This window comes from Qipengyuania psychrotolerans (assembly GCF_019711355.1).
GTDB lineage: Bacteria > Pseudomonadota > Alphaproteobacteria > Sphingomonadales > Sphingomonadaceae > Qipengyuania > Qipengyuania psychrotolerans.
In genome coordinates this window covers 2,630,871-2,743,956 of the sequence record NZ_CP081297.1, presented here as the reverse complement: position 1 = coordinate 2,743,956, position 113,086 = coordinate 2,630,871, and the positions used below count along the sequence as shown (strand labels likewise).

At 61.2% G+C, this 113,086-nt stretch carries 107 protein-coding genes, 2 tRNA genes and 1 pseudogene; 46 read left to right on the top strand and 64 right to left on the bottom strand.

The genetic code is table 11. The annotated features are described in order from the left end of the window. From K3166_RS13400 to K3166_RS13380, 5 genes and pseudogenes are all read right to left on the bottom strand, one after another. Positions 1-365: pseudogene (locus K3166_RS13400) on the bottom strand (hypothetical protein); the annotation flags it as partial. 19 nt (positions 366-384) lie between these two features. After that, positions 385-1,191, bottom strand: a complete 807-nt coding sequence (locus tag K3166_RS13395; protein WP_221422678.1) for a DUF2059 domain-containing protein — start codon at positions 1,189-1,191, stop codon at positions 385-387. 23 nt (positions 1,192-1,214) lie between these two features. Further along, positions 1,215-2,618, bottom strand: coding sequence for a phosphoglucomutase/phosphomannomutase PgmG (gene pgmG / locus K3166_RS13390; RefSeq protein WP_221422677.1), 1,404 nt, complete (start codon positions 2,616-2,618; stop codon positions 1,215-1,217). After that, a complete protein-coding gene (locus tag K3166_RS13385; protein ID WP_221422676.1) occupies positions 2,608-2,916 on the bottom strand; it encodes a J domain-containing protein in 309 nt (102 codons plus the stop codon). The genes pgmG and K3166_RS13385 overlap by 11 nt, the downstream gene beginning before the upstream one ends. Further along, positions 2,913-3,725: a division plane positioning ATPase MipZ gene (locus K3166_RS13380; RefSeq protein ID WP_221422675.1), complete on the bottom strand. Its 813-nt coding sequence runs from the start codon at positions 3,723-3,725 to the stop codon at positions 2,913-2,915. The genes K3166_RS13385 and K3166_RS13380 overlap by 4 nt, the downstream gene beginning before the upstream one ends. An 89-nt stretch (positions 3,726-3,814) precedes the next feature. Here K3166_RS13380 and panC point away from each other — a divergent pair, with 89 nt between their 5' ends. Next, positions 3,815-4,666 carry a pantoate--beta-alanine ligase gene (gene panC / locus K3166_RS13375; protein ID WP_221422674.1) on the top strand — a complete coding sequence of 284 codons (852 nt, stop codon included), beginning with the start codon at positions 3,815-3,817 and terminating at the stop codon, positions 4,664-4,666. A 26-nt stretch (positions 4,667-4,692) separates the two neighbouring features. On the opposite strand, the gene K3166_RS13370 is transcribed toward panC, so the two are convergent. The 9 genes from K3166_RS13370 to pepN form a co-directional block, all read right to left on the bottom strand. Further along, positions 4,693-4,766 (bottom strand) — tRNA-Gly (locus tag K3166_RS13370). A gap of 56 nt (positions 4,767-4,822) precedes the next feature. Then, positions 4,823-5,437 (bottom strand): OmpA family protein, encoded by a 615-nt coding sequence (locus tag K3166_RS13365; RefSeq protein ID WP_247714801.1) that lies wholly within the window; start codon positions 5,435-5,437, stop codon positions 4,823-4,825. 8 nt (positions 5,438-5,445) lie between these two features. Beyond that, positions 5,446-7,299 carry a cation:proton antiporter gene (locus K3166_RS13360; protein ID WP_221422672.1) on the bottom strand — a complete coding sequence of 618 codons (1,854 nt, stop codon included), beginning with the start codon at positions 7,297-7,299 and terminating at the stop codon, positions 5,446-5,448. Between the two features lie 93 nt (positions 7,300-7,392). Then, positions 7,393-7,929 (bottom strand): adenine phosphoribosyltransferase, encoded by a 537-nt coding sequence (locus tag K3166_RS13355; protein ID WP_221424135.1) that lies wholly within the window; start codon positions 7,927-7,929, stop codon positions 7,393-7,395. A gap of 86 nt (positions 7,930-8,015) precedes the next feature. Next, positions 8,016-8,867, bottom strand: coding sequence for a cytochrome c1 (locus K3166_RS13350; protein ID WP_221422671.1), 852 nt, complete (start codon positions 8,865-8,867; stop codon positions 8,016-8,018). A gap of 18 nt (positions 8,868-8,885) precedes the next feature. Then, positions 8,886-10,181, bottom strand: coding sequence for a cytochrome b (locus K3166_RS13345; RefSeq protein WP_221422670.1), 1,296 nt, complete (start codon positions 10,179-10,181; stop codon positions 8,886-8,888). 23 nt (positions 10,182-10,204) lie between these two features. Continuing rightward, positions 10,205-10,777 (bottom strand): ubiquinol-cytochrome c reductase iron-sulfur subunit, encoded by a 573-nt coding sequence (gene petA, locus K3166_RS13340; RefSeq protein ID WP_221422669.1) that lies wholly within the window; start codon positions 10,775-10,777, stop codon positions 10,205-10,207. A 217-nt stretch (positions 10,778-10,994) separates the two neighbouring features. Next, the gene (gene pgeF, locus K3166_RS13335) at positions 10,995-11,657 is read right to left on the bottom strand and encodes a peptidoglycan editing factor PgeF (protein WP_221422668.1); all 663 of its coding nucleotides are present in this window, start codon (positions 11,655-11,657) and stop codon (positions 10,995-10,997) included. Next, the gene (pepN, locus tag K3166_RS13330; RefSeq protein ID WP_221422667.1) at positions 11,650-14,301 is read right to left on the bottom strand and encodes an aminopeptidase N; all 2,652 of its coding nucleotides are present in this window, start codon (positions 14,299-14,301) and stop codon (positions 11,650-11,652) included. The genes pgeF and pepN overlap by 8 nt, the downstream gene beginning before the upstream one ends. A 43-nt stretch (positions 14,302-14,344) precedes the next feature. On the opposite strand from pepN, the gene K3166_RS13325 reads away from it, so the two are divergent. Next, entirely contained in the window at positions 14,345-15,130 is a 786-nt protein-coding gene (locus tag K3166_RS13325) for a Rossmann-fold NAD(P)-binding domain-containing protein (RefSeq protein ID WP_221422666.1), read from the top strand. On the opposite strand, the gene K3166_RS13320 is transcribed toward K3166_RS13325, so the two are convergent. Both K3166_RS13320 and K3166_RS13315 read right to left on the bottom strand, forming a co-directional pair. Further along, positions 15,114-16,058, bottom strand: coding sequence for a DMT family transporter (locus K3166_RS13320; protein WP_221422665.1), 945 nt, complete (start codon positions 16,056-16,058; stop codon positions 15,114-15,116). The genes K3166_RS13325 and K3166_RS13320 overlap by 17 nt on opposite strands. Then, the gene (locus tag K3166_RS13315; RefSeq protein ID WP_221422664.1) at positions 16,055-17,062 is read right to left on the bottom strand and encodes a threonine aldolase family protein; all 1,008 of its coding nucleotides are present in this window, start codon (positions 17,060-17,062) and stop codon (positions 16,055-16,057) included. Before K3166_RS13315 ends, K3166_RS13320 begins: the two co-directional genes overlap by 4 nt. Before the next feature lie 52 nt (positions 17,063-17,114). On the opposite strand from K3166_RS13315, the gene K3166_RS13310 reads away from it, so the two are divergent. Further along, the gene (locus K3166_RS13310) at positions 17,115-17,408 is read left to right on the top strand and encodes a GNAT family N-acetyltransferase (RefSeq protein ID WP_247714664.1); all 294 of its coding nucleotides are present in this window, start codon (positions 17,115-17,117) and stop codon (positions 17,406-17,408) included. Here the strand turns inward: K3166_RS13310 and K3166_RS13305 are convergent. The 4 genes from K3166_RS13305 to K3166_RS13290 all read right to left on the bottom strand — a co-directional run bounded on the left by K3166_RS13305 (position 17,405) and on the right by K3166_RS13290 (position 20,820). Further along, positions 17,405-18,931 carry a PH domain-containing protein gene (locus tag K3166_RS13305; protein WP_221422663.1) on the bottom strand — a complete coding sequence of 509 codons (1,527 nt, stop codon included), beginning with the start codon at positions 18,929-18,931 and terminating at the stop codon, positions 17,405-17,407. The genes K3166_RS13310 and K3166_RS13305 overlap by 4 nt on opposite strands. Then, positions 18,928-19,395, bottom strand: coding sequence for a PH domain-containing protein (locus tag K3166_RS13300; protein WP_221422662.1), 468 nt, complete (start codon positions 19,393-19,395; stop codon positions 18,928-18,930). The genes K3166_RS13305 and K3166_RS13300 overlap by 4 nt, the downstream gene beginning before the upstream one ends. Positions 19,396-19,427: 32 nt before the next feature. Continuing rightward, positions 19,428-20,597: an acyl-CoA dehydrogenase family protein gene (locus tag K3166_RS13295; protein WP_221422661.1), complete on the bottom strand. Its 1,170-nt coding sequence runs from the start codon at positions 20,595-20,597 to the stop codon at positions 19,428-19,430. A 148-nt stretch (positions 20,598-20,745) separates the two neighbouring features. Next, positions 20,746-20,820: transfer RNA gene (locus K3166_RS13290), tRNA-Thr, on the bottom strand. Positions 20,821-20,932: 112 nt separating this feature from the next. On the opposite strand from K3166_RS13290, the gene K3166_RS13285 reads away from it, so the two are divergent. Genes K3166_RS13285 through K3166_RS13240 form a run of 10 tightly spaced genes read left to right on the top strand, consistent with a single transcriptional unit; the run spans position 20,933 to position 29,719 of the window. Further along, complete coding sequence (locus tag K3166_RS13285; RefSeq protein ID WP_221422660.1) at positions 20,933-21,088, top strand: hypothetical protein; 156 nt, start codon at positions 20,933-20,935, stop codon at positions 21,086-21,088. A 35-nt stretch (positions 21,089-21,123) separates the two neighbouring features. Continuing rightward, positions 21,124-21,810, top strand: a complete 687-nt coding sequence (gene gpmA / locus K3166_RS13280) for a 2,3-diphosphoglycerate-dependent phosphoglycerate mutase (RefSeq protein ID WP_221422659.1) — start codon at positions 21,124-21,126, stop codon at positions 21,808-21,810. Positions 21,811-21,812: 2 nt separating this feature from the next. After that, positions 21,813-22,295, top strand: a complete 483-nt coding sequence (gene purE, locus K3166_RS13275) for a 5-(carboxyamino)imidazole ribonucleotide mutase (protein ID WP_221422658.1) — start codon at positions 21,813-21,815, stop codon at positions 22,293-22,295. Beyond that, positions 22,295-23,353 (top strand): 5-(carboxyamino)imidazole ribonucleotide synthase, encoded by a 1,059-nt coding sequence (locus tag K3166_RS13270; RefSeq protein WP_221422657.1) that lies wholly within the window; start codon positions 22,295-22,297, stop codon positions 23,351-23,353. Before purE ends, K3166_RS13270 begins: the two co-directional genes overlap by 1 nt. Next, positions 23,350-23,838: a dihydrofolate reductase gene (locus K3166_RS13265; protein ID WP_221422656.1), complete on the top strand. Its 489-nt coding sequence runs from the start codon at positions 23,350-23,352 to the stop codon at positions 23,836-23,838. Before K3166_RS13270 ends, K3166_RS13265 begins: the two co-directional genes overlap by 4 nt. Beyond that, positions 23,835-24,761, top strand: a complete 927-nt coding sequence (locus K3166_RS13260) for a bifunctional riboflavin kinase/FAD synthetase (protein ID WP_221422655.1) — start codon at positions 23,835-23,837, stop codon at positions 24,759-24,761. Before K3166_RS13265 ends, K3166_RS13260 begins: the two co-directional genes overlap by 4 nt. Then, positions 24,758-25,816, top strand: coding sequence for a glycerophosphodiester phosphodiesterase family protein (locus tag K3166_RS13255; protein WP_221422654.1), 1,059 nt, complete (start codon positions 24,758-24,760; stop codon positions 25,814-25,816). The genes K3166_RS13260 and K3166_RS13255 overlap by 4 nt, the downstream gene beginning before the upstream one ends. Positions 25,817-25,857: 41 nt before the next feature. After that, on the top strand, positions 25,858-28,761 hold the full coding sequence (gene ileS / locus K3166_RS13250) for an isoleucine--tRNA ligase (protein WP_221422653.1): 2,904 nt from the start codon (positions 25,858-25,860) through the stop codon (positions 28,759-28,761). Next, positions 28,758-29,297 (top strand): signal peptidase II, encoded by a 540-nt coding sequence (gene lspA, locus K3166_RS13245; protein ID WP_221422652.1) that lies wholly within the window; start codon positions 28,758-28,760, stop codon positions 29,295-29,297. Before ileS ends, lspA begins: the two co-directional genes overlap by 4 nt. After that, positions 29,294-29,719 (top strand): DUF3035 domain-containing protein, encoded by a 426-nt coding sequence (locus tag K3166_RS13240; RefSeq protein WP_221422651.1) that lies wholly within the window; start codon positions 29,294-29,296, stop codon positions 29,717-29,719. Before lspA ends, K3166_RS13240 begins: the two co-directional genes overlap by 4 nt. 46 nt (positions 29,720-29,765) lie before the next feature. Here the strand turns inward: K3166_RS13240 and K3166_RS13235 are convergent, their stop codons facing one another. Continuing rightward, entirely contained in the window at positions 29,766-31,088 is a 1,323-nt protein-coding gene (locus K3166_RS13235) for a hemolysin family protein (protein ID WP_221424133.1), read from the bottom strand. Positions 31,089-31,254: 166 nt separating this feature from the next. Between K3166_RS13235 and K3166_RS13230 the strand changes: the two genes are divergently transcribed. Further along, a complete protein-coding gene (locus K3166_RS13230; RefSeq protein ID WP_221422650.1) occupies positions 31,255-31,944 on the top strand; it encodes a YiaD family glycine zipper/OmpA-like lipoprotein in 690 nt (229 codons plus the stop codon). A gap of 71 nt (positions 31,945-32,015) precedes the next feature. Here the strand turns inward: K3166_RS13230 and K3166_RS13225 are convergent, their stop codons facing one another. Beyond that, positions 32,016-32,798: a 3'(2'),5'-bisphosphate nucleotidase CysQ gene (locus K3166_RS13225; protein ID WP_221422649.1), complete on the bottom strand. Its 783-nt coding sequence runs from the start codon at positions 32,796-32,798 to the stop codon at positions 32,016-32,018. Positions 32,799-32,919: 121 nt separating this feature from the next. On the opposite strand from K3166_RS13225, the gene sucC reads away from it, so the two are divergent. The 5 genes from sucC (at position 32,920) to K3166_RS13200 (ending at position 38,115) form a co-directional block, all read left to right on the top strand. Further along, entirely contained in the window at positions 32,920-34,119 is a 1,200-nt protein-coding gene (gene sucC, locus K3166_RS13220) for an ADP-forming succinate--CoA ligase subunit beta (protein ID WP_221422648.1), read from the top strand. Positions 34,120-34,310: 191 nt separating this feature from the next. Then, complete coding sequence (locus K3166_RS13215) at positions 34,311-35,057, top strand: electron transfer flavoprotein subunit beta/FixA family protein (RefSeq protein ID WP_221422647.1); 747 nt, start codon at positions 34,311-34,313, stop codon at positions 35,055-35,057. 29 nt (positions 35,058-35,086) lie between these two features. After that, complete coding sequence (locus K3166_RS13210) at positions 35,087-36,016, top strand: electron transfer flavoprotein subunit alpha/FixB family protein (RefSeq protein WP_221422646.1); 930 nt, start codon at positions 35,087-35,089, stop codon at positions 36,014-36,016. A 53-nt stretch (positions 36,017-36,069) separates the two neighbouring features. After that, positions 36,070-37,008, top strand: coding sequence for an energy transducer TonB (locus K3166_RS13205; protein WP_221422645.1), 939 nt, complete (start codon positions 36,070-36,072; stop codon positions 37,006-37,008). Between the two features lie 225 nt (positions 37,009-37,233). Further along, the gene (locus K3166_RS13200; protein WP_221422644.1) at positions 37,234-38,115 is read left to right on the top strand and encodes a TonB family protein; all 882 of its coding nucleotides are present in this window, start codon (positions 37,234-37,236) and stop codon (positions 38,113-38,115) included. A gap of 21 nt (positions 38,116-38,136) precedes the next feature. On the opposite strand, the gene K3166_RS13195 is transcribed toward K3166_RS13200, so the two are convergent. The 6 genes from K3166_RS13195 to K3166_RS13165 form a co-directional block, all read right to left on the bottom strand. Continuing rightward, complete coding sequence (locus K3166_RS13195) at positions 38,137-39,348, bottom strand: DUF445 domain-containing protein (RefSeq protein ID WP_221424132.1); 1,212 nt, start codon at positions 39,346-39,348, stop codon at positions 38,137-38,139. Between the two features lie 83 nt (positions 39,349-39,431). Continuing rightward, complete coding sequence (locus tag K3166_RS13480) at positions 39,432-43,142, bottom strand: efflux RND transporter permease subunit (RefSeq protein ID WP_247714663.1); 3,711 nt, start codon at positions 43,140-43,142, stop codon at positions 39,432-39,434. A gap of 12 nt (positions 43,143-43,154) precedes the next feature. Then, a complete protein-coding gene (locus K3166_RS13180) occupies positions 43,155-44,342 on the bottom strand; it encodes an efflux RND transporter periplasmic adaptor subunit (protein ID WP_221422643.1) in 1,188 nt (395 codons plus the stop codon). A gap of 218 nt (positions 44,343-44,560) precedes the next feature. Continuing rightward, positions 44,561-44,827: a GlsB/YeaQ/YmgE family stress response membrane protein gene (locus K3166_RS13175; RefSeq protein WP_221422642.1), complete on the bottom strand. Its 267-nt coding sequence runs from the start codon at positions 44,825-44,827 to the stop codon at positions 44,561-44,563. 135 nt (positions 44,828-44,962) lie between these two features. Continuing rightward, the gene (gene sciP, locus K3166_RS13170; protein ID WP_221422641.1) at positions 44,963-45,262 is read right to left on the bottom strand and encodes a CtrA inhibitor SciP; all 300 of its coding nucleotides are present in this window, start codon (positions 45,260-45,262) and stop codon (positions 44,963-44,965) included. After that, positions 45,263-45,613: a hypothetical protein gene (locus K3166_RS13165; protein WP_221422640.1), complete on the bottom strand. Its 351-nt coding sequence runs from the start codon at positions 45,611-45,613 to the stop codon at positions 45,263-45,265. It abuts the gene before it with no gap. 48 nt (positions 45,614-45,661) lie between these two features. On the opposite strand from K3166_RS13165, the gene mnmA reads away from it, so the two are divergent. Genes mnmA through K3166_RS13150 form a run of 3 tightly spaced genes read left to right on the top strand, consistent with a single transcriptional unit; the run spans position 45,662 to position 48,862 of the window. Further along, positions 45,662-46,816 carry a tRNA 2-thiouridine(34) synthase MnmA gene (mnmA, locus tag K3166_RS13160; RefSeq protein WP_221422639.1) on the top strand — a complete coding sequence of 385 codons (1,155 nt, stop codon included), beginning with the start codon at positions 45,662-45,664 and terminating at the stop codon, positions 46,814-46,816. Positions 46,817-46,876: 60 nt separating this feature from the next. Continuing rightward, positions 46,877-47,923, top strand: coding sequence for a GDP-mannose 4,6-dehydratase (gene gmd / locus K3166_RS13155; RefSeq protein ID WP_221422638.1), 1,047 nt, complete (start codon positions 46,877-46,879; stop codon positions 47,921-47,923). Positions 47,924-47,929: 6 nt separating this feature from the next. Continuing rightward, the gene (locus K3166_RS13150) at positions 47,930-48,862 is read left to right on the top strand and encodes a GDP-L-fucose synthase family protein (RefSeq protein ID WP_282098802.1); all 933 of its coding nucleotides are present in this window, start codon (positions 47,930-47,932) and stop codon (positions 48,860-48,862) included. Here the strand turns inward: K3166_RS13150 and K3166_RS13145 are convergent. Beyond that, complete coding sequence (locus K3166_RS13145; RefSeq protein WP_221422637.1) at positions 48,859-49,197, bottom strand: hypothetical protein; 339 nt, start codon at positions 49,195-49,197, stop codon at positions 48,859-48,861. The two genes, K3166_RS13150 and K3166_RS13145, sit on opposite strands and share 4 nt — an antisense overlap. A gap of 35 nt (positions 49,198-49,232) precedes the next feature. Between K3166_RS13145 and K3166_RS13140 the strand changes: the two genes are divergently transcribed. After that, a complete protein-coding gene (locus K3166_RS13140) occupies positions 49,233-50,366 on the top strand; it encodes a serine hydrolase domain-containing protein (protein ID WP_221422636.1) in 1,134 nt (377 codons plus the stop codon). Here K3166_RS13140 and K3166_RS13135 read toward each other — a convergent pair. From K3166_RS13135 to pdxH, 3 genes are read right to left on the bottom strand one after another with little or no spacing between them, the layout of a single operon-like run. Further along, positions 50,345-51,148 carry a PhzF family phenazine biosynthesis protein gene (locus K3166_RS13135; RefSeq protein ID WP_221422635.1) on the bottom strand — a complete coding sequence of 268 codons (804 nt, stop codon included), beginning with the start codon at positions 51,146-51,148 and terminating at the stop codon, positions 50,345-50,347. The genes K3166_RS13140 and K3166_RS13135 overlap by 22 nt on opposite strands. Next, positions 51,145-52,080, bottom strand: a complete 936-nt coding sequence (locus tag K3166_RS13130) for a cation diffusion facilitator family transporter (protein ID WP_221422634.1) — start codon at positions 52,078-52,080, stop codon at positions 51,145-51,147. Before K3166_RS13130 ends, K3166_RS13135 begins: the two co-directional genes overlap by 4 nt. Continuing rightward, positions 52,077-52,697, bottom strand: coding sequence for a pyridoxamine 5'-phosphate oxidase (gene pdxH / locus K3166_RS13125; RefSeq protein ID WP_221422633.1), 621 nt, complete (start codon positions 52,695-52,697; stop codon positions 52,077-52,079). The genes K3166_RS13130 and pdxH overlap by 4 nt, the downstream gene beginning before the upstream one ends. An 82-nt stretch (positions 52,698-52,779) precedes the next feature. Here pdxH and K3166_RS13120 point away from each other — a divergent pair, with 82 nt between their 5' ends. From K3166_RS13120 to fabI, 3 genes are read left to right on the top strand one after another with little or no spacing between them, the layout of a single operon-like run. Continuing rightward, complete coding sequence (locus K3166_RS13120) at positions 52,780-53,724, top strand: DnaJ C-terminal domain-containing protein (protein WP_221422632.1); 945 nt, start codon at positions 52,780-52,782, stop codon at positions 53,722-53,724. 5 nt (positions 53,725-53,729) lie between these two features. Next, positions 53,730-54,719, top strand: coding sequence for a YihY/virulence factor BrkB family protein (locus tag K3166_RS13115; protein ID WP_221422631.1), 990 nt, complete (start codon positions 53,730-53,732; stop codon positions 54,717-54,719). 22 nt (positions 54,720-54,741) lie between these two features. After that, positions 54,742-55,548, top strand: coding sequence for an enoyl-ACP reductase FabI (gene fabI / locus K3166_RS13110; protein WP_221424130.1), 807 nt, complete (start codon positions 54,742-54,744; stop codon positions 55,546-55,548). 6 nt (positions 55,549-55,554) lie between these two features. On the opposite strand, the gene wecC is transcribed toward fabI, so the two are convergent. The 10 genes from wecC to K3166_RS13060 all read right to left on the bottom strand — a co-directional run bounded on the left by wecC (position 55,555) and on the right by K3166_RS13060 (position 64,116). Then, positions 55,555-56,820 carry a UDP-N-acetyl-D-mannosamine dehydrogenase gene (gene wecC, locus K3166_RS13105; protein WP_221422630.1) on the bottom strand — a complete coding sequence of 422 codons (1,266 nt, stop codon included), beginning with the start codon at positions 56,818-56,820 and terminating at the stop codon, positions 55,555-55,557. Between the two features lie 72 nt (positions 56,821-56,892). After that, positions 56,893-58,017 (bottom strand): non-hydrolyzing UDP-N-acetylglucosamine 2-epimerase, encoded by a 1,125-nt coding sequence (gene wecB / locus K3166_RS13100; protein WP_221422629.1) that lies wholly within the window; start codon positions 58,015-58,017, stop codon positions 56,893-56,895. Positions 58,018-58,059: 42 nt separating this feature from the next. Next, positions 58,060-58,659, bottom strand: coding sequence for a hypothetical protein (locus K3166_RS13095; RefSeq protein ID WP_221422628.1), 600 nt, complete (start codon positions 58,657-58,659; stop codon positions 58,060-58,062). 89 nt (positions 58,660-58,748) lie between these two features. Beyond that, on the bottom strand, positions 58,749-59,276 hold the full coding sequence (locus K3166_RS13090; protein ID WP_221422627.1) for a demethoxyubiquinone hydroxylase family protein: 528 nt from the start codon (positions 59,274-59,276) through the stop codon (positions 58,749-58,751). After that, positions 59,273-59,752 (bottom strand): disulfide bond formation protein B, encoded by a 480-nt coding sequence (locus K3166_RS13085; protein ID WP_221422626.1) that lies wholly within the window; start codon positions 59,750-59,752, stop codon positions 59,273-59,275. The genes K3166_RS13090 and K3166_RS13085 overlap by 4 nt, the downstream gene beginning before the upstream one ends. An 18-nt stretch (positions 59,753-59,770) precedes the next feature. Continuing rightward, positions 59,771-61,111, bottom strand: coding sequence for a S41 family peptidase (locus K3166_RS13080; protein ID WP_221422625.1), 1,341 nt, complete (start codon positions 61,109-61,111; stop codon positions 59,771-59,773). Between the two features lie 103 nt (positions 61,112-61,214). Continuing rightward, positions 61,215-62,447: a murein hydrolase activator EnvC family protein gene (locus K3166_RS13075; RefSeq protein WP_221422624.1), complete on the bottom strand. Its 1,233-nt coding sequence runs from the start codon at positions 62,445-62,447 to the stop codon at positions 61,215-61,217. Positions 62,448-62,465: 18 nt separating this feature from the next. Next, a complete protein-coding gene (locus K3166_RS13070) occupies positions 62,466-62,888 on the bottom strand; it encodes a 23S rRNA (pseudouridine(1915)-N(3))-methyltransferase RlmH (RefSeq protein WP_221424129.1) in 423 nt (140 codons plus the stop codon). A 67-nt stretch (positions 62,889-62,955) separates the two neighbouring features. Next, positions 62,956-63,315 carry a ribosome silencing factor gene (rsfS, locus tag K3166_RS13065; protein ID WP_247714662.1) on the bottom strand — a complete coding sequence of 120 codons (360 nt, stop codon included), beginning with the start codon at positions 63,313-63,315 and terminating at the stop codon, positions 62,956-62,958. Between the two features lie 129 nt (positions 63,316-63,444). Then, positions 63,445-64,116 (bottom strand): nicotinate-nucleotide adenylyltransferase, encoded by a 672-nt coding sequence (locus K3166_RS13060; protein WP_221422622.1) that lies wholly within the window; start codon positions 64,114-64,116, stop codon positions 63,445-63,447. Positions 64,117-64,431: 315 nt separating this feature from the next. Between K3166_RS13060 and K3166_RS13055 the strand changes: the two genes are divergently transcribed. Both K3166_RS13055 and K3166_RS13050 read left to right on the top strand, forming a co-directional pair. Next, the gene (locus tag K3166_RS13055; protein WP_221422621.1) at positions 64,432-65,517 is read left to right on the top strand and encodes a M23 family metallopeptidase; all 1,086 of its coding nucleotides are present in this window, start codon (positions 64,432-64,434) and stop codon (positions 65,515-65,517) included. Between the two features lie 19 nt (positions 65,518-65,536). Then, positions 65,537-65,929 carry a bactofilin family protein gene (locus K3166_RS13050; RefSeq protein ID WP_221422620.1) on the top strand — a complete coding sequence of 131 codons (393 nt, stop codon included), beginning with the start codon at positions 65,537-65,539 and terminating at the stop codon, positions 65,927-65,929. 69 nt (positions 65,930-65,998) lie between these two features. On the opposite strand, the gene K3166_RS13045 is transcribed toward K3166_RS13050, so the two are convergent. From K3166_RS13045 to K3166_RS13035, 3 genes are all read right to left on the bottom strand, one after another. After that, positions 65,999-67,669, bottom strand: coding sequence for a long-chain-fatty-acid--CoA ligase (locus K3166_RS13045; protein ID WP_221422619.1), 1,671 nt, complete (start codon positions 67,667-67,669; stop codon positions 65,999-66,001). A 92-nt stretch (positions 67,670-67,761) separates the two neighbouring features. After that, the gene (locus tag K3166_RS13040) at positions 67,762-68,499 is read right to left on the bottom strand and encodes a DUF1013 domain-containing protein (protein ID WP_221422618.1); all 738 of its coding nucleotides are present in this window, start codon (positions 68,497-68,499) and stop codon (positions 67,762-67,764) included. A gap of 130 nt (positions 68,500-68,629) precedes the next feature. Next, on the bottom strand, positions 68,630-69,619 hold the full coding sequence (locus K3166_RS13035) for an NAD(P)H-quinone oxidoreductase (RefSeq protein WP_221424128.1): 990 nt from the start codon (positions 69,617-69,619) through the stop codon (positions 68,630-68,632). Between the two features lie 126 nt (positions 69,620-69,745). On the opposite strand from K3166_RS13035, the gene K3166_RS13030 reads away from it, so the two are divergent. The 6 genes from K3166_RS13030 to K3166_RS13005 all read left to right on the top strand — a co-directional run bounded on the left by K3166_RS13030 (position 69,746) and on the right by K3166_RS13005 (position 77,788). Further along, the gene (locus K3166_RS13030; protein ID WP_221422617.1) at positions 69,746-69,946 is read left to right on the top strand and encodes a DUF1192 domain-containing protein; all 201 of its coding nucleotides are present in this window, start codon (positions 69,746-69,748) and stop codon (positions 69,944-69,946) included. 142 nt (positions 69,947-70,088) lie between these two features. Next, entirely contained in the window at positions 70,089-72,464 is a 2,376-nt protein-coding gene (gene clpA / locus K3166_RS13025) for an ATP-dependent Clp protease ATP-binding subunit ClpA (RefSeq protein WP_221422616.1), read from the top strand. Between the two features lie 71 nt (positions 72,465-72,535). After that, a complete protein-coding gene (locus K3166_RS13020) occupies positions 72,536-74,572 on the top strand; it encodes an alpha/beta hydrolase family protein (protein WP_221422615.1) in 2,037 nt (678 codons plus the stop codon). 35 nt (positions 74,573-74,607) lie between these two features. Further along, positions 74,608-75,612 carry a ligase-associated DNA damage response exonuclease gene (locus K3166_RS13015; RefSeq protein WP_221422614.1) on the top strand — a complete coding sequence of 335 codons (1,005 nt, stop codon included), beginning with the start codon at positions 74,608-74,610 and terminating at the stop codon, positions 75,610-75,612. A gap of 3 nt (positions 75,613-75,615) precedes the next feature. After that, positions 75,616-77,223, top strand: a complete 1,608-nt coding sequence (locus tag K3166_RS13010) for a cisplatin damage response ATP-dependent DNA ligase (RefSeq protein ID WP_221422613.1) — start codon at positions 75,616-75,618, stop codon at positions 77,221-77,223. 55 nt (positions 77,224-77,278) lie between these two features. Beyond that, the gene (locus K3166_RS13005; RefSeq protein ID WP_221422612.1) at positions 77,279-77,788 is read left to right on the top strand and encodes a DUF1993 family protein; all 510 of its coding nucleotides are present in this window, start codon (positions 77,279-77,281) and stop codon (positions 77,786-77,788) included. An 83-nt stretch (positions 77,789-77,871) separates the two neighbouring features. On the opposite strand, the gene K3166_RS13000 is transcribed toward K3166_RS13005, so the two are convergent. The 5 genes from K3166_RS13000 to K3166_RS12980 are packed head-to-tail and all read right to left on the bottom strand — an operon-like array spanning position 77,872 to position 82,161. Beyond that, complete coding sequence (locus tag K3166_RS13000; protein WP_221422611.1) at positions 77,872-78,438, bottom strand: gamma carbonic anhydrase family protein; 567 nt, start codon at positions 78,436-78,438, stop codon at positions 77,872-77,874. After that, positions 78,435-78,992, bottom strand: a complete 558-nt coding sequence (locus tag K3166_RS12995; RefSeq protein ID WP_221422610.1) for a GNAT family N-acetyltransferase — start codon at positions 78,990-78,992, stop codon at positions 78,435-78,437. Before K3166_RS12995 ends, K3166_RS13000 begins: the two co-directional genes overlap by 4 nt. Continuing rightward, positions 78,985-79,536: a GNAT family N-acetyltransferase gene (locus K3166_RS12990; RefSeq protein ID WP_221422609.1), complete on the bottom strand. Its 552-nt coding sequence runs from the start codon at positions 79,534-79,536 to the stop codon at positions 78,985-78,987. Before K3166_RS12990 ends, K3166_RS12995 begins: the two co-directional genes overlap by 8 nt. Before the next feature lie 2 nt (positions 79,537-79,538). Further along, the gene (gene hemB, locus K3166_RS12985) at positions 79,539-80,537 is read right to left on the bottom strand and encodes a porphobilinogen synthase (RefSeq protein ID WP_221422608.1); all 999 of its coding nucleotides are present in this window, start codon (positions 80,535-80,537) and stop codon (positions 79,539-79,541) included. A 52-nt stretch (positions 80,538-80,589) separates the two neighbouring features. Continuing rightward, positions 80,590-82,161, bottom strand: coding sequence for a M23 family metallopeptidase (locus K3166_RS12980; RefSeq protein WP_221424127.1), 1,572 nt, complete (start codon positions 82,159-82,161; stop codon positions 80,590-80,592). Between the two features lie 231 nt (positions 82,162-82,392). On the opposite strand from K3166_RS12980, the gene K3166_RS12975 reads away from it, so the two are divergent. The 7 genes from K3166_RS12975 (at position 82,393) to K3166_RS12945 (ending at position 88,436) form a co-directional block, all read left to right on the top strand. Continuing rightward, positions 82,393-84,900 carry a helicase-related protein gene (locus K3166_RS12975; protein WP_247714660.1) on the top strand — a complete coding sequence of 836 codons (2,508 nt, stop codon included), beginning with the start codon at positions 82,393-82,395 and terminating at the stop codon, positions 84,898-84,900. Between the two features lie 2 nt (positions 84,901-84,902). Continuing rightward, positions 84,903-85,214 (top strand): RNA-binding S4 domain-containing protein, encoded by a 312-nt coding sequence (locus K3166_RS12970; protein ID WP_221422606.1) that lies wholly within the window; start codon positions 84,903-84,905, stop codon positions 85,212-85,214. Next, positions 85,211-85,549, top strand: coding sequence for a ferredoxin FdxA (gene fdxA, locus K3166_RS12965; RefSeq protein WP_221422605.1), 339 nt, complete (start codon positions 85,211-85,213; stop codon positions 85,547-85,549). Before K3166_RS12970 ends, fdxA begins: the two co-directional genes overlap by 4 nt. A 12-nt stretch (positions 85,550-85,561) precedes the next feature. Further along, the gene (locus K3166_RS12960) at positions 85,562-86,380 is read left to right on the top strand and encodes a YihY/virulence factor BrkB family protein (protein ID WP_247714659.1); all 819 of its coding nucleotides are present in this window, start codon (positions 85,562-85,564) and stop codon (positions 86,378-86,380) included. Between the two features lie 181 nt (positions 86,381-86,561). Further along, positions 86,562-87,095, top strand: a complete 534-nt coding sequence (locus K3166_RS12955) for a CarD family transcriptional regulator (protein WP_221422604.1) — start codon at positions 86,562-86,564, stop codon at positions 87,093-87,095. A 136-nt stretch (positions 87,096-87,231) separates the two neighbouring features. Continuing rightward, complete coding sequence (locus K3166_RS12950; RefSeq protein ID WP_221422603.1) at positions 87,232-88,053, top strand: head GIN domain-containing protein; 822 nt, start codon at positions 87,232-87,234, stop codon at positions 88,051-88,053. A gap of 53 nt (positions 88,054-88,106) precedes the next feature. Next, positions 88,107-88,436, top strand: a complete 330-nt coding sequence (locus tag K3166_RS12945; RefSeq protein WP_221422602.1) for a hypothetical protein — start codon at positions 88,107-88,109, stop codon at positions 88,434-88,436. Here the strand turns inward: K3166_RS12945 and K3166_RS12940 are convergent. Beyond that, positions 88,433-89,368, bottom strand: coding sequence for an L-threonylcarbamoyladenylate synthase (locus K3166_RS12940; RefSeq protein WP_221422601.1), 936 nt, complete (start codon positions 89,366-89,368; stop codon positions 88,433-88,435). The two genes, K3166_RS12945 and K3166_RS12940, sit on opposite strands and share 4 nt — an antisense overlap. A gap of 48 nt (positions 89,369-89,416) precedes the next feature. Between K3166_RS12940 and K3166_RS12935 the strand changes: the two genes are divergently transcribed. After that, positions 89,417-91,156, top strand: a complete 1,740-nt coding sequence (locus tag K3166_RS12935) for an acyl-CoA dehydrogenase family protein (protein WP_221422600.1) — start codon at positions 89,417-89,419, stop codon at positions 91,154-91,156. Between the two features lie 20 nt (positions 91,157-91,176). Here K3166_RS12935 and K3166_RS12930 read toward each other — a convergent pair whose 3' ends face one another. Next, entirely contained in the window at positions 91,177-92,628 is a 1,452-nt protein-coding gene (locus K3166_RS12930; protein WP_221422599.1) for a PQQ-dependent sugar dehydrogenase, read from the bottom strand. A 76-nt stretch (positions 92,629-92,704) separates the two neighbouring features. On the opposite strand from K3166_RS12930, the gene K3166_RS12925 reads away from it, so the two are divergent. From K3166_RS12925 to K3166_RS12910, 4 genes are all read left to right on the top strand, one after another. Then, positions 92,705-93,187, top strand: coding sequence for a GAF domain-containing protein (locus K3166_RS12925; RefSeq protein WP_221422598.1), 483 nt, complete (start codon positions 92,705-92,707; stop codon positions 93,185-93,187). Between the two features lie 102 nt (positions 93,188-93,289). Beyond that, the gene (locus K3166_RS12920; RefSeq protein ID WP_247714658.1) at positions 93,290-94,075 is read left to right on the top strand and encodes a glycine zipper 2TM domain-containing protein; all 786 of its coding nucleotides are present in this window, start codon (positions 93,290-93,292) and stop codon (positions 94,073-94,075) included. A gap of 62 nt (positions 94,076-94,137) precedes the next feature. Beyond that, entirely contained in the window at positions 94,138-94,887 is a 750-nt protein-coding gene (locus tag K3166_RS12915; protein WP_221422597.1) for a response regulator, read from the top strand. Next, positions 94,884-95,780, top strand: a complete 897-nt coding sequence (locus K3166_RS12910) for a hypothetical protein (RefSeq protein WP_221422596.1) — start codon at positions 94,884-94,886, stop codon at positions 95,778-95,780. The genes K3166_RS12915 and K3166_RS12910 overlap by 4 nt, the downstream gene beginning before the upstream one ends. On the opposite strand, the gene K3166_RS12905 is transcribed toward K3166_RS12910, so the two are convergent. The 12 genes from K3166_RS12905 to K3166_RS12850 form a co-directional block, all read right to left on the bottom strand. Next, positions 95,781-99,944, bottom strand: coding sequence for a hypothetical protein (locus tag K3166_RS12905; RefSeq protein WP_221422595.1), 4,164 nt, complete (start codon positions 99,942-99,944; stop codon positions 95,781-95,783). Beyond that, the gene (locus K3166_RS12900) at positions 99,941-100,798 is read right to left on the bottom strand and encodes a hypothetical protein (protein WP_221422594.1); all 858 of its coding nucleotides are present in this window, start codon (positions 100,796-100,798) and stop codon (positions 99,941-99,943) included. Before K3166_RS12900 ends, K3166_RS12905 begins: the two co-directional genes overlap by 4 nt. After that, positions 100,795-101,565: a hypothetical protein gene (locus K3166_RS12895; protein WP_221422593.1), complete on the bottom strand. Its 771-nt coding sequence runs from the start codon at positions 101,563-101,565 to the stop codon at positions 100,795-100,797. Before K3166_RS12895 ends, K3166_RS12900 begins: the two co-directional genes overlap by 4 nt. A gap of 1 nt (position 101,566) precedes the next feature. Further along, a complete protein-coding gene (locus tag K3166_RS12890) occupies positions 101,567-104,125 on the bottom strand; it encodes a poly-gamma-glutamate biosynthesis protein PgsC/CapC (RefSeq protein WP_221422592.1) in 2,559 nt (852 codons plus the stop codon). A gap of 26 nt (positions 104,126-104,151) precedes the next feature. Further along, positions 104,152-104,523: a response regulator gene (locus K3166_RS12885; protein WP_221422591.1), complete on the bottom strand. Its 372-nt coding sequence runs from the start codon at positions 104,521-104,523 to the stop codon at positions 104,152-104,154. Next, positions 104,520-107,105 (bottom strand): ATP-binding protein, encoded by a 2,586-nt coding sequence (locus tag K3166_RS12880; RefSeq protein ID WP_221422590.1) that lies wholly within the window; start codon positions 107,103-107,105, stop codon positions 104,520-104,522. Before K3166_RS12880 ends, K3166_RS12885 begins: the two co-directional genes overlap by 4 nt. 147 nt (positions 107,106-107,252) lie before the next feature. After that, positions 107,253-108,191, bottom strand: coding sequence for a ParB/RepB/Spo0J family partition protein (locus K3166_RS12875; protein ID WP_221422589.1), 939 nt, complete (start codon positions 108,189-108,191; stop codon positions 107,253-107,255). Further along, entirely contained in the window at positions 108,188-108,979 is a 792-nt protein-coding gene (locus K3166_RS12870; RefSeq protein ID WP_221422588.1) for a ParA family protein, read from the bottom strand. The genes K3166_RS12875 and K3166_RS12870 overlap by 4 nt, the downstream gene beginning before the upstream one ends. Then, complete coding sequence (rsmG, locus tag K3166_RS12865) at positions 108,976-109,608, bottom strand: 16S rRNA (guanine(527)-N(7))-methyltransferase RsmG (RefSeq protein ID WP_221422587.1); 633 nt, start codon at positions 109,606-109,608, stop codon at positions 108,976-108,978. The genes K3166_RS12870 and rsmG overlap by 4 nt, the downstream gene beginning before the upstream one ends. After that, a complete protein-coding gene (mnmG, locus tag K3166_RS12860; protein WP_221422586.1) occupies positions 109,605-111,458 on the bottom strand; it encodes a tRNA uridine-5-carboxymethylaminomethyl(34) synthesis enzyme MnmG in 1,854 nt (617 codons plus the stop codon). Before mnmG ends, rsmG begins: the two co-directional genes overlap by 4 nt. Before the next feature lie 61 nt (positions 111,459-111,519). Further along, on the bottom strand, positions 111,520-112,794 hold the full coding sequence (mnmE, locus tag K3166_RS12855; RefSeq protein ID WP_221422585.1) for a tRNA uridine-5-carboxymethylaminomethyl(34) synthesis GTPase MnmE: 1,275 nt from the start codon (positions 112,792-112,794) through the stop codon (positions 111,520-111,522). A 15-nt stretch (positions 112,795-112,809) separates the two neighbouring features. Further along, a complete protein-coding gene (locus tag K3166_RS12850; RefSeq protein WP_221422584.1) occupies positions 112,810-113,076 on the bottom strand; it encodes a DUF6489 family protein in 267 nt (88 codons plus the stop codon). Positions 113,077-113,086 lie beyond the last annotated feature (10 nt).

Here is a 113,086-nt window from a genome sequence, read left to right as displayed (position 1 = left end):
GGTTCGGGTTCGGGTTCGGGTTCGGGTTCGGGTTCGGGTTCGGGTTCGGGTTCGGGTTCGGGTTCGGGTTCGGGTTCGGGCGGACTGGCCCCAGCCGCGGATTTTTCCATAGCAATCGGCGCGCTCTCCACAGCCGGTTCAGCCACCGGGCCTCCATCCGGCGCCGTTTCTTTGCGTTCAGCCTCGCGCTGCATCTCCGAGGCGAGGAACAGCGCTTTTTCGCGCGCTTCTGTCAGGCGCGCGAAAGCGCTGATTTGCATCGACAGATCAATCTGTGCGCGCTTCGCATCATAGGCCGCACGGATCGCGTCCTTGTCAGGTGTCGCCGCGATGCCAAGCTCTGACCATGGCCAGCCCATCAGCACCAACCGCTCCGGATCGGCTCTAGAATGGGCCGTCCTCGGCAGCTGTTTCGGCGGCGACTTCCATTCCGATCTCGAGGTCTTCCTCGCTCAAGCCAGTCAGGGCCACCAAGCGCGCTTTTTCCGATGCGGACAATGTCTCGAACGTCTTTCTGGCAGGCAAGTCCGCCATCGCGACTTTCATCTGTTCACCTATCGCGGCAAACTGCTCCATCATCGAGGGCAACGTGGACATTGCCGCGCCCATCACTCGCGGGTCATTGGCAAGTTCGTACGATTTGCTGGCGAATGATGCGCCGGTTTCGGTCGAGAAGAATGCATTGAGGTCAGTCAGTTCTGCATCGGTAAACGTCACAGCATATGCCTCGCTCATGCCCTTGCGCATGGCTGGCTCCATCGCCTCCATCACCTCGCCTATCGCCGATTGCATAAGCGCCATCTCGCGCTTCTGACGTTCCTGCCAGTTCGGATCGACGATTGCGGCGACCTCCTTCACCTTTTCTTCGGAGATCTCGAGTTCGGATTCTTCATAACCGATATGATCGACAAGATTGGGGCCGGCCGCGGCTGCCATGTCCATAAATGGGCCCATTAGCCCGCCAAAGGTGGAATCCATCACCTTCTTCATGGAACCCGGAGGCAACATTTTCGCGACGACCGTTTCTGCGAGGGGAAGCCGCGCCTCTTCTTCGGGAGTAAGCGGCTCGGCTGCGAACGCTTCCATCAACGTCGCCATCGCCTGCGCATCTTCCGCGCTGTCTTTCTGGGCCGATACCGGCTGCGCAGCCAGAACCAGCGGCGCGCCTAGCGCCAACATCCATTTCTTCATAATACGACCCTCCAACTTCGAATTCAGTGTCCTACGCTTTCACCGCGTTCCAGACTGGACAGCCTGAGCTGTTCATCGATCTGGGCTACCAGGCGCTTCAAACCTTCCTCGGTGTCGCTTTCCGCGCGCGCAACCAGCACATCCTGCGTGTTCGAGGCGCGCAGCAGCCACCAGCCGTCCGGCGTATTGACCCGAACCCCGTCCGTGCCGTTCACTTCGTACGGACTGTCAGCGAGACGCTTCTCGACCTCTGCGATGGCTGCAAACTTGCGGCTCTCGTCGACCTGAAAGCGCAGCTCCGGCGTATTGATCATCTGCGGCATATCGCTGCGCAGCTGCGTGACTGACCGCCCCAGGCGCGCCGATGCCGCGATCAGGCGAACGCCGGCATAGAGCGCATCGTCGAATCCATAATATTCGTCTGCAAAGAATACGTGACCGCTCATTTCACCGGCCAGCGGCGAACCAGTTTCCTTCATTTTGGACTTGATTAGCGAATGGCCTGTCTTCCACATCAGGGGCTGTCCGCCGCACGCGGCGACATGATCGAAAAGGGCACGGCTGGCCTTCACATCGGCGATAATCGTGGCGCCCGGCATCGTCTTGAGCAGGTCCTCGGCATAGATCATCAGCAGCTGATCGCCCCAGATCACCCGGCCTTCACCGTCGATCGCACCGATCCGGTCTCCGTCACCGTCGAAAGCCACTCCGAAATCGAGGGTTTTTGCGGAGACGAGGTTTTTCAAATCGGCAAGGTTTTCCTCGACAGTAGGGTCAGGATGATGATTGGGGAAATTTCCATCGACTTCGGTAAACAGGACGTGATGTTCGCCAGGCAGCCTGGCGACCAGCTTTTCGAGCGCAGGGCCTGCAGCGCCATTTCCGGCGTCCCAGCCCACGCGGATCCCTTCGAGGAGCTCGGCATCGATCCCGCCGAGCGCGGTTACGATCCGGCCGATGTATTCGTCCATGATGTCACGTTCATCGACCTCTCCGGCGCCATCCGCCCACTCGCCCGCAGCGGAAAGACGTCCCAATTCCTGGATGTCAGCGCCGAAAAACGGGCGGCCCTGGAATACCATCTTGAAGCCGTTGTAATTGGGGGGATTGTGGCTGCCGGTTATCTGGATGCCGCCATCCACATCGCGGTCACTTGCTTCGGCATAATATAGCATCGGCGTCGCGCTCATCCCAACGCGCAGCACATCGCAACCTGCCGCCGTCAGCCCTTCGACCAGCGCATGTTCGAGCATGGGTGAACTGACCCGGCCATCATAGCCAACGGCCACCCGGCTGGCGCCTTCGGCAAGCAGCATGGAGCCGAATGTGCGACCGATCGCGCGCGCATCGTCGGCGCCCAGAGTTTCGCCGATAATGCCGCGGATATCGTATTCGCGCAGTACTGTGGGGTCGAATTCATGGCTCATCGCGGGGCTCCGGGGCTTCGTAAGGGAGTTCATTCAATAGCATATCGCGGGCGGCATTGAGTTCTTGCATCTGCGCCTTGTCGCCGCCCTTGTCGGGGTGGAGCAAAGCCGCCATCCGGCGGTGCGCATCGCGCACCTCACGGTGATCCGCACGGGCCGATACGTTCAGCAGCTTGCGAGCACGGAACAGCGCCTGTTCACGCGTGGGTTGTGCGCTCAGATAAGCCCAAGGCCATTTGCCAAGAGCCCAACGGCACAGGATTGACAGGGCGCCCACAATAAGCAGAAACTTGATCACTGGGCGGCTTCCTCTTTTGCTGGATTAGCGCCGCCGGGTAACCGAAGCGCTGCAACAAGACTGCGTAATTCCTGCCGCGCGACCAAATGACTCGTGCCCAGATCGCCAAGATGCCCCTTGTCGAGCAGAGTCAGTCCCGAAGGAAACAGTTCGCGGTAGATTACGCGTTCCGACAGACCCTTGGCAGTACGGAATCCTACGCGCTTGGACATTTCCGCCAATGCCTGTTCGATGCGCGCCATATTGCGAGCTTCGGTGTGTCCCGTGCGATTGCGCACGACGATCCAGTCCATCGGATCTCGCTGCTGTTCGATCTGCGCCCGGCCCCGCTTGATGCGGGCTTCCCAGATCAATTCCGCATAGAAGGACAGTTTCTTGACCTTGAATGTTTCGCCTTCAACCTGCCCGATCAGGTCGAAGTCGACGAAACTGTCGTTCATCGGCGTGACCAGAGTATCGGCCTGCGTCGCGGCATAGCGCGCCAAGGGGTCATCGCGGCCCGGAGTGTCGACGACGATGAAATCCGCGCCGGCGGCGTGTTCTTCGACGAAAGGTCCGAAAGCCTCTTCGTCCATATCTTCGATGGTGTGGCAACGCACAGTCGGTAATTCGATTGCCCGGCGCGCAGCGGTTTCGGCACGGTTCTCGAAATAGCGGCACATAGTGCGTTGGCGATGGTCGAGATCGAACGCGACCACATCAGCGCCGCGATAGGCCAGCGCAACGGCGATGTGGACGGCAGTGGTCGACTTGCCGGTGCCGCCCTTCTCGTTCGCAAGGGTAATCCAGTGGGGAGAGGTTTGGGACACTTGGCTGATGATACTCGCAAATGGTTGATGCAGTCCCGTACAGGGCGCTAGAGCATTGGAACCCGGTCCATATCCAAGGGGATAGATAGGTGCAAACGGCCCGTGAACTGGAAGTGTTGAGGAGCGCGGTTGCAGAACTGCGTTCTGGCGGCGGCACGATTGCGCTCGTCCCCACGATGGGGGCGCTGCATGAAGGGCACCTCACTCTTGTCAGGCAGGCGAAAGAGGCTGCGGACCATGTGGTCGCGTCCATCTTCGTCAACCCGCGCCAATTTGGCGAGGGAGAGGATCTGGATGCCTATCCGCGTCAGCTTGCCCGCGATTCCGAACTGCTCGAAACCGAAGGCACCTCGCTGCTGTGGGCGCCCCCGCCGCAAGAAGTCTACCCCGAGGGCTATGCGACCAATATTTCCGTTGCGGTGGTCAGCGAAGGCCTTTGCGGAGGGGACCGGCCCGGCCATTTCGATGGTGTCGCCACCGTCGTGTGCAAACTGTTCAACCAGGTTCTGCCCGACATGGCATTTTTCGGAGAGAAAGACTGGCAGCAACTCGCCGTCATCCGCCGAATGGCGCGTGATCTCGATCTCTCGATGCCATCGGTGGATACGATCCACGGAGTGCCGATCGTCCGCGAGGCTGACGGCCTCGCGATGAGCAGCCGCAATGCGTATCTTTCGCCCGAACAGCGCAGCAATGCCGCGGCGCTTCCAAAAGCGATGAAAGATGCGATCGCGGTCCTGGCTGGCGGCGGCGACACCCAGCGTGCACTGGGTAATTTGCGCGAGACGCTGAAGGTGTCAGGTTTTGACAGCGTGGATTATGCCGAAGTGCGCGATGCCGATAATCTGAAACCGCTATCGAGCGACAACGGGAACGCCCGACTTTTCGTAGCGGCACGTATCGGCGGGACCCGCCTGATAGATAATATGGCAATCCGCTAGGCAGGCTTGGCCGCGCATCTGCCGATTGGAGCGGGTAAGGGGAATCGAACCCCTCTAGCTAGCTTGGAAGGCTAGAGCATTACCACTATGCTATACCCGCTCATATCGGTTGGGCGGATGGGCAGATGCCACCGCGATGCTGTCTTCGTCAACAGGTCATTCGCTGGCTGGTTCGGATTCTTCGTCTGCCTCGGTCTGACCCTCGGAAATTGCTTCGATCAAAGTGGGCTTGCGCCCGTCATCTTGCAAGATCGCACCCGTTTGCACGACCAAATCCACCCGCCGATTGGCAGCGCGCCCCGATTCGTTCGGCTTGCCATCGGGAAGAGCGTTCGGCTGAACCGGATTTTGTTCGCCAAATGCGATGATTTCGATCCGCTCTGGAGAAACACCGTTTTCGACAAGGAAATCGCGCACCGCTTCGGCGCGCTCCCGAGACGCCTCGAGGTTGGAAGTGTCGCTCCCGGCTGAATCAGAGTGCCCGCGCAAGATTATTCGGCCACCGTCGGCGAATTGCGCCGATCTCAGGACCGTTGCGAGTTCCGCCCGCGCAGACTCTGTCAAATCGCTAGTCCCGTCGGGAAAACCCAGGGTCGTCTCTAACGGCGGAAGCACGGGTGCGGGCGTTTCTGTGGTGACCCCCTCGCCCTCGAAGATCGAGCGCGGACTATCTGTAGGCGTAGGCGTTGGTTCAGGCGCGGGTTCGCGGCCACACGAGGCAAGGGAGGTCACGCCCAAGCCGATGGCCAGCGCTTTCGTCAGTGTCTTCATTTTCCGGTTCATGCCGGTTCGATCCCTTGTTTCTTCCCAGGCTTCTTGCGCGCGGCGTTTTCTTCGGCGGTACGCGTCTGCGGCGGCAGGAAGCTGAGGATGGTGTCACCCGCGCGCGGTTCGGGGCGCGCGGCGTGGGTAAAGAAGCGGATTGTCCCGTCGCGGCGGGTCAGCAGCAACATGTTCGCAGCATCGGGCAAGCGTTCCCGAGCATCTTCGAAATCAAATTCATCCGACAGCTTGGTCTTGCGGAAAATCCAACCTTGGCGCTGCCGCTCCGACACGTCTTCCACGCCGAAACCGGATTCGAACAGCGCACGGCCGCGCAGGCTTTCGGGCAGCGAATGGCGATCGTCCGATTGGGCGGCTTCGCCCAGCTGGAACACCGAATCGCGGCCAATCTCGTGCGCAAATTCATTGCAGACCAGCGCGTTGTATGCCTCGTTTTCAGTTGCAGCCACCAGGTTCTGGTAGGGCGCGAGCTCCAGATTGTGCTCGGTCGCTTCGTTCAGGATTTCTCCGTGATAGAACGGAATGCCCTTCTGACGGGCAAGGGCGAGGCGTTGCCAGCTGGGGTCTACGATCAGCACCGGCGCTTTCATCTCCTGGACCTGTTCCGCAAGTGAGATGGTCCAGGGCGTGCTTCCGACGATCAGGATGCCGGGCCTTGTCGCGCCCTTCACCTTGAGGAGCTTGGCTACGATGTCGATGGTGAACCCGTGTGCCACGATGGTTACCACCACCACGGCGAAACTCAGGCCGATCAGTAGATTCCCATCCGCAAACCCGAGGTCCGACAGGCGCAAAGCGAACAGGCCCGAAATCGCCACGAGTACGATACCGCGCGGAGCGATCCAGCCAAGGAACAGGCGCTCGTTCCACGGGATGTTCGTGCCGAGCAGGCTGATCAGGATCGTCGCCGGGCGCACCACGAACAGCAGTGCCAGCAGGAACAGTGCAATCTGCCAGTTGATGTACTGGATGTCCTCTATTCTGAGCGAGGCAGACAGCAGGATAAAGATGCCGGAGACGAGGAGAACGGCTATGTTCTCCTTGAACGGATGGATCGAGCGCAGGCTCGACACGTTCATGTTGGCGAGCGCGACGCCCATCACGGTCACAGCAACGAGGCCAGCCTCGTGCTCGATCAGGTTTGAAACCACGAATACGCCGACCACGGCGGTCAGCAGTACCGGAACCTTGAGATATTCGGGCACGGCACCGCGCGGGAATGCCCACGCGATCGCGAGCGCGGCCACATAGCCGATCAGGCCGGCGAGAATCGCCGCGATGATGAGGGGAGGTACGACTTCGAATAGCGAAGCGCCGGGTTGTTCAGCAATCTTGCGGAAATACTCATACGCGATGACCGCACACAAAGCGCCGGTCGGGTCGTTGACGATCGATTCCCATTTCAGGATCGAAGCTGGCCGCGACTGGACCGAACTTTGCCGCAGGAGGGGAATGACCACGGTCGGACCGGTCACGACAAGGATGCCGCCAAACAGGATCGCCACTTCGGGAGCGAGACCGGCGATGTAAATCCCGGCCAAGGCGCCGAGCAGCCAGCCCAGTGCCACCCCGACCGTGGCCAGCCGCATGACCGCGCTGCCGGTATGTCGCAGTTCCCTGAAATCGAGGCTCAGCCCGCCTTCAAACAGGATGAGCGCAACGCCTACCGCGACCATCGGTTCGAGAAGTTCGCCAAACGCATGCTCGGGATCGAAAATCCCGAACACCGGCCCGGCGAGAAAGCCCGCGATGAGCATGAGTACGATGGCGGGCAGCCCGGTTCGCCACGCAAGCCACTGCGCGCCAATCCCAAGGATGCCTACCAAGGCTATGACTAGTGTCTGTTCCATGCCCCTCGCAAATTCAGCGGGCCTTCAGGCGAAGGCCACTCGGTCCCAATGCCCGAAATCCGAACTATATCCAAGTCTGGCAATAATTTGCAGTCAATCACCCTCGAATTGCATCAAGGCATCGACGCGCACATCGCAGCCCTCGAGGCGAGTGCCTCCACCAAGGTCGGGAAGGTCGATAACGAAAGTCGCCGTTTCGACCCGCGCGCCTGCCTTGCGCAGCAGTTCGGTCGCGGCACAGGCGGTGCCCCCGGTGGCGAGCAAATCGTCGACAATCGCCACCGTAGTGCCTGCCGCGATGCAGCCGGGGTCCATTTCCAGGCGGTCGCTACCGTATTCCAGCGCATAGTCGACGCCGATGGTCTCGATGGGAAGCTTGCCGGGCTTGCGGATCGGGATGAACGGCAGCGTTAGCGCCGATGCAACTGCCGCCCCGAAAATGAATCCGCGCGCCTCCATGCCCGCGATAGCGTCCGCACCGCTTTGCGAGACGCGGTCAGCGAGCCACGCAACGCTCGCCCTGAAGCCTTCACCATGTCCGATGAGCGTGGTGATATCACGAAACTGTATGCCCGATTTGGGGAAGTCGGGAATGGTCCGCACCAGCGACTTGAGTTCATCCGGTGTCATCTCGTCCATTCTCCCTGAAACGAAGAACGCCCCTCACATCGAATGGATGGAGGGGCGTTCGGTACTTTGTACAAGCTGGCAGGCTTTTAGCGCTTCTTGGGCTTCACCGCCGACCAGATCTGTTGCTTCGACATATAGGCAAGGATCGTGGCAAACAGGAGGAAGATCAGGACTGGCCAACCCGTCTGCTTGCGTTTCACCATGGTCGGCTCTGCGGTCCAGGCGAGGAAGGCGGCGACGTCGGTGGACATCTGTTCAATCGTCGCTTCTGTCCCGTCATCGAAAGTGACCTGGCCATCTGTCGTGAGCGGAGGTGCCATGGCGAGGTTGAGATTCGGGAAGTAAGGGTTGTGATGCAGGCCCGGTCCAGGCGCTGCTTCGGGATGTTCTGCAAGCAGTTCTGCCGAAGGTGCCTGATAGCCCATCAGCAACGACGCGACATAATTCGTGCCGTCTCCGCGCGCCTTGGTCATCAGCGAGAGATCCGGCGGGATCGCGTTGTTGTTGGCCGCAGCGGCAGCAACCGCATTGGGATAAGGCGACGGGAAATAATCCGTCGGCAAGCCGGGACGCATGGACGCTTCACCGGTATTCGGGTCGATTCCGGGAACCTGCTTGGCAGCGGCGTAGGCCTTGATCTGGCCTTCATCGTAACCGAGCTGTTCCAGATCGCGGAAAGCCACGAACTTGAGGCTGTGACAAGCTGCGCACACTTCGTCATAGACTTTCAGGCCGCGCTGAAGCTGGGCCTTGTCCCAAGTGCCGAAAGGACCGTCGAACGAATAGGCGATATCCATCGGCTTTTCGTAAGGCAGGTGCCCAGCCGGCTCTTCGGTTGCGAAGGCGTAGATGCCGACGGCAAGCGCCCAGAGTGCGGCAGCGGCGAAGCCGAGGCCGACAAGGATGGCAACCAGGCGAATGCTAAGAAGTTTGGTCATGTTCTTTCTCGTACTCGCTTAGACGGCCGGCGTCGTGTTTTCGCCGAGGACGGCCTTCTTGTCCGAGCCGAGCACGGCTTCGGTGATCGAATATGGCAACGGCTCCGGCTTCTCCACGCTGCTGACGATCGGGAGGATCACCAGGAAGTGGAGGAAGTAATAGGCCGTCGCGATCTGGCTGAGCATCACATAGGGCTCTTCAGCCGGTGCACCGCCGCAGATGAACAGAACGATCATCGCGGGGATCAGGCCAAACCAGAAGATCTTGCGGAACAGCGGACGATAGTGGCCGCTGCGAACCGGCGATTTGTCGAGCCAGGGCAGGAAGAACCACAGCAGGATCGACGCAAACATCGCGATTACGCCCATCAGCTTCGCCGGAACGAACAAGAAGTCCACCGTGAAGGCGCGCAAGATCGCGTAGAACGGCCAGAAATACCATTCAGGGACGATGTGCGCCGGGGTCGAAAGCGGGTTCGCTTCGATATAGTTGTCCGGGTGTCCGAGCGCATTCGGCAGGAAGAACACCATCGCAAAAAACAGCAGCAGTGCAACGCCCAGTCCGAAGCCGTCCTTCGCCGTGTAGTACGGGTGGAAGGGCACGGTATCGCTCTCGGTCTTGATTTCGACGCCCGTCGGGTTCGAGGAACCCGGGATGTGCAGAGCCCAGATGTGCAGGATCACAACGCCTGCAATCACGAAGGGCAGCAGGAAGTGAAGGCTGAAGAAGCGGTTCAGGGCAGCATTATCGGGAGCAAAGCCACCGAGCAGCCATACCTGGATCGGCTCGCCCACCAGCGGGATCGCACCGAACAGGCCGGTGATGACCTTCGCGCCCCAGAAGCTCATCTGGCCCCAGGGAAGGACGTAGCCCATGAAGGCAGTTGCCATCATCAGCAGGAAGATCGTGACGCCGAGCAGCCAGATCATTTCGCGCGGGGCCTTGTACGAACTGTAGAAGAAGCCGCGGAAGATGTGCAGGTAGACGACGATAAAGAAGAAGCTGGCACCGTTGGCGTGGGCATAGCGCATGAGCCAGCCCCAGTTGACGTCGCGCATGATGTGTTCGGTCGTTGCGAAAGCCACCTGTGCGTTTGCCGCATAGTGCATCGCAAGGACTACACCGGTGACGATCTGCACCACCAGGAAGAACCCGGCGAGGACGCCGAAATTCCAGAAGTAGCTGAGGTTGCGCGGGACCGGGTAACCGGCACCAACCGCGTTGTACATGAGGCGCGGAAGCGGAAGCTTCTCGTCGAGGAAACGGGTGAAACCGTTGCTCGGATTATATTCGCGTGCCCAAGGAAAGCTCATGATCTTGTCTCTCGTCTCTTAGCTCAGCCGACCTGAATGACGGTGTCCGAGGTAAACTCGTACTCCGGCACTTCGAGGTTTGTCGGTGCCGGGCCTTTGCGGATACGGCCCGCGGTATCGTAATGAGAACCGTGACAGGGGCAGAAATAGCCGCCGAATTCGCCCTTAACTTCGCCTTCTGCAGCACCAAGCGGCACACAGCCGAGGTGGGTGCAGACACCCATCGTCACGAGCATGTCGGCATGACCTTCCTTGGTACGTTCTTCCAAGGTTTCCGGGTCGCGCAGCGAACTCACCGGCGCGGCGTTTGCTGCCTGCACTTCCGCAGGTGTCAGGCGGCGCACAAACAGCGGCTGCTTGCGGAATACTGCCTTGATAGCCTGTCCCGGCTCGATCGCGGAAACATCCACTTCGGTCGAACTCGCGGCCAACACGTCTTTCGACGGAGCCATCTGGCTCACCAGGGGAAGAAGCACGGCCGCGCCGCCGACAGCGGCGGTTCCTACAGCTGCGATATCTAGGAAATCGCGGCGGCGGATACCATCATCGGTCGTGGCCACGGTTTCGTTGGAAGCGGTTGCAGTCGTATCTGCCATCAGCGCGTTGCCTTGCCTGCCTTGAATGCCGGACGCCCGAAAGCGTGCGCGGCGGAGAAGAATTGCGATCCGTTGCCGGAAAACTCCGACCGGGCAATACCCATGCTAAAAAAGCCTGTGCGAATGCCCCCGGTGTCCCGGTTTGGTCCGGGCCTCTAGCCTTATTGCGCCACCTTGCCAACCGCCATTTTGGCGACGGCTGTTCGGTTTCGTGCAACTATGGCGTGAGGCCGATTACACTGAGCTGGCGTCCGGCAGACGGCTGTCCGCGGTGCGTTGCGCGCCGGTAAGAGTGAAACCGCGCCGGTTCGCCGTATGTATCGAGGGCGAGATCGTCGATTCGGTCCACGTCGGCCTTGGCGAGCCGGTCAGCTACATAGGCTGGCAGATCGAACTGGAACCGGCCGTCCTTGCCCGGTGCGAAAAATCGTTCGTCAGCGGCTTCGAACTGGGACTTAAGGGCGCTGTCCACCTCATAGCTTTGCTGCGCAATCGTCGGCCCGATGGCCGCAACGATGCGGTCGCGGCGGGCGCCAAGGCGCTCCATTTCGCCGACCGTATTCTCCAAGATGCCGCCATGAGCGCCGCGCCAGCCGGCATGAGCTGCCGCTACGACGCCTGCTTCAGCATCGGCCAACAGGACCGGCGCGCAATCTGCCGTGACAATTCCGACCAGCAAGCCTCGTTGGTCGGTGACCAGGGCATCAGCCTGCGGCCTGTCAGCAGTAAACTCATGCAAGACGCAGACCTCGCTCGAATGGACTTGCTCCAGCAAGGCGAGCGGCGCGCCGGGGAGGATATCGTCGTGCACAAGCGCCTCTCTAGCGGAGAAACCATGCGGCACCCGCCCCAGCGCAGTCGATCGGATAATCTCAGCCAATGGAGCGGGAGACCTGTTCGTATGTATCGCGCGAAAGCTTGTCGAACGCCGCAATCCGATCGAGCTGATCGCGCATCATGGCGGCGCGGCCCGCTTCGATCCGCCGCCAGCGCCCAAGCGGGGGCACGAACCGTGCGGCAGTCTGCGAATTGATCGGATCCAGCTCGAGGATGAGGTCGCCGATCATGCGGTACCCCTCCCCTGTTTCGATGTGAAATCCGTGCGGATTGGCCGCGAAAGCCATGTAGAGCGAACGCACCCGGTTCGGATTGCGCAGCGTGAAATCAGGATGGTCCGCCAGCGCTTTCACATGCTCGACCACATTGGGGTGCAACGAAGATGCCTGCAACGCGAACCATTTGTCGATGACCAGCGCATTGCCTTCATAACGGTTGTAGAAGTCGAGCAGTTTGTTCGTCCGCTCCACACCCTCCAGGCCCGTCAGCACCATCAACGCGCCCTGGCGGTCGGTCATGTTGTCTGCGGCATCGTACTGGGCTGCTGCCATGGTCTCGGCCAATTCGGGAGAAGCGGCGGCCAGATATGTGAGCGCGACGGTCTTTACCTTGCGCGCGCCCTTCGCCTGCGCGTCCATCGAGAAAGGCACGTCGCTGACGCGGCTGTGCAGTTGCACCAGCTCATCATGCAATGAGGTGCCGATCGCCGCTTTCAGCGATTCGCGTTCGGCATGGATGCGGCCCGGATCAGCCAGTTCGAGCTGTTCACCGATATAGGACTGGCTCGGCATCAACAGCAATTCGCCGCGCATCAGGTCCTCAAGGCTGCCGTCGGCGATAACCGCGCTCAGCGCAGTGGCGATATCCGCCCGTGCAGAAACCCGCTCGTCATCGCCGAGATCGCCCGACGCAGAGGCGACCAGGTGTCCGGTGATCAAATCCTGCATCGCTTCGTAACGCGCAAACGGATCATCATCCTTGGCAGCAAGGAACAGCAGCTCGTCACGATCGATGTCGCGCTGGATCGTGACGGGGGCTGAAAAGCCGCGATTGATCGAAAGGACGGGCTTTTTGTCGAAGCCTGCGAAACGGTGCTCAGCCGTATCGCTATCGAGGATGAGCAATTGTTCGCCAGAATTCTTGCCGGTCTCGCGGTCGAACAACGCGATTTTCAGCGGAATTGGCATGGGTTTCTTGTTCGGCTGGCCCGGAGTGGACGGCACTTGCTGCCCAAGCCGCAGGACCGCTTCACCATTATCATGCGAGAGATCGGCCGTGACTTTCGGTGTTCCAGCCTGCGAATACCACAGACGGAATTGCTTCAGATCAAGCCCGGCGCCGTCTTCGATCGAGGTGATGAAATCTTCGCAGGTTGCCGCTTCGCCGTCATGCCGGTCGAAATAGGTATCGGTGCCTTTCCGAAACGCTTCCTCGCCCGCCATCGTGCGCATCATGCGAATAACTTCGGCGCCCTTGTTGTAGACGGTCGAGGTATAGAAATTGCTGATCTCGCGGTAGCTGTCTGGGCGAATGGGATGTGCCAGCGGGCCGGAATCTTCCGGGAACTGCACCCCGCGCAAAACGCGGACGTCTTCGATCCGCTTCACCGGTTCGCTGTGCATGTCCTGGCTGAAAAGCTGGTCGCGCAGGACGGTGAAGCCTTCCTTGAGCGAAAGCTGAAACCAGTCACGGCAAGTAATCCGGTTGCCCGACCAATTGTGGAAATATTCGTGGCCGATCACGCCCTCTACAGCGTCAAAATCGCCATCCGTGGCGGTTTCAGGGTCGGCCAGCACGTATTTCGTGTTAAAGACGTTGAGGCCCTTGTTCTCCATCGCGCCCATGTTGAAATCGGACACGGCGACGATGTTGAAAAGGTCGAGATCGTATTCGCGCCCGAACGTCTCTTCATCCCATTTCATGGAGCGTTTGAGGCTTTCCATCGCGTGTTCGGTGCGGTCCAGATCGCCTTCGCGCACCCAGACATTCAACTCGACTTCGCGTCCATTCATGGTGGTGAAGCTGTCGGTGCGGGCGAGCAGATCGCCGGCCACCAGGGCAAACAGGTATGACGGCTTGGGCCATGGATCGTGCCATTCAGCCCAGTGGTCATCGCCGTCCTCGCCCTCATCAACGCGGTTGCCGTTGCACATCAGGATCGGGAACTGTGCCTTGGCGCCGCTCAGCCTGACCGTGAAGACGCTGAGCACATCGGGACGATCGGGGAAGAAGGTGATCCGCCGGAACCCTTCGGATTCGCACTGGGTGCACAGCATTCCATTCGAGGCGAACAAGCCCATGAGCTGCGAGTTGGCGGAAGGGTCAATCTCGGTCTCGATGGCAATTTCGTGCGCTTCGCCGGGCAGAGTCAGGATCAGATCGCTGCCATCCATCGTGAATGCCTGGGCCGGTTCGCCGTCGACCATCACGCTGGTGGCCTCGATCCCATCGCCGTTGAGGCGAATGGTCGGTGAATGGTCAGCCTTGGCATTGCGGGCAACTGTCAGCTTGGAGCGGACACGCGTACTTTCAAGCCCAAGCTCGAACTCCAGACGGGTTTCAGGCACCAGCCACGGGAACGGGCGGTAATCCTCGCGCCGGATTTCAGGTGGACTATGCGGCTCGCCTGCGGCGTCTGCCATCTCGATATTGCCATCGGGGTTCGAAGGAGTTCGCGCGATATCCATGTTTAATCCTGTGCTTTGGTAGGCTTTGAGCTAGAACGCGCCGATGGCCCGATTGTTCATCTTTGGTCTCGGCTACACGGCAGGGCGGATTGCGCAAGCGCTGCGCGGAGCTGGATGGCTTGTGGACGCGACCGGAAGCTCCGGCAATATTTCCTTCGATGATGAGGACGCGGTTCGCGGCGCGATTGCCGGTGCATCGCATACCCTCAGCTCGGTCCCGCCTGCAGACGGCAGCGATCCTGTAATCGACAAATACGTCGAACTGCTGGGCGGCAAATGGCTGGGCTACCTTTCCTCCACCGGCGTTTACGGTGACGTGGACGGGGCCTGGGTCGATGAAGCGTCTCCCACTGGCGGCGGCAGGCGCACGGCGAGGGCAGATTGCGACGCTCGGTGGATGGAGATGGGCGCGCGGGTCTTCCGCCTGCCCGGCATCTACGGTCCGGGACGCAGCGCGTTCGACAGGGTGCGGGAAGGCAAGGCCCACCGCATCGACTTGCCGGGACAGGTATTCAGCCGCATTCATGTCGATGACATCGTGTCGGGCGTGGTCGCTGCAATTGAAGGCGGCGCCCCGTCAGGTGCCTACAATCTGTCGGACGATCTTCCCACAAGCCAGAATACCGTAATCGAAGAAGCCTGCCGGTTGCTCGGCGTTGATCCGCCTCCGCTCAAGACCATCGATGAGGCCGATCTTTCGCCCATGGCGCGCGGGTTTTATGCCGAGAACAGGCGGGTTGCGAACATCAAGGCGAAACGCGTGCTTGGCTGGAAGCCTGCCTACCCGACCTACCGCGAAGGGCTGGCTGCCATCATGGCTCCGGCGTAGCGCGCCGCGGCGGCGAGGATGCCCGCCCCTTCAGCGCCACCACCATGCCGCCCAGAACCAGCACGGCGCCAATCGCCGGAAGCGGGCCCCAGATGAAGCCTTCGAACAGGGTCGAAAGGATCATCGCGACGACCGGCACGATCACGCTTGAATAGGCAGCCTGTCCTGCCCCGACCTTGCGCACCAAACCGTAATAGAGCGGGAAAGTGACGACCGAACCAAACAGGCCGAGATAGATCACGCCGAGCGCATAGGAGGGCCGCGAATCGAATTGCGGCGGGCCAGCGGTCACCAGTGCCAGCGCCAGGTTGATGAACACGCCCCACAGCATGGCCCATGCGAGCAAGGTGATGAACGGCTGTCGTTTGGCGCCTTCCATGGCCTGGGCGATATTGGCACCGCTGGCAGAAAGAATCCCGCCGATCGTCAGCATGGCCCCGATCACGACCTCTTGCAGAGTCGCCGGAGAAGCACGGTATTCTTGCAGGAACAGCAAGGCCACTCCGACTGCCGCGATGCTCGATCCCAGGACGAATGCACCGGTAATGCGCTGGCCGAGCAGGAATTTCCCAAGCAGTGCGTTGGGCACGACGAGCAAGGCGAACATCACCGCGACCAGCCCGGAGGTAATGAAGTGTTCGGCGTTATAGACGAACGTGAAGTTGAGCGTGAATTGCAGCACGCCAAGGATTGCGGCCCACTTCTGCCCTTCGCGGCTCAGGCTTAGCGGTTCGCGGCGAATAGCCGCCAATGCGAACATGCCAGCCGCGGCAACCATGAACCGGTAAGTGATCGACCACTGCGCCGGGACTGCCGAGATCTGATCGCGGATAACCAGCCACGTGCCGCCCCAGATTACGCTCACCAGCAAAAAGGCCGCCAGATTGCGCGGTGTCAGCAGGCTTTCGGAACCGGCAGACGCGCTCACAGGCCGGAAATCGCAGCAGACAAGGCGCGTGCATCTGCCTCTTGCGTATTCCACGCCGTTACGAACCGGGCAGCGTCATCACCCCAATCGTAAAAGGCGAAGTCTTGGGCACGAAGAGCCTCGCGCTCTTGCGCAGTGCAGCGAACGAACAGTTCGTTGGCCTGGACTGGGTGCATCAGGCGCTCTGCACAGGCGCCGGCCACTTCCTGCGCCGCCGCATTGGCTGCACGCGCATTGTTCAGCCAGATATCTCCGTCCAGCATCGCATGCAGCTGGGCGGCAAGGTACCTGCCCTTGCTCTGCAAATGGCCTGCCCGCTTACGGCGATACCGGGCAACATCGGCCATCTGCGAGTCAAAGAAGACGATCGCTTCAGCCGTCATTCCGCCGTTCTTGACGAAGCCGAAGCTCAGCGCATCGACGTCGCCCGCGACCTCGCCGGCAGGCCGGTCCAGAAACGCGGCAGCATTGGCGAAACGCGCACCGTCCATATGGAGGGCAAGGCCCCGCTCTTTGGCGAGGCCGGCAATGGCAGCGATGTCTTCGGGCTGGTAGACACAGCCATATTCGCTGGCCTGCGTAATTGAGATTGCGTGCGGCTGGACCTGGTGCACATCGTCGCGGATCGGGTCGATCACAGCGCGAATGTCGCCGGGCGTCAATTTGGCGCTTTTGCCATCTGCCAGCAGTAGCTTTGCACCATGAAGATAGAACCCCGGCGCGCCGCCTTCGTCCATTTCGATGTGCGCTTCTTCATGACAGACCACTGCGCCATGCGGCTGCACCATAGACGCCAGCGCCAGGCAATTTGCCGCCGTGCCCGTGGCGACCCACAACACTTCGCACTCACGCCCGAACAGAGCGCCAAACTTCTCGTTCAGTGCAGCGCTTTGCGCATCACCGTCATAGGGCGCATCGGCATCGTCGGCCGCGCGCATCGCGTCCCATACGGCGGGGTGCACACTGGCGGCATTGTCGGACAGGAACTGGGCTTGCTTGCTCATATTGGAACGCCACTAGCGCGCGCGGCGTTGCTTGCACAGAAAGGAAATTTGCGTGAGCGATACGATTGAAATTCAGCACGAGGGCGATGAAACCCAAGGCCGTTACTTTACTGGCGTCGAGGGAGCCGAGCGTGAGGCCGAACTGACGTGGCGTAAGAATGGCAACGTCCGCCATGCCACGCATACTTTTGTCCCGGCCGAAGCGCGCGGGAAAGGCGTCGCGGCCAAGCTGGTCAAGGCCATGATCGCCGATGCGCGCGAGGACGGTTTCAAGATCGCGCCGGACTGCTCTTACGTGGAAAGCTATTTCCGCCGTAATCCCGATTTGTCAGGCCTGCGAGCCTAGGCGGCCTGAGCTTCTGCTCCCGGCTCCAGCAGATCGGAAAAATCGGTTCCGCTGATGCTATCCAAAATTTGGACGCGCCAGAGCCGGGCGGTTTCAAGGGGCATTCCGTGAATACGCAGATTACCGCCAGCTAGGCCGAACAGCAGACTTGCATAGCCGCGCCTGCGCGCAATGGGTCCTTGCAGGATCTCGGCCGATTGCAGCTTCACCCGCGAACCGATGGCAAGGCTGGGTGAAAACCAGCCGTGGCGGCTGTAGACCTGCTTCGCGTCGATGGCATGCCGGTCATGCCGCCAGCGCCACCAGTGATGCAGGATAGCTGCACCAAGAAGGCCTGCCGGGATCAGCCACTGGATGGAATCGGCGATGAAGATCGTGAGCACGGTCGCAGGCAGCAGCAGCGCGCTTGCCAGTAACATCTTGTCCAGCCGGTAACGGTCCATTGCGCGGTGCCATTGCGTGTTTTCGGGAGGTAATTCAAAGCCTGTCTCGGCGACGATGGGCGCAATCTCGTCCATTTGCGCAAAGGGCGCGGCTTCGTGATTTGCTGCCCCGCTGTCGCTCGCCAGGCTGATGACCTTGAGGCCGTACCAACCGAACAGGCGCCGCAGGAAACCGGTTTCCAGGCGCAGCGCCTGAACACGGTGGACCGGCATCACCAGATCGGTGCGCGTCAGCAGCCCGCGGCGCCTGCGCAGCCCCTTGTCGGTCCGGTCCAGCCGGAAGCCCCATTCCCTCAGGGCAGTGCGAACGATACCTGTTGCAAAGCCAAGCACTGCCAACGTTGCCAGCGCGAAAATTATGCCAATAGCCTGCGCCAGCGGCCCAAGCCCGGCCAATTGCTGTCCCGGTCCGGTCAGCCGTTCCTGCCATCCATCGATGTCCCACAGCTCGAAGGGCAACAAGAACTCGAACTGCTGGGCCAGACCGCCGATGACGGCCACGACCGCCAGCGAGAATTCGAAAATTCCAAAGGTGAATACCCGCTTTTCGTCCATGGCAAAAAGCGGCGGCGCATCGTCTGTCTCCTGCACCTGCGTTGCCGCGACCTCTCCGGCAGGGACGGTGCCTTCACGCCGCTCGCGCACGAGTTCGCGCAGCCGTTCCCCCTCGGCCTCGGTCAGATAGGCGAGCGTGAGGTCTTCCTTGCCGCCAGCACCCGTCTCGAACCGCACTTCCACGAGGCCGAACAGGCGCGGGACCAGCTTCTGTTCGAGGCTTACGTCCTGGACGCGTTCGTAAGGGACCGACCTTGCCGCGCGCGACAGGAGACCCTTCTCGACCCGGATATCAGCGTCGCCGGTCGCATAGGTGAACCGGGTCCACTGAAGGTATTTCCCGCCGATGTTCACGGCAATGAGCAGCGCCAGAACCGGTACGATAAAGGCCATCTTGTCCGCTTCGTCGCGGGTGAAGATGAAGATCGCAATCGCCGCAGGCACGAAGCTGATGATGTAGCTGGCCGCCTGGACCACCACGGTCCGCGGATCAGTGCGCCTGGCTTCGCGCGAGCTTTCGCTCATTGCGTGTCGCGCCTGATTGCCGCGCGGATTTCCTCGCGCATGGCCATCGCATCCTCATGCGCCAATCCGGGCAACGACACGGAGGAATTGTGGCTCCCTGCCGTATGCACGGTCAGCGTGGCGAGATGGAACGCGCGCTCCAGCGGTCCCTGATCGACATCGATGTGCTGGACGCGCCCGAACGGGACCACGGTATCGGACCGGAACAGGACGCCCCGCACCACGCGCAGCCGCTCTTCGGCAAGCGTATACCCGCGCGTCGCATAGCGGCGCATCGGCAGCCACACGACGAGGTACAGGATAAACAGCGCTGCCGGGACCCAGAACACGCCGGTCCACCCCGGGATGACCAGTTCGGCTGCGCTCGCTGCGCTAAGCACACCAAGCGCAGCGACGGCCGCAACCAGCCGCATCATTGTCTTGTAGCGCGGGTCGAGCTGGGTAAGTTCGGCTGTATCGTCCATGGCGTCCTGCCTATGCAATACAGCCTTGGCGATCAACGCCTTTGATCAAACCTGCGCCCGACGATTGCCGCGGCGATATTGGTTTTCTGCACGTCGGTGGTTCCGCCAGCGATACCCCACGCAAAACCGTCGCGGACGCGCTGCTCCATGCCGTATTCCTTGTGATAGCCATAGCCGCCCATCACCTGCATCCCGTTCGCCGTAACCGACCGCACGATTTCATTGGCAAAGCATTTCGCAGTCGAGCTTTCGTAAACGCTCGGTAGCCCGCCTTCGAGATGTTCGGCATTGGCCGCAGCGCGGTAGATCAGGAGCCGCGCCGCCTCCACCTGCATCGCCATTTCCGCCAGCCGCATCTGGACCGCCTGGAAGTCGACGATCGGTTTGCCGAAAGCCTTGCGCTCCTGCACATACTCCGTGGCCTGCTCCAGCGCGCCAGCTGCGAGGCCGAGTGATTGCGTGGCATTGCCGCAGCGCTCCAGTCCGAAGGCGCTCATCAGCTTGCCGAAGCCGCCAGCCGGCACGATTTCATTGCCCTTGGGGACTTTCACCCCGTCAAACGCGATGTCGCGGGTGTCGATACCGCGAAAACCCATCAGGCTTTCACGCTTGCCGAAACTCACCCCGTCCATTTCCTTGTCGACCAGCAATGCGCCGATGCCCTTCGCACCCGGCGCATCGGACAGGCGCGTATAGACAACATAGTAGCGCGCGTGGCCCGCACCTGAGGTCCAGCGCTTGGCGCCGTCGAGGATGTAATGATCGCCATGCTGCTGAGCACGCGTGGTGAGATCGGTGAGCGCAGTTCCGGCGTCCGGTTCCGACATGGAGACCGCCACCGTCGCTTCGCCCGAAATGACTTGAGGCAGGATCTGCTGCTTGAGCGAACCCGAGGCAAACCGCTCCACCGTGCGTACCGGCCCGACCAGCGCCTCGAAAATCGGGAAAGCGACCGCATTCGAAATCATCGCGAACTGTTCGAGCACCAGCAGCGCTTCGACATGGCCCAGGCCCAGGCCGCCGTACTCTTCCGGCAGATTGACGCCGAGGAACCCCATCTCTCCGTATCGCCGCACCATATCGGCGGGAACGGGGAAGTCCTTCTCCTCCATCTCCCGCGCCAGATCCGGCAGTTCCTTGCGCGAGAAAGTCCGCGCGGCATCCTGAAGCTCGCGCTGCTGATCGGTCAGGCGGAAATCCATCGGTGCATACTCCCCGTTTGCTCGCAAAGCGCTGCACGAAGCAGGCACAGCACGCAAGTCGCTTGGTCGCGTCAGCCAAAGGCCGAACGGCCGCCGCGGCGAAGGCCGCGCACCGCGCGCCTGAGGGTCCAAAACAAAAACGGGAAAATGGTGCCACGAGAGAGAATTGAACTCTCGGCCTCACCCTTACCAAGGGTGCGCTCTACCACTGAGCTACCGCGGCACATAACCTGCGCAAGAATGCTTGCGAGGTGGAGGCGCGCGCTATTGTCACCGGCGCCGCGAAAGTCAACCTTCGCTTGCAGCGTGATGCAAAATTCGCAAAAGATTGCGCCATGAACAGTCCCGACGACAAGATGACCCGTGAAGAACGCCTTGCCGCGAAACTTCGTGAGAACCTGCGCCGCCGCAAGTCGCAGGCCAGGGGGCTCCAGAGTGAAATCCGCGAATCGGACGGCGATGCCCTTCCCAATCAGGGCGATGCCAGCTAACGCGCCTTGCTCCTGAGGGGATGAACGGAGCGACGATGTCCAAGCTTATTCTTGTTCGCCACGGCCAGAGCGAGTGGAACCTCGCCAACCGTTTCACCGGCTGGTGGGATGTCGACCTGACCGAAAAGGGCGAAGCAGAAGCGCGCGAGGCGGGCGAACTGATGAAAGCCAAGGGCGTTCTGCCCACGGTCGCCTTCACCAGTGTCCAGAAACGCGCAATAAGGACAATGAACATCGCGCTTGATGCTTGCGACCGCTCGTGGATTCCGGTGACCCGCGACTGGCATTTGAACGAACGCCATTATGGCGGCCTGACCGGTCTCGACAAACAGGAAACGCGCGAGCGCCACGGGGACGAGCAAGTCCATATCTGGCGCCGCAGCTTCGACGTGCCGCCGCCCGAACTTGAACCGGGTAGCGAATTCGACCTGTCGAACGACCCGCGTTACGCGGGGATCGACGTGCCGCGCACCGAAAGCCTCAAACTCACCATCGAACGCGTGCTGCCCTATTGGGAAGAAGCGATCCTGCCGCAGCTGGCCAAGGGAGAGAATGTCATCATCTCTGCCCACGGCAACAGCTTGCGCGCACTGGTGAAGCACCTGTCGAACATCTCCGACGACGAGATCACCGGGCTGGAAATCCCGACCGGACAGCCGATTATCTACGATTTCGACGGGACGAAGGTCGCCGGCGAACGATATTACCTGAAGGATAGCTGATCATGGGGGCAAAGGTCGCGATCGTCATGGGGAGCCAGTCCGACTGGAAGACCATGACCTGCGCCGCTGAGGTGCTGGACGAACTGGGCGTCGAAACCGATGTGCGCATCGTGTCGGCTCACCGCACGCCGGACCGGATGTACGACTTTGCCAAGGGCGCGGCGGATGCTGGCTTCCAGGTCATCATCGCGGGTGCAGGCGGGGCAGCACACCTCCCGGGCATGATTGCCGCCCTCACCCACATTCCCGTGCTGGGCGTGCCGGTGCAATCCAAAGCGTTGTCCGGCGAAGACAGCCTGCTTTCCATTGTCCAGATGCCCGCAGGCGTACCCGTCGGCACTTTGGCCATTGGCGAAGCGGGCGCAACCAACGCCGGCCTGTTCGCCGCAGCAATGTTGGCCAACAATGACGAAGAGCTGGCCAACCGGCTCAAGGCATGGCGCCAGGCGCGCAGCGATGCCGTGGCGCAGCGGCCGCAGGACTGATGCTCAAACGCGGCTCCACGATCGGCATCCTTGGCGGAGGCCAGCTTGGCCGGATGATGGCGGTCGCCGCCGCCCAGCTCGGCTATCGCTGCATCGGATATTCGCCCGAAGGCGACAATGTCGCTGCTGCAGTGTGCGAAGATTTTTTCACCAACGAATGGGACGACAAGGAGGCGCTGGCAGCCTTTGCCGCACGCTGCGACGTGGTGACCTGGGAATTCGAGAACGTGCCGGTCGAAACCGCGCGCGCCTTTCCCGCCGACCAGATTTTCCCCGACCCAAGGGCGCTGGAAACCGCGCAGGACCGGCTCAGCGAGAAACGCTTCGTCGAAGACCTTGGCGGCAGGCCCGCAGCCTATGCGAAAGTAGACTCGCGCACTGATCTGGAAGCTGCGGCCGACCGGCTCGGCGCGCCCGGCATCCTCAAGACACGGCGTGACGGTTATGACGGCAAAGGCCAGTGGCGCATCATGTCGGGACGCGATGCAGCGGGGCTGAAAATGCCCGATGCCGCGGCAATCTACGAAGGCTTCGTTGAATTCAGGGCCGAATTTTCGGTCATCCTCGTCAGGGGGCAGAACGGTGAAGTCCGCTTCTGGGATAGCGCGCGCAACACGCATGAGGGCGGCGTCCTGGCCGCCTCGCTCCTGCCTGCTGGCAAAGTGGTCGATGCCCAGGTCGAAGAAGCCCGCAAGCTGGCCGGAAAGGTCGCGCAAGCGCTCAACTATGTTGGCGTGTTGACGCTGGAATTCTTTGCCACCCACGAAGGCCCGATCTTCAACGAGATGGCACCGCGGGTCCACAATTCGGGCCACTGGACGATCGAGGGAGCGGCCACCAGCCAGTTCGAAAACCACATCCGTGCCGTAGCCGGCCTACCGCTAGGTGACACACGCACCATCGCCGAGGCGGTCGAAATGCGTAACATCCTCGGCACCGAGATCGAAGGCGCGCATGCCTTTCTTGCCGACGCCGACACGCACCTGCACGATTACGGCAAGAGCGAAGTGCGCGAAGGCCGCAAGATGGGCCACCTCACCCGCCTGACCCGCTCATGAGCCTGTTCTGCATCTATGCCCGCGCCGCCAATGGCGCGATCGGCAAGGACGGGCAGTTGCCATGGCATTTGCCTGCCGATCTCAAGCGCTTCAAGGCGCTGACTATGGGCAAGCCGATGATCATGGGCCGCAAGACCTTCGAAAGCCTGCCTGGCCTTCTGCCCGGCCGCCGCCATATCGTGCTGACCCGCAAGCAGCGCTGGGATTCCACCGGAGCGGAAGTGGTCCGCTCTGTCGAGGAGGCTATCGCCACAGCTGGCGACGATGCTGCGGTCATTGGCGGCGCGGCGATTTTCGATGTCTTCCTGCCGCTGTCGGACCGTGTCGAACTTACGCAAATCCACCACGACTTCGAAGGCGATGTCTTCATGTCCGCGCTTGGCCCGGAATGGGAAGTTGCCGGGCGCGAGGACTTTGACGCGCAGGACCAAAAGCCGCCGTATTCCTTCCTCACCTACACCCGTATCAGAGAGGCGGTTCAGTGAGGTTTCTCGACCACCGCGAACCGCTGCCCGAAAGCCTGCGCGGTGCAATCATCGCGCTGGGCAATTTCGACGGGTTTCATCTCGGCCATCAGGCCGTCGCCAAGGAAGCGATCGACTGGGCGCGCGCCGAAGGCCGCCCCTCCATCATTGCGACTTTCGATCCGCATCCCGTGCGCCATTTCAAGCCCGATGCAGAGCCGTTTCGCCTGACGACGCTGGAGCAGCGGCAGGAGCTTTACCTTGCTGCCGGGGCTACCGCGATGCTGGTATTCCACTTCGATGGCGAACTGGCCGGAACGACGGCAGAAGACTTCGTGAAAGTCCTGCTCGCCGAGCATCTCGGCGTAGCAGGCGTCGTTACGGGCGAAGACTTCACCTTCGGCAAGGGCCGGGGCGGGAACCGCGAGGTGCTTCAGACGCTGGGCCGCGAGATCGGCATCGAGGCGCGCGCGGTTGCGCCGGTCATGGATGGCGGCGAACCCGTTTCTTCCAGCCGTGTGCGCGACGCCTTGCGCGAAGGCAACCCGCAGGAAGCCGCGCGCCTTTTGACCCGCCCGTTCGCGATTCGCGGTATCGTGGAACATGGCGATAAGCGCGGGCGAGAAATCGGGTATCCCACCGCGAACCTGTCCATCGAACAGTACCTACGCCCCAAATACGGCATCTACGCCGTCACGGGCCGTATCCTGTCGACCGGCGAGGAATTGAAAGGTGCCGCCAACATCGGCGTGCGCCCGCAATTCGAACCGCCCAAGGAATTGCTCGAGCCTTATTTTTTCGATTTTACCGGCGATCTTTACGGCCAGAAAATCGAGGTGGCCTTCCACCATTTCCTGCGCGGCGAGGCGAAATTCGATTCGCTTGACGAGCTGACCGCACAGATGGCGCGTGACTGCGAAAAGGCAAAAGACCTCCTTTCATGAAAAGCCGCCTCAAGCGAATCGCCTTCGCGGTTGCGATTGCCTTTCTCGCGCTCACCATTCTCAACGCCAGCTGGATCGCACCGGAGCCCAAGGAGCCAGTCAAGCTGATTGCACATCGCGGTCTGGCGCAGGAATTTCCGCGCGCCGGTATCGGCCGGGACACATGCACTGCGACCCTGATCGAGCAGCCGTATCACGACTATCTCGAAAATACTCTCGCGGGCGTCCAGCGCGCCTTCAAACTGGGCGTGTCGATGGCCGAAGTCGACATCGCACCCACCAGCGATGGCGAGATTGTCCTGTTCCACGACTGGACACTCGATTGCCGCACCGACGGGTCCGGCCCGGTCCGCGACAAGACGCTGGCTGAGTTGAAAGCGCTCGATATCGGCCACGGCTATACCGCTGATGGCGGCAAGATCTATCCGTTCCGCGGCAAGGGCGTGGGCCAGATGCCCGAAATCGGCGAATTGCTGAGCCAGCTTTATGGGCGCGAACGGCTCATGTTCAATTTCAAGTCGGACAATCCTGCAGAAGCTGACCTGCTGGCGGCCAAGCTGAAGGAGGCCGGACGCGATCCGGTCAGGAAACGCGATGCTTTCTATGGCCATCCGGCACCAGTCGCCCGCATCCGCGAACTCTACCCCGATGCCTGGGCGTGGAGCGTCGAGGGCGCCAGGCAGTGCAGCAGCGACTACGTGCTCTATGGCTGGACCGGTTATCTGCCGCAAAGCTGCCGCGGCGAAACGATGGTCATCCCGCTCAACCGGCAATATGCGTTCTGGGGCTGGCCCAACCGCCTGATCGACCGGATGGACAGCCACGGCGGCCATGTCATCGTCACCGGCCCGCAGGTGGACGGAGAACCCAATACCGGCCTCATTTTGCCGGAGCAATTCACCCAAGTTCCATCGAGCTTCAACGGCTATATCTGGATCGAAGACGCCTTCACCATGCAGCCCGCCCTGCGGTCAGGATATGACGACCGCACGGTGCAGGAATGGGAAGCCAGTGAAGCCGCATTGAAACGCCGCCGGGCCGCCCGCAGCGATTGATGCTTTAAAGCCCCGCCCAAATCCCCTAACGGCCAGCGATTATGTCAGAGCAGCGCGATTATAAAGACACGGTCTTCCTTCCCAAGACCGATTTCCCCATGAAGGCCGGCCTCCCCCAGAAGGAGCCGAAGATCCTTGCGCGCTGGCAGGAGGACGGGATTTACGAAGAGCTGCGCGAAACCCGCAAGGGCCGCGAAAAGTTCATCCTCCACGACGGCCCGCCTTACGCCAATGGCGACATGCATATCGGCCATGCGCTCAACCGCATCCTGAAAGACATGGTCGTGCGGTCGCAGACGCTGCTCGGCAAGGACGCGCCCTTCGTGCCCGGCTGGGATTGCCACGGCCTGCCGATCGAATGGAAGGTCGAGGAAAAATACCGCAAGAAGAAGCGCGACAAGAAAGAAGTGCCTGCGGCTGAATTCCGGCAGGAATGCCGCGAATATGCGCAGGGCTGGGTCGATGTTCAGCGTGAACAGCTCAAACGCCTGGGCCTGATGGCGGATTTCGACAATCCGTACCTGACGATGCAGCCGGAAAGCGAAGCGACCATCGTTGCCGAACTGCTGAAGTTTGCCGAAGCCGGAAATCTCTATCGCGGATCGAAGCCGGTTATGTGGTCGCCCGTGGAAGAAACCGCGCTGGCCGAAGCCGAAGTCGAGTACGAGGACATCACCTCGACCCAGATCGACGTGGCATTCGAAATCGTGGAATCGCCGATCGAGGAACTGGTCGGCGCGCACGCGGTGATCTGGACCACCACGCCGTGGACGATCCCGGTGAACCAGGCCTTGGCCTATGGGCCGACCGTGACGTACGAATTGCTTAATACCGGTGCCGGCAAGTATCTTGTTGCCTCTGACTTAGCAGAAGCATTCCTAGCAAGAAGCGGTTTGAGCTTGATCGACGAAGCCGGGATGCCGGATAATCCCGATGCACTGCTGCGGTGGAAAGCGGACCGGATGTGGACTGGCGAGAGCCTCGCAGGAACCCTCACCCGCCACCCAATGCACCATCTCGGCGGTTTCTACGCGAAGCCGCGCCCGCTGCTCGCAGGCGATTTCGTCACCACAGACAGCGGTACGGGCCTCGTCCATATGTCGCCCGACCATGGCGAGGACGACTTCCTGCTCTGCCGTGAACACGGCATCGAGCCCGTCTTCGCGGTCATGGGCGATGGCCGCTATCGCGACGACTGGGAATGGCTCGGCGGCAATGACGACCGTCGCCGCGCGGTGATTAACAAGCCGTTCAATGCGCCGGACGGGCCGATCTGTTCGGACCTGCGCGAAGCAGGCGCGCTGCTCTCGGCCAGCGACGATTACCCGCACTCCTATCCGCATAGCTGGCGCTCGAAGGCAAAGGTCATCTATCGCTGCACGCCGCAGTGGTTCGTGCCGATGGACAAGCCGCTCGACGTGGGCGATTTCGACGTTGCCGTGCCCGAAGGCTTCGGCGCAGCCATCGCCATGGCCACGAGCAAGGACCACTCGACCCTGCGCGAAATCGCCATGCGCGAAATCGAGCGGGTGAAGTTCTATCCCGAAAAGGGCCGCCGCCGCATCGGTTCGATGGTCGAAGGCCGCCCCGACTGGGTGCTTTCCCGCCAGCGCGCATGGGGAGTGCCGATCACGCTCTTCGTGCGCGCAGACGGCACGTATTTGCAGGACCCGCAGGTGAATGCCCGCGTGGTCGCAGCGGTGAAGCAGCAAGGCGTCGATGCCTGGGACGAAAGCCGCAAGGCCGAATTCCTCGGCGATGATCACGATGCCAGCGAATTCGAGATGGTCACCGACATTCTCGACGTGTGGTTCGATTCGGGCTGTACCCACGCATTCACACTCGAAGGTGACCGCTGGCCAGACCAACGCTGGCCCGCCGATCTCTATCTCGAAGGCAGCGACCAGCATCGCGGCTGGTTCCAGTCCTCGCTGCTTGAAAGCTCCGCCACCCGGGGCCGCGCACCCTATGACGCCGTACTTACCCACGGCTTCACCATGGCGAGCGATGGCAAGAAGATGTCGAAGAGCCTCGGCAACACCATCGACCCGCTCAAGGTCATGGAACAGTATGGCGCGGACATCATCCGCCTCTGGGCGCTGTCGGTCGATTTCACCGAAGACCACCGCATCGGCGATGAAATCCTCAAAGGCGTGGGCGACCAGTACCGCCGTCTGCGCAACACCTTCCGCTACCTGCTCGGCGCGCTCGACGGGTTTGTCGGCGACATGGGCGATGCGGGCGAGATTCCGGAACTGGAAGTCTATGTCCTCGCCCTGCTCGCCGATCTCGACGGCAAGCTGAAGAAGGCGGCCGAGGAATACGACTTCAACACCTACACCCGCCTGCTGGTCGATTTCTGCAACGAGGACCTGTCCGCGTTCTACTTCGATATCCGCAAGGACGTGCTCTATTGCGACGGGCCGGACAGCACCAAGCGCAATGCATATCGCACCGTGCTCGACCTGCTGTTCCATGCACTGGTGCGCTATGCCGCGCCGGTGCTGGTGTTCACGGCAGAAGAGGCCTGGACCACGCGCTATCCTGAAGGCGGCAGCGTGCATTTGCTCGATTGGCCCAAGGTGCCCGGCGTTACCGCCGATGGCGGCCGCTGGGAAAAACTGCGCGATCTTCGCGAACGCGTTACCGAAGCAATCGAACCGCTGCGCCGTGACAAGACCATCCGCTCCAGCCTCGAAGCAGAAGTGGCGGTGCCAGCGAGCGCAGTGCCGGAAGGCTTCTCGGACGAAGATCTCGCCGAACTGTTCATCACCGCGTCAGTGACTCGCGGCGATAGCGATACGGTGACTGTCACTCGTACCGGCGAATCCAAATGCGGCCGCTGCTGGCGCCTGCTGCCCTCGGTTTCCGAGGACGGCGCGCTGTGCGAACGCTGTGATGACGTGATCGAACAGATGGATTCAGCAGGGAGTTCGGACCAATGACCCCGGTGCTTCGTAATCGCCTGTTGGGCGTGGCCATCGCGCTCGTAATTTACGTGGTCGACCAATGGATCAAATATCTGATGGTGGGCCCGCTGCAATTGCGCCAGCGCGGTGTGATCGAGTTGATCCCGATCTTCGACCTGCGCTGGACACAGAATTTCGGCGTTTCTCTCGGCCTGTTCGAGGCCACCAGCCTCGAGGCGCGCTGGATGCTTGTGGGTGTTACTGCCCTGATTGCCCTGCTGGTCACGATCTGGATGTTCCGTGAGGAGCTTTTCGGAGACATCCTGGGCCTCTCGCTGATTCTCGGCGGGGCGCTGGGCAATATCAAGGACCGCTTCGACCTGGGCTATGTCATCGACTATGCCGACCTTCATTTCGGGGACTTCCGTCCCTTCCTCATTTTCAATGTCGCAGATGCCGCTATCACCATCGGCGTCGTCATAATCCTTGCCCGCGCGTTCTTCATGCGCGACAAGGAGGTCGACGATTTGATGGACGGCAAGCCGGCAGACGCCGCGGAGAGCAATACATGAATACCCCCCTTGGAACCAAAGTCGCACGTTTCGCCATGCTGAGCGCAGCCGCGAGCATGCTTGCTGCCTGTGGCGGCGGCGGTTTCCTGAACCGTGACCGTCCCGATGAATTCGCCGTGCAGCGCGCCGCGCCGCTGGTGGTTCCGCCGGACTTCAACCTCGTTCCGCCGGCACCCGGCGCCCCGCGCCCGACAGAAGGCACAGCGGCCGAGCAGGCACTCGATGCACTGTTTGGCGGCCCCGCAGCTCGCAGCGCTGTGGAAACAAGCGTCCTCGACCGTGCAGGCAGTGCCGATCCCGGCATCCGCAGCGCAGTGGGCAGCGAAAATACGAATACGGTCGCCAAAGGCTCCGTCACGCGCGACATCGTCGCTGCACCCGAAGGCGACGGCGCATCGGCACAGGCCGTAATTCCGGGCTGATTGCTGGTTTTCCGCGCCCTGTGATGGGGCGCGGGACCCGAAGGCTCTAGGCCTCCTTCTCGGCCGGTTCCACCGGCCCGACCGAGCTAACGAGCAGCTTGTCGATCCGGCGTTCATCGATGTCGACGACCTCAAAGCGCCAGCCCTGTTCTTCGAACCAGTCGCCTTCCGTGGGCAGCCTCTTGAGTACTGCGAGGACAAATCCGGCGACGGTCGCAAATTCGCGGTTGTCGCCGTATTCGATGCCGAGCCGATCGGCGAGCGCGTCGGCGCTCAAGGAACCAGCCACCAATAGCGACCCGTCGGCCCGCTCTACGACACCGGGGGAATCGCCCGGGTCCTGGTCGCTCGCGAAATCGCCCACCAGCGCGGTGAGGAGATCAACCGGCGTCACGATCCCTTCCAGATGGCCATATTCGTCGTGCACCATCGCCATCGCGATATCGGCTTGCTGAAGCACGCGCAGAGCATCGACAGCATCCAGCTGGTCGGGCACGACCTCGGCCTTGTGCAGCAAGTCCTTCAAAATCACCGGAGTGCCGGCAACCTGAGCCGCCAGTATCTCGCGCACGCGAACTAGGCCGAGCACCTTGTCGGGCGTACCATCGGCAACAGGCCAGACCGAGTGCGGGCTTTCGACAAGCAGCGCCGAAATGGCATCTTGATCGGCCGAAATATCGATCCAGTCGATTTCCGTTCTCGGCGTCATAACCTCGCGTACCGGACGCTGGGCGAGGCGCACCACGCCGGCCAGCATCTGGTGCTGTTCGTGCTCGATCACACCGCTCCGGGTAGCTTCTGCGAACAGCATGTGCAGCTCTTCCGCGGTAACCGCACTCTGCCCCGCAGGGCGCACGCCCAGCATGCGGATGATCAGGCTGGATGAGGTATCGAGCAACCAGACCAGCGGGGCGGCTACTCTTGCCAGCAAGGCCATCGGGAGCGCCATGGCAATAGCGATCGGGACTGCTGCGCGCAGGGCGATCTGCTTGGGGACCAGTTCGCCGATCACCAGCGTGAAATAAGTGGTGAGCGCGATGACTCCCGCAAATCCGACTTCCGGGGCCCATTCGGGCGGAAGGCCCATGGCGACGAGCCGCTCACCGACGGGGCCGCCCAGGCTCGCGCCGGAATATGCACCGGCAATAATGCCGACGAGCGTGATGCCGATCTGCACGGTCGAAAGGAATTTGCCCGGGTCCGAAGCGAGCGAAATCGCCGTTCTCGCGCCGGCGCTGCCTTGATTGGCCGCAGACCGCAGGCGCGCAGTGCGTGCGGAAACGATGGCCAGCTCGCTCATGGCGAAGACGCCGTTGAGCAAGATGAGCCCGGAGATGATCAGGAGGTCTGTCCAGGGAAAGGGTGTCACACCCATGCGCTAGCACAAAAATTCGCGGATGCCAGTGCTTCGCGGAACACCAGCGCCTCTCGCTTGTTAAGAACCTTCAGAGACGCAGGTGGGCGCGTCCCACCTGGCGTGGCCGTACTTTCCCGATCCGGGTGAATGCGGTCATCACTCAAGAAGGGGATATAATATGCAAAAATCACGGATTTTCCTCGCAGGTTTCTCGGCGGTTGCTCTGATGGGCACCTCGGCTTGCGTCACCGACCCGAACACGGGTGAGAAGAAGATTTCACGCACCGTTCTCGGCGGCGTCGGCGGCGCGGTTGCCGGCGGCCTGCTTGGCGGCGTTATCGGCGGCAAGACCGGACGCATCATCGGTGCAGCGGGCGGTGCAGCAGCAGGCGGTTATGTCGGCTACCGCATGGACCAGCAGATCAAGGAACTGGAAGAACAGACCGCCGGTTCGGGCGTGGATGTTACTTCGGTCGATGGCGGCGAAGCGATCCTCGTCAACCTGCCCGACGGTGTGACTTTCGCCACCGGCAGCGCAACGATCAACTCGGCGTTCCGCAACACGCTCGACAATGTCGCAGCGAACCTTGTGCAATATCCGAACAGCCTGATCGACGTTTACGGCTACACTGACACGGCCGGCGCATCGGACTTCAACCAGCGCCTTTCGGAACAGCGTGCACAGGCAGTTTCCAACTACCTGACCAGCCGCGGCGTCGCTTCGTCGCGTATCCGCTGGATGGGGTTTGGTGAAACCAACCTCGCAGTGCAGACCGGTGACGGCGTATCAGAACCGCTTAACCGCCGCGTCGAAATCAAGATCATCCCGTTCGATCAGGATGATGTCGAAGCCGCTCAAGGCAACTAAGTGCCTGGGCCCTTCGGGGTATGTCGCAGAGAAAGGGATCGGGGCCACCCCGGTCCCTTTTTCTATTCAGGCTACTGTTTGGAAAGCGACGCGGCCCGGTCGGCAAGGTGCTCGACCGTGGCCGAGTGAATGCCGGGCGAACTGACAACCAGTCCGAAGGCGCGCGGATCGCGTTTGTTGTAATTCAGCTTGCGCCCGAAAGCGTCGGACACGGCGGCGCCTGCTTCGCGCGCGATCAGCGCGGCGGCCGCGATGTCCCATTCGAAACCCCAGCGTAGAGTCGCCACAAGATCCGCCTCGTCGGCGGCGACCATCGCGATACGCAGCGCGATCGAGTTGGGCTGGTAAACTTTCTCCAGCATCTGATCCTGTTTCATGAGGTCAGCGGCAGGAACGCGGGCGCCGATGAATTCGCTGCGCGTGGACGACTGAAGGAGGGTGCCGTTCAAGGTCGCGCCCTGACCCGCGATGGCCTGCCAGACCTCGTTGCGCGCCGGTGCGCACAGAGAGCCGATCAGCGGACGGCCTGAACTGATGAGCGCGACCGAGACGGCCCATCCCGGTCTGCCGCGGATGAAATCGCGGGTGCCGTCGATCGGATCGACCAGCCAGATGAGATCACGGTCGATTCGCGAGGGATCGTCCACCGTCTCTTCGGACAACCATCCTGCGGACGGCAGCAAGGCTCCCAATTCGCGCTTGAGAAAGGCGTCAACGGCCAAGTCCGCATCGCAAACCGGGCTACCTGGGGTCTTCTCCCAAGTGCGCACGTCATTGCCCGCTCCGGGCCAGAGGCCAAGCGCGATACGCCCCGCTTCGGAGACGATCGATTCGAGTTGCTTTCCGTCAATCATGGATGGACAGCGCACCTGCACCCGAAAACCGCACTTTTCAAGCGCGGCCAGACATGCTTATGCGGGCCGCGAGTCTCATATTCCCTCCAGCCGCGCAAAACGCGAAGGACGAAAGCCCGAAATGAACATCCACGAATACCAGGCCAAGGAACTGCTCGCGAAATACGGCATCGCCGTCCCTGCGGGCCACGCAGCGCTCACCGTCGAAGAGGCGGTCGAAGGCGCCAAACAGCTTCCGGGACCGCTCTACGTGGTGAAGGCGCAAATCCACGCCGGCGGACGCGGCAAGGGCAAGTTCAAGGAACTGGGCCCCGATGCGAAGGGCGGCGTTCGCCTTTCCAAGAGCATCGAAGAAGTGGAAGCCAATGCCAAGGAAATGCTCGGCAACACGCTGGTCACTATCCAGACCGGCGATGAAGGCAAGCAGGTCAACCGCCTCTACGTGACCGACGGCGTCGACATTGCTCACGAATATTATCTCTCAATGGTCGTCGACCGTGCCAGCGGACAGGTCGCCATGATCGTGTCCACCGAAGGCGGCATGGACATCGAAGACGTCGCGCACAACACGCCCGAAAAGATCGCCAACATCACCATCGATCCGGCGCAGGGCTTCATGCCCCACCACGGCCGTGCAGTGGCCTTCGCCCTCAAGCTGAGCGGTGATACCAACAAGCAGGCGCAGAAGCTGGCCAAGCAGCTTTATACCGCCTTCATGGACCTCGACATGGAAATGCTCGAGATCAATCCGCTGGTCGAAGACAAGGACGGCAACCTCCTGGTGCTCGACACCAAGATGAGCTTCGACGGCAATGCGCTTTATCGTCACAAGGATGTCGAAGCCCTGCGCGACGAAACCGAAGAAGATCCGGCCGAAGTCGAAGCGAGCGAATATGACCTCGCCTACATCAAGCTGGACGGCAACATCGGCTGCATGGTCAACGGCGCCGGCCTCGCCATGGCTACGATGGACATCATCAAGCTCAACGGCGCCTTCCCGGCCAACTTCCTCGACGTTGGCGGCGGTGCGACCAAGGAAAAGGTCACCGCGGCTTTCAAGATCATCCTCAAGGACCCGGCTGTCGAAGGCATCCTCGTCAACATCTTCGGCGGCATCATGAAATGCGACATCATCGCCGATGGCATCGTTGCCGCAGCGAAGGAAGTGAACCTGTCGGTTCCGCTGGTCGTCCGCCTCGAAGGCACGAATGTGCAGCAGGGCAAGGACATCCTCGCCAATTCGGGCCTGCCAATCGTCAGTGCCGACGATCTGGGCGATGCTGCCCGCAAGATCGTGGCCGAGGTGAAGCAGGCGGCCTGAGGCCTCTGGCTTCCCGATACTAGGTTTCCAAAGGGCGGGCTCTGGCGACAGGGTCCGCCTTTCTCTTGGGCGGATGGGAACACTCGCATTCCACCTGCCTTATCTAAGCAAGCACCGGCCCCGCCCTGCTTGACGTTTACGTAAACGCAAGCTAGGCGGACGCCACATTCATTCGAGAGGAAGGAACTCCCATGAAAATCCTCGTACCCGTCAAACGGGTGATCGATTACAACGTAAAGCCGCGCGTCAAGGCTGATGGATCCGGGGTCGACCTCGCCAACGTCAAGATGAGCATGAACCCGTTCGACGAAATCGCTGTCGAAGAGGCTATCCGCATCAAGGAAGCGGGCAAGGCAGAAGAAATCATCGCCGTGTCCGTCGGCCCGGCCAAGGCACAGGAAACGCTGCGTACCGCGCTCGCCATGGGTGCAGACCGCGCGATCCTTGTCGAAACCGACGATCAGGTCGAACCGCTCGCTGTGGCCAAGATCCTCAAGGCGATCGCCGACGAGGAACAGCCCGGCATCGTAATGCTCGGCAAGCAGGCGATTGACGACGATTCGAACCAGACCGGCCAGATGCTTGCCGCCCTCATGGGCCGCCCGCAGGGTACGTTTGCGAACACTGTCGAAGTCGACGGCGAAAGCGTCACTGTGAAGCGCGAAGTCGATGGCGGTCTTGAAACCGTGAAGCTTACGCTTCCCGCGATTGTCACGACCGACCTTCGCCTTAACGAGCCGCGCTATGCTTCCTTGCCGAACATCATGAAGGCCAAGAAGAAGCCGCTCGACACCAAGACACCGGGTGACTTCGGCGTAGACACTGCGCCGCGCCTCAAGACAACCAATGTCTCCGAACCGCCGGTCCGTCAGGCAGGTGAGAAGGTCGAAGATGTCGATGCGCTGGTCGCCAAGATCAAAGCGCTGGGCATCGCCTGATCCCTCCCGGACACGAAAGGAACAATGCTATGAAAACTCTCGTCTGGGTCGAACACGACAATGCCGAGATGAAGGACGCCACCCTTGCTGCAGTAACCGCTGCGGGCAAGCTGGGTGAAGTCCACCTGCTGGTCGCCGGTTCCGGTTGCCGTGCAGTTGCCGAACAAGCCGCAAAGATTGCCGGCGTGGGCAAAGTCCACCTCGCCGATGATGCGGCTTACGAGAACGCGCTTGCCGAGAATATCGCTCCGCTGGTTGCAGACCTGATGGGCCACCATGATGCGTTTGTGGCTCCGGCGACAACGACAGGCAAGAACGTCGCCCCGCGCGTCGCAGCCCTGCTCGACGTGATGCAGATTTCGGACATTCTGTCGGTTGAAGGCGACAAGACCTTCACTCGCCCGATCTATGCCGGCAACGCCATTGCCACGGTCGAATCCAGCGATGAAAAGCTGGTCATCACCGTCCGCGGCACGGCGTTCGAGAAAGCGGCCGCTGAAGGCGGCTCAGCCTCAGTCGAAGACGTTTCGGGTCCAGGCGACGCCGGACTTTCCAGCTTCGTTTCAGCCGAGATCGCCGAAAGCGACCGTCCCGAACTCACCAGCGCCAAGGTCATCGTTTCCGGCGGCCGCGCGCTGAAGGACGCAGAGACGTTCGAACAGGTCATCACCCCGCTTGCCGACAAACTGGGTGCAGGTATCGGCGCAAGCCGCGCCGCGGTCGACGCAGGCTACGTCCCGAATGACTATCAGGTCGGCCAGACCGGCAAGATCGTGGCACCGGAAGTTTACATCGCCATCGGTATTTCGGGGGCAATCCAGCACCTTGCCGGGATGAAGGATTCCAAGACCATCATCGCGATCAACAAGGACGAAGATGCACCGATCTTCCAGGTTGCGGACATCGGCTTGGTGGCTGACCTGTTCAAGGCAGTACCGGAACTGACCGACAAGCTTTAAGGCTTCGTCTAACCAAGTTTGCAAAGACCCCTTGTTCCAGTTACCCTACTGGAATGAGGGGTTTTTTCTTATTTCCGCTGTCCTCGATCTTACTTGGTATCGGCGCCCTGACGCCGGGAATCGCTGCTGCTCAGGATGGTGAGGAGCTCTTCAAGGCTGCCCAATATCCCGCTGACGGCAAGTGGAGCCTTTCCCAGACGGAATACAGCTGCTCGGTCAGGCGCGATTTCGTCAAGGACGGTGACCGGATATCGCTGGTCATGCGCAGCGTACAGCCCGGCATAGAGGTGCAATTCGGTGTGTTTGGCGAGGATGTCTCTCGCCGCAAGACACGCATATCAGCTGGCTTCATCCCCTCGGGCGGGCAAAACGCCGTCGAAAATCTCGCTGATGCGAACCTTGGCGAAACGCCCGGCTTGGTATTCTCAGGCTTCATCTTCCCGCAGATCGCATTTGAAATCGCCGAGGGAGGAAATCCCGACGAGGCAATAGCCAAATTCGATTCGCTCGCGGCGGCCACCACCCATTTCGCAATTCAGGGTCTCACCCCCGAGCCTGTAGCGCTCAAAACGAACGCGATTACGCAGGCCGCCTCTGCGCTGGATAAATGCGTCTGGGGCAGGCTCGCTGAAATGGGCATTACCGAAAAAGGGCTTGCAGCCATTCGCACAGCGCCAAGTCCTCGCGGATATGCCGAATGGTCGGCGAAAGTCGCTGCCGTCTACCCCAAGGAGGCCCTGCGTGAAGGGTTCCAGGGCCTTGTCGCGATGCGCGTCGTTGTCGATGAACAGGGCAAGCCGCGCTTTTGCCATGTGGCGGACGAACTCATCGCGCAAACGCTTAGGGAGGCAGCGTGCGAAGCGATGCTAGAGCATGCGCGCTTCGAGCCCGCCAAAGACCGAGAAGGGTCGCCGGTCGTCGGTCTCTATTTTCAGAACGTGCGCTACAAATTCCCGGCGGGGGTCGATGCTCACGGCATGAGATACGAATGACGGCCAGAACTAGATAGAGGTAGCGGCCGATCCGCCAATTGTCGGACCGACCAATTGGCAGACATCGGCCCAGTAGCAGACCCTTTCAGGACAGTACCGGGACTGACCGAAAAGCTCTGATACATCGATAAACGGACTATATTCGCAGAAGAGGCGGTAATTCGGTTGCGAATTGCCGCCTTTTTCATATTATGAGTGCTCTATTTACAGGGGAAGGGTCGCACCTTGAGAATCGTCACACCCATTGTTGCAGCCGTGGTTTTCTCGGCACAGCCCGGAATTCTGTCAGCAAAAGAGACGACTGTCCTAGAGCCAACTTCGAACTGGAATCTCGATTACGGCGAAGAAACGTGCCGCTTGGGTCGCAGTTTCGGGGAAGGTGAGAACAAGGTCATCTTACTCCTTTCCAAATACTCTCCTGACACCGGAATGGAGATGATGGCGACGGGCAAATTGCTCAAAGCCAACAGCTCGCGCAAATTCACATACAGTTTCCACGAAGGCGACGAGATCGATGTCGAACGTCCGCTGTTTGGCGAGCTCGAAGGTGACGAAACAATCTGGCAATTTTCCGGAGGGTTGATCCCGTCCGACGTCTTGGAAGAATTGAGTGACGCAGATGCAAGCCCGCAGGAATACAAGGCCGCTGAAGCCAAAGCTGCGGCTGAAGCCAGGCGCCTCACGCTCAATATCGGACGGTCGACCTCGGTAGCGCTCAATACGGGGAAGCTGTCCGCTGCCATTGTGGCGATGAACACTTGTACGCATGATCTGGTCAGAAGCTGGGGTTACGATCCTGAGGCTCTCGCCAAGATCGCGACCGGACCGGAGCCAGTGGGACGCATCACCAGCTGGTTCAACGCCAGTGACTATCCCGCTGAAGCCTTGAGGAAGAACCTGTCTGGCGCAGTGCGCTTCCGCCTCGGCATCGACGAGAAGGGTCAGATCGAAAACTGCACCATCCAGTCGTCCTATTCGGACCCGTCTTTTCCCGAGAAAGTGTGCTCCGAGTTCCAGCGCAAGGGCAAGTTCGAACCTGCTCGCGATGCAGAGGGGACCCCCCTCGCCAGCTATTGGACCAACACGGTGGTATTCGTCACTCGCTAGTCGCGAGTGGCCGCGCACTGATCAATAAAGGAAGGTGGACAGCGCGTGAATCGTCACGCCAACCAAGCCGCCGACCAGCGTTCCGTTAATACGGATAAACTGAAGGTCGCGGCCCACTGCACCCTCGACCCTGTCGGTTAGCGTCGTCGCATCCCAGCGGCGCACGGTTTCCGACACCAGCTGCACGATCTGGTCGCCGTAACGCGTTGCAATGCCCACTGCGGTGCGCCGGGCAAAGCGGTTCACCTGCATCTGCAGCCGCTCGTCATCGCGGAGCGCTGCACCCAATTCACTTAGCGTCTCGCCAAGATATCCGGGGCCGGTTCCACCCGAATCCTTGATCGACTGGATCAGGCGCGCGCGAATGCGCTCCCAGACGCCTTGCCACCAGTCGGCAATTGCTGGGTTGTGCAACAGCTCGGTCTTCATCCGCTCCACGCGTTCCTGCATCTCGGGATCGTCACGGAGGCCCTTGGCCAGTTCTTCCAGCCCTTCTTCGATCTTGTCCCGCAGGGGGTGCTCAGGATCGACCAGCACCTCGGCGAGCAGCTTGTAGAGGCCGTCGATCACCGAATTGGCCAGCCGCTCGTCGAGGCCGGTAAACCGCAGCACGGCATTTGCGCGCTTGTGCACCATGTCGCGCACCAGCTCTTCATTGTCTTCAAGTACCAGGCCGGTCCAACGGATGATCTTGTCGATCAGCATCTTGTGCCGCCCATCGGCAATCATCGCTTCGAGCATTCCCCCGAGGAGCGGTGCAATCTCGAGCTTTTCCAGCTGCGCTGCGATCCCGCTGCGTACCTGCGTGCCCAAGCGGTCCGGATCGAGAGATTCCAGGACTTCTACTGCAAGGTCGCCCGCCCCTGCCCTTATACGCGCGTCTTTCGCCGCTTTCGGGTCCGCGAGGTAGGAGCCGACGGCGCCCGCCATGTTCATCGCCCCCATGCGCCGGGCGACGACTTGTGCGGTAAGAAAGTTGCTGCGCAGGAAGTCCGCCATCGTATCGGCGATGCGGTCCTTGTTCTCCGGTATGATCGCCGTGTGCGGAATCGGAATGCCGAGCGGGTGGCGGAACAGGGCGGTGACCGCGAACCAGTCGGCAAGCCCGCCGACCATTGCCGCCTCGGCAAACGCATGGACATAGCCCCAGGCCGGATGCACTTCGAGATACCGGCCCGACAGGATAAAGATCGCAGCCATGACGAACAGCATGCCCGTGGACGCGCGGCGCATCGTGCGCGCACGGTCAGGGGTCAAGGAGTTGCCGCTGGCTGGATTGGATGCTGTGGGCTTGCTCGCCATATCTTAGGCGACGCTTACTCCGCCGGTTCGATCCCGGGTTGCCCGCCTTGCGGCGGCACAACGCGATCTTCGTCACCAGGACGATAGGTCAGGAAGCGATTGCGCATCCATGGTCCGGCGCGCTTTTCGAAGCCGTCGGCGAGGCTGAAACCGGCCGGGACGATCAGCAGCGTAAGCACTGTTGAAAGGATCAGGCCGCCGATGACAACTGTGCCCATCGGGGCGCGCCATGCGCCGTCGCCCGAAAGGCTGAGCGCTGTCGGGACCATACCTGCCGTCATCGCAACAGTGGTCATGACGATGGGCTGGGCACGCTTGTGGCCAGCATCGATAATCGCCTCCATCTTCGAGACGCCGGACTCCATAGCCTCGATGGCGAAGTCGATTAGAAGGATCGAGTTCTTCGAAACGATGCCCAGGAGCAACAGCACACCGATCAGGACCGGCATGGAAAGGGGCTGGCCCACGATCCACACGAGGAAGATGCCCCCAAGCGGTGCGAGCGCGAGCGAGGTCATGTTGACCAGCGGGCTCATCAGGCGCTTGTAGAGCAGCACCAGCACTGCGAAAACCAACAGGATACCGGCCAGCAAGGCGACGCCGAAGTTGTCGAGCAGTTCCTGCTGCAATTCATCCTCGCCAACCTGGTCGCGGATCACGCCTTGCGGCAGGTTCGTGAGAGCAGGCAGGGCGTTGATCTGCTCCATCGCATCCCCGCGCAGCACGCCGCTGGCAAGGTCCGCGCCGATCAGGACACGGCGGTTCTGGTTGTAACGCTGGATCGTGGTCGGGCCGGCTCCGAAAGAAATATCGGCGATGCGGCCCAAGGGTACCGAAGCGCCCGTGGCAGTCGGAACTGGCAGGTTCTGGATCGTGGTCAGATCCTCGCGCGCGGACTCAGGCAATTGTACGCGGATCGGAATTTGCCGATCGGAGAGCGAGAATTTCGCAGCATTCTGCTCGATTTCGCCCATCGTCGCGATGCGGATCGCCTGACCAACCGCAGCGGTCGAAACGCCGAGGTCAGCCATCAATTCCGCGCGCGGACGGATAAGGATTTCTGGGCGCGGAACGTCAGCCGTGATGCGCGGCGCCACAATCGTCGAGACGCCTTTCATCTCTTCGACGAGCTTCGAGGCCGTTTCGTTCAGCAGAACCGGATTGGAACCGGCCAGCATGATCGAAAGATCACGTCCGCTACCGCCGCCGCCGCCGGGGCCATTCATCGAATTCCAGCGCACCCGCGCGTCTGGAATTTGCGCCAGTTCCGGCGCAAGATCGCGCGTGAAGACATAGGACGGACGCTCGCGGTCTTCTTTGAGCGTGATATAGATAGTCGCGCTGCCTTCGCTAACACGCTCCAGGGCCCGTTCGACTTCCTGCTGTTCGTAAAGCAGGGCAGCAACCCGGTCAGACACGAGTTCGGTCGCCTCGAGCGTGGTGCCGGGCACCATTTCGATGCGGATCTGGGCATTCGCATCGTCGACTTCCGGATTAAACTGGAATGGTGTCTGGCCGAAAAGCAGGACTGTCAGCAGGAACGAGAACCACCCTACGCCGAGCATCCATACGCGGTGATCGTAGAAGCGAGCCTCGAGATAATCCCACGAAGCCAACATGCGCTCTCCGAAAAACGACGTCGTCCGGCGAAGTCCAAACAGCGCAACGATGAGGGTGGCAAGCCCGAGTATGAGTGCAATCGCCGACGTTGCAATGGTCTTTATCAGCGAAGGCTGCTCTTTAGCCTCGGTCGCGAGCTCGAATGCACTTAGCAGTTGCGAGAAAAGGGAAAGAAGGCCCTCGAGATCGACCGCCGCCCATATTCCAACCCCTGCCACCAGCGCACCCACAACTGAGCGCAAAACGACCTTCGGGATCGAGAGGATTCCCCGCATCAGCAAAGCCATTGCTGCAAGGCCAGCAACCACAGCTACGCCTAGCTGGATAAGCTGCAGCGGGCGCATGACTAGTGCGTGGACAAAGCTGTCCTCGCTGGCCACAGCATTGGCCAGGGTTTCCGGAATTTTCAGGCTGTCGATCATGCTGAAGGCCACGAAGACCCCAGCGCCCGATGCTACCAGTAACAGCAGGACGACGAGAAACAGCGAGATTGCATAGGCCCAGCGACGCTTTGGCCCGGCCAAGCCCTCACGCCGTGCGCGCATCTTGCCGCGTTCGAGCGACCAGTGGAGGACTTCCATATAACGGTCCATCCACTTTCCCTCGCCGTGGGCGGCATGACCCTTGGCCTTGAGAAAATAAGCGGCAAGCATCGGTGTGATCATGCGCGCGACAGCAAGGCTCATCAGCACTGCAACCACCACGGTCAGGCCGAAATTCTTGAAGAACTGACCGGTCACGCCGGGCATCAGGCCGACTGGCAGGAACACGGCAACGATACAGAAAGAGGTGGCAACCACGGGCAGCCCGATCTCGTCGGCCGCATCGATTGACGCCTGGTAGGCGCTCTTGCCCATGCGCATGTGGCGCACGATATTTTCGATCTCCACGATGGCATCGTCGACCAGGACACCAGCCACCAGCCCCAGCGCCAACAGGGAAAGCTGGTTCAGGTTAAACCCCAGCAGGTCCATGAACCAGAAGGTCGGGATCGCCGATAGCGGAATGGCAACGGCGGAAATCGCCGTCGCGCGCCAGTCGCGCAGGAAGAAGAACACGACAACGACTGCAAGGATCGCGCCTTCGATCATGGCCGCAATCGAGCTGGAATACTGGTCCTTGGTATATTTTACCGTGTCGAACAGCTGGATGAAGCGCAGGTCGGGGTTGGCTTCCTCGATCTTGGCGATCTCGGCCTGAGCCTTTTCGAAGACACTTACGTCAGAGGCGCCTTTCGCGCGGCTCATGTAGAAATTGACGACTTCCTGATCGCGAACCTTGCTGATCGAGGTGCGTTCGGAATACCCGTCACGCACAGTCGCGACATCACCAAGCTTCAGGGTCGTGCCATTGGACAAGCGGATCTGTCGCTCGGAAAGCTCGTAAGCACTGGCCGTATTGCCCAGCACACGGACCGATTGCCGAGTGCCGCCAACTTCGGCCATGCCACCTGCGGTATCGAGGTTATCGCGCCGCAGCACGGAATTGATCTCGCTCGCAGTCACTCCGAATGCCTGCATCTTGGGGAGATCGAGGATGACTTCGATTTCGCGGTTCACCCCGCCGAACCGGCCCGCCTCGGCCATGCCATCGACGGACAGCAGGCGCTTGGCCACCGTATCATCAATGAACCAGCTGAGCTGTTCGATGGTCATGTCATCGGCTTCGACCGCGTAGATGCCGAGAAAGCCGCCAGCGATTTCAACCTTCTCGACGCGCGGTTCCAGGATGCCGTCCGGCAAGCTGCCGCGGACCCGGTCGATCGCGTTCTTGATTTCTACAACGGCGTTGTTGGAATCTGTGCCGATTTCGAATTCTACGAAGGTGTTGGAGCTGCCTTCGCGGGCGGTTGAAGTGATCTTGTTGACGCCATTGACCGAACGCACGGCGCTTTCGACCTGCTGCGTGATCTGGTTTTCGATTTCCGTCGGAGCAGCGCCAGGCTGCGAAATCGTGATGTTGACCGCCGGAAAATCGATGTCCGGATTGTTCACCACGTCCATGCGGACAAAGCTGAGAATACCGGCAAGCAACAGGGCCGTGAACGCAACCAGGGGAATGACCGGGTTGCGAATGGACCAAGCGGAGATATTGCGGAAGCTCATATGACCCGGCCTTTAATTCTCGAGCGCACGGGGATTGACCGTTTCGCCCTCGGTAAGGAAGCCGCCGGCGCGCAGGACGATCTTTTCGCTGCCCGTGATACCGCTTTCGATGATTACGCCTTCACTGGTGACATTTCCGGCTTCGACCGAAGTGCGCCGCGCCTTGTTTTCGCCGTCGATGACATAAACGAAACTGCCCTCATCGTCGGACAATACGGCACTTTCCGGCAGGATCGGCGCAGTTGTCGTACCGCTGAGGATCGTTGCAGTTGCAAAGCCGCCCGGGCGCAATCCGGGTGCGTACGGAAGTGCGATGCGCGCAGTGCCCTGGCGGTTCTGCCGGTCAATTGTCGGAGCGATCTGCCAGACCTGGCCGGTAAATGACTTGTCCGTGCCCACCGGCGTCACTTCCGCCGAGACGCCTGCACTCAGCTGGGCCAGCTGTTCTTCGCCGACCTGAGCGAGCATTTCGATCTCGCCGCCGCGTGCAATGAGAAATAGCGGGCCAGAGCCGGCCGAAACGGTCGCGCCAACTTCGACACTGCGGCTCAGGATAAGTCCTGCGGCAGGCGCCACGATGTTGAGCCGCGCATTACGGGCCTGAAGTTCGCGCAAGGATGCCTGCGCAACGCGGACACGCGCGGCAGCAGCATCGCGGGTCGCAGTAAGGCGATCTACGTCAGCTTTGGAGACGAAGCCGCGCTCGACCAGCTGGAGCGAGCGATCGAGATTGGACTGGGCGAGATTGGCGTCGGCCTGAGCGACCTGGATCTGCGCGGCGGCGCTCTGGGCCTGCTGCGATTGCACCGAACGGTCGATTACTGCGAGCACCTGGCCCTGTCGGACCCAGTCACCGGCCTCGACCGGGATGGTAACAACACGGCCGCCTTCACCGACGACACCGACAGGCATTTCACGGCGAGCCGCGAGAACCCCGGTTGCGACTATTTCGCCGGCCACGGTAGTTCTGCCGGGCGATACCACGGTAACCGTAGCTGCCTGGGAATCGCGATCGGCGACGTCTTCTTCAGCGCCCGCGGTCAGATACAGGTAAGCGGCGATGATCGCTGCCAGGACGAGAATGGCACCAATGATCCAGCGCTTCGTGTGGCGCGCGGGCTTCTCCATTCCGAATTCCTCCTCGGGCGCGACTACCGCAGCTTCGGCCGTGTCAGATTGTATGCCGGACTCGTAATTCATCTTTTCGTCCCGATTTCTCGCAGCTTTAGTCGGCTGGTGTATTACTCGACTAAATCACAAAGCGCAAGACTGCGCATTCCCGCCCCTAAGGCCGGCTTCCCGTGAGGGCAATGGAACTCTCTATGAAGGGGTGATCTGGCCGGACGAAAGCCGCCCACGCAAAAGGGCGACAGGTTGCCCTGCCGCCCTTCCAAAAGACGTAGATACGTGTCTCGTATTTAGCGGACGCGGCCGCGCTGTACGAGGTTTACGATGCCGAGCAGTACCACGGCACCGACAATAGCGATGATGAGACCGGTCAGCGAAAATTCCTGCACGCTGCCAGAAACGCCGAGCAGCGGGCCAGCAATGAGATTGCCAAGGACCGAGCCGATGATACCGACAACAATGTTCCAGAAAATGCCCATCGAGGCATCGCGGTTCATGACCATGCTGGCGAGCCAGCCGGCAACACCGCCAACGATAAGTGCAATAATCCAACCCATTATAAATACTCCTGCTTTTGCCGCCGCCCCCTCCCCTTGAAAGAGGCAAAATGACGGAGATAATCGCGCCACTTAGCAACGCGAATTATTTCGAAAAGCGATCGGATTGGAAATTGGTTCCCGTGAGGGAATGTTTCAGTATTTGAACTGCCGTTCGTAAAGGTCACGGTAGTGCTGGATGCGGGTGACGCGAAGTCCCTGCATACCCGAACGGTCCACTGCACGCTGCCAGGAAGCAAATTCTTCCAGCGTGAGGCTGTAGCGCTCAAGCACCTCGTCGATGGTCAGCAAACCGCCTGTGACGGCTGCAACAACCTCCGCCTTGCGGCGCACGACCCAGCGCCGCGTCTTGGGCGATGGCAGATCCTTCAAGGTCAGCGGCTCGCCAAGCGGGCCGATTACCTGTGCAGGGCGGATGTCCTGATTTTCGATCATCTATTTCTCTTTGTCGCCATGCACCGCACCACTTGCGGCTCGCCCAGACTGTAGGGGAGCCTCTTTGCCATGCGCTAAACTTGTTTGGTTAACGGTGGTTTTACCTTTTTCGCTGGTCTCGCGGCGGACTTCGCCAAACGCCTCGAAGCCGCCCTGCGAACCCTTCGCGAGTTCATCGCGCAGTTCGCGAGTCGCTTCGAGCCGGGCGACCAGCTCGGTCCAGCGAAAACGCTGCAAAACCTCGTTTTCGCGTCCGTCCGCGAAAGCCTTGCGATTGATGTGCCCCTCAAACATGCCATTGTGAATACGGGCACATGGTAAAAAGTGTGTGAAGCATTGCATCTGGCGCAAACCGCTAAATGGTGGAGGCAAGCCCCCAAGCCGTGTATGGGGCCCGCCATGCCCGAATCCCGTCTTCTTGAACCGGCCACTGCAGCCGGACTTTTCGACCTGCCGCGCCCAGCATCAGAATGCCGCATCGTCGTCGCGATGTCCGGCGGCGTTGACTCCTCCGTAGTCGCGGCGCTGGCTGCGAAAAGCGGTGCCGAGGTCATTGGCATCACACTCCAGCTTTATGACTACGGCGCAGCGACCGGGCGCAAGGGTGCCTGCTGCGCCGGTGATGATATCGCCGACGCCCGTGCCGTGGCCGACAGGCTTGGCATAGCGCACTATGTTTCGGACCATGAAAGCGCGTTTCGCGAAGAAGTGGTCGAAACTTTCGCGGACGAATACCTTTCAGGGCGCACGCCGGTCCCCTGCATTCGCTGCAATATGGGCCCGAAATTCACCGATCTGTTCGCCATGGCGCGTGAGCTTGGAGCCGATTGCCTGGCGACCGGCCACTATGTGCAGCGCTTGATGGGCCCTGCCGGTGCCGAGCTCCACCGCGCCATCGATCCGGCGCGTGATCAGTCCTATTTCCTGTACGCCACGACCGAGGACCAGCTCGATTACCTGCGTTTCCCGCTCGGCGGCCTGCCCAAGGCAGAGGTGCGCGAATTGGCCGAGGCGGCCGGTCTGCGCAACGCGGCCAAGCCCGACAGCCAGGACATCTGTTTCGTGCCGGACGGCGATTATGCCAAAATCGTCAAGAAAATGCGGCCTGAAGGTGCAAGACCGGGGGATATCGTCCACGCAGCAACCGGCGACGTGCTCGGCCAGCACAAGGGCGTCATCCACTACACCGTCGGACAGCGGCGGGGCCTCGATATCGGAGGTCAGCCCGAGCCGCTTTACGTGACCGGGATCGATGCCGAAAACGCCCGCGTAATGGCCGGACCCAAGCGAATGCTCGCTGTGTCGGGTGCAAAACTCATAGAAACCAATCGCATCGGCCCGATGCCGGATGCTGCGCTTACTGCTAAAGTGCGCAGCCTGGCCAAGCCGGTGCCGATCATGCTCGACAGCCCGCTTGGCGACGGGGCCTCCGCCACGATCCGCTTCGCAGAGCCCGAGTTCGGCGTCGCGCCCGGACAAGCGGCGGTCATCTATGCGGGTGATCGGGTCATCGGCGGCGGCTGGATCGACGAAACTACGAGGATATCCGCCTGACCAGCGCTTGCATTGAGTGACCCTTTCTCCCTACCCGCTTAGGAAAATAGGAGACACGGGTTGTCCGCAAAGCGCGCATTAATCACCGGGGTGACCGGTCAGGACGGATCGTACCTGGCGCACCTGCTGCTGGGAAAGGGCTACGAAGTGCACGGCGTGAAGCGCCGCTCATCGTCTTTCAACACGGGCCGGATCGAAGACATCTATGAAGATCCGCACGTCGAAAACCCGCGTATGCACCTGCATTTTGGCGATGTTACAGACGCCACCAATATCATTCGCGTGGTCCAGGAAGTCCAACCGGACGAGATCTACAATCTCGCCGCACAGAGCCACGTACAGGTCAGTTTCGAGACCCCTGAATACACGGCCAACGCCGATGCGCTTGGCACGCTGCGACTGCTCGAAGCGATCAGAATTCTGAAGCTGGAGGATCGCACCCGCTTCTTCCAGGCGTCTACGAGCGAGATGTTTGGCAAGGTCCAAGTCAGTCCGCAGGACGAAGATACACCTTTTTACCCGCGCAGCCCCTATGCTGTGGCGAAGCTGTATGCCCACTGGATCACGGTGAATTACCGCGAAGCTTACGGCCTTCACGCCAGCTGCGGGATCATGTTCAACCATGAGAGCCCGGTTCGCGGCGAGACTTTCGTCACCCGCAAGATCACGCGCGGCGCAGCAGCGATATCTCTTGGTATTCAGGACCAACTCTATCTCGGCAATCTCGATGCCCAGCGCGACTGGGGCCATGCCCGCGAGTTTGCAGAGGGTATGTGGCTGATGCTGCAACAGGACGAGCCCGAAGATTATGTCCTGGCAACCGGCTCGACCCAAAGCGTGCGCGACTTCACAATCTGGGCGTTCGACGATGCTGGTATCGGCATCGAGTTTCGGGGTGAAGGGACGGACGAGAAGGGGTATTGCAAGGATACTGGCCGCTGCCTCGTCCAGATAGATCCGCGCTATTTCCGCCCGACCGAAGTCGATTACCTCTGCGGCAATGCCGCCAAGGCCAAGGCAAAGCTGGGCTGGGAGGCCAAGTCCGGAGTGCGCGAGCTCGCCCGCGAGATGGTCGCAGCAGACATCGCTGCGATCCGCGGGTACTAGCGGCCGATGACGTTCACGCTGTCGGGCAGGAAAATCTTCGTCGCCGGGCATGGCGGCATGGTGGGTTCGGCGCTTGTTCGGCGGCTGAAGCGCGAGCAATGCGAAATCGTCACGGCACCCCGGTCCCTGGATCTGCGCGAACAGGCTGACACACGTAACTGGTTTGAGGCCAATCGGCCCGAAGCGGTTTTGCTGGCCGCAGCACGGGTGGGCGGGATCATGGCCAATTCCTTGCGTCCGGCGGAGTTTCTCTACGATAATCTCGCTATCTCTGCGAATGTGATCGAAGCAGCCCGTCAGCACGGAACAATCAAGCTGCTGTTCCTCGGCTCATCGTGCATCTACCCGAAGTTCGCCCCGCAGCCGATTGCCGAAAACGCACTGCTGACCGGAGCGCTGGAGCCGACCAACGAAGCCTATGCCGTCGCCAAGATTGCCGGGCTCAAGCTGGTCGAGACCTACCGCAGGCAATATGCCTGCGACTTCATCTCGGCGATGCCGGCCAATCTGTACGGTCCCGGAGACAATTACGAACCCGAAGGCAGCCACGTCATCCCCGGTCTGATTCGCCGTATGCACGAAGCGAAGCTTTCCGGTGCCAGCGAGGTTGCGATCTGGGGGAGCGGTACGCCGCGCCGCGAATTCCTGCATGTCGACGACCTGGCCGATGCCTGCATCCTCCTCCTGCGCGAATACTCGGCCGAGGAGCATGTGAATGTGGGTTCCGGCAAGGACATTTCCATCGCCGATCTCGCGGGCAAAATCGCCAGCACGGTCGGCTTCAACGGCCAGATCGTATGCGATACCTCAAAGCCCGACGGAACGCCGCAGAAACTGATGGATTCCTCGCGGCTGGAAGCGATGGGCTGGTCCCCGTCCATTACCTTGGAAGATGGGCTGCCCAATGCGTATGCCGATTACCTGCGGGTCGCGACCTAACGCTCCCATTTCTTGAGGACGCAGCCATACCCTTCGCGGTAAGTGGCGGTATCCGAAGCGATAAACGGGACGCTTGCAGTCACGCTCTTGGGGCCGGGGTCTTCGCTGAGCATGACCAATTCGGTCCCCTCAACCTTGTCCTTGGCGCAGTCATCCAGACTTCGCCCCGCGACATAGCGGCATGAACACGCCACGCGAGCGGTATAGGCCGTACCCGCTTCGGCATTCTTGCGCAGTCCTTCGCCCCAGCCGAGCCAGGCCGCACCGGCCAGTACGGCCAGAAGGATAGCGAGCCACAGCCAGCGGCTGGCCAGGAGAGAGCGTTTTTTCGCCATTGCGGGAGAGGTTTCCTCGTGCGAGTGCGTGAGTCATGAAATTGCGGTCGCACCCCCTTATCGCCCTTACCCTTGCCGCCACAAGTCTTGGCTCATGCGGCGGACCCGGTCCCGCCGAAGAACCGCCGCTGAGCGCCGAAGCCCTTGCTGCCGTTACGCAAAATGCCGGGGCGCCGACCAAGGCCCTGGCGCGCGAAGTGGATGATCTTTTCACGATGGACGGGCTCGGCGAAACCCGGGCGCTGATCGTGATGCATGACGGAAAGATCGCTGCCGAGCGCTATTCGGAGGGATATGACGCGGACACCCGTTTTGTCAGCTGGTCGATGGCCAAGACGGTGACTGCAATGATGATTGGCCAGCTGGTTGGCGATGGTCTTCTCCGCCTCGATTCGCCCGCACCCGTACCGCGCTGGCAGCGTAGCGGCGATCCGCGGGCGGACATCACATTGCGCCACCTGCTGCAAATGCGCAGCGGGCTGGAGCATACCGAGGTCGGAGAGCCGCTGTATGAAAGCAGCGAAGTGCGCATGCTGTTCCTTGAAGAGCGCGACAACATGGCGGGTTTTGCCACCGCCCAGCCGCCTGAAGCCGAGCCGGGCGAGAAGTTCGAATATTCGTCCAACACCACGGTGATCCTGGCTGATATCGCGGCGCGCGCGCTGACCGACAGCAGCGATCCCGAAGCGCGCCGGCTGGCAGTCAGTGATTATTTGCAGGCACGGCTATTCGATCCGCTGGGCCTGACATCGATGGTGCCGGAATTCGACCGGTCAGGCACGCTGATCGGCGGCAGCCTGATGCACGCAGATGCCCGCGACTGGGCAAAGCTGGGCGAGCTGCTGCGGCGCAAGGGATCAAACCGCGGAGAGCAACTGGTCCCGCGCAGCTGGGTCGAAGAAATGGTGAAGCCCAGTCCGGCAAGTTCGCATTACGGGCTGCAAACATGGCTCAATCGGCCCAACGGCGAGCCGCAGCACCCCCTGTTCCCCGACCGCGCACCGCACAGTGCCTATTCGATGATCGGCCACATGGGGCAGTATGTGTTCGTTTCGCCCGAACAGGGGCTGACGATTGTGCGGTTGGGGCATTCCAACCGGGAAGAGCGTGAGGCGATGCTGCAGCAGCTCGCCGATGTGATCGAACTCTATCCCGTTCGGGGCAGGTAGAACTCGCCCTTCACCACGGTGACGCACGATCCGCCAAGCCATGCCTGATCGCCTGCGCGGCGGCAGGTAGCACGGCCGCCGCGCTGCGATGCCTGGAACGCGGTGAAATTGTCCCGCCCGAGCTTTTCGGTCCAGAACCATGTCAGCGCCGCATGGGCTGAGCCGGTGAAACTGTCTTCATCGACCCCGCCGCCCGGCACGAAAACCCGGCTGATCACATCAGTATCGGTGCCCGGCGCAGTGCAGATAAACTGGTCGTTCCCGAGCGCCTTCAATCCGCGGAGATCGGGATCGATTGCCCGCACGGCAGCCTCGTTCTCGAACAGGTAGACGCCGTAGCCGCCCGGATTCAGCCAGACTTCCGTGGGCTGCGCGCCGAGGAAACCGACCGCCTCATCCCAAGCCCCCTGCTCGGTCGGGATGAGCGGCAGGCCAAGCTCGTATCCAGCATCGCTGCGGCAAACTTCGAGAATGCCCGCCCTTCGGGTGCGGAAGGTCACGCGCTCCCCGCCATCGCGCGTGAGGACCACGTGCCCGCTCGCCAATGTGGCATGGCCGCACAGCTGCACTTCCTCGGTCGGAGTGAACCAGCGAAGCTCGTAATCGGCCTCACCGGTCTGGTCGGGCAGGATGAAAGCGGTTTCGGCAAAAGCGTTCTCTTCGCCGATCGCCTGCAGGACATCGTCCGGCAGCCACGTATCCAGCGGCATTACGGCCGCCTGATTGCCCTTGAACGGCGCGTCAGCGAAGGCATCGACATGCCAATAGGGAATGGCGCTCATTTCTCGTTCTCCAGCCGGTCGAACTCGTTCTCTTCGACGAGCGGGTTGCCGGGTTCATCGACATGACCCTCCGGGTCGATATGGATCAGCAGTTCCATGTCGGGATATTGCGCGCACAGATCAGCTTCCACTCGCTCGATGATGTCATGCGCCTCTTCCACCGTCATCGTGCCGGGCAAATCGACGTGGAACTGGACGAAATCCCGGTGCCCGCTGGTACGGGTGCGCAGGTCATGGAGGTTGGAAAGCTCGGGATGCCGGGCCGCGGCTTCGACGAAAGCGAGACGTTTTTCCTCTGGCCACTCGCGGTCCATGAGATCGTCGACTGCCTCGCCCGCGGCATTGAACGCGCCCCAGCCAAGCCATGCAGCAATTGCCAGGCCGAACAGGGGATCGGCGCCGGTCAGTCCGGCGAATTGGTCGAGAACCAGCGCTGCAATGACTGCGACGTTGAGCAACAGGTCGGACTTGTAATGAAGGTGATCGGTCTGGATCGCGAGGCTGCGGGTGCGATTCATCACGTAACGCTGCCAGCCGAGCAGCGCGAAAGTCAGCACGATCGCGATGACCGAGACACCAATGCCTTCTTCGGCGGCTGAGGTTTGGCCCCCTTGCGCCCATTGCATAATCGCGCGGATGGCGATCCCGAAAGCTGAGAGGGCTATCAGCATGACCTGAAATATTGCCGCAAGCGCCTCTGCCTTGCCGTGGCCGAACCGATGATCTTCGTCAGCGGGCTGCGCTGCGATCCAGACCCCAGTCAGCGTCGCGAGGCTGGCGATCAGGTCCAGCGCCGAATCGGCCAGGCTGCCGAGCATTGCGGTCGAGCCGGTAATAAGGCTCGCCCAGGTCTTGAGCGCGACAAGCACGACCGCCACCGATATCGAGGCAAGCGCAGCAGAGCGCGCGAGCCATGCGCGCCGGTCGGTCATGGGTAGAGCAGCGTGTTCGACCACGCTTCTGTAGGGCTGGAGCGCGTGAAGCGGCGGCGGTCATGCAGCCGGTAATCGCGGTCCTGCCAGAATTCGATCGCAAGCGGCGACAGCACGAAGCCCGTCCAGTGCGGCGGCCGGGGAATATCGCCTTCGGGATACCGCTCTTCCAGCGACGCGACGCGGTCGAGATAGAGTTTCCGGTCGGGAAGCGGCCGCGACTGGTCGCTGGCAGCAGAGCCGATCTGCGAACCCCGGGGGCGCGAGTGGAAATAGGCATCTGCCTGATCGCTCGAAACTTCTTCAAGCGGACCCTCGATACGGATCTGGCGGCGCAGGCTTTTCCAGTGGAACAGCAGTGAAGCGTGCATGTTCGCGCGAATTTCCTCGCCTTTGCGGCTTTCGGCATTGGTGTAGAAGACAAACCCGCCGCCAGAGCCCCAGTGCGCCCCGTGGCCCTTCAGCAAAACCATCCGCACCGAGGGGCGCGCCTGCGGGTTCGCCGTAGCCAGCGCCATCGCATTCGGGTCGTTTGGCTCGCTCGCCTTGGCCTCGCCAAACCAGATTTCGAACAGCGAAAAGGGATCGCTTTGGGGGATGGTGCTTTCTTGATCCATGAGCATAGCCCCTAACCTCTTCATCGCCTCGGGCAAAGCACGAAGCTTGCGCGGCGCGAGTGTTACACCTAGCTAACACGCTATGGCCGATCCCTATTCCATCCTTGGCGTCCCGCGCTCCGCGTCCGAAAAGGACATCAAGAGCGCATATCGCAAGCTCGCCAAGGAGCTTCACCCAGACCGCAACAAGGATAATCCCAAGGCTGCGGAAAAGTTCAGCGTCGTGACGAACGCTTATGATCTCCTGTCCGACAAGGACAAGCGAGCCCGTTTCGACCGCGGCGAAATCGACGCCGAAGGCAATCCGACCAATCCGTTTGGCGGCATGGGCGGCGGCTTTGGCGGAGGGCATCCGGGCGGACAGCGCGGGTTCCGGTCGGAAGACTTCCAGGGCTTCGGGAATGAGAGCGTCGACATCGGCGATATTTTCGAAGGCTTGTTCGGCGGCAATCGCGGCGGCGCGCGGGGACGGTCCGATCCCTTCGCCGGTCGGCGGCCACCGCCCAGCAAGGGCGCCGATATCGCCTATACTCTGCGCGTTCCTTTCACCGATGCAGCCTCGCTGCGTGATCAGCGCATTACGCTGGCCGATGGCAAGACGATCGACCTGAAGCTTCCCAAAGGCGTCGAAGACGGGACCCAGATGCGCCTCAAGGGCAAGGGCCAGACGGGTCCTGGCGGGACCGGCGACGGGCTGGTGACAATCAAGATTGACCGTCACAAGCTCTATCGCCGCGACGGCGACGATGTGCGTTTCGACCTGCCGATCACGCTCGATGAAGCGCTGAACGGAGGAAAGGTCCGCGTGCCCACCGTCGATGGTCCGGTCATGATGACCATCAAGGCCGGCACCAGCGGCGGAACCGTTCTGCGCCTCAAGGGCAAGGGATTTTCCAAGAAGGACGGTAACCGCGGAGACCAGCTCGTGACGCTTGAAATCCAGCTGCCCTCGGACCTTGGCGAACTTGCCAAGCGGCTCGATGGGTGGAAGGACGAAAGCGACCCACGGAGCAAACTCGGGGTATAGGACTTTTGGTACATCATCCGCTGCCCGAGCCTGAAGAGCGCGAGGTCCGCTCGCTCTCTCCCGAGGCCCGGCGGCAGGAAGCTGTTACCTTGCGCGGACGCGTGGCCAATCACGTCGGTCCCGGCACCAAGTTCTTCCAGGTCGTCAAGCGCACGGCGATCGGCACGTTCAATGACGGCTTCATCCACGCAGGCAACCTTGCCTACCTCGCCATGCTGTCGATTTTCCCGTTCTTCATCCTGGGCGCAGCCATATTCTCTCTATTCGGGGAAGAGGCCGAGCGCGCGGCAACCATCAATGCGGTGCTTGTCGCCCTGCCCCCGATGGTCGGCAACGTCATCGAACCGGTTGCCCGCGATGTGATCGAGGCGCGCAGCGGCTGGCTGCTCTGGGCCGGTGCAGCAATCGCCCTGTGGACCGTTGGCAGCCTGGTGGAGACGATCCGCGACATCCTGCGCCGGGCATACGGCACCAAGATGACCAAGGCCTTCTGGAAATACCGGATTTTCTCCAGCGGGGTCATCATCGGCGCGGTCCTGTTGCTGATGCTGTCCCTGCTGGCGCAGGTCGTCATCGGCGCCGCACAGCAGGTTATCGAGGCATATTTCCCGCAATTGCTCGACCGGGTGTCCGATCTGCGGATCAGCCGCATAATTCCCGCGCTGGGCCTGTTCGGGTCACTCTACATGATCTTCTATACGCTCACGCCGTCACATTACCGCGCGCGCCGATATCCCAAATGGCCCGGTGTACTGTTCACGACGATCTGGTGGATCCTGGCGACCACGCTCATGCCGATCGTGCTGCGCAGTTTTTTCACTTACAACCTGACTTATGGCAGCCTTGCCGGGATCATGATTGCGCTGTTCTTTTTCTGGCTTGTCGGGCTGGGTGTGGTTATCGGCGCGGAATTGAACGCGGCCCTTGCCGAAACGCCCGAGGAAGTTGAACTCGGCGAAGATGGCGACGCAGTGGTGGCCGCAAAAACGGATTGATCATCAAGGAAGGGATGCTGTGATGGGCGGACTGATGCAAGGCAAGCGCGGGCTGATCATGGGGCTGGCGAATGACAAATCGCTGGCTTGGGGCATAGCCAAACAGCTGCGCGAACATGGCGCCGAACTGGCGTTTTCCTATCAGGGCGAAGCCCTGAAGAAGCGCGTCGGCCCGCTGGCCGAGCAGCTAGGCAGCGATTTCATTTTCGAATGCGATGTGTCCGACATGGAGGCGCTCGACAAGGCGTTCGACACGCTGAAGGAGCGCTGGGACACGATCGATTTCGTGGTCCACGCCATCGGCTTTTCAGACAAGAGCGAGCTGCGCGGCAAATATGTCGATACCAGCCTCGACAACTTCCTGATGACTATGAACATTTCGGCCTACAGCCTCGTCGCCGTTGCCAAGCGTGCCAGCGAGATGATGCCAAATGGCGGCAGCATCGTTACGCTCACCTATTACGGCGCCGAAAAAGTCATTCCGCATTACAATGTCATGGGCGTGGCCAAGGCAGCGCTGGAAACCAGTGTCCAATATCTCGCCAACGACCTTGGGCCGCAGAACATCCGCGTCAACGCGATCAGCGCCGGGCCGATCAAGACGCTGGCCGCGAGCGGGATCGGTGATTTCCGCTACATCCTGAAGTGGAACGAATATAATTCGCCGCTGCGCCGCAACGTCACTATCGAGGATGTTGGCGGGTCAGGCGTGTATTTCCTGTCCGACCTGTCATCCGGTGTGACCGGCGAGACGCATCATGTCGATGCAGGCTATCATGTCGTCGGGATGAAGCAGGAAGACGCGCCGGATATCGCGCTCGACAAGTAGTTAGCTTCAGGCGACGTCCGGCCAGATGCCGCGCGTGTCGTAAACGGCCTTGTTCTGGCGTTCTTCGGGCGGGATAACCTTGAAGACGTCATGGTCGACCAGCGTGATCAATACACCGCTTTCTTCGAGCGCGGTGTCGATGTCGACCAGTTCGGCCGAAGTGCCTTCGAATTCCTTGGGCAGCTCGCCGGCATAGGGTTCGACTACCTGCACGCGGTCGCCATATTCGCGCGCCAGACTGGCGGCGACATAACGGGCCGGGCTTTCGCGGAAGTCGTCGATATTGGCTTTGAACGCCAGGCCCAGGCACGCGACCTTCTGGCCTGGATTGGCTTCGATCAGGGCTTTTGCGCGGGCAAGGACATGGTGCATCTTGCCATCATTCGTCTCACGCGCTTGGCGGATCATTTTCGCCTCATCGGGTGCGCCGTGTACGATGAACCACGGATCGACCGCTATACAGTGGCCGCCCACGCCGGGGCCAGGGGTGAGGATATTCACGCGCGGATGGCGATTGGCGAGGCGGATGACCTCCCACACGTCCAGTCCCTGCTTGTCGGCGATCATCGAAAGCTCGTTGGCGAAGGCAATGTTCACGTCGCGGAAGCTATTCTCGACCAGCTTGGTCATTTCGGCGCTGCGCACGTCGGTGGTGACGCATTCGCCCTTCACGAACCGCTTGTAGAAGGCGAGCGCCTTGCGTGCACAGCGCGGCGTAATGCCGCCGATCGAACGGTCGTTGTGGGTGAGTTCCTCAAGGATTTTACCGGGCAGAACGCGCTCCGGGCAGTAGGCGAGGCTGACGTCAGGCTGGCCGTCCGTCAGGCCCGGCATCGCAAGATCGGGGCGCTTGGCGGCAATAGCATCGCGCATCGCTTCTGTCGTGCCAACCGGCGACGTCGATTCCAGGATGACCACGTCGCCCTTCTTGAGCACCTTGGCCACGTTTTCGGCTGCGGACATGACATAGGACGTGTCCGGGGTGTGATTGCCATCCTTGGCGAAGGGTGTCGGCACCGCGATTACGAAAACATCGGCAGGTGCAACCTCGGTGGAGGCCTTGAGGAAGCCGCGCTGCACGACAGCCTGCACAAGGCCGTCGAGATCGACTTCCTCGATGTGGATTTCGCCGCGATTGATGGTGTCGACCACGCTCTGCGTCACGTCGACCCCGTGAACCGGGCAGCCCGCGCGGGCGATAATGGCGGCTGTCGGCAGGCCGATATAGCCTAGACCGATGACACAGACTTCGGGTTTGGTATCGCCGCGCATTTCTTGATGATTCCCGTCTCGTTTTCGCCCGCCTGCCTAGCGGGCGAAGGTAAATTTACCAGTAACGCTGTGTCACGAGGCTGCGAGGAGATCGCAGATACGCTGCGACGACTGCCCATCACCGAACGGGTTATGGGCACGCGCCATGGCAGAATAAGCTTCTTCGTCGTCGAGCAAGCGAGTGGTCTCGCGCACGATTGTGGCGGCGTCTGTGCCAACCAGCTTGGCGGTACCCGCCTCCACTCCTTCGGGGCGTTCGGTGGTCTCGCGCATGACCAGCACGGGCTTGCCCAGAGCGGGCGCCTCTTCCTGCACGCCTCCGCTATCAGTCAGCATCAGGTGGCTGATATCGAGCAGCCGCGCGAAATGCGGGTAGTCGAGCGGTTCGATCAGCGCGACGTTGTCGAGTCCGGCCAATTGCTCGTTCATCACCGCCCGCACGTTGGGATTGAGATGCACTGGGAAAATAACCGCAACGTCAGCACGCTGTGCAATCTCTTTAACCGCATTGGCGATACCCTGCATCCCGTCACCGAAGTTTTCGCGCCGGTGGCTGGTCATGCCGATAATCCGCTTGCCAGCGAAACGCGCCTCGAGGTCGGCCAGGCCTGACGCAAGCCCGGGTTCGTCCTCGATCTTCTTCGTCACCCATTTGAGCGCATCGATAACGGTATTGCCGGTTACATGGACGCTGGACGGATCGACGTTTTCTTTCAGCAAGGCGTTCGCACTGGTTTCGGTAGGCGCGCAGTGCAGCGCTGCGAAGGTCCCCACGACGCGGCGATTGACCTCTTCTGGCCAAGGGTGGTGAATGTTGCCGCTGCGCAGGCCGGCTTCCACGTGGCAGACGGGGATCTTGCGGTAATAGGCGGCGATTGCGCCTGCCATGACCGTGGTAGTGTCACCTTGCACCACCACCCAGTCCGGCTGTTCTGCGTCCAGCACCTTGCCGATACCGGTCAGTGCCCGTGCCGTCAGTTCGTCGAGCGACTGCCCCGGCGTCATCAGGTCAAGGTCGTGATCTGGAGCAACCGCAGCAATATCAAGCACCTGGTCGAGCATTCCGCGGTGCTGCGCGGACACGCAGACGCGGCTTTCGAACCGGCCGTCTGCCTCCAGGGCATGGACCAGTGGGAACAGCTTGATCGCTTCGGGACGGGTGCCGAAAACGGTGAGAATTTTGGGGCGCGCGGTCATATTTGCGCGCTCTAACCGCAAATGGTTAAGAGGCCATAGACCTTATTCAGGCGCTGGCTCTTCCCCGGGATCGCCTGCAACAACTGTCGGTTCGGGCAGTGCGTCGGCTTCATCGGGAAGCGTCTCGCCGCGCTCGCGCGCCAGGCGCTCCATGTATTCGCGCTCGATCATCTCGACATCGCGCTGGGTGCGTGCGGCGTCGGAATCGATCGTCGAAAGACGTTCAGCCCGCTGCTCAGCGATGATCTGAGAGAACCGGACATCGGCGCCTTCGCGCTTTTCGGCATAGGCTTCGTCAATCATCTTCTCGGTGCAACCCAACACACCGCCGGCTCCGGCGGGCGAGCAAGAGAGGATGCCGAAGTCGCCGATCATTTCCAGGCTCTCGACGCGTTTGGCCCAGCTCTGGTTCTCCGGACTGTTCGAAGTGCGCAGCGCCTCCGGAATACGGAAGCGTTCGCTCTCCGCCTTGCGGGCGCACACGACGATGGTGTCGCCTTCGCTCGGCGGGCAGGCGTCCTCGCCGTAGACGACAACCATGTTGTAGCGATCATCGCCCGTATCAACCGGCTCCTGCGCGGCAGCCGGTGTGGCGGCGAGCGCGGCAAGCGCCGCGGCAAGGATCGGGAGAGACTTTGTCATGGTGCACCTCGTTAAATGCGTCGCCAGCGAATAGGCGCCAGCACGCGTGAACTGTCAATGAAGCGAGCGGGTGGTACCCGTTGTTCCCGCTATATCCTCTCCGAAATGCGGATCGCAGCCTTGCATCCCAGGCGGATCAGGCCCGTCAGGACCGGATAGGCAGGAGCACGCTCTGCTCCGGCTGCCAAGGCCGCGTCCCGGTGCTCACGCTCGTCTTCGCGGAATTCCTCGATCATTGCAGCCAATTCCGGATCTTCGCCCGTTTCGGCCAGCCTGTCGATCTGGTCGGAATAGTGGAGGTCAATTTCCGTTTCGACTGCCGCAGTACAGGCCATCGCTGCTTCCGGCCCGATCATCGCAGTGACTGCGCCCAGCGCGAAACCGGCGCGGTCCCAGAACGGCTGCAAGATGGTGGGGCGCACGCCGCGGCGCGCCATCAGCGCATCGAATTTCTCGCGGTGCCCGGCTTCCTGTTCTGCCATGCCGGCAATCTCGGCCGAATCCGGTCCGCGGTCACCCATTACGGCCAGTTGACCGGCATAAATGCGGGTGGCGCCGAATTCCCCCGCCTGATCGACGCGGATCATCCGGGCGATATGATCGGGAGTCTTGCTCATGCTGCCTTGTCCTTTGCCAGAAGGCGGAAAATCGCAAGCCCGCCAATCGTGGAGAAAAGAAAGTTGAACCCGGCCAGGCTGATCCCGAACAATGTCCATGGAGCTTCGTCGCAGCGCACGAGCGGGCTGTTCATGATTGCATCAAGCGCGCTTTCCCCGTTTTCGGGGAGTGCGATCGCGGCACAGGACGTCACGCCCTCCCAGAGCCCGTACTCTACGCCTGCGTGAAAAAAGCCGATCGCGCCGGACGTCAGCAAACCACCAGCGGCCCAGGCGATGAGGAGTTTCTTGTGCGGCGCTAGGAACGAAAGCGCCGCAAACGCCAGCGCCGCGAAATGGGGCCAGCGCTGCCACCAGCACATCTCGCACGGGAAAAGCCCGAAGCCATATTGGGAAATATACGCGCCAGCGAGCAATGCCGCAGGCAGGGCCAGTGCCAGCCTTTGGGCCAGCCGCACAGAAGGCAGGTCAGTCATTCGTGGTGACTGCTAGTCTTACTTCTTGCGCACAGCAACTGAACTCGGAGCAGTGCGGCGCAGCGTTTGCAGCGCGTAGTGCAACTGGAAGTCTTCGATGCCCTGCTCTTCAAGTTCGGCGGCGGTCAGTTTGAAGCGCGGATCGTCGCGCTTGTCGCTTTCCATACCCTCGTCATCAATGCCGAGTTCGTTGATCAGATGGCCGCGCAGATCGCTTTCGCGCATGATGAACTTATTGCGCTTTGCAAGGTCGGGATCCGAAAGCTGGGGAACGGCGATATCGGGCTTGATCCCGCCTTCCTGCACCGAGTGGCCCGCAGGCGTGTAATAGCGTGCAGTCGTCAGCTTGAGGGCGGCATCGCGGCCCAGCGGCAGGAGTGTCTGCACACTGCCCTTGCCGAAGCTGCGCTCGCCCATGATCACCGCGCGGCGGTGGTCTTGCAGGGCGCCCGCAACAATTTCGCTGGCCGAAGCGGAGCCCGCATCGATCAGGACCACGATGGGAAGCCCTTCGGCAATATCGCCGCGGAACACGGTTTCAGCATCATAGCTGATCGATTCGCCGCGTGCGCGGCCGCGCTGCGACACGATCTGTCCTTCCGAAAGGAACAAGTCCGACAGCGCGACAGCCTCGTCGAGCGAGCCGCCCGGATTGGAACGCATGTCGAGAACAAGCCCGCTCAAGCGGCCGGCGGCCTGCTTCTGCAGGTCTTTCCAGCCGGTATAGACATCGCTGCCCACATCGCGCGAGAATTCGTTGATCATGATGTGGCCGACGTTGCCGTCCTTCAGTTCCCACGTCACCGGTTCAAGCTCAATCACACCGCGTGTGACGCTGACGTCGAATGGTTCGTCGCGGCCGGGACGGAAAACGGTTAGCCGGATAGCGGTTCCGGCCTTCCCGCGCATCCGCGACACGGCTTCGTCGAGCTCCAGGCCGTAGATCAGTTCACCGTCGAGATGGGTGATGTAATCGCCCGCCTTCATGCCCGCTTCGTCTGCCGGGCTGCCGCGGAACGGCGAAATAACCTTCACCGCGCCGTCATCGCTGACAACGGAGAGGCCGAGGCCGGAATAATTGCCGTCGATCATCGTTTCGAGGCGCTGGAGATCCGATCCGTCGAGATAGCCCGAATGCGGATCGAGCGCTGCAAGCATGCCGTCGATGGCGCCGTTGATGAGCACATCGTCCTCGACCGGCTCGACATAGCTGGCCTTGATCCGCTGGTAGACGGCGAACAACTTGCCAAATTCCGGCCCGGCACTCGCTTCGACGCGGGCAAATCCTACGGTAGTCGCAGGAATCAGTGCGACAGCAGTCACGAGAGCGGCAGAACGGGCCAGTGCGGCGATCTTCATCGGTCGAAATCCTTCAAGCTTGCCAGCAGTGTATAACGCAACAGCGGTGAATGAAAGCTGAGCCGGATCACGTGCCGATTTCGCCTGGAATTCGACGGACGGCCTAGCGCAGATGGTCGAGCGGGTTCACCGGATCGCCGTTCTTTCGCAGTTCGAGCGTAACCTCCGGACGACTCGCAGCTGCACTTCCCAGGGGAGAGCCTGCCGTGACAGTCTGACCCACCGCAACCGACACATCGCCCAATCCTGTCACGAGGCTGGTCCAGCCATTGTCATGCTCGACGATGATGATTTGACCGAACCCCCGGTAAGGCCCGGCAAATGCCACACGTCCCTCACCCGGAGAGACAACCTGCGCGCCCGGTCGGGACGCGAGGGCAATTCCGGATGTCCGCGAACCGGCGACGCTGGCTTCTCCGAATCCGGCGACCACAGTTCCGGCCACCGGCAGGATATAGCGATTCGGCGGGGCCGTGGCGCTGGGTGTCGGTGATGGCACCGGAGCTTTGGCAGGCGCGCTGGCGTCACCGCCGCTCGAGGGGCGCAGGACCGGACCGGGCAAGGCGGCGAGGCGGGAGCGGATCGAGCCTGCCTGTTCCAACTGGCCGACAAAAGCATCCAGATCGCGCGCTTCTTCGGACAGGACGAGCGCTCTTTCCGCTTCGCGCGATGCGCCGCCGGAGGCTTGCTGCGAGCGAATTCTCTCACGCTGTGCCAATGCGATAAGGTCGCTGCGGCGTTCCTTGAGGTCTTCCTCGGCAGAACGCAGGTTTCGGAGCGATGATGCGCGCTGATCTTCCAATGCGCGCGCCCGAGACAGATCGCCGCGCAAGGCTTCTGTCCGCTTGCGCACAACCGGCATGGCTGCGGAAAGAGCAGCCCGGGTATGCACGACATCTTCGAGTGACCCGGGCTGAAGGGCCGCCAGCGCCAGTGGGCGGCGCGACATCGTTTGGAGCGCAGCGGTGAGGCGCATCAGCGGCTCACGTTTGCGGGCCAGCTGCCGATCCAGCGTGCTGCGCTGAGCCGAAACGATCGCGAGTTCAGCCTCGGCGGCAGTAATTGCAGCTTCGGATTGCTGTACCCGCGCAGCCAGTAGGGCAGCATTGCCCAGTGCGGTTTCAGCTGTTTTTTCGGATTGCCTGGATTGCCTCTCCAGCCGCTCGGCCCGGGCGCGTGCGTTGCGTTGCTGTTGACGCGCCGCTTCCAGCGCTTCCCGGGCCTCAGCAGCATCCGGATATTGGCCGACTGCCTGCGAACCCGGCATCGCCAGCCCGGGCAGCCCTATGGCTGCGAGAAGCAGGATAATCAGAGCCAAGGCAGTAACGCGGATCATGGCGTCATACCTGCCGCATCATCCGCTGCGATGATAGGGGTGTCCGGCAAGGATTGTAGTTGCGCGGTACAATTGTTCCGCCAGCATCGCCCGTGCCAGGAGGTGCGGCCATGTTGCTTTGCCGAAGGCCAGGAGAAGATCGGCGCTGCGCCGATCTGCCTGACTATGACCGTCTGCGGCACCCAGGACAAACCGGCATTCGCGCATCCCGTCGTCGCGCCACCGCCCAAGTGTTTCGGCCAGTTCCTCTGACGGCAGGTCCTTTCCGCGCTCATCCAGCAGGACGGTCTTGTACGGTGCCTGCGGCTCGGGAATGCGCCCGCCGGTCTCGGGCAATTCGGTCAACTTGACCGGCCAGGTCAGCCGCTTTTCGTAACGCGCGACGAGATCAGCCTCGGGAGACCGGGCAATCTTTCCGCGCGCGATGATGTGAAGAAGGATGGATACACCTCGAGATATGCCCGGCGCCTGACAAAACGATCACCAAGCTGCGCGAGCACAAAGCCGGTCAGGCCGTCCCTGCCACCGGGGGCGCGTCGCCAAAGGCCCACATACGCTCCAGATTGTAGAAGCTGCGGACTTCCGGACGGAACAGATGCACCACGATGTCACCGGCGTCGACCAAGACCCAGTCAGCAGCAGGGAGCCCTTCGAGCTTGATTGGTCCGAAGCCTTCTTTCTTGAGCGTTTCCGCCAGTTTCTGCGCCATCGAGGCGACCTGGCGCGACGAGCGGCCCGACGCGATGACCATGTAATCGGCAATCGACGTCTTCCCCTCGAGGTCAACGGTCACGACTTCCTGGGCCTGATCATCGTCAAGCTGCTTGAGCACGAGTGCGAGCAGTGGATCACCTGCGGCATCAGCCATGCGGGCCACCTTCGCGGTGTCGTTCCCGGATCGTGCCGGGTCGGTATGCGCCTGTGTCATAGGCGTGCATTGTACTCCTGAATGTATGGGTCGAAGGAAGCGTTCGAGGCATGGAAAAGACAACGCACATCATGGCGTAGTCGTTTCCTCCCCGCTTGGGATCGGACGATGTGTCACCTGGTCTCTCAAGGATTTACCGGCGTGACGCGTTGCCCAATCGGGATCGGCGCGGCGAATCGCCGTAGCCGAACGTGGATCGGGATCGAAACGCAATGTCACCAGCGCCGGTGCGCTCCATTCGCCCCCTTTTGCAAAACTGGCGGTTGAGACACGATATCGCCTCAGCCAGGCCATCGCGGGGCTTGCGATAGCAGCACCATCATAGCCGGGCCTTGCGATTACCGCAATCGGCATACTGCGCGCGATTTCCCGCCAGTCTCGCCAGAGGTGGAATTGGGCGAGATTGTCGGACCCCATCAGCCACACGAATTCGTGTTTCGGGTAGCGCCGCTGGATCGCAGCCAGCGTATCGACCGTGTAGCGCGTACCAAGCTCGCGCTCGATTACCGTAGCGCGAATCGGCGACCGGCGCGCCTGCCGCACTGCCGACGCGTAACGCGCCTGGAGCGGCGCCATGCCTTCCCTAGGTTTAAGTGGGTTGCCGGGAGAGACGAGCCACCAGACCTCGTCGAGGCCAAGTGCGTGAAGCGTAAACAGGGAGATCCGCCTGTGGCCGCCGTGTGCAGGATTGAAGCTCCCGCCCAGCAAACCGATTCGCCGCCCTGTACTGCCCGATGTCATGTTTGCGGCCTAGCAGGGCGTTAAGCCCCTGTCAGCGACCGTGAAATGGGCCGAATCGTCCGGATCGTCGTAAACGCTGACTTAACGTTTGGTTCCCGGTTTTGATTGGAAATTTCGGGCATTTGTAACAACTCACCCCGTCAGATCATCGGTTCATGGATTCGAGCGGTGTAAAATTCGATTTTACCGGATTCGTTTGATAGCGAACGTTCTCAAGGGTCAAAGACCAAGGGACGGGTCATTTTGGATAACAAAGTCGCAAATAGCGGGCGCATAGCTCGCATCAGAAGCTGGTTTCCGGATCGCGAGTTTTTCATGCGGTCGGAAGGTCAGGTTCGCTTCATCACAATTTCATCGCGGGTGCAGATCACCACTGCGGTTGTTGCTGCTTCGGTGCTGCTCGTTTGGGCCTTGTCGATGGCAGTGGCCGGCTGGGCGCAGTTCAGTGCTGCATCCGACCGCATGAACCTGCTCGACCGCGAAGCCAAGGTAGCAACTTCGGAAGAGCGCCTTGCTGCCTATGGAGACAATCTGGAATCGGTCAGTGATGATCTCGATCGCCGGATGGAATTCATCGAAGGCGTTGCGGAACTCCTGCCCGCCGACATGAAAGCCGACACGGCAGTCAGTGATTCAACCGGCGAAGCTGCTGCCACGGTAGACAAGGTCTCCGCCGCATTCCCGCAAGCTGCCGAACTCGCTCGCATCGAAGCCCGCCAGCTGGCTGTTGTCGAAGGCCTGACGCGCTATGCCGACTGGCGTGCCCAGCGCGCAGCCGAAGCGCTTACCAAGCTCCAGCTCAATCCCGATCAGGTCATTCGCGACAGCGAACGCCAGGCGATGGGTGGTCCGCTGGAAGGTCTCGCGACTGCGGCCGACGGTTCGATCGACCCCCGCTTCGAGCGCTTGGGTCTTTCGATGGCACGGATGGCCGCGCTGGAACTGGCGCTCGAAGGCGTCCCCCAGTTCGCACCCGCCCGCAAGGACATGATCTCAAGCGGGTTCGGCTATCGCCGCGATCCGTTCAACCGCCGCGCCGCCATGCACAATGGCCTCGATTTCCGCGGCGCCACCGGCAGCCCGATCTACGCAGCCGCCAAGGGACGCGTCAGTTTCGTCGGCCGCAAGGGCGGTTACGGCAACACGGTCGAGATCACGCATGGCAATGGCCTGATGACCCGCTACGCCCATATGTCGAAGTTCAATGCCAAGGTTGGTCAGCAAGTCACTCCCGGCGAACTGATCGGCGCAATCGGTAGCACGGGCCGCTCGACCGGTCCGCACCTCCACTTCGAGGTCCGGATCAACAATCGCCCGGTCAACCCGCGCACCTTCCTGGAGACAGCCCCCCATGTTCTCGAAGAAATCCGCCGAGCACCCGAGCTCGCCCACGCCCACTAATTCTGGACGCAGTACCCCCATGGCCAGCAAGAGCAATTCCACTTTTTCGGTCCTCGGATCGGACCTCGCCATCAAGGGCGACATCAAGGCTTCGGCCGACCTGCACATTGATGGCGCCGTGGAAGGCGACATTTCATGCGCCAGTCTGGTGCAGGGCGAAACCAGCGTGGTAACCGGCGCGATCAAGGCCGAAAGCGCCCGTCTTGCCGGAACGGTCAACGGATCGATCACCGCACGCGAACTTGTCATACTGAAATCTGCCAAGATCAACGGCGACGTCTATTACGACGCGCTGACGATCGAACAGGGCGCGCAGGTCGAAGGGCGCTTCGCCCACCGCGACGCCAAGGCCAAGCAGGCTGCCGCCGCGCAGCCGCAAGTCGGCAAGCCTGATCTTCAGGTCGCCAACTAGGCATTCAAGTTTGGAGAGGACGAAGGCCGTCCTGCGCATGACGCAGGGCGGCCTTCTTCTTTTCTGGGGCTAGCCGAAAACTTCGGCGCGAAGGGCCTTGCGATCGAGCTTGCCGATCATGGTCTTGGGAAGCTCATCGCGGATGATCACGCTTTCGACGCGCTCGTGCTTGCCGATCCGGGCATTGAGCCAGTCGCTCAATTCCGGCCCCGTCTCGGTGCAGTTCGAATTGAGCGTAACGTACGCACGCGGGCGTTCGCCAAGATAATCGTCGGGAATACCAATCACGAGCGCTTCTTTCACCGCATCGTTTTCAAGCAGCACGTCCTCGACCTGGCTCGGGAAGACCTTGAAGCCGCCGACCGCGATCATGTCCTTGATCCGGTCAACGATCGTCAGGAAGCCATCTTTGTCGAGCTTGGCGACATCGCCGGTCCGCAGCCAGGTCTTGCCATGATGTTCGATGAAAACCTCTGCCGACGCTTCGGGCCGGTTCCAGTATCCCTTCATGATCTGCGGCCCGTGAAGAGCCAGCTCGCCAGGTTCGCCATCGGGCGCAATGACAGACGGGTCTTCCTTGTCCAGCAGCAGCACTTCGGTGCGCATCACCACCTGTCCGATCGTGCCAGGCTTGCGAAAACCTTCGTAGGGATTGACCGATACCACGCCCGAGCTTTCGGTCAGGCCGTAACCTTCGACAAGGCGCACGCCGGCAGCTGCTTCGAATTTTTCGCGCAGAGGTGCGGGCAGCGGCGCGCCGCCCGAAATGCAGACTTTGAGCGTAGACATGTCGGTCTTGGCCATGTCCGGATGGTCGAGCAGCGCCTGGAACATGGTCGGCACGCCGGGAAATCCGGTCGCGCCGTGTTTCTCGATGGTTTGCAGGACCTGCTTGGTTTCGAACCGCGGAACCATTGCAATCGAGCCGCCGCTGACAACCGCGTGGTTGAGCAGGGCCGTGTTGGCGAACACGTGAAAGAACGGCAACGCGCCCATGAACACTTCGCTGGCCGGATCGCCAAACGGGTTCAGGCCGGCAGTCTGCTGGGCATTGATCGACAAATTGGCATGGGTCAGCATGGCGCCCTTGGGCACACCGGTCGTGCCGCCCGTATATTGTAACAGCGCCAGGCTTTGTGGATCGATTTCCGGCAGATCTCCGCCCTTCAAGCCAGCCTCGATAAGATCGCTCCACGCCAGGATATCCCCGCCGTAACCGACCTTGGCGATCTTGCTGCGTCCAAGGATGCGCAGCGCGATCCCTTTCAGCTTCGGCAGCATTTGCACGAGCGAGCTGACGACCAGCGTCTCAAGCTGGGAGCTGCGCAGCACTTGCTCGGCCGTCGCGTAGAGTTCGGGGACATCAACCGTCACTAGCAGGCGCGTGCCGGAATCGGCGACCTGCTGTGACAGTTCATCGACCGAATAGAGCGGCGAGAAGTTCACCACCACCGCGCCCGCCATCATCGCCCCATAATAGGCAGCGACATAGCTCGGCACGTTGGGAAGAAAGAGACCGACCCGGTCGCCCGCTGCGATACCGCGCGCTTTCAGCGCCCGGGCGAATGCCTGCGCATCGCGAAACAATTCATCATAGCTGTAGGTTCGGCCGAGGAAGTGCAGGAGCGGTGCGGCAGGCGCTTTGTCGCGCGTCCGTGCGAACATTACCGGCAGCGCCATCGCTTCGAATGTCGTGTCCCACGGGACGGGATGGTGGTTCGGTAGCTTGCTTACATCCATGTCAATAACATGGCCTATCCCCTGCTAAACGCAAGTAAAAAGGGCGGGCGCAGCCTTCGCCGCACCCGCCCTTTTGACATATCGAAACCAGCTCAACCTTCGTCGGAAGGGGCAGCCGGTACTTCGCCTGTTTCTTCGCCTGCCGCTTCGGCGGCGCGCTTGGCCAGCAGCCATTCTTCGGCTTCGGCTTCCTGCGCTGCTTCGGCCGCCGCTTTCACATTGGCATCGCGTTCGGCGCGCAGTTCCTCGATCAGCTTTTCGCGGTCGCTGCCAGTCTCGACCGGGGCAGCTTCGTCTTCGATGCCGGCCTTCTTAGCGGCCTTGGCGACAACGGCATCGAGTTCGCGCTGCGAACACAGGCCAAGAGTCACCGGATCCTTGGGCTGGATGTTCTGGATGTTCCAGTGACTCCGCTCGCGGATTGCCGTGATGGTGTTGCGCGTCGTGCCGATCAGCTTTGAAATCTGCGCGTCGGACACTTCTGGGTGGCTACGGAGCAACCAGGCGATGCCATCGGGCTTGTCCTGACGTTTGGAGACAGGCGTATAGCGCGGGCCCTTGGTGCGGCTGACCGCAACCGGTGCGCGCTGCATCTTGAGCCGGTATTCCGAATCCTTCTGACCCTTGTCGATTTCTTCCTGCGTAAGCTCACCCGAATGGAGCGGATCGCGTCCGGTGTATTTGCTGCTCGCAAGATCGTCAGCCATGGCCTGCACTTCGAGAATATGAAGGCCGCAGAATTCGGCGATCTGTTCGAAGGAAAGGCCCGTATTATCGACCAGCCAGGTGGCGGTCGCATGCGGCATCAGAGGAGTGGGTTGGTCGGCCATGAAAGTGCCTTTTCTCGGAATATAAAAATAGAAGGGCCGCCCCTCGCGGAGCGGCCGTTGCACCAGTCATGTAGGCGAGAGGTGCGGATTCGGCAAGCTGGAAGGCACAGGCGCTCAAACGCGCCCCCAGTCAGCTGCCCTTGCTGACCTGCAGCACGATTTTCCCGATATGATCGCCAGCCTCCATCCGGGCGTGGGCCGCCGCGACGCCCGCCAGCGGAAAAACCTTGTCCATGACCGGCGCGACAGTGCCATCCTCGAATAACGGCCACGCGTGGTTGTATATCTCGTCGGCCAGCAGCGCCTTGAACTCGTCCGAGCGCGGCCGCAGCGTCGAACCGGTCATCGTGTGACGCTTGCTCATCAGTTTGGCCATGTTGATTTCCGCCTTGAGACCGCCGAGCACCGCGATCGTGACATGGCGCCCGTCGACCGCAAGGCAATCGAGATTGCGCTGAACATAGTCGCCCGACACCATGTCGAGCACGACGTCGACACCATTGCCGCCGGTAAACTCGTTGACCTTCTCGACAAAATCCTCGGTTTTGTAATTGATCGCCAGATCCGCCCCAACGCCGCGGGCAGCTTCACATTTTTCCTCGCTGCCAGCTGTGGTCACGACCTTGAGCCCGAATTCCTTGGCCAGCTGGATCGCCATTGTTCCGATGCCGCTGGTTCCGCCGTGCACAAGCAATGTCTCGCCTTCGCGCGCCCAGCCGCGCTCGAAGACATTGTGCCAGACAGTGAAGAGCGTCTCGGGTGCGGCGGCTGCGCTTGCCATGTCCATGGAGCGCGGGACTGCCAGGCAATGCTCTGCATGGGCCAAGCAATATTCGGCATAGCCCCCGCCGGAAACTAGCGCGCAGACGCGGCGGTTCAGCATTTCAGGTGCCGCGCCCTCCCCCACCGCGACCACGGTTCCGGAAATCTCCAGACCCGGTATCGGCGAAGACCCGGGAGGCGGCGGATAGAAGCCTTGCCGCTGGATCACATCGGGGCGGTTAACTCCGGCATATTCGACCTTTATGAGCACCTGTTTGGCACCCGGTACCGGAACCGGCAATTCTTCGGAGCGGAAGACATCCGGACCGCCGGGCGCATCAAAGCCCATCGCAGTCATCGTTTCCGGCACATTCTCAGCCACTTCTTGCCCCTCATTGCCTCATGTGGCCCCTGCCACCACGAAGCGGTGCATTACCGCGCAGCCGTGTTGACAGCAACCGCGCAAAAGAAGAGCATGCCCGTCATGGATGAAGACGACCGTCCGCGCCCCAAAGGCGATGCTGCCAGCAAACTCGCAGCCGAGGACCTGTCGCCATACTCGATTGATGAACTGGATGATCGAATTCGCCTGCTCGAGGACGAGATCGCGCGAGTGGAAAAGCACCGGCTGAATGCCGCTGCGCACCGCGATGCGGCCGACCAGCTGTTTGGCCGAAAGGACTGAACGATGGCAGGGGGGCTGAAATTTCTCCGCCCGCTTCCCATATCGTTCGAGCACACCGCCGTGCGGTCAGCTTTCATCAAGCTTGACCCGTTAGGCTCTCCAGGTCTCGCCAGTTTGCGAGTCTCCCGAAAGTAGGATCCGAATGCCAAGTTTCGCTGCCAACCTCGAAAAAACCCTCCACGCTGCCCTGACTGATGCGGGCGAGCGCCGCCACGAATATGCGACGCTTGAGCATTTGCTTCTCGCGCTCATCGGCGACGAGGATGCGGCAGAGGTCATGACCTCGTGCGGGGTCGAGCTGACCGAGCTGACCAATGTGGTCACTCAGTATCTTGAGCAGGAATATCAATCGCTTAAATCGGATGATGGCGCCGATCCTCAGCCCACAGCCGGTTTCCAGCGGGTCATCCAGCGCGCGATCCTGCATGTCCAGTCTTCGGGCAAGGATACCGTGACCGGCGCAAACGTCCTCGTAGCCCTGTTCTCCGAGCGGGACAGCTATGCGGTCTATTTCCTGCAGCAGCAGGACATGAGCCGCCTTGATGCAGTCAGCTTCATCAGCCACGGCATCGGCAAAGGCGGCAAGCAGGTCGAAAACCGTCCCGCGCAGGGCGCCGAGGAACCGCAAGGAACCGAAGGGACTGAGCAGACCAAGGGCGGCGACAAGAAAGAAACCGCCCTCGACCAGTTTACGGTCAACCTCAACAAGCGCGCCGAAGACGGCAAGATTGATCCGCTGATCGGCCGGGGGCCTGAAGTCGACCGTACGGTGCAGATCCTGTGCCGCCGGTCGAAGAACAACCCACTTTACGTGGGCGATCCAGGCGTGGGCAAGACGGCCATTGCCGAAGGCCTCGCACGTAAGATCGTGGAAGGCGATGTGCCCGAGGTCTTGCAAGATGCGGTGATCTATTCGCTCGACATGGGCGCCTTGCTTGCCGGTACGCGGTATCGCGGCGATTTCGAGGAACGGCTGAAGCAGGTCGTCAACGAGCTCGAGGGCATGCCCGATGCCGTTCTGTTCATCGACGAGATCCACACGGTAATCGGTGCGGGCGCAACCAGCGGCGGCGCGATGGACGCGTCGAACTTGCTGAAGCCTGCACTGTCCAGCGGAGCAATCCGCTGCATCGGGTCGACGACTTACAAGGAATTCCGCAACCACTTCGAAAAGGATCGCGCGCTTCTGCGTCGCTTCCAGAAAATCGACGTGAACGAGCCGACAATCGAGGATACAATCGAGATCCTCAAGGGCTTGCGCAGCGCCTTCGAAGAACACCACAAGGTCAAGTACACCCCCGACGCGCTCAAGACGGCGGTCGAGCTTTCGGCCCGCTACATCAATGACCGCAAGCTGCCCGACAAGGCGATCGATGTGATCGACGAAGTCGGCGCGATGCAGATGCTGGTGCCGCCCAGCCGCCGCAAGAAGAAGATCACGGCCAAGGAAATCGAAGCCGTGATTGCGACGATGGCGCGCATCCCGCCGAAATCTGTGTCGAGCGACGACAAGAAGGCGCTCGAGAACCTTTCGCGCGATCTCAAGCATGTCGTGTTTGGCCAGGATCCGGCAGTCGAGCGGCTTTCGACCGCGATGAAGCTCAGCCGTGCTGGTCTGCGCGATCCGGACAAGCCGATTGGCTCGTTCCTGTTCAGCGGCCCCACCGGTGTCGGCAAGACCGAGGTCGCGCGTCAGCTGGCGTCGATCATGGGTATCGAGCTCAAGCGCTTCGATATGTCCGAATATATGGAACGCCATTCGATCAGCCGCCTGATCGGCGCGCCTCCGGGCTATGTTGGTTATGACCAGGGCGGCCTTTTAACCGATGCGGTTGATCAGAACCCCCATTGCGTGCTCCTGCTCGACGAAATCGAGAAAGCGCATCCGGACCTGTTCAACATCCTGCTGCAGGTGATGGATAATGGTCGCCTGACCGATCACCACGGCAAGACCGTCGACTTCCGCAATGTGGTCCTCATCATGACGACCAACGCCGGTGCGTCCGACATGACCAAGCAGGGCATCGGATTTGGCGATGTGTCGAAGGAAGACGCCAGCGAAGAAGCGGTGAAGCGCATGTTTACACCGGAATTCCGCAACCGTCTCGATGCGATCGTACCGTTCGGTTACCTCAACCGCGCAACCGTCGCGCGCGTGGTCGACAAGTTCATCCTCCAGCTCGAACTGCAGCTCGCCGATCAGAACGTCGATATCCAGTTCGACAAGGAATCGCGCGCCTGGATGGCCGAGAAGGGCTACGATAAACTGTATGGCGCGCGCCCGATGGGCCGGTTGATCCAGGAAAAGATCAAGCAGCCGCTCGCTGAAGAGCTGCTGTTTGGCAAGCTGGCCGATGGCGGCGAAGTCGCGGTGACGATGAAGGACGGGAAACCTTCTTTCGAACTCACCCCGGCCCCGCCCAAGACCAAGCCGAAGCGCAAGCCCGCCGCCAAGAAGAAGGCGGCGCCCAAGAAGAAGCCTGACGCGGACGCGAACGAAGGCAAGAGCGAAAGCTGATCCGGCCGAGGCTGGCCAAGCCAGCCGCAATATGATTGAACCTCTCCTGTCGCTGCAGGGGAGGTTTTTTCATGAAATACGCCTATTGTTTTGCTCTCAGCCTCGCGCTCGCTTCGCCGGCGTTGGCACAGGATGCGAAGGACACGCCTGATACGGCCTTCACAAGCGCCGACCTGTTCGGCCTGAGCGTGGCCGCCGATCCGCAGATCAGCCCTGATGGCAAGCGCATCGCCTATGTGCGGCGCACCAACGACATTATGACCGACAGCTCCGTGAGTTCGATCTGGATGATTGACGCCTCCAGCGGCGCTCAAACTCCGCTCGTGACGGGAGCAGGATCCCACTCCAACCCGCGATGGTCGCCCGACGGCAGCCGCCTCGCCTATGTCTCGACGCAGAGCGGCGGCGGACCGGAATTGCACGTGCGCTGGATGAGCAGCGGGCAGAGTGCGAACATTACCGCACTGCCAGAAGCGCCCCAGTCGCTGGCATGGTCGCCGGACGGCACGCGCATTGCCTATTCGGCCCAGGTTGCAGGCGAAGGCCTCAAGCTGGGTACACCGCTGTCGCCGCCGGAAGGCGCGGAATGGGCACCTGGACCGCAAATCATCGACACCGTCACTTACCGTTTTGACGGGGCCGGCTATCTCAAGCCGGGGTTCACCCAGATCTTCCTCGTCAGCGCGGTCGGGGGATCGCCGCGGCAGCTCACTTTCGGTGACCGCAACCATGGCGGTGACATCGAATGGTCGCCCGAAGGCGGTACGATCCTGATCAGCGGAAACCGGGACGAGAATTGGGAACTCGATGCGATTGATAGCGAGGTCTATGCAATCGACGTGCAGTCGGGAGCCATTACCGCACTTACCGATCGCAACGGGCCGGATTTTGGCGCACAAATCTCGCCAGATGGGCGGCGTATAGCGTATCTCGGCTATGACGACCGCGAAATGGCCTACCAGCAAAACGGGCTCTACGTCATGGACCGCGATGGTTCGAACAAGCGCCGGATTGCCGAAAATGCAGACCACGACTTCGACCACCTCGAATGGACCGACGACGGGCTGTTCGCCAGCTACCAGGACGACGGGAAATACCGGGTCGCAAAAGTGACCATGTCGGGCAGTGTCAGCACGCTCGCCGCCGAAATCGTCGATACCTATTACACCCGGCCCTACGCAGGGGGTCAGTGGAGCGTCTCGGAGGGCGGCGCGCTGGCGTATACCAGCGGCAGCACGGCCCGCCCGTCGGACGTTTCAATCCTGCTCGGAAATCGCGCACGCCGTCTGACCGCGCTCAATGACCTCAAACTTGCCGGCAAGCGCATGGCGCAAGTCCGCGAGCTTGCCGTCACTGCGGCAGACGGAACGAAAATCCCCAGCTGGATCGTCTTGCCAGCCGATTGGCGTGAGGGCGAACCGGTGCCGATGATCCTGGAAATCCACGGCGGCCCCTATGCTGCCTATGGTCCCAGCTTTTCGTCCGATTACCAGATCTACGCTTCGGAAGGCTATGCCACGCTCTACACCAATCCGGGCGGCTCCACCGGCTATGGCCAGGCCTTCGCCGACCGGATCGAAGGCAATTACCCGATCTCCAACCATGACGAGCTGATGGCCGCAGTCGATGCCGCTGTCGCCGCCGGATATGCCGACCCCAAGAACCTGTTCGTGACCGGCGGTTCGGGTGGCGGCATCCTGACCGCGTGGATCGTCGGCAAGACCGACAGGTTCGCAGCTGCCGCGTCCTACAAGCCGGTGATCAACTGGACCAACATGGCCCTCATGAGCGACGGCTATGCCTTTTTCGGCAAGTACTGGATGAAAGGCCAGCCGTGGGAGCGCCAGGACGATTACTGGCGCCGTTCGCCGCTATCCAACGCGGGCAATGTGAAAACCCCCACCCTGATGCTGGTTGGCGAGGAAGACTACCGCACTCCGCGCAGCGAGGCCGAACAATTCTATGGCGCGCTCAAGGTTCAGGGCGTGGATACGGCGCTGGTGGTCATGCCCAATGCCAGCCACTCCGACCTGTCGATGTCGCCCAGCCAACAGGCAGCAAAGGGCGCTGCCGTGATCGCATGGTTCGACAAGTATAAATCCGAATAGGGAAACCTGCAGCTGTCCCTGTCGTTGAGACGGGGATGGCCGCACCCTTTTCCTGGATCAGACCCGACCCGCACGGGATTCATATCCTGCCCGCAGATTGCTGGGTCGATCCGTCGAAAGCCGTCGACAAGGCGCTCGTCACCCACGGCCATGCAGACCATGCGCGCGGCGGGCACGGACAGACTGTCGCCACACCCGAGACGCTGGCGATCATGAAGTTGCGCTACGCGACTTCCGATGGTGCCACACCGGTCGCGTATGGCGAGACGATCCGCCTCCCGGGCGGCGTAGCTGCGACCTACATCCCGGCCGGTCATGTGCTGGGGAGCTCGCAAATACTACTCGAACATGCGGATGAGCGCGTAATCGTCACCGGTGATTACAAGCGCCGGGCCGATCCCACCTGCCCGCCGTTCGAAGTCACCGCTTGTGATATCTTCATTACCGAAGCCACATTCGGACTGCCCGTATTCTGCCATCCTCCGATAGAGGAAGAGATGCAGAAACTGTTGGACCGCCTGGCCGCATACCCGGACCGCTGCGTGCTGGTCGGTGCCTATGCGCTGGGCAAGGCGCAGAGGGTCATCGCCGAGTTGCGCCGCGCAGGGCACAAGGATCCGATTTACCTCCACGGCGCGATGGAGAAGATGTGCCGACTGTATGAAGAACACGGTGTCGATCTTGGCGAGCTGCGCCTGGTTGCCGACCATACCAAAGACGACATGCGCGGTTCCATCGTGATCTGTCCGCCCTCGGCGCTCAACGACAGGTGGTCCCGCCGCCTGCCTGAACCGATCACCGCGATGGCCAGCGGCTGGATGCGCGTGCGCCAGCGGGCTCGCCAGCGTAATGTCGAATTGCCGCTCATCATCTCGGATCACGCGGACTGGGGCGAGCTTACCCGCACGATTGAAGAGGTCGGGGCGCAAGAAAACTGGATTACCCACGGCCGCGAAGATGCGCTACTGCGCTGGTGCCAGCTGCATCAGCGCCGCGCCCGCGCGCTCGCCATGGTCGGCTACGAAGACGAGGACGACTGAGGCGTGGAAGAGTTTGCCGCCCTGGTCGATGCGCTGATCTACACGCGGTCCCGCAATGAAAAGCTGCGCCTGATCGCAGAGTATTTGAAATCTGCGCCCGATCCCGATCGCGGCTGGGCCTTGGCCGCGCTGTCCGATGGGCTCGATTTTCCTGCCGTGAAAAGTTCGACAATTCGCAATTTGCTCAAAGAGCGCATCGACCCTGTGCTGTGGACGTTGAGCCGCGATTTCGTTGGCGACACGGCCGAAACGGCAAGCCTGTTGTGGCCCGCGCCCGATGAAACACCCTCTCCTCCCACAATCAGCGAAACCGTAGATCTGCTGGGCGCGATGAACCGGAAGAGCGTGCTGGCAGAGCTACCGAAACTGCTCGACCGGCTCGATTCCTCGGGCCGTTATGCGCTACTCAAACTTGCGACCGGCGGTATGCGCATCGGCATCTCCAGCCGCTTGGCGAAAACCGCTTTCGCGCAGGCGTTTGAGGTGTCGGTGGACGAAGTGGAGGAGTATTGGCACGGTCTCGGCGCGCCCTATCCGGAGTTGTTTTCATGGGCGGCAGACGGCGGCGATGCGCCTGACATCGAGAACCTGCCCACATTCCGCCCCTTCATGCTTGCGCATCCGCTGGAAGAGACGTTGGTCGATCTCGCGGAATATGCAGCCGAGTGGAAGTGGGATGGTATCCGCGTCCAGATCGTGCGCGCGGGCGGAGAAACGCGGCTCTACTCGCGCAGTGGGGACGATATTTCGGCGACCTTCCCCGAATTGCTCGACGTGCTGCCGATAAACGCAGTGCTTGATGGCGAATTGCTGGTGCGCGGCAATGTCCAGGGCGGCGCTGAAAACGCCAGAACGCAAGGCGGCGCTGCGAGCTTCAATGCGTTGCAGCAGCGGCTTGGCCGCAAAACAGTCAGCAAGAAGATGCTCAAGGAGGCACCAGCTTTCGTGAGGCTCTATGACGTCCTGATTGCCGAGGGCGAAGATTTGCGCAATTTACCGTGGACACAGCGGCGCGGCCGCCTCGAAAAGCTGATTGACCATCTGCCAGCCAGTCATTTCGATATAAGCGCGGTGGTCGAGGCAAAGGACTTCGAGCATTTGGCCCAAATCCGCGAGGGCAGCCGTGACGACGCGATCGAAGGGCTGATGCTCAAACGCAAGGACAGCCCTTACATTGCCGGGCGCCGCGTTGGCTATTGGTACAAGTGGAAACGCGATCCGCTGCTGGTCGATTGCGTGTTGATGTATGCGCAGCGCGGCAGCGGGAAGCGGTCGAGCTTCTTCTCGGACTATACCTTTGGCTGCTGGGACGGGAATCCTGACGCCGGGGCCGACCTGCTTCCGGTGGGCAAGGCTTATTCGGGCTTTACCGACGAAGAGCTCAAGAAGATCGACAAGCACGTCCGCCAGAACACGATCAACCGTTTCGGCCCGGTGCGCGAAACCGACAAGAGCCTCGTATTCGAAGTCGCCTTCGACAGTGTGCATGAGAGCAAGCGGCACAAATCCGGCCTGGCCATGCGCTTCCCCCGCATCCACCGCATCCGCTGGGAAAAACCCGCGCACGAAGCAGACCGGATCGAGGCCCTGCGCTCGCTCGTGAGGGATTGACGCCGCAGTAGCGGCCTTTAGGCCGGGCGGGAGATCAATCTGTCGGAGCCTTCCCATGTCTTATGCCACATCTACTCTTGCGACGTTCGCTCAGATGCTTGGTGCGCTCGATCACCTCGTCGGGAAAGCCGAGCAGTCGGGTAAGCCTGGCCTTCTCGAAGCGCGCCTGGCACCGGACATGCTCCCCCTGGCAACGCAGGTACGGCTCTCCACCTTCCAGGTATTGAACACAATGAACCGGCTTACGGGAGCCGGTATCGACCTTCCGGCAGAGGATCCTGTCACTTTCGACGATGCGAAGCAGCACATCGCGGCAGCGCGTGCGGCAGTTGAAGCGAGCTCAGCAGAAAGCTTTCCCGATGCCGATGCGCCGGTCGAATTCGACATTCCCAATGGTATGGAATTTGCGCTCAAGGCGCATGAATATGTGCGGGACTGGGCCATGGCGCAGTTCTATTTCCATCTCACCACCTTCTACGCGATCCTGCGGTCGGAAGGGGTAGAGGTCGGTAAAGCGGATTTCGTGCCTTACATGATGCGGCACATCAAGAAGCCTGCTGGCTAAGCCGCATTCCTGCCCGGCCATTGGAGAGAAGTTGCGCTGCGCAACATTTCGATCATGGCCGGCACAGCGGCTTAGGTCCGTCTTCAGCCCTTCAGCGCAGCGGCGACCGCCTCGGCATGGTGCTTGGCATTTTCGGCATAGTGCGCAGTGCCCATGCGCATGCCCATGACGGCAGCATCATCAAGATCGCGCATCTTGCGTGCAGGCCGGCCACCCCATAGCTCGCGCTCGCCCATGACCTTGCCCTCGGTGAGCATCGCGCCGGCGGCCAGCATCGCATCGCTGCCAATGACAGCCTTGTTCATGGCAATCGCACCGAGGCCGACGAAGCCGCGGTCCTCGATCACGCAGCCGTGAACCATGGCCATGTGTCCGATAAGCACGTCGTCACCGATCAGCAGCGGCGAGCCATCGGGATCGCCGGGGCGCGGCGGATCGCAGTGCAGCACGCTACCGTCCTGCACATTGCTGCGCTCGCCGATAACGATCCGGCTGACGTCGGCGCGCAGCACGCAATTATACCAGATCGAACTTTGTGCACCGATGGTCACATCGCCGACAATTGTGCAGCCGGGCGCGATAAAAGCGCTCTCGTGGATCTGCGGGGTCTTGCCGTGAATCGGCACGATAGTGACGCCGGGTCGTGTCATGTCTGGCTTTTCCATTCTTCGCGTGTGAGGCTGTACTGTATAACGGTGCGGTCTTCCGGCGGATAATCGGGATCTTCGAAATCGAGATCCTTGCGCCGGGTCATGCCAAGCTTCTCCATCAGCTTCCAGCTTCCCACATTGGCCTCGCTCGTCAAGGCGAAGACGTACGGCGCGGCGACCCGGCCGAACGCCCACTCCAGAACAGCCCGCATGGCTTCTTCGGCGTAGCCGCGCCGCCAGCGATCCTCCCGCACGAGCCACCCGATCTCGTGATCGCCAACATTGGATGCCAGGGGGTTGTCGACCCGCTTGATGCCGCAATGGCCGACCATCTCACCGCTCGCCTTTTCGACCATGAACAGGAAGCTGAAGCCTTCCCTGGCATAAAGCGCCTGCGACTTGGCGTGCTTCGCCTCGATTTCGTGGAGTTCCTTTACGCCGCCAAGCCGCGCCATGACCGTGGGCGTGTTCAGCAACCGGTCCTGCTCGAGAGCATCGCTGTCGTCGATCGTGCGGAGGACCAGCCGATCGGTTTCGGCGATGATGTCAGCCATGCCAATCGCCCTTCGAAATCGAATAAACGATGATGACCGGGTTCTCCTTGTCGAACTCGTCATTGGCAAAGTCGAGATCTTCGCGGCGCCGCATACCGAGGGCTTTCATGAGGCCCCAGCTCGGCGCATTACCTTGAACTGTCAGCGCGATCACTTCGTCCGCACCGAACCGCTCGAAGGCGAGGTTGAGCGAGGCGCTGGCAGCCTCCTTCGCATACCCCTTGCCCCACGCGTCTTCGCGCAGGCGCCAGCCGATTTCCATCATGCCGGTGGGTCCGCCCTGCTGGTTGCAGCGTTTGAGGCCGCAAAAGCCGAGTATGGCGTTGTCGTCCTTGCGCTCCACAACCCAGAATGTGTGCCCGTGGTCGCGTTCGTAGGACAGCAACCGTTCTTGTGCGCCCTGCCGCTTGGTATCGCTCGCCACGCCGCCGAGCCAGCGCATCACGTCCGGAGTGTTGGTGCCATCCCAAAACAATGGCCAATCCTCGTCGCGCCAATCGCGAAGGATGAGACGCTCTGTTTCGTGCCGGAACCCAGCCGCCACAGTCAGCCGCCCAGGAGGCGCGCGGCCAGCGGCGCGTGATAGGTCAGGACGCCCGAACAGCCGGCGCGTTTGAAAGCGATGAGTTTCTCCATCAGCAAGGCTTCGCGGTCACCGATACCGGCCGCAGCCCCTGCTTCGATCAGGGCGTATTCCCCGCTCACCTGATAGGCGTAAATCGGTACGCCAAATTCCTGTTTCGTGCGCCAGATCACGTCGAGATAGGCAAGGCCCGGCTTGACCATCACGCTATCGGCCCCTTCAGCAATATCGAGCGCGATCTCACGCAGCGCTTCATCGGCGTTTGCCGGATCCATCTGGTAGCTTTTCTTGTCGCCTTTCAGCAGTCCGCCGGACCCCACGGCGTCACGGAACGGACCGTAAAAGGCGGAGGCATATTTCGCCGCGTAGCTCATGATCTGCACATTGTGATGGCCGTTCATCTCGAGCGCCATCCTGATCGCCTTCACCCGGCCATCCATCATGTCGGACGGGGCGACGATGTCAGCGCCCGCCTCAGCCTGGACCAGCGCCTGATCCACCAGCACTGCAACTGTGTCATCATTCACGACATAGCCGTGATCATCGAGCAACCCATCTTGTCCATGGCTCGTATAGGGATCGAGCGCGATGTCGGTGAGAATGCCGATATCCGATCCGCAGGCATCGCGGACCGCCTTGATTGCGCGGCACATGAGGTTGTCGGGATTGAGCGCTTCGGCGCCGTCGTCGCTGCGCTTTTCCGCAGGCGTATTGGGGAACAACGCCACACACGGAATGCCAAGGGCCACGGCTTCCTTGGCCTGCTTTGCGATACCGTCGACCGACCAGCGAGAGACGCCCGGCAGGCTAGCGACCGGATCCTCGACACCGCTGCCTTCGGTGACGAAGAGCGGCCAGATGAGGTCGGCGGGAGTGAGCACCGTTTCACGGTGCATGCGGCGGCTCCAGTCATGGGCGCGCGTGCGCCGCATGCGGGTAGCGGGATAGGAGGCGTTGCTCATGACCATGCCGTTTGCCGCAATCGGCGCGGCGAGGCAATCTCGGGCGGCAGGCTCAAGTAACGGGTTGCGGATTATCGAGCTTGTCGATCTCGCGTGCCGGTACTTCTGATGCGACCTCGTCTGCAGTCGGCGCGAGATCTTCCAGCGCGGCCCCGGCCTCGACGGTCTTGATCTTGCGCAATGTCTCGCGGAAGCGCCGGAGCTCCTCGCCCGAAAGCTGGGCCCGCGTGACGAATTCGACCGAAGCAGGATTCACCGAACGGCCACTGCGATACATCTCGTAGTGAAGGTGCGGACCGGTCGACAGGCCGGTCGAGCCGACATAACCGATCACCTGGCCGCGCTTGACCGATTGGCCGCGGTTCACCGCAATCCGGCTCATGTGGCAGTACCGTGTGTCGATGCCATTGCCGTGACGCAGGCGGACTGCATTGCCGCAGCCTCCCATGCGTCCGGCACCTGTCACACTGCCGTCCGTTACGGCAACGATCGGCGTACCGTGACGCGCGCGGAAATCGACACCGCCATGCATACGGCGGTACCCGAGAATAGGGTGACGGCGCATTCCGTATCCCGAGCTCATCCCGCCCGGCACCGGAGCAACCAGGCCGCCGCGCTGTTCGCCAACGCCTGATGCTTCATAGAATTGTCCGTCCTTGCCCCAGCGCATCAGCTGGATCGGAGCGCGTGAGCCGCGCTCGAGGCCCGCAAAGACCAATTGGCCCGCCTGCCGCTCGCCCGTGGCGGCGCGGCGGTGAGATACGATGATATCGAAAGAATCGGTCGAGCGTACATCGCGCTCGAGGCTGACTTGCTGCGACAAGGCTTTGAGATAAGCCTGGACCGCACTCGCCGGAGCGCCAGCAGCACGCGCCGATCGATAAAGGCTGTCACCCACCGTACCGCGAATGCGCAGCGGCGTTTCGTCCGTGCGGATAACCTGCCGCGACAAAGTCAGGTCCGCACCGGGATCCAGCCGGGAAACAGCAAGCTGCAAGTCAAACCGTGCTCGGAAGCGGAGTTCCTCAAGCGGACGCGAAACGCCGGCAGCAGGGCGCCTGCCCAGAGTGATGTCGATCTGCGTCCCGGGCTCAAGCTCGTCGAGGGGCATCGCACGCTCGATCAGCGAAAGAACCTGGCTTGCTTCTTCGCGGCCCACGCCAGCGCGCAGCAGCGTTCGCTCGAAACTGTCTCCGGAACCAAGGGTGGCCATCATCTGCAATTCCGGACGCTCGGGCGCTTCTGCCAGGGGCCTCACCAGACTGTTCGGACCCATCCGGCGGCCAGTGTCCGCCCCCAGACCCAGCGGCAGAATGGCCTGGCTGTGATATTCGCCGAGGACGGCATCATCGTCAGGCAAAGGCGAAGCAGCTTCGAGAGGGGCAAAATCCGGCCAGAAGGCAAGCGCGACCACCGACAGCCCGACAAACGTCCCCAACCCCCTGAACCACCTTTTCGAGCCAATATCGGCTCCGAGATCCGGTGCGATATCCAGGGTTTCCACGTGGGCGAACATCTGGTCTCGGAAGGCTGCGAGCGAGAACGCAGGCCTGGCGGCGGAATCCACTGCAACCGCATAGGTGCCATCGCCTGCCAATCCATCGGGATTGTCATCGAGGTCCATAGCCAATTGCGGTTCCACGTCCTTTACGGACTCGTGCACCTGTAACCCTCCATCCCGGCTCTGCGACGCGCCTGTGCGACCAGCCGGTTTATCCATTGCGGATTAGTATATGGCGGAATCAAGGTAAAGATGCGCTTAACTGTAAGGCGGAAACAGTCCGAAATGCGACAGGATGCGGGTATCGGGCGGCAAGCGGTTGCACCCGGCGCATGGCGCTGCCACCTAGGGGGGGTGAAAGACGCCTCTATCAAGGCGGTCCTCGGACCCACCAATACCGGCAAGACCCACCTCGCCATTGAACGGATGTGCGCCCATTCCAGCGGTGTGATGGGCTTTCCGCTGCGCTTGCTGGCGCGCGAGGTCTACGACCGGCTGGTAGCGATCAAGGGCGAAAAGGCCGTCGCGCTGATCACCGGCGAACAGCGGATCGAACCGCCCGGCGCCCGGTACCTTTGCTGCACCGTCGAAGCGATGCCGCGCAACCCCGATGCCGCCTTCGTGGCGCTCGACGAGGCGCAGCTTTCTGCGGACCGTGAGCGCGGCCATGTCTTTACCGACCGACTGCTGAATGCACGCGGGAGGGAAGAGACCATGCTGCTTGGCGCTGCCACCCTCGAACCGATGGTGCGAGCCCTGATACCGAAAGCTGAAATTTCGGATCGCCCGCGATTCTCCACCCTCACCCACATCGGCCCCCGCAAATTGTCGCGCCTGCCGCCGCGCAGCGCGATTGTCGCGTTCAGTTCGGAAGCTGTTTACGCGGTCGCGGAAATGCTGCGGCGTTTTCGGGGCGGTGCCGCCGTGGTCATGGGAGCTCTTTCACCAGAAACGCGCAACAAGCAGGTCGAATTGTTCCAAAATGGTGAGGTTGATTATATCGTTGCCACCGATGCCATCGGAATGGGCCTAAACCTCGATGTAAACCACGTCGCCTTTGCCGGAGTGACGAAGTTCGACGGAATACGGATGCGGCGCCTGCATCCCGCAGAGATGGCCCAGATCGCCGGGCGCGCCGGGCGGCACCAGCGCGATGGGACATTCGGCACGCTTTCTGGCGCGGGCAACAAGATGGGCCCTTCTCCCGAATTCGACGAAGAAGACATCTACGCGATCGAAGAGCACCGTTTTGCTCCTATCACGAAGCTGTTCTGGCGTGAGGCGGAGCCCCGCTTCGACAGCATTCCCGTCCTGATCGGGGATCTTGAGAGTTTGCCGCAGCATGACGCCTTGCGCCTTGCGCCCGAAGCGATCGATCTGGCCACACTAAAGCGCCTCGCCGAGGAACCCTTCGCCGCGTCGATCCGCGGTCACGGCCAGATGCGCCGCTTCTGGGAAGCCTGCTCGCTTCCCGATTTCCGCCAGCGGGGCCCCGACGTGCACGCCCGCTTCATCGCAAGGCTCTGGCAGGACCTGCAAGGCGGCTATATCGGCGCAGACTTCGTCGCGGCCCGCATCTCGGAACTCGACAATACCAGCGGCGACATCGATACGCTGCAGGGGCGGATCGCGGCGATTCGCACCTGGGCCTATATCTGCCAGCGCCCTGACTGGGTGCTTGCCCGTGACGAAATGGCGTCACGCGCCCGCGCAGTCGAAGCCAAATTGTCAGATGCGCTTCATGCGCGCCTGACCGAAAGATTCGTCAACCGGAGGACGGCAATACTCATGAAATCGCTGGGACAGGATGCAAGTATTCTCCCGATAACATTGGCTGAAGATGGCACGCTGAGCGTGGAGGACGAGGCATTGGGCCACGTCGAGGGCTTCCGCTTCAAGGTGGATGCTGCGGCCAATCACGCGGACCGCAAGATGCTGCTGTCTGCGGCCGAAAAAGCCTTGCCCCGCATCCTCGGAGAGCGCGCTGAAGCTCTTGCGGCGTCTGATCTGGCCGATATCGAACTTGCGCGCGGCGCGATCCGCTGGAACGGCCACATGCTCGCAAAGCTGAAGCAGCGAGACGATCAGGTGAAGCCCGAGCTTGAGCCCGCGAATGAACTGGCAATGCTTCCGGATCGTGCCCGCGCCAGTTTGATGGCTGCGCTCGATAGCTGGCTCGACAAGAAGCTCGAACCGCTCGAACCATTGCGCAAGATGCACATAGCGGCGACCAATCCCGAAGCGGGATCGCAGGCCCGCGCGCTGTTGCTCAACCTTATCTCCGGTCATGGCTTCGTGACGCGCGAAGCCGCAGGGCTCGAGCATCTGCCCAAGGAAATGCGTCCGTTCCTGCGCAAGATCGGCGTAACGTTCGGGGCGCTCGACATTTTCTCGCCGATGCTGCTCAAGCCCGCTCCGAGGCAGCTGCTCAGTGCGCTTGGCACTGACCGCAGGCCCCTCCAGGAAGCGATGCTGCCGGTGATTCCGGACGCGAAAAAGCTTCCCGCAGGTTATCGCCATGCAGGTTCGCAGGCGATCAGGCTGGACCTGGCAGAAAAGATCTTCCGCGCCGCACACGATGCCAGGGCAAAGGCAGATAAGCAGCGCAAATTTCGTCTCAATCTCGCCCTGCCGATATCGATCGGGCTGGAGCAGAAGAATGCCGAGCGCCTGCTGGGCCAGGCCGGTTTCCGCGTGCAACACGCCAGACCGCTGGCTGAAAACGTGCAAGGTCCGCCCCGCCCCGACAGTTGGGAGTGGCGCCCGTCGCGGCGCAAGCCGCAGCGGGCTGCGCCGGCAGCCGCGAAACCGCGCGAAGGCAGTGCATTCGCCGGCCTGGCAGACCTCATCAAGCAGGGCTGAGGGTGCGGATCGACCGCCTGCTTTGCCTCCTGCGGTTCGTGCGCACCCGCAGCGCAGCACACAAGCTGGTCGAGAAAGGACATATCCGCCGCAATGGCGAGCGGATCATTCGCGCCAGCCGCGATATTGCGGAAGGCGATGTCCTCACGCTGCCTCTCGGGAACAGCGTCCACCTGATAGAGATTATCTCCTTGCCCGAGCGGCGCGGACCCCCGCGCGAAGCCGAGGCGTGTTACCGCAAGCTTGACCCGAGCGGTCAAAATGGAAATAGCAGCGCAAATACCACCGCGAGACAGGGAAAGATCGCACCATGACCTATGTCGTCACCGACGCTTGTATCAAATGCAAATACACCGATTGCGTCGAGGTCTGCCCCGTCGACTGTTTCTATGAAGGCGAGAACATGCTCGTCATCAACCCGTCGGAATGCATCGACTGCGGCGTGTGCGAGCCGGAATGCCCCGCAGAAGCCATCCTGCCCGATACCGAGGACAATCTCGAAAAGTGGCTCGAGCTGAACACCAAGTTTTCCGCCGAATGGCCGAACATTACCAGCCAGAAGGAACCGCCCGCGGATGCCGACGAGCATAAGGGCGAAGAGGGCAAGTTTGAAAAGTTCTTCTCGCCCGAACCCGGCGAAGGCGACTGATAACTCATTTCCTTGTTCGATGATCTGAAGGCTGCCTGGGCATCGGGCGGTGATGACAACATTGGTCTGATCGCTGCAGGCATTGCGCATTATGCGCTGCTTGCACTTGTGCCGTCGCTCGGCGCGCTCGTGCTCGGATATGGCCTGTTCGCCGATCCGGCGACTGTATCGAAGCATATCGCCCTGCTATCCGGGAGCCTACCGCCTTCGGCCGCCGAACTTATCGGAGAGCAATTGCGTAATGTCACTGAGGGGGCCGATGGCACCAAGGGGTTCGGCCTGCTGGTATCGCTCGGCATTGCCCTGTTTGGAGCGCGCAATGGCGCACGCGCCCTGATGACAGGGCTCAATGTCGCCTTCAATGCCGACAAAGGGCGCGGGTTTGTCCGGGCGAACCTGGTCGCGCTGGCAATTACTCTGGCAGGCGTGATGGGACTGGCCGTGATCGGCGGCGCGGTGACGCTCGTCGCAGCCCTGAGCGGGCCATTTGGCGAACTTGCCAGCTTCATATTCCTGCTTATTGCCGCAAGCGGAGCCGCAGCGCTGCTCTATCGCCATGCTCCGAACAATCCCTCCCCGACGTGGTCAGCGATTTGGCCCGGAGCAGTACTGTTCGCGTCGACGTGGTTTCTGGCGACAGCTGCATTTGCGTATTACGCAGCAAATTTCGGGAGTTACAACGCGGCCTATGGATCGCTCGGCGCGGTCATTGTGCTGATCACATGGTTCTATGCCAGCGGGTTCTTTCTTTTGCTCGGGGCCGAATTGGCAGCAGTGCGCAATGGCCGACTGCGGCCCAGCGCGAACAAAGACGTCCCAGACTCGCAATAATCCACAGGTTGTGCTATATAATGCAACAACTGCGCCGGTGTGCTCCCGGGCAGATGTAAGAATCGAAAGGGCCGGAAGAGCATCCATTCTGCAATCTGAACGATTGCCGCTTCCCTTTGGGGTCTGCGGAACGGTTGTTTTGCAGCATTGGAAATGTCTTTCCGCACGAAAGGACTAATGCATGGCGAGTAAGCCTGAAGCTTTCGACGTTGGTGACTACGTCGTTTATCCCAAGCACGGTGTAGGCCGTGTCATCGAACTGCAGAGCGAGGAAATCGCCGGCATGCAGCTCGAACTCTATGTTCTACGGTTCGAGAAAGAGCGCATGACGCTCCGCGTGCCAGTAAACAAGGTCGAATCCATCGGCATGCGCAAGCTGTCCAGCGACAAGACTCTCAAGGAAGCGATGGAAACCCTGAAGGGTAAGCCCAAGGTCAAGCGCACCATGTGGTCGCGCCGCGCCCAGGAATATGAAGCCAAGATCAATTCTGGCGAGATCGTCCTGATCGCAGAAGTCACGCGCGACCTGTTCCGTCCGGATGACCAGCCCGAGCAAAGCTATTCGGAACGCCAGATTTTCGAAGCAGCCTCCAGCCGTCTCGCCCGCGAACTCGCGGCAATGGAAAAGACCGACGAAGCAACTGCGCTTGAAAAGATCCTCGACGTGCTGCGCGAACATGCGCCGCAATATTACGAGAACACCGAAGAAGCCTGATCGGCGAAAGCCGCATACAGCTCGACAAAGGGGCCGCTCCGCAAGGGGCGGCCCTTTTCGTATGGGTTGCAGCCAGTTGCTCGCTGTATTATATCGCCAATACAGATTGAGCAGGAATCATAGAGGGAAACCGGCAATGCTTATCAAACTTCTCAAGGGGCTTGCCCCGGTTGCGGCACTGGCTGCTGGATCGCTTGTCGCTGGCTGCGACCAGATGGATATCCAGATCGGCGATTCGAAAGGCGTCCCGCTGGCAGAGCTGGATATGGCCGGAGCTGCGCCCACAGAGCTGGTGCTTGCCGCCCCAGACAAGGTTATCGTCACCACGGGAGACGCGCTGGATATCGAAGTAACCGGTGACCAGGAAGCTGTCGACGCGATGCGCTTCCACCTGGACGACGATTCGCTTGGCATTACCCGCGCCAAGGACAGCGGTAAGAACATCGGAAGCGCAACCGTGCGCGTGACCATGCCCAGCCTGACCGCGATGGTAATCGCAGGTTCCGGTTCGGTCGAAGCCGACCGGATGACAGGCAGGGCAGAGGCCACGATCGCTGGCTCGGGATCCGCCAAGGTCAACAGCATGGACGTCGATAGCCTCGATCTGACCATTGCCGGGTCAGGTGACTTCGAAACTACCGGATCCGCCGCCAAGCTGGATCTGACGGTTGCCGGGTCCGGTCAAAGCCGGATGGCCGGTCTCAAGGTCGGAAACGCCGATATCTCGGTTGCCGGTTCAGGTGACGCTGAGTTTGATTCCGATGGCAAGGTAGAGGCCAGTATTGTCGGATCGGGCAGCGTAACAGTCAACGGCAACGCATCCTGCACCGTTTCTTCGGTCGGTTCGGGCAAGCTCAACTGCCGCAGCGGTACGACTGCGGCGTCAGAGAAACCTGAGGCGCCGAAAGCACCTGAAAGCCCTGAAGCACCGGAAGCACCGGACGCACCGTCAACCTGAGTCATCGCCAAGCAAGGCTTTTTCGGCTAGGCGGCGCTGCGAAGGGAATTCGCATGCGCCGTCTGGCACTTACCATCCTACCGATCGCCTCACTTGCACTCCCCGGATGTGTCGGCACGCTTGTCGATGTCGCAACTGCGCCGGTTAAGGTCGTGAGCAAGGGCGTGGACCTGGCCACGACAAGCCAGTCGGAATCCGACGAAAAGCGAGGCAGGGAAATCCGCCGCCGCGAGGAACGGCTCGCCAAGCTCGAGCGCGATTACGAAAAACAGCTGGATGAATGCGAAGAGGGTAGCCGCCGCGCCTGTGACGATGCGCGCGACACTTACGCCGAGATGCAGCAGATCCTGCCGACCATACCGGTCGAGCCCGAAGACGATTAGTCGGGCGGCGTGGCTGCCCTGCGCAGCCGGTCATTGATCGCAACGCCGATGCCTTCTTCCGGGATCGGTGCGACCGCGATACGCGGTTTTTCGGAAGCCGCGCCCAAATGCAGGCACGCATAAAGACGTGCCGCCGCTTCTTCGAGATCGCCGCTGGCGGACAGGGTACAATCCCCCGGCATCGCCCCGAAACCGATAGTGAAGTCGTCTGGCGCAACTTCCGCCGCATTCAGGCGGACGGGCTTGCCCGGGGCATAGTGGCTGGCCAGCTGGCCCGGCGCTTCAATGCCGTCGCCCGGCACTGGCGCCTGCCCGGTCGCAATTGTCACCGGGCCGGGTCGCAATATTTCAAGCTGACCGAATTCCCGCACAGCAACAATCGTCGACTCGACACCGGACCGGCATTCGCCGCCATCCAGAACGGCATCGATTCGCCCACCCAGCGATGCAAGCACGTGGTTCGCGCTGGTGGGACTGATGAACCCGCTCCGGTTTGCAGAGGGTGCGGCGACAGGAAAATCCACTTCGGCCAAGAGCGCCCTCATCAAGGGATGATCGGGCATTCGGAGCGCGACTGTCGGCAGGCCAGCAGTAACCGCATCAGCCAGGCCGCTATCCGCTTTTCTTGGCACGACCAAGGTAAGCGAACCCGGCCAGTGGGCTGCGGCCAGGGCTTCGGCTTCAGGAGTCAGCTGTGCAAGCCTCCGCGCCTGCTTCATATCGCGGACATGCACGATGAGCGGGTTAAAGCTCGGGCGGCCCTTCGCCTCGTATATCCTGGCCACGGCGCGGTCGTCATCGGCACGCGCCGCCAGTCCGTAGACCGTTTCAGTCGGCACAGCGACAAGGCCGCCATCTCGCAGGATCGCTGCGGCACGATCTATGCCACCTTTGTCCGCTAGAAGCGTTTCCGTAGCGTATTTGCCGACCATGCCCGTGCGCTATATCTGAAGGCGCATAAAGCCAAGAGGAATGCATCCGTGACCTACACTCCCGCCACCCAGGACCAACTGCTCGCCATCCGCGTGAATGCAGGAATCGAGGAGCTTGCGAAGAGCGAGAAATTCGCCGCCGCCGAGCCTGACATGGTCGAAGCCATCGTCGAAGGCGTGGGGCAATTTGCGGCGGGCGAGTTCGCTCCGCTCAACCGGGTAGGCGATCTCGAAGGTGCCAAGCTGGAAAACGGCGTCGTTCGCCTGCCTCAGGGATACAGCGAAGCGTACGACAATTATGTCGAGCAGGGCTGGAACACGATTGCTTCGCCAGCGGAATTTGGCGGACAGGGACTTCCCTTCACCCTTGCCTGCAACGTGCTGGAAAACCTCGGCACCGCCAATATGGCGTTCAACCTGCTGCCCATGCTGAGTGTCGGAGCGATCGAAGCGCTCGAGCATCATGGTTCCGGTGAATTGCAGGACAAGTATCTTCCCAGGCTGGTTAGCGGCGAATGGTCAGGGACGATGAACCTGACCGAGCCGCAGGCTGGCAGTGACCTCGGCGCCCTGCGCGCCACGGCGACCCCCGTTGAGGACGGCGAACATGCCGGTAAATATCTGATCAAGGGTCAGAAAATCTACATCACTTGGGGCGAACACGAGCTTTCGAAGAATATCATCCACCTCGTCTTGGCGCGCCTGCCCGATGCGCCCGACGGCAGCCGCGGCATTTCGCTGTTTATCGTTCCGAAGTACCACGTGAATGCCGATGGCTCTCTCGGCCCGCGCAACGATCTGCGGTGCGTCAGCCTCGAACACAAGCTGGGCATCAATGCCTCGCCCACCTGCGTGATGAGCTACGGCGATAATGGCGAGTGTGTCGGTGAACTGGTCGGCGCACCCCACCGCGGGCTGATGGCGATGTTCACGATGATGAACAACGCCCGGATCAATGTCGGCAATCAGGGCGTCCAGATTGGCGAGCGAGCGACACAGCAAGCGCTCTATTACGCGAAAGAGCGGGTCCAGTCGGCCCGGGCCGGATCACCGGACAAGGAACCGGTTGCAATCGTGGAGCACCCTGACGTGCGTCGCATGTTGCTGCGGATGAAGGCCCTCACACAGGGCGCCCGCGCATTACTTTACTACACCGCAGGACAGGTAGACCGCGGCGTGCTGGGCGATGAGAATGCCAAAGCACGCGGCGAAGTCCTCACCCCGCTGATCAAGGCGTGGGGCACCGATATCGGCACCGAAGTGGCCAGCCTTGGCATTCAGGTACACGGCGGAATGGGCTTTGTGGAAGAAACCGGCGCAGCCCAGCATTGGCGCGATTCGCGCATCGCACCGATCTATGAAGGAACAAATGGTATCCAGGCCGCGGACTTGGTCACGCGCAAGCTTGGCATGGACAATGGGCAGGCGCTGATCTCCCTGACGGAAGATATTGCCCGTGATTGCGCGGACGAGCCCAGCCTGTTTGCCCTTGCAGGTGACTGCGCCGCTGTTGCTCGGTGGATGCGCGAAGAGGCTAGCCTAGATGACAAGCTGGCGGGCAGCGTGCCCTTCACCACGATGATGTCCGTGGCAGTGGCTGGATGGCAATTGGTCAAACAGCTGCGCGCCATCGAGGCAGGCGAAGCGCCCTCGCTGGCGAAGTCTAAACAGGCCAGCGTGCGCTTCTTCCTCGACCGCATCGTGCCCGAAGCAGCGGGCTTGCGCGCTGCAGCAACAGCCGGGGCCGAGGGGCTTTACGCAATCGATACAGACGCGCTGCTTGGCTGAGCCAAGTTGCGCCGCGCGACTTAGTCGGCGGTCACTTCGCGGGCGTAATCATCGCGCCCGAAAGTTGCTTCCTGTCCGCGCAGCTCGCGCTGCGGAGGCAAGCGGCGGCCCGTCACGCGCTCGATAGCACCCTGCGGAGCAGCGCCATCTGCCGACACGCGCCAGATGATGCCGGCGGTATCGTCACTGACGAGAAGTGATCCGTCACCAGCGAACTCGACCCATGTGGGCCGGCCGCGAGTCGTGCCCTCGCCTGTTAGGAACCCGCCGAGCACCTCGATGGGCGCGCCTTGGGGATTGCCGCGTTCGTCAAACGCCACATAGACCACGTCATAACCGGACGGCGGCTTACGGTTCCACGACCCGTGTCGGGCAATGAATGCGCCGTTGGAGAAGTTCTCGCCCATGGCCGCGCCTTCCTTGCTGAACACCAGTCCGAGGGCCGCAACGTGCGGTCCAAGGGCGTATTCGGGCTTGCGGACGTAATTGATGAAAGAGGGGTAGGGATATTTGACGCGGCGATCATAATTATCGCCCCAATACACCCACGGCCAGCCATACTGCGCGCCGACCGGTACATTGGTGAGATAGTCGGGCACGAGGTCCGACCCAAGCATGTCGCGCTCGTTGACCGTGGTCCACAATTCACCGGACCAAGGGCTGAAATCGAGGCCGTTGGCATTACGCAATCCGCCAGCGAACTGGCGGCGCTGGCCGGTTTCCAGCGCAATTTCCCAAATGAGGGCGCGGCCTTCTTCGGCCTCCATCCCCTTGTCGGCGATATTGGTATCCGATCCTACGGCCACGTAGAGCCGGTCGCCATCGGGATGCAGCGCAAGATTGCGCATCCAGTGGCCGCCATTAGGCGCAAGGTCGGTGAGCTTGGTTGCCTCACCCGAAACCGTCTCGGCGCCAAGCTCGTAAGGAAACGCCAGCACCTCGTCGTGATTGGCTACATAAAGCGTGCCATCGTTCCAGGCGAGACCCGACGGCGAATCGAGGTCGTCAAGCAGAACGACCCTGCGCTCGGCCGTACCGTCCCCATCTGCATCACGCAGCAGGACAACTTGGTTGGGAGACGTGCCGCCCGCCCCGGCCAACGCCATCAGCCTATCGGCAATCCAGCCCGTAATGCCGCCGCCTTCCTTGGCGGGTGCGCGGGTCAGCGAAACGAGGATATCGCCATTGGGAAGCGCCTGAAGGGTGCGCGGATGTTCCAGCCCCTCGGCGAAGCGAGTGACGGTCAGCCCCTCGGCAGCAGTCGGCTTTTCGTCTGCCGCCCACCCGACCGGCTCGGCGATCGACACCGTCGGGAATGTTTCTGCATCGGGTTCATCGAGCCTCGGGTCCGTGCCTACCACCTCGTCGATCGGAACGTCTGCGGTATCGCCGCGCGAAATGAAGTAGAACGCGATGGCCAATACCGCGACGATGACGAGAAGGGCGATGCCCAGCTTCTTCAGGATGCTCATAAAAAAACCGATAGGGCGTCACCGCCTCGCCCGCAACGCCTCTTGCATGTGCACAGTGTTCGCCTAGATCGCTCGCATGTTCGATTTCCGACCCGCACCCGATTGTCCCAAGCCAGAAGCCTACAGGCAATTGGTGGATGCCGCCGACGCGCTGACGTCTGGCGAGAGCGATGCAGTGGCCAACATGGCAAACGTGGCTGCTGTGCTGTGGGACTTCCTGCCGGACCTGAATTGGGCGGGCTTTTACCGCGTCATTGAGGGTGAACTGGTCTTGGGCCCCTTCATGGGCCGACCAGCCTGTATCCGTATTCCGATGGGCAGCGGCGTTTGCGGAGTTGCCGCGAAAACCGGTGAAACGCAGCTCGTCGAGGACGTGCACGCATTCCCGGGCCATATCGCCTGCGATTCGGTCACCAATTCGGAACTCGTCGTCCCGGTAACACGTGATGGCCAAGTGATTGCGGTCATTGATCTCGACAGCCCCAGGACTTCCCGCTTCGATCAGGAAGATCGGGACGGCGTGGAAAAATTGGCCCAAATCCTCGGCTCACGCATCTAAAACTGCCCCGAAAGGGGACGCGCAAGCAGCTTTTTTGCCGCTCGCTCCGAGCAATGATAGTTTAAGTCCCAGAACTGGACTCACCTTTCGGAGCGTCACGACATGAACCGCCACGCCATTTTCCTGACCGGCATCGCCGCCTGCTGCGCCTCGCCAGCTGTCGCGCAGGATCCGGAGGTTAATTCCGAGGCTGGTGAATACGTGATCGCGACTCCGGCAGAAGAGGCCGCCGATATCGTTATCGAAATCGAAGACGTTGACGTCCTTCCGGCACAGCGCGTCATCCCCGCCCGACGCCAGCCCGTCGTCATCCGGCGCGTGATCGTCGAAGATGATATGCGAGCGGCGGGCGCCGACTACGCACGCGACGGTCAGGTGCCGCACGCTTATCATATTCGCAGACAGGCCCCTCACCATGGCGATCGCGGTGGCCGGGATATGCAAACGCTACCGGTTCCGGCCGGTGCGCGTATCGTGAGTTTTAATCGCGAGCAGTGGCTTGCCGAGTGCCGTGACCGCCTTTCGACCTATGAGGAAAGCGACCGCGGAAAGATCATCGGCGCCCTTACAGGAGCCGCCTTGGGCGGCCTTGCCGGAAACCGCATAGCTGGCCGGGGCAACCGCACTGTTGGTACGGTCCTGGGCGCAGGTGCAGGGGCGCTGGCAGGTGCCGCTATCGGCGATGCACTCGAAGGCGATCCTCAGCCCAGCGCATCGGCATATGGCGAGTGCGAAGCCTATCTCGACGATTACATGGAAAGCGCGCGCAGCGGCGAATTGCAGACGGTACCAGCCTATTATGGTCAGGAATACATGCTTGTGCCAGTCACGATCACCATCCCGCAAAGGGCAGTGTACCGCGAGGTGGAGGTTGAAGTCTCTGATTGAGGCCGCAACGCCGCCCGGTTGCTTAGGCGGAAATTAACCACATTGCCCTAGTCCCGGCATTGATGTCGAAGGGCGAATCAAAATCAGGACAGGAACCTAGTCCCGTCACCGAGCCGGAGGGCGAGCCCGTGCGCGTATTGCTGGCGGAAGACAATGTCATCGCCAGCGAACTTATTTCAATGATGGCCAAGCGCCTCGGTTGCAGGGTCGACACTGTCAGTAACGGCCTTGATGCAATCGATCTGATCTACCGCGCCCAGCAGCTGGACAAGGCGTATGACCTCCTGCTGCTCGATGCGATGATGCCCGTCCTTACTGGATCCGAAACAGCCAGGAGGCTGCGGGCCGAGGGTATCGACAGTTCTCAATTGCCGATCATTGCCGTCACAGCGGCAACCGATCCCGCGGAAGTGCGTGAGTATCTCCGCGCGGGAATGCAGGGCTACCTCTCAAAGCCTGTGTCACTGGCAGAGTTTTCCGCCTGCATAGATGCGTGGGCACCCGGTAGATCGAAAAAGCCGCATCGCGGCCGGCGTACACCCAGCGATGCGCTGCGCCGCCGCTATGACTTGCGAAAGATCGAAGTGCTCGAGCGGTTCGAGACTGCTGTCACCGCTGGGCACCTGGCTCCGGGAATCGCAACGGAACTGCGCGAACATCTGCACAAGCTGGCCGGCACCGCAGGCTCGTTCGGCGAAACCGATCTCAGCGTTGCTGCGTCTCAGGGTGAATCGCTGCTCGAAGGAGCAGCGCCTGACGGCCTCCGCGGAGCAATTTCACGATCACTCGATCTGCTGAAAGCCGTCGCATGAAGCGCATGATGATTGCTCTCGGGGCGATGTCTGCCCTGCTTAACGTGCCCGCCTCGGCGCAAGACGGTGTCGATGCCTGGGTCGAGCTTGAGGCGCGCGCAGTTCAAAGCGACCGCACTATTATCGACGGCGATGACATCGAATCCAGCGGTGCCGGGGTCAGTGTCGATGCTGCTTTCCAATGGACGAATGGCCGCACCGAAGTTCAGTTCGACCTTGGCGCGGAGGTTTTCGATTTCTCCGAAGAAACGCGCAACACCCGCGAAAGCGGGTCAGCCAGCGTAACGGTCTCGCAAGAAATCAGCGACAATCTCTCCGTGGCCGTCAGCGCCGGACACTGGGAGGACATCGTTACGCTTGAGGCGCGCCAGACTGACCAGGACGCCATTCGCGGCGAGGTCAAATATGAAGACAAGGTCCACCGTGTCCGCCTCCGCGCCCAATATCGCGAACGCGAGTACGAGAGCGTCACGCCCTCCACCGGCAATGGCATGCGCTATGACGCACAATATAATTACCGCTTTGCCAGCTGGCACTGGGCGCGCGTCGAACTGCGGGCCGAGGACATCAATTCCGACCACCCCCGCCGGGGATACGAGCGTTACATGGTCCGCGCCGGCTACAGCCTGCCGCTCGACAGCGGCAAAAACTGGCGCCTGCGCCCCCAGCTTGAATATCGCGACTGGACCTATGACGAACGCCGGGTCCTGGATGATCCTGCTGGAGAGCTGAGACGCGATTCCTACATTCAGCCGGAAATTGGCTTGGCTTACGGGAAATCAAATGGCCTCAAGGCACGCTTGCGGGCAGCTTACCAGTTCCGCAGCTCGAACGATCCGCGATATACCGAAGATGCGCCGTATTTTGACCTGCGCGTGGGTTATCGCTTCTAGCTAGCGCCGCTTGCGAAACGCGCGGCCGGCGAAATCACCGAATGCATTGGCCAGCCAGCCGCCCTTTTGGCGCGAAGTCAGTTTCTTGAGTTCCAGCGCAGCGCGCGGATTGCTGATTTGTTCGGCAACGAGCGCAGCATAGATCCGGTCGGACTTGCGCCGGCGGCGCACGGCATCGCCGCCGTCCAGCAGGCCCTCCATAAACGCCAGGGACCACCCGCGCAGCCACTCGAGCGGACCTTTCGTGTAGCTTGTCCCTGAATCGCCACTCAGCGCTGCGTCCGGGACAGCTGCGATCTGTTCTGCGACACGCAGCGGGATCGCTTCCACCTGCGGCGTTGTTATGCCCTGCGGGAGTTGGCCAGCTGACAAGGCTGCTTCCACCGTCTCGGCAACCCGCTTTTCGCTCAGCACACCGAATTCCTGGAAAGTCGCGAGCTGGGAGATGCCCTTCGCCGCTGTCGCTTCGTCTTCATCAAGCGCCTGGTCGCAAGCCTTGCTAACCGCCTCCCATGCCTGCCAGCGATAAACGAAATCGAGGCCGGTGCCCTTGATGTTCTGCATCCCCATAATGCGGTTCACTAGCCCGGGCGGGGAACTAGCAGCAATCAGGCGGATGATCTGTTCACCCTTGATGTAGAAATCGCGCACCGGGACCAGCTTCGCCATGAAAACACGGCGCAGGAAGGCCCGCACTTCCTCGTTGTGCGAACCGGGATTGCTCGAGGAAGAAATTGCGCCGCGCAACTTTTCGTATTCCGCAAAGTACCCCGCAAGCTGATGGTAATGGGCGAGGATCGCATCCTTGCGCTCCGGCACGAGCGCATCGCACAAAGCCTCTTCGGTTCCGCTCTCGATAGCCTTGGTTACTGCACCGTGATCGGCTGTGCCAGCCACGCCCTCGATCATGGCGGCAAGCAATCCGGTGAGTTGTTCCCGCTGCAATGGCACGCGCTGGCGCTTGGCCCATGCGGCCAGCAAGTCGTTGGGGTCCTTGCCCTCTTCTGCGAGATTCAAGCCTGCCGCATGGTCATTCCACTCTTCCTCGATGAAGCCGAGCAGGCCGTCGATATTCGAACCGATGAGGAAGTGTTTGTCAGCCGCGATGTCGGTCACGAGGATGCGGGCAAATACGCGGCTGCGCGGGACCCGGTCGGCGCGGTTGTTTACCACCGTCGAGATGTAGATCTCCGGATCAATGCCAAGGTCGTGATTGGCAAAACCCATCCGGGTCCAATTGCCCATCGCACCGAAGCGTTCGTTCGCGGAATTGCCCATCACATATTCGAGGGTGCGGTCTTCGACACGGCTGCGCGGATAGGTCTTCAATACGCCAAGGTCGGCGACGACGCGGTCGCTCATCTCCTTGACGCAGAAATCGTGGGCCAGCCCCATTTCATCGCCCATCGCCGTAACCAGAGCGATGTTGTACGGGTGTTCCGCATAGGGAAAACGGTCGAGCAGGGATTGGTGAACAAGGCCCGCTTGCCGCCAGTTCACCGCGCGCATCCGGGTTCCCACCTTCTCCGCGCCCTCGATCAGGATGGGGAGCATTTCCTCTTCTGTCGTCAGGCAAATCGAGTTCTCGGGAATGAATTCGGTCATCACTACCGGAATGTCGCGTCCTGCAGGTCCCTGGACGTCTTCATGGTCAGGATATGTGTTGGTCAGCGTGCCGATATCATCGCGCATCCAGTCACGCTGCAACACGCGCACATAGGACGGGTTGAGGCCCATGCATTCCCACAGGAACACTCTCGCCCCCAGCCCGCGCGAGATCTTGAGGAGATTGTACTGCTCCCAGATGGTCGCCTTGTCATAGGGGCGGAACAGGAACATCTCGGTCAGGTCGCCGAAAGCCTCCCCGTTGAGGAACATCGCCTCACAGCCGGTTGTCTTGGATACGAGCGGTGCGCCGAGGGCGTTCACCAAGCCTGCCTTCAGCCGTTCGGTACCGGACTTTCCGCGTGTGCCCCATCCTCCCAAACTCAGCGAGATCGAATTTCGCACCCGGCGCGCGTGCTGGCCCAGGAAGATATGCCTGCCGAAAAACCAGATGCATACGGCAGCAAGAAACAGGGCGAGCTGGCCGAGAGTATTTGTGAAGACCGTCGCCGCATACGACACGAAGTCGCCCCACAGCACTGGAACTAGCGCCAGCGGAGCAGCGAGCGAGAAAAACCGGACGACGGAGGGATCTGCCGGAAGGTACTTTTCTTCGCGCTGCAGCCCACGCGGTGCCTCATAAGGCTCGAACGTGATCGCCACATCATGCTCGGTAAGCGCGCGCACGAATTCGTGGCCGGTCCGGTTTCGCAGATCGGCCAATTCGGCGAACCTGCCAGCGATCCGCCACGATGCACGCATTCGGGCCACCATCCCCGTGGGCGGAACGATCGCGGTGATGCCCTCGCTGCTGAAAACACGGATTGTCCTGCCCATGTCGATTGCCGACAGCACATGGTCCACCAGCGGCAGCCAATTGCGCCAGTTGCCGTCCTCAGATTGGAAGAGTGGTTCGCCCGGCACCTTGGTGGGCGCCAGCTCGGCCATCCGGGCCGAAGGGGCGGAAATCGTGCCTTCGTGCGTTCGGCCGATCGTATGCAGGAACGCCTGGCGCTTGTCGGTCGCCGAATGGCGCAGCTCGAACAAGGTGCGCCACAGCTTGCGGGTAAGGCGGTCGCCGCGCTGCAGCGTGGGCTTGCGGCGTTCGGTAATATCGTAGCCGAAATCCGACTGGGCCAGCACCGCCAATGCGCGCCCGACCTTGTCCGGATCGGCCATGACATCTGCACCCAGCGCAGCGACCTTGCACGATTGCCCTTCGCGCAATCTTGCCCCGGCATCGCGCGCTTCGGAGGCGATCGCCAGCGCCTCCTCGTCGCTCAGGAGCCACAGGCGCTCAAATGCCTCGCCAGCCCAGCGGCGGATCTTCGGCTCCTCAACTCGTTCACGCAAGTCGATCAGGGCCTTTTGCAAGTCGGGCAGGATGTGGAGAAAGTCCTCCGCACTCTCTGTCCTCAGATGCTCGCACAATCGCCAGCCTGCATCCATTGCCATCCGCAGGACGAGTTCGTTCCTCTCACGCGATAGGACGCGCAGGATATGCGGAGCATACCGCCGCGCACCGCAGGCCTGAGCCATGGCAACAGGATCGGCGAACAACTGGGCGCGCACCTGCGGGTCGCGGTCGATACGCAACCTGGTCGTCATTGCCTTGGCCAGGTCGACCGGCAATGACGGGATCGCCTCTGCTACGGCTTGCCTGACAGCGCCCTCACCATCGAGCGAAAGCATTTCCAGGGCCCGGACGAGCTTCGTATCACCGTCGACGCGTGCCGCCAGCAGCCGCGCAAGGTGCCGCCTCACGAACAGGCGATTGTCCTGCCGCACAGGCGTATCCGCCTTGGCATCGCTGGCAAGACGCTTGGCCAGCACTGACCGAAAGCCGTCAGGCGAAATGATCGCTAACGTGTCCAGCGCCGCGCACTGCGTCCAAACGGACTCGCGCCAATCGAGGGCAACCCGCCGGGTCTCCCTGAGCGCAGTCTCAATCCAGAATGCATCAAGTTCGTCCACGCTGGACGTGGCGATGTGGCGCAAGGACTGATGCGCAGCCTCCCGCACGCGCGGCTCTGCGCGGTAGCTGCGAACCGTGTCGAGCATCGAGGCGAAATCGCGGGCGAGTACCGCGTCGGAGATCGCGCATTCGCCCGCTTGCAGCGCCCTTGCAGCCATCAGTCCGGCGCGTTCGGCGGCGTGTGCCATCGCCCGTTCACGCTCACCTACCCGGCGGCGATAACGCTCGAGCGCCGCATCGCCATCGAACCATGCGCCCATTGCGCGCTTGTCCTTGCGAAGCCTGGCCTTGTCCGCACCGAGCTTCTCGGCAAAATCGAGGATGGCGGCCTGCCGCTCCGCCTCGTCCTGAACGCTGGCAAAGCGGGCATTGAACAAGGCTGCATCGGCATTGAACCGCTCGATGATTTCCATCTGCGCGCTCGCAAACAAGGCGAGGCGCAAGCAGTGGCCGCGCCAGCCGCCAATGCCCGGTGCGGGAGCAGCCGCTACTTCAGCCGCCAGATCGTCATAAACTGGCGCAAGCGGTGCAGCGATGCCAAGCGACATCGCTTCGCTGAGTGTGGGAACCGTCTCCTCGTTCATGCCAGCCCCGCGGACAGGCAGAGCGCAAATCTCGAACGAAGTTCTGCATTCTCGACCAGCTCGCCGCGCAATTCGGCGGACATTTCAAGGTGCACAAAGGCATCGAAGCCTGCATCGCGCAAAACTCTACCCTGCCGATTTGTCAGGGCCCCGAGTTCTTCGACATCGTTTGGATAGACCTTCACCTCGCGCGGTGCGAGGGCGACCGAGAGGCAATCCGCCAGCCGGAAGAGGCCTGTGCCGGGCGTTTCAGTTCCCTGGCTGACAATCACATCGGCGAGTTGCGCCGCGCGACTTTCACGCTTCGCCGTCTCGAACCCATGCAGCTGCACGATGCGTCCAGCAGGCCGGTGCTGCGCAAAGGCAAGCGAGAATGCCGACAGGTAATGCGTTTCGTGCCGGGCCGGATCGCCGCCGGGGCACGTACCGCTCGGGTTCCTTGGTGCACTGTTCCACGCCGCCGCTGCAGCGGGCAGTTCTGCGAACAGCTGATCCGCCAGGGTGCCGGTGTTCCTGTCCGATCCGCGGTGCGGCGCAACGATGGCGAGCGGGAGAGCGGCTCCGGAGCGCAAAAGATATTCGCCCCTCCCCCGGCAATCGCCGTCCGCTTCGACAAGAGCCGTAACGCCGCGCCGCCCCTCGAGTGGGCCAGCCACAAGCCCTTGTGGCGCGGCATCCTCTCCTTCCAATGCGCGCAGAAATGCTGCCTGCGCCTGCCGTGCCTGCGCCGGGGTCGGCACATCGAAGCCACCGGCATCGCGGAGCGGCCGAAATAACTGGGATGCAAGGATGATTGCAGCAGCCACGATGGTCAGGACCGCGCCCCAGCGCCATAGGCGCACAGGCCGCTTCATTCCTCCTCCTCGTCAACTTCGAAGGGTCGCTCATAAACCACGCCGACGGTATAATCGCGACCCGCGATTCCCGCAGGGCCAAGGGCCCGCCAGCGATTGGTCATCAGGGCGGCGCGCTCCTGGTCGGTCATCAATTCGGGGCCAAGAGCATCGGCGCGTGCAAGGACCGCCTGCTCCGATGCCGAGCGGCGCCTGAACGCTGCCAGGGCGGTGTTCCCCACAAACGGAAGCCGCTCATAGGCCTGGATATCAATGCTGAGCACTGCGGGGTCCGCATCTGCCAATGCAACCATTTCCATGGTGGACACCGGGCGGTCGGCAGCGATCACCACGTCATCCCGCAGGGCAATTGGCACGTCGCTATCCAGCCGGAAACGCACCGGCCTTTTAAAAGGCCTCAACCGTTTTGGGTGAAGGGCGCGCGAATATACATCCCGTTCCAATACGGGCGCGCCCCCGGCATCCCGGAGAATGACTTTGAACCCGTAAATCCAGTTATCCGATTTCGTCCAATCTTCGGGCAGGATGTTTGGCTGCGATATGATGCGCACCAAGGTCGATGGCCGTGAAAGATTGAAGCGTATCACTTCATCGCGCGGCACTTGGTAAACAAGCGTACGAGAGGTGCCGCCAAGCTCTCGGCGGTCCGCGGTGTCATCGCGAATGAAAAGCGGAGCAAGGGCATCCCTGGACAGGAACACGCCCGTCGAAGCGGCCAGAAAAACTGCCGCTGCACCAAAGGCCTTGCCGAGCGAGGACAGGCGCATATCAGCGCTTACCCGCCGTAGTCGGCACATAGAGCACCGCATACCGCTTGTTCAGCGAATGATTGAGATAGAGCAATGCCGTCTGCGAAAACGCTTCGAATCCGGCCCATTCGCGCGACCGTTCGGCAAGGACCGGGTCGAATCCCCCGTCCTGCACGATGCCGATGATCTCACGGCTCTCTGCTGACTGCGACGCCACTCTGTCGGTCGACACGACAACCCTTCCGGCGGCGAGCGCTGCGAGATCGGCGGCGGGATAGCTGCGTATCTGGAGGGCCAATGCGGGTCGGTCACCCAGCTGATCGATTGCGGTTTGCGCAATCGTGCCGAACATCGTCGCCTGGCTTCCGTCATATCCCAGCTCGCGCGGGGCAAAAACGAGCAGGCTGGCGTCAGACGATCGCGCAAAAGCAAATGCTGCATCGCGCATGATCCGGGCGGACGGCGCAGTGCTACCATCGCTTCCTCCGACCTCCTCGCGAAGCGATGCCATCACGATCCTGTCCGGCCTCCCGGATAGATCAAAAATAGCCCGCCCCTGATCCTGCGTACCAACCAGCGCCAACAGCGGAGAGTTTGCTTCGCTACACCGGTAGAGGTCCAGACCAAGCGCGCGGGAAGCGGCGCGCGAGATAACTAGGTCGCCATCATCCTGCCGCTCTTCGAGGAGCGGTGCGAGCACCTCGTCACGCAGGAAGACGCGCTGTGCCGGCTGCGTGAAGTTTGCGGAACCTTTTGCGTGGTCCAAAGCGCGGCACGGACGATCCGGTTGCTGGAATTCCTCCAGGCCAATGCGCAGCATCCTCCTGATGGATTGTGCAGGCAGCGTAAGTATGGCTGGCGCTTCGACGTCAGCTGCATTTGTCCGGCGCATGGCCGCAAGTCCGATTTCAACATCTGGCAAGACTTCGCGGAGAGATGCGATATCCAGCTGCGTTCCGCTGCCGTCTGCCAATTCGACGCGCGCGCCGGGGGTCGAACCCGCTTGGATGGAGAGAACCGGTCCGCGCCATTTGGACCTGAATGTCTGCAACACGCTCGGCCGGGTGCCTGCGCCTGCGAGCTGCGGAGTGGTGATGACGAGCCACTTTGCCCCAAGCTGCCGAGCCAGCTTGGCAGCCGCCAACCCGAGACCAGGCTGCGCTCCGGGATCCTCTATCACCACGGCCAGTTCGGACGGTGCCGTTTGATCGTGAACAAGCAAATCACTGCCGCGTCCGTCCATGCGTAGCAAGGCGAGCCGCCCAGCAGGCAAGGCTTCAGCCTGCCAGCCGTTTGCTCGCCCGGCCAATCCCGCGGCGACCGGGGGCAGTCCCGCCCCCAGCAATTCCAGTGCATCTGCGAGGCCCTGTGCCGATGCGCTGTCCAGCGATCCGTCGGCCAAAGTTGCGCGGCGCAACCTTGCATCCCCGATTGCGCCAACCAGCAGGTCCTGTTCGCGTTCGATCGTAGCTTCCCGCTCACCCCCGGCCTGGGCTGCGCTTGCGGGAAGGATAAAAGCTACTGCGATGCCGGCAAGATTGCCCAAGATCGCACCGATGGCGGACACCTGCAGTGTCGAACGCAGCAAGCGCGGGAAGATGTCCTTGTCGTGCGCCTTGATCGCCAACAGCGTGGAGAGAAGGTAGCCGAAGCCATAAAAATCGGTCGTCTTCACGTCCCATGCCAACAGCACGAGGCTGTGGCCGACAATGAGCTTGAGCACGAAGCTGATATTGAAGAACAGCAGCATCTTGTTTGCCCCCTCAATGGTCGCGTTCTGCAACCAAGGGGTTTTCAGGAGCTGGCGCGCGATGAAATAGATTACGGCCGCTTCGGCAAAGGATGTGAGGATTTTGGTGGGCTGATACCACTGCAGCGCGATCAGGGCCGGGATCAGGATACCCGAAAAGTCCCAGCCATATTTGACGTTCATATGCGAGGCATAGAGCGCAGTAAGCACTAGGATCATGTAGGCCTTCGGACTGGCCAAGATCGAACTGGCAAGCCCTTCGTACATGTACGTTACCGCGCTCAAGCGGAAATTCGTGAACTCCATCAGGCCATAGCGCACGATCAGATAGGTTATGGCGGTGACCACGATCATCGAGAACAGGCCGCGGGCCAAACCGGGCTTCCAGAACTGGTTGGCCAGAAGCGATATGATCACGAGGCCGAAGCTCTGGAGATCGCTCTGCCAGTCGAGGCGCTGGTTGTAATTGGTCGCAAGCCACTCGGAAAGTTCGGGCAGGATCAATCCGTCCATCGACAACCTGACCGCCACGCTCGCCAGGATCAGGCCCATGAACCGGTCGCGCCCAAACAGGGCTGGCCATCGTCCCGGCGCCAACTTCTCCGAGAAAATCCACACGATCCAGTAGGCGAGGATCGCTTCTACCGTGATCACCAGCGCCGCCATCGGCTTGACCACCAGGAGCGGCACTACATAGCCCGGCACGACCAGTCCCGAAAGGACCCAGCCGAACCGCAGGTTGAAGAAGCATAGGACCAGCACACCCACCCAGACGGTGGTAATGACAGAGCTGGCCAGCCCGCCTTCAGGGAAGATCGACAAGATCAAGGCGCGACCTTCATGATCAGCTGCCCTCAGGCATCGGCAGTGACCTTCTCTATCGCAGCTACCAGATCTTGCGCGGTTACAGGCTTGCGGATCATCCCCCGAACGCCAAAATCGCGGCCCTCGGCTAGAATATCGTTGGTTACTGAAGCGGATATGACCACGATTGGGGGGTGGCCGGGCATTTCTTCTGCAATTCGGCGCATGAATTGCAGGCCGTCCATCTTGGGCATCACGAGGTCCAGCAAAATGCAGTCGAATTGCATCTGGCCGACCATTTCCAGACCCTTGCGGCCATCATGGGCGACTGCCACCGAGTAGCCCTCGAGCTCCAACAACTGCGCGACCATGTCGCACAGCAATTCATCATCATCGATGAGCAATATCGACTTTTCAGTCATCCAATCCGCCTCAGTTTGATGTCGAACCGGTACCCGCCGCCAGCCGAACTGTAATAGGTAACAGCGGCCTTCCACTGGATAGCCTCGTCCATTCCTGCCCGCGCAATCTGGTATTCCACCGGCACTTCGCCTGGAGAAGCTTCCAGCGCCGCGCAGAAGCGGTCAAACGGCAGTCCGAAGCCGCCCGAAATGGCAATCCGCGTGGTTTCCTCTGCCTCTTCGACCGAAATCGACACCTCGTCTTCATTTGACGTGTCGGCAATAACCAGGCGCAACATTGCCTCGATCATGTCTGAGAGCATCAACGGTTCTGCTAGACTGAAACCACTCAGCGCCGGAAGATCCGCGGCAATCCTAACCCCCAGCTCCTCGGCAAAGGGGGCCGCGCGATCAATCGCCTGCTGCACAGTATTGCGAGCCTCGATTGGATAGTAGGGCGCAGTCGAATCGCCAGGACTATCTTCGAGCAGGCTGCGCACCTCCTCGAGGCGGCCAATTGCGCGGCTTGCAACAGCAGCTATCCGGTCAACCGTCCGTTCGAGCGCTGGTCGCTTCAGCCGGGGATCGGCGGCCAGCGAGATTCCGAGGCTGATCGCCTCAAGGTCGTTGCGAAGCTGGCGGTCGATGAATGTACCGACTGCGAGGCGCAGCTCGGCCAGTTGGTCCAATTCGGTTACATCAATCGCTTCGAGAACTATGACGCTCTGGGCCCTATCGCCGTCGCTGGCAAACAGTCCCAGGCGCAATACGCGTTGCCGCGCGCCAAGATCGCGCATCGGCACGCGCATCTCGCTACCATGGAGCAAGACATCCCTGATCATGCTTGTCACGCGTGGGTGATCAAGGTCGGTAAGGGCTACAAGAGCCTCGGAAACGACGGTGCTTTCAGGTGAAATGCCGGCAAGCGAAAGAATTTCGCGCATCTGGCGGTTTGCATGGACCGGGAGGCCCAGCTGCCGGAAAACGAACACGCCCGTGTCCAGCGCCTCCAACCCTCCGGAAAGCTCACTTCCCTGAAGCGTAATCAGGTTTGCGGCGCTTTGCACCCGCTGTTCGAGGGTTATACGTGTCTGGCCAGCATCGCTATCGGCAAGCAGGCGATGCTGCCAATGCCGCATCGCCCGTGCACGGATGATCGAATCTGCCAGAAGCTTGCGGACGTGCTTTCTTCGCTTACCTCTCGGTAATTCGTACAGCAGCAGATATTCCACATCGCCGGATGGCAGGAGCGCGGCCTTCGTCCCCTCACCCCAGTTTGGCGTGAGCGGCCCGGCATTAATCGGGCGCCGCACTGACGCCACCTCACGCATTTTTTTGCGCGAAGCGGCCGAAACAAGGTCAACATCTTCCTGGCCAGCGTCACTCGCATGTTCGAACCGCCAATTACCGGAATGGCCGTCCCGCATGAAAATGGCTGTGCGCGGCAGGCCGAGCAATTCCGGCAATATTTCGAACTGCTTGGGAAGCTTGGCAGCATCCTGAAACAGGCTGCGGCTGAAAGCCAAGTCGATGGCGCTATCGATAGTTCCGCCCAGCCGGTGTTCGCGGCGCCACTGGATAGCGGATGCCTTTGCGGTGCACGCCAGAAGAACTGCAACAACAATTCCTGAAATTGGGATCATGATGTTGAGGGTCTGGAGAACAATCCATCCGCCGGCGAGTGCCAGCAAGACCGTAGCCGGTAGTAACACTATGAAATTTCGCCGGTTTGCAGCGAATTCTGTCAGAAACAGTGTCAGCAGAGCGGCGAGCAGGATGACAAGAAGCGCTAGCAAGGTGCTCGCGGGCTGCACCTCTCGTCGGTCGAGCAAGGATTGAACCGCGTGGGCCGCCAATACCGCTCTGGTTGCAGATCTTCCCTCGGGATCTAGCGAAGTCGCAATAGTGGTTTGCCCCTCCACCCCGGCCGGGAGGACAATTGCGGTCAGACCCGTCAGCTCACCTGCTGCGAAATTGCCCGCAACAAGCTGTGATGCGGTAATGCGGGGAATGTTCTGCCCCTTGGGCATTCGCGGCCAGTAAAGCCCTTTTATATCGCCGCGCCCTGAGAGCGCTGCTTCAAACAGCGAAAGCGGCCCCGCTTCCCCCTCAACCTGGGGCAGCAAGGCTCTGTGTATTCCGTAGCGCGGTGGAAGCGAGACAGCCGGCACCGGGGTGCCTCCAGCCGATATCACATCATTTGCGCCGGGCATTTGCCAGGCCAGTTTTGCAGGCACTCTCTCTGCGGGAAGCTTGAAGACTGCTGGTATGGACACTCTTCCGACGCTCGAAAGCGCCATATCATCCTGATTTATCTCAAAAAAACCTATCGCACGAAGATCGCTGGCGCTGGCGCCATCTACAAGATCGCCGGGGGGGTTCGAGCTGCCGGACAAGAAGTCGGCATCTTGTTCGATAAGGAGCGTCTTCGGTGGCTGCGCGACTTCGTATTTGGTGGCCGTATCGTATGCGAACCCGTCCATCACACTCAGCAGAGTAGTCTGGGCAAGCAGGAAACTGATCGCCGTTACTACAGCCAGTATGAGAAAATCGACGAGGACAAGCGGAGCGAGCCGCTGGCCGCGTAGAACGGCGCGGAGCATAGCGCCCGAGTATTTCTGCTGCTCCTTCGGCACAAGCCTGATCCCGCTTACTTCACCCGATTGGCTAGGATGCCAGCCGCGTCGCGACAAGCGCTGGAACAGGCCAAGGCGCAGATATCACCCGAATGGGCGTAAAACCGCGACGGCTTAAATGTCGCCGCCGGTCAGACGCTGGCAGATCAGGTCAAGTTGATCGAGTGTGTGATAGCGGATCGTGACTGTCCCGGTGCTCGGCGTATCGTCGGTTCTGATCTTGACCGGAAGTCCAAGAAACTCCTCGAGATGCCCTTGCACAGCGGCAATGTCGGCGTCGGTTTCTGCTTCGGGGATTTTGGGAGTGGCCTGACGCTCTTTCTTGGGCCGACTGGCGCCCCGGGCAAGTTTCTCGACCTCGCGGACGGACAGGTTTTCCTTTGCGGCGCGTTCCGCGATGGCGACCGCATCGTCATTCCCGATCAATGCGCGGGCGTGGCCCATGGAAAGTTTGCCGGAAGCCAATAATCCCAGCACACCTTCCGGCAGAACCAGCAGGCGCTGCAGGTTCGCCACGTGGCTGCGGGACTTATCAACTAGGCCAGCAATCTCGGCCTGGGTCATGCCTTCATCATCGGCAAGCGTCTGATACGCTCGCGCCTCTTCCAGAGGGTTGAGGTCTTCCCGCTGGAGATTCTCGATCAGAGCGAGCGCGAGGACCTCGCGCTGATCCAGCTCGCGCACGATGGCCGGAATGTGATGCAATCGGGCGCGCTGTGCGGCGCGCCAGCGGCGTTCGCCAGCCACAAGGCGGTAACGTCCCCCGCCCTTCGGCGTTACGATAATCGGCTGAATGACACCGCGCTGAGCGATTGATGCTGCCAGTTCATCGAGCGCCGCGTCATCGAAGTGCGTGCGCGGCTGTCCGGGTAGTGGCTCGATATCCGCCACCGCGATATCGCTCAAACCGGTGGTGCGGGTCAGCACTTCCGTATCGCCCAACTGATTGCGATCGTTATCTTTTTGAACCAACGGTTCTTCACGCTGCACTTCACCAAGGAGAGCGCCGAGACCGCGGCCTAGCTTCTTTTTGCGATCGATTGCCTGGCTCATGCAGCCTTCCTCTTCTCAGGTAATCTTCCAATCAGCTCACGCGCCAATCCGATATAGGCGCGGCTGCCGGGACAATTGTGGTCGTAAACGAGCGCAGGCATCCCGTGGCTGGGTGCCTCCGACAGGCGTACATTACGCGGGATAACATTTTCGAAGACGAGATTACCGAGGCAATCCCGCACATCATCAGCAACCTGGTCCGTCAGACGGTTGCGCCGATCGAACATGGTGAGCGCTATGCCGACGATGCCCAGATCAGCATTAAAGCGTTGTTGCACCCTCTCGACTGTCTGCAAAAGCTGGCTGAGACCCTCTAGCGCGAAGAATTCACATTGCAGCGGCACGAGCAGAGTGTCTGCCGCCCCCAGGGCATTCAGCGTCAAAAGACCGAGCGATGGCGGGCAATCGATGAAGCAGATATCGTAACCGGGGAAACCACCCCTGCCCGATTGGGACAAAGCCTTGCTGAGGCGCGAGGTACGGTCGTCCACTGAAACCAGCTCAATCTCGGCACCCGAAAGATCTTGTGTCGCGGGGACAATGTCGAGGCCCGGAATTTCAGTGGGCTGCGCGCAGTCGGCCAAAGTCCCTTGGTCGAGCAGCAGGTCGTAGCTTGAATTGCCCCGCGCCGAGCTGTCGATGCCCATACCGGTGGAAGCATTACCCTGAGGATCGAGATCAACGAGAAGCGTTTTCCAGCCAGTCGCGGCCATTGCAGTGGCGATGTTGATGGCGGTGGTGGTTTTGCCCACTCCACCCTTCTGATTGGCAATTGCGACCGTGATCATGCCTTTTCCCTCACCTTACCCTTGCCGACGACGATTCCGGCATCTGCGTCAGTCAAAGATTGTTCCACGTGGAACATTTGACGATCGCTCTTAGGTAGCTCCCGCACTTCTTGCGCTGCAGAACGCCCTTTGGGCAACACCCAATGTGTTCGCGCTGTGGAGAAGCGTGCGGATAACCGGAGGAGCGTTGCCAGCGGAGCAAAGGCCCTGGCGGAGATTATTCCCGCTTCGCACGCTTCGACGTTCTGTAGTTTCTGACCTTCGATTACGCAGTTCGTGAGGCCGAGTTCGGCCTTCATCGTGGAGAGCCAGTCAATTCTCAGCTTTCGCGATTCAATAAGAATTACCTTGGTGTCAGGCCGCAAGGCCGCAAGCACCAATCCCGGAAATCCTGCGCCGCTACCGAGATCCAACCATGGACCGTGTGTTTCACGTGGAACATGTTCCAACAGCTGGGCAGAGTCTGCGAAGTGCCTGACCCATACCTGTGCGAGCGAAGCTTTCGAGACGAGATTTTGGCTTTCGTTTTCGGCCGACAGTGCTGCAGCGAGCCGGTCAAGCCGGGCGAGACCCTCATCTGTAGTAAACTTGCCCACGTATTCACGAGCCTGAGCTTCGCCTTCAATCATGCATTGGCTCCTTGGGCGCGTTTCACGTGCACCATCAGCGCGGCTAATGCAGAGGGCGTAATTCCCGAAATTCGGCCAGCGGCGGACAGTGTGCCCGGTTGCGCGGCTAACAGTCGTTCTTTCATCTCGTTTGAAAGGCCGGGCACAGCGTCGTAGCGAAATCCCTCTGGTATCTTTAGGCCTTCGCCGGCGCGAAGATCTCGTAGCTCCGCATCCTGTCTTTCCAGATAAGGGGCGTAGAACGCATCCTCGGCAAGTTCGATAGCCAGCGGATCCGTCTGATCAATTCCGTCGATTAGGTCGGCCAGATCCGCCACAGCAATATGCCCACCCCTCAACCATTCAGTGGCCGGCCGCACGCCCGCATCAAGCCGGACCCTGTGCCCGTTGTCATTCAATTCCTTGGCGGAAACAGACGACTGGAGAAGCGCATTCAACGAAGCATGCCGCGCGCTGCGCTTTTCGAACCAGGATGTCCGCTCCTTCCCAACCAAGCCCGCAGCTATTCCCAAGGGGGTCAACCGCGTATCCGCATTCGCGGCGCGAAGGCGCAAACGGTACTCTGCCCGGGATGTCAGCATCCTATAAGGTTCGGTGACCCCCTGCAGAGTGAGGTCATCGACCATTACTGCGATATAGGAATTTGCCCTATCGAGCGCGGCGGGCTCTTTTCCTAACACCTTTGCTGCGGCATTCATTCCAGCGACAAGGCCCTGCGCTGCGGCTTCTTCGTAGCCGGTTGTGCCGTTAATCTGGCCGGCACAATACAGGCCCGGAATGCGGCGCACCTCGAGCGATGAGAACAATGCACGCGGGTCGATATGGTCATATTCAACCGCATAACCGGGCACTTCCATTTCGACGCGGTGCAAACCAGCCATCGTTCGGAGCATCCCGAGTTGGACGTCGGTAGGGAGCGAAGTGCTGATGCCATTGGGGTAAACGTAGTGCGTGGTCAGACCCTCAGGCTCTAGAAATACTTGATGCCCATCGCGATCACCGAACCGGTGAATCTTGTCTTCAATTGACGGGCAATACCGCGGTCCCGCCGCGCCAATCGCGCCCGAGAAGAGCGGTGATCGCTCGAGATTCGCCCGAATGAGATCATGAGCCCATTCATTTGTGCGGGTAATCGCACAAAACACTGAAGGATTGACACGCCGTTCGGTCAGTGAGGACATAGTCCAATGTTCATCGTCAGAGGGCTGTTCCTCCAAGAGCGCCCAATCGATAGTGCGCCCATCGAGGCGCGGCGGAGTTCCCGTTTTCAGCCTCGCCATAGGAAGCTCTGCCTCGCGTAATTGGGCAGCAAGGCGGCGAGCGGCGTCTTCACCGATCCGTCCACCCTCAAATCTCTCCTCGCCGCGAAACAGCGTGCCGCCAAGGAACGTCCCAGTGCACAATACCACCGTATCGGACAGGATCGACGTCCCGTCAGCCAGTTCCAGGCCAGCTACTTCCCCGCCGCGTAGCAGCAATGCAGCAGCCTCACCTTCGATCAGGGTAAGGTTAGGCTCCTCTCGGACGATACCTTGCACCGCCATGTGAAATAGCCGCCGGTCCGCCTGAATCCGTGGGCCCCACACCGCGCTACCTTTAGAACGGTTGAGCATGCGATAGTGGATCGCAGCAGCATCGGCTGCGCGGCCTATAACTCCATCGAGAGCATCAACTTCGCGGACCAAATGGCCCTTCCCCAATCCACCAATGGCTGGATTACAGCTCATCGCACCAACCTTGGTAAGATCGAAGCTGACCAGTCCAACATGCGCGCCCATGCGTGCGGCCGCGCAGGCCGCCTCTACGCCGGCGTGACCGCCGCCAATAATCAGGACTTGGAAGGATTGCATGACTGCGCCGATAATTCACAAATGCTGGCAGGTCAAAGGTCCGATTGTTCCACGTGGAACACTATTTGCCGATGCAAAAGCGCCCGAACAGTGCATCCAGAACATCCTCTGTCGAATGCCGTCCGAGCAAACGATCCAGAGCGCGCCGAGCCAATCGGAGCCTTTCGCCGCAAATGAGGGTGTCGGAAGTCACCGAAATACCTTCGATGGCATCCAGCGCCTCCGCCAAGGTTTGCGCCTGTCGTTGGTTAAATGCAGCCAATCCCGGCTTTGGCAAAATTTGCTGCGCCCTATCGATCAGACCGGAAATTAAATCAGCGACGCCAGAACCGGTTGCTGACGAAACCGAATAAACCGCGCTGTCTTTACCGTACCCAGCAACATCACTTTTTGCTGCCACTTCGAGCGAACCTGAAGGGCCTTCCCCCTCTGGCCCCAACCAGAGGACGATGTCGGCACGCTCAAATTCTTCACGCGCCCGGCCAATACCAATCGTCTCGATTTCGCCCGCGCCGCTTTCGCGCAGGCCGGCAGTATCGACCAATATGAACGGTATCCCCGCAAAGGCGATCGGGCGCTCGATTACATCCCTCGTTGTTCCCGCCTCTGCCGAAACTATCGCTGCGCCCTCGTCCAACAGTGCGTTGAAAAGAGATGATTTTCCCGAATTGGGCGGCCCGCCGAGCACGACCCTGATGCCATCCCGCAGCCTTTCAGCCCTTGGTGCATTCAACGCCGACCGGATATCTTGGGCAAGCTCGCTGGTCTGCTCGGCAAATCCCGGAGGGAGTGCCTCAACATCGTCCTCATCTGAGAAATCCAGCGCAGCTTCGACTTGCGCAGAAAGATGCAGCAATCGGTCTCGCCATCCATCCACCTTGCGCGATAGCCCGCCGCCGGCAGATGCCTGCGCGGCGCGGCGTTGCAACTCGGTTTCAGCTGTAAGTAAATCTGCCAGCCCCTCAGCCTCTGCCAGATCGATCACGCCGTTTGCAAAGGCCCGGCGCGTAAATTCGCCCGGATCAGCTTTGCGAACGCCGGAAACTCCCGATAGAGTTGTCTCCAGGGCCGAGACTACCGCCCTTCCCCCATGGCAATGGATTTCGGCGATATCCTCGCCCGTGGCGGTCCTTGGCCCGTCGAACCAGATGACCAACGCCCGGTCGAGCACTTGCCCTTCGCGATCCCGCAAATTGCGTACACCTGCGCGCCGGGCCTCGGGCAAATCTCCGCTCAACTGCTCAAGAGCCGCAACAGCGTTTGGCCCGCTAATCCGGATTACGCCGATGGCAGCGGGCGGCGACCCGCTGGACAGGGCGAAAATCGTGTCAGTCATCGAGGAGTGTCAGAATTAATCGTCGTCCGAAGACTTGGTGGATTTGGGCGATGTGCGTGCCGCATTCGCGCCTTCCATGAAGCTCTGGAACAGCTTGAAACCAGCCTGCCCCATCGGCGCGAGCTGCTTGGCGTATTCCTGCAGCTGATCAGTGCTCGACACACCTTTCATCGCCTTGGACATCATGTCGACATAGACGGCATTGGCCTTGCCTACATCTGGCAGGCCCATGAAGGTCCGCGCCTCCTCCGGCGTACAGTCGATTTCGATATGGACCTTCATCGCGTTTCCT

Excerpts from the sequence above, each read along its gene's own strand:
- K3166_RS13325 (WP_221422666.1), top strand. The coding sequence starts at position 14,345 with ATGGCCCGATTGTTCATCTTTGGTCTCGGCTACACGGCAGGGCGGATT.
- K3166_RS13060 (WP_221422622.1), bottom strand. The coding sequence starts at position 64,116 with ATGACATCGGGCAGTACAGGGCGGCGAATCGGTTTGCTGGGCGGGAGC.
- K3166_RS12900 (WP_221422594.1), bottom strand. The coding sequence starts at position 100,798 with ATGAAGCGGCCTGTGCGCCTATGGCGCTGGGGCGCGGTCCTGACCATC.
- hemB (WP_221422608.1), bottom strand. The coding sequence starts at position 80,537 with ATGAGCAACGCCTCCTATCCCGCTACCCGCATGCGGCGCACGCGCGCC.
- K3166_RS12925 (WP_221422598.1), top strand. The coding sequence starts at position 92,705 with ATGTTCGATTTCCGACCCGCACCCGATTGTCCCAAGCCAGAAGCCTAC.
- K3166_RS13090 (WP_221422627.1), bottom strand. The coding sequence starts at position 59,276 with ATGAGCAAGACTCCCGATCATATCGCCCGGATGATCCGCGTCGATCAG.
- K3166_RS13035 (WP_221424128.1), bottom strand. The coding sequence starts at position 69,619 with ATGACTGCGATGGGCTTTGATGCGCCCGGCGGTCCGGATGTCTTCCGC.
- K3166_RS12905 (WP_221422595.1), bottom strand. The coding sequence starts at position 99,944 with ATGAACGAGGAGACGGTTCCCACACTCAGCGAAGCGATGTCGCTTGGC.
- K3166_RS13075 (WP_221422624.1), bottom strand. The coding sequence starts at position 62,447 with ATGATCCGCGTTACTGCCTTGGCTCTGATTATCCTGCTTCTCGCAGCC.
- K3166_RS12995 (WP_221422610.1), bottom strand. The coding sequence starts at position 78,992 with ATGGCTGACATCATCGCCGAAACCGATCGGCTGGTCCTCCGCACGATC.
- K3166_RS13345 (WP_221422670.1), bottom strand. The coding sequence starts at position 10,181 with ATGAGCTTTCCTTGGGCACGCGAATATAATCCGAGCAACGGTTTCACC.
- K3166_RS13365 (WP_247714801.1), bottom strand. The coding sequence starts at position 5,437 with ATGAAGACACTGACGAAAGCGCTGGCCATCGGCTTGGGCGTGACCTCC.
- K3166_RS13145 (WP_221422637.1), bottom strand. The coding sequence starts at position 49,197 with ATGGCGAAAAAACGCTCTCTCCTGGCCAGCCGCTGGCTGTGGCTCGCT.
- clpA (WP_221422616.1), top strand. The coding sequence starts at position 70,089 with ATGCCAAGTTTCGCTGCCAACCTCGAAAAAACCCTCCACGCTGCCCTG.
- K3166_RS12880 (WP_221422590.1), bottom strand. The coding sequence starts at position 107,105 with ATGCTCCGCGCCGTTCTACGCGGCCAGCGGCTCGCTCCGCTTGTCCTC.
- K3166_RS13395 (WP_221422678.1), bottom strand. The coding sequence starts at position 1,191 with ATGAAGAAATGGATGTTGGCGCTAGGCGCGCCGCTGGTTCTGGCTGCG.
- K3166_RS13265 (WP_221422656.1), top strand. The coding sequence starts at position 23,350 with ATGAGCCTGTTCTGCATCTATGCCCGCGCCGCCAATGGCGCGATCGGC.
- sucC (WP_221422648.1), top strand. The coding sequence starts at position 32,920 with ATGAACATCCACGAATACCAGGCCAAGGAACTGCTCGCGAAATACGGC.
- K3166_RS13120 (WP_221422632.1), top strand. The coding sequence starts at position 52,780 with ATGGCCGATCCCTATTCCATCCTTGGCGTCCCGCGCTCCGCGTCCGAA.
- wecC (WP_221422630.1), bottom strand. The coding sequence starts at position 56,820 with ATGCGCGGCGATACCAAACCCGAAGTCTGTGTCATCGGTCTAGGCTAT.
- K3166_RS12895 (WP_221422593.1), bottom strand. The coding sequence starts at position 101,565 with ATGCGCCTGTCCTCGCTCGGCAAGGCCTTTGGTGCAGCGGCAGTTTTT.
- K3166_RS13000 (WP_221422611.1), bottom strand. The coding sequence starts at position 78,438 with ATGACACGACCCGGCGTCACTATCGTGCCGATTCACGGCAAGACCCCG.
- K3166_RS13205 (WP_221422645.1), top strand. The coding sequence starts at position 36,070 with ATGAGGGGTTTTTTCTTATTTCCGCTGTCCTCGATCTTACTTGGTATC.
- petA (WP_221422669.1), bottom strand. The coding sequence starts at position 10,777 with ATGGCAGATACGACTGCAACCGCTTCCAACGAAACCGTGGCCACGACC.
- K3166_RS13130 (WP_221422634.1), bottom strand. The coding sequence starts at position 52,080 with ATGACCGACCGGCGCGCATGGCTCGCGCGCTCTGCTGCGCTTGCCTCG.
- fabI (WP_221424130.1), top strand. The coding sequence starts at position 54,742 with ATGGGCGGACTGATGCAAGGCAAGCGCGGGCTGATCATGGGGCTGGCG.
- K3166_RS13040 (WP_221422618.1), bottom strand. The coding sequence starts at position 68,499 with ATGGCCGACCAACCCACTCCTCTGATGCCGCATGCGACCGCCACCTGG.
- K3166_RS13055 (WP_221422621.1), top strand. The coding sequence starts at position 64,432 with ATGCGGTCGGAAGGTCAGGTTCGCTTCATCACAATTTCATCGCGGGTG.
- K3166_RS12930 (WP_221422599.1), bottom strand. The coding sequence starts at position 92,628 with ATGAGCATCCTGAAGAAGCTGGGCATCGCCCTTCTCGTCATCGTCGCG.
- K3166_RS12875 (WP_221422589.1), bottom strand. The coding sequence starts at position 108,191 with ATGAGCCAGGCAATCGATCGCAAAAAGAAGCTAGGCCGCGGTCTCGGC.
- gpmA (WP_221422659.1), top strand. The coding sequence starts at position 21,124 with ATGTCCAAGCTTATTCTTGTTCGCCACGGCCAGAGCGAGTGGAACCTC.
- K3166_RS12950 (WP_221422603.1), top strand. The coding sequence starts at position 87,232 with ATGCTTATCAAACTTCTCAAGGGGCTTGCCCCGGTTGCGGCACTGGCT.
- mnmA (WP_221422639.1), top strand. The coding sequence starts at position 45,662 with ATGCCCGAATCCCGTCTTCTTGAACCGGCCACTGCAGCCGGACTTTTC.
- K3166_RS12850 (WP_221422584.1), bottom strand. The coding sequence starts at position 113,076 with ATGAAGGTCCATATCGAAATCGACTGTACGCCGGAGGAGGCGCGGACC.
- pgmG (WP_221422677.1), bottom strand. The coding sequence starts at position 2,618 with ATGAGCCATGAATTCGACCCCACAGTACTGCGCGAATACGATATCCGC.
- sciP (WP_221422641.1), bottom strand. The coding sequence starts at position 45,262 with ATGATCGAAAATCAGGACATCCGCCCTGCACAGGTAATCGGCCCGCTT.
- fdxA (WP_221422605.1), top strand. The coding sequence starts at position 85,211 with ATGACCTATGTCGTCACCGACGCTTGTATCAAATGCAAATACACCGAT.
- ileS (WP_221422653.1), top strand. The coding sequence starts at position 25,858 with ATGTCAGAGCAGCGCGATTATAAAGACACGGTCTTCCTTCCCAAGACC.
- K3166_RS13360 (WP_221422672.1), bottom strand. The coding sequence starts at position 7,299 with ATGGAACAGACACTAGTCATAGCCTTGGTAGGCATCCTTGGGATTGGC.
- lspA (WP_221422652.1), top strand. The coding sequence starts at position 28,758 with ATGACCCCGGTGCTTCGTAATCGCCTGTTGGGCGTGGCCATCGCGCTC.
- K3166_RS12980 (WP_221424127.1), bottom strand. The coding sequence starts at position 82,161 with ATGGACCTCGATGACAATCCCGATGGATTGGCAGGCGATGGCACCTAT.
- rsfS (WP_247714662.1), bottom strand. The coding sequence starts at position 63,315 with ATGGCTGATGCCGCAGGTGATCCACTGCTCGCACTCGTGCTCAAGCAG.
- K3166_RS13315 (WP_221422664.1), bottom strand. The coding sequence starts at position 17,062 with ATGAGCAAGCAAGCCCAGTTCCTGTCCGACAATGCCGCCAGTGTGCAC.
- K3166_RS12940 (WP_221422601.1), bottom strand. The coding sequence starts at position 89,368 with ATGGTCGGCAAATACGCTACGGAAACGCTTCTAGCGGACAAAGGTGGC.
- K3166_RS13095 (WP_221422628.1), bottom strand. The coding sequence starts at position 58,659 with ATGACAAAGTCTCTCCCGATCCTTGCCGCGGCGCTTGCCGCGCTCGCC.
- K3166_RS13180 (WP_221422643.1), bottom strand. The coding sequence starts at position 44,342 with ATGAATTACGAGTCCGGCATACAATCTGACACGGCCGAAGCTGCGGTA.
- K3166_RS13085 (WP_221422626.1), bottom strand. The coding sequence starts at position 59,752 with ATGACTGACCTGCCTTCTGTGCGGCTGGCCCAAAGGCTGGCACTGGCC.
- K3166_RS12945 (WP_221422602.1), top strand. The coding sequence starts at position 88,107 with ATGCGCCGTCTGGCACTTACCATCCTACCGATCGCCTCACTTGCACTC.
- K3166_RS13305 (WP_221422663.1), bottom strand. The coding sequence starts at position 18,931 with ATGAGCGAAAGCTCGCGCGAAGCCAGGCGCACTGATCCGCGGACCGTG.
- K3166_RS13215 (WP_221422647.1), top strand. The coding sequence starts at position 34,311 with ATGAAAATCCTCGTACCCGTCAAACGGGTGATCGATTACAACGTAAAG.
- K3166_RS12910 (WP_221422596.1), top strand. The coding sequence starts at position 94,884 with ATGAAGCGCATGATGATTGCTCTCGGGGCGATGTCTGCCCTGCTTAAC.
- K3166_RS13295 (WP_221422661.1), bottom strand. The coding sequence starts at position 20,597 with ATGGATTTCCGCCTGACCGATCAGCAGCGCGAGCTTCAGGATGCCGCG.
- K3166_RS12870 (WP_221422588.1), bottom strand. The coding sequence starts at position 108,979 with ATGATCACGGTCGCAATTGCCAATCAGAAGGGTGGAGTGGGCAAAACC.
- K3166_RS13015 (WP_221422614.1), top strand. The coding sequence starts at position 74,608 with ATGGCCGCACCCTTTTCCTGGATCAGACCCGACCCGCACGGGATTCAT.
- K3166_RS13270 (WP_221422657.1), top strand. The coding sequence starts at position 22,295 with ATGCTCAAACGCGGCTCCACGATCGGCATCCTTGGCGGAGGCCAGCTT.
- K3166_RS13005 (WP_221422612.1), top strand. The coding sequence starts at position 77,279 with ATGTCTTATGCCACATCTACTCTTGCGACGTTCGCTCAGATGCTTGGT.
- K3166_RS13255 (WP_221422654.1), top strand. The coding sequence starts at position 24,758 with ATGAAAAGCCGCCTCAAGCGAATCGCCTTCGCGGTTGCGATTGCCTTT.
- K3166_RS12885 (WP_221422591.1), bottom strand. The coding sequence starts at position 104,523 with ATGACTGAAAAGTCGATATTGCTCATCGATGATGATGAATTGCTGTGC.
- K3166_RS13300 (WP_221422662.1), bottom strand. The coding sequence starts at position 19,395 with ATGGACGATACAGCCGAACTTACCCAGCTCGACCCGCGCTACAAGACA.
- wecB (WP_221422629.1), bottom strand. The coding sequence starts at position 58,017 with ATGACCGCGCGCCCCAAAATTCTCACCGTTTTCGGCACCCGTCCCGAA.
- K3166_RS13195 (WP_221424132.1), bottom strand. The coding sequence starts at position 39,348 with ATGCGCCGCGCGTCCACGGGCATGCTGTTCGTCATGGCTGCGATCTTT.
- K3166_RS13050 (WP_221422620.1), top strand. The coding sequence starts at position 65,537 with ATGGCCAGCAAGAGCAATTCCACTTTTTCGGTCCTCGGATCGGACCTC.
- K3166_RS13030 (WP_221422617.1), top strand. The coding sequence starts at position 69,746 with ATGGATGAAGACGACCGTCCGCGCCCCAAAGGCGATGCTGCCAGCAAA.
- K3166_RS13080 (WP_221422625.1), bottom strand. The coding sequence starts at position 61,111 with ATGAAGATCGCCGCACTGGCCCGTTCTGCCGCTCTCGTGACTGCTGTC.
- K3166_RS13020 (WP_221422615.1), top strand. The coding sequence starts at position 72,536 with ATGAAATACGCCTATTGTTTTGCTCTCAGCCTCGCGCTCGCTTCGCCG.
- purE (WP_221422658.1), top strand. The coding sequence starts at position 21,813 with ATGGGGGCAAAGGTCGCGATCGTCATGGGGAGCCAGTCCGACTGGAAG.
- mnmE (WP_221422585.1), bottom strand. The coding sequence starts at position 112,794 with ATGACTGACACGATTTTCGCCCTGTCCAGCGGGTCGCCGCCCGCTGCC.
- pdxH (WP_221422633.1), bottom strand. The coding sequence starts at position 52,697 with ATGGATCAAGAAAGCACCATCCCCCAAAGCGATCCCTTTTCGCTGTTC.
- K3166_RS13355 (WP_221424135.1), bottom strand. The coding sequence starts at position 7,929 with ATGACACCGGATGAACTCAAGTCGCTGGTGCGGACCATTCCCGACTTC.
- mnmG (WP_221422586.1), bottom strand. The coding sequence starts at position 111,458 with ATGCAATCCTTCCAAGTCCTGATTATTGGCGGCGGTCACGCCGGCGTA.
- K3166_RS12920 (WP_247714658.1), top strand. The coding sequence starts at position 93,290 with ATGAACCGCCACGCCATTTTCCTGACCGGCATCGCCGCCTGCTGCGCC.
- K3166_RS13045 (WP_221422619.1), bottom strand. The coding sequence starts at position 67,669 with ATGGATGTAAGCAAGCTACCGAACCACCATCCCGTCCCGTGGGACACG.
- pepN (WP_221422667.1), bottom strand. The coding sequence starts at position 14,301 with ATGGATATCGCGCGAACTCCTTCGAACCCCGATGGCAATATCGAGATG.
- K3166_RS13140 (WP_221422636.1), top strand. The coding sequence starts at position 49,233 with ATGAAATTGCGGTCGCACCCCCTTATCGCCCTTACCCTTGCCGCCACA.
- K3166_RS12955 (WP_221422604.1), top strand. The coding sequence starts at position 86,562 with ATGGCGAGTAAGCCTGAAGCTTTCGACGTTGGTGACTACGTCGTTTAT.
- K3166_RS13150 (WP_282098802.1), top strand. The coding sequence starts at position 47,930 with ATGACGTTCACGCTGTCGGGCAGGAAAATCTTCGTCGCCGGGCATGGC.
- K3166_RS13350 (WP_221422671.1), bottom strand. The coding sequence starts at position 8,867 with ATGACCAAACTTCTTAGCATTCGCCTGGTTGCCATCCTTGTCGGCCTC.
- K3166_RS13225 (WP_221422649.1), bottom strand. The coding sequence starts at position 32,798 with ATGATTGACGGAAAGCAACTCGAATCGATCGTCTCCGAAGCGGGGCGT.
- K3166_RS13135 (WP_221422635.1), bottom strand. The coding sequence starts at position 51,148 with ATGAGCGCCATTCCCTATTGGCATGTCGATGCCTTCGCTGACGCGCCG.
- K3166_RS13285 (WP_221422660.1), top strand. The coding sequence starts at position 20,933 with ATGAACAGTCCCGACGACAAGATGACCCGTGAAGAACGCCTTGCCGCG.
- K3166_RS13480 (WP_247714663.1), bottom strand. The coding sequence starts at position 43,142 with ATGAGCTTCCGCAATATCTCCGCTTGGTCCATTCGCAACCCGGTCATT.
- K3166_RS12915 (WP_221422597.1), top strand. The coding sequence starts at position 94,138 with ATGTCGAAGGGCGAATCAAAATCAGGACAGGAACCTAGTCCCGTCACC.
- K3166_RS13175 (WP_221422642.1), bottom strand. The coding sequence starts at position 44,827 with ATGGGTTGGATTATTGCACTTATCGTTGGCGGTGTTGCCGGCTGGCTC.
- K3166_RS13230 (WP_221422650.1), top strand. The coding sequence starts at position 31,255 with ATGCAAAAATCACGGATTTTCCTCGCAGGTTTCTCGGCGGTTGCTCTG.
- K3166_RS13240 (WP_221422651.1), top strand. The coding sequence starts at position 29,294 with ATGAATACCCCCCTTGGAACCAAAGTCGCACGTTTCGCCATGCTGAGC.
- rsmG (WP_221422587.1), bottom strand. The coding sequence starts at position 109,608 with ATGATTGAAGGCGAAGCTCAGGCTCGTGAATACGTGGGCAAGTTTACT.
- K3166_RS13210 (WP_221422646.1), top strand. The coding sequence starts at position 35,087 with ATGAAAACTCTCGTCTGGGTCGAACACGACAATGCCGAGATGAAGGAC.